The organism is uncultured Roseobacter sp. (assembly GCF_947495275.1).
Taxonomy (GTDB): domain Bacteria; phylum Pseudomonadota; class Alphaproteobacteria; order Rhodobacterales; family Rhodobacteraceae; genus Roseobacter.
The window spans coordinates 165,958-261,708 of the sequence record NZ_CANLYL010000007.1; the positions used below are offsets into that span (position 1 = coordinate 165,958).

Here is a 95,751-nt window from a genome sequence, read left to right on the forward strand (position 1 = left end):
TTGCAGCGCGTGGTGTCACAGGGGCGCGCAATTGTCCAGCAATCCGGCTTATGTGGGCTGCACCGGCCAACGGGTGGCCAGATCTTGCAGACCGGCGTGGATTAACCTCTTCAGCACGTCCAGATCCACGTCCTCCAGTTTGTTGATGTAAAGACAGGATTTGCCGATCTTGTGCTTGCCCAGATCGGCCAGAATATGCCCGAAATCGGCGTATCCGGGCATGATATAGACCGACAGTTTAACCTTGCGCGGCGCAAAGCCCGTCGCGAACCATGTGCCTGTGCGCCCGGATTTATAGGTATAGTCATAGGTGCCATAGCCCAGCATGCCTCCGCGCCAGAACTGCGGCTGCCAGCCGGTTGTCTCCTGAAACAACCTGTCCAAGTGAGCGGCTTCGCGAAACCGGCGCTCTGGGGTGACCGATTCCAGAAAGGCCGCAACCTCTGCATTTGCACTCATGGGGTCCTCCTCGCAGAAATATGATCGGTTTGTGGCGATTTGGCATTGGCGTCAGCCACCAGAACACTACCCTTGGTAGCGTCCAACACAAAAGGAAAATGATCATGTCTCATCAGATCACCCTGTCCCGTCGCGCCGCGCTGACCGGTGCGGCGGCTCTGCCTCTGGCCGCAGCAACCGCTGGCGTTGCGCGCGCCGGTGCGGAAATGAAAGGCGTCGCAATGAGCCCTTTCAACCGCGTCAAGGTCGGCAGTTTCGAGGTCACGACACTGCTTGCAGGCACCCGTGCCGTTGAGGGGCCGCATAACATTTTTGGTCTGAACGTCGATGCCGATACCTTTGCCTCGGTCTCTGCGGCGGCTAATCTGCCCACCGATATCTCGCAATTCTTCTTCACGCCCACGGTGGTCAATACCGGCTCGGAGCTGGTGCTTTTCGACACCGGGCTATCGGCGGCTGGCACCACCGCCGCACTGGAGGCCGCCGGTTACACCGCCGATCAGGTCGATGCCGTGGTGATCACCCACATGCACGGGGATCATATTGGCGGCATGACAAAAGAGGACGGGTCGGCCACCTATGGCAATGCGCGCTTTGTCACGGGCCGGGCCGAATTCGACGCCTGGGCCAAGGCGGATAACGATAATTTCAAAGCCAAAATTCAACCCTTTGCGGAGAATTTCACCTTCCTTGAGGATGGCGGCGACGTGGCCTCCGGGCTGACGGCAATGGCGGCCTTTGGTCATACGCCCGGGCATATGACCTACATGGTGGAATCAGACGGCACGCAGCTCATTCTGGGGGCGGATTTTGCCAACCACTATGTCTGGTCGCTGGCACATCCTGATTGGGAAGTGAAGTTCGACATGGACAAAGCGGCGGCGGCGGCCACGCGGCGGCGCATTCTGGATATGATGGCCGCCGACAAGACGGCCTTTGTCGGCTATCACATGCCCTGGCCCGGTGTGGGCTATGTTGAAAAGCGCGGCGATGGCTACGCTTACGTGCCGCACAGCTACCAATTGATGCTGTAACAACCCGCGGGGCGGCGGTCTGGCCTTGAGGTCAGATCAAAGCCGCCCTGCCTGCCGGAACCGTTCCCAGGCGAAACGCACATATTCGGTGCGAAACGAATGCCCTCCTTCAAAGAGGCAGAAATCCAGAATATCCTCTGCGTCGTTGCGCCGTTCTTCGCAACGCAGCGCGTCATGGGTGCTGGGGTGGGACGGACCAAAACCACCGTATTGCCCGTACATGTCCAGCGCCTCGCGAACTTCCCCCTGTTTGGTTTGCAAAATACGCCGCCCTGTCAGTGGCACCGTGCGGTCGGCATCCCCGTGGATGTGAATGACATTGGCCACCGGCCCTGCGCAGGTTTCCGGCGGCGTCAGCCAGAAGGTGCCCGAGATTGGCGCGAAGGCAGCAAAGCGGTCGCTGCGCGCGCAGGCAAGGTTCCATGTCATCATACCGCCCGCGCTGAAGCCTGTCGCCATGACGCGGGTGTCATCCACCGCGAATCGCCGGGTCGCATCCGCAAGCACCGCATCGAAATAGGCGAACTCCTCCGCCCCGTCGCTGTCCATGTGGCGCGGCGCATTCGGGATTACCCAGTCGTCGTCCTTCGATTTCACCGCGATCAGCGCAGCCCCCAGCTCCGACGCCATGCGCCGCAGCGACCCATTGCGCATCACCCCCTGGGCCGAGCCGCGATAGCCATGCGAGAAGACAATTGCAGGCACGCGCGTGGTGCCATCGTGCCCTTCGGGCATGGCAATGCGGTAGTGCCGGTCGCCCAGCACGCAGTCCGTGTCAGGCCCGCAGGCATAGGCCGGCAGGGCGGCGGCAAGGCACAGGAAAAGGGCAGTGGACAGCAGACGCATGACGTTTCCTCACAACTTTTGCCGGGACATTGGCGTGTCGCCTGCGGGCACTCAAGTCACAAGATCGTAAGGTTGGCGGCTTCAGGAAGGATCGCGCCAGCGGTTCACAATCGGATAGCGCCGGTCCAGCCAGAACGCCCCCTTGGTCAAACGCGCGCCCGGGGCGGACTGAAAGCGCTTGTACTCGGAAATGTAGATCAGATGCTCGACCTTTTTCGCCACCGCACGCTCAAAACCGGCAGCCACGCAATCCTCTATGGACCCCGCCTGATCCACGAGGATTTCCAGCATCGCATCCAGATCAGGATAATCGGGCAGGCTGTCGCTGTCTTTCTGATCTTCACGCAACTCGGCAGAGGGTGGTTTGTCGATCACCCGCGGCGTGATCACCTCGCCTGCCGGGCCCATCATCCAGTCCCGGTGATTGGTATTGCGCCAGCGGCAGGTCTCGAACACGCGCGTCTTGTAGAGATCCTTGATCGGGTTATAGCCGCCCGCCATATCGCCATAAATCGTCGCATAGCCCACGGCCACTTCGGATTTATTGCCCGTTGTCAGCAGCATCTCGCCAAACTTGTTGGACATCGCCATCAACAGCAGCCCGCGCAGGCGCGACTGGATGTTTTCCTCCGCCAGACCCGGCGCATGCCCTTCAAACAGCGGGGCCAGCGTGCCGGTGATCGCCGCGCGCCCCTCGGATATGGGCACGTAATCATATCGGCAGCCCAGCGCCTTGGCGACAGCTTCCGCGTCTTCCAGCGATGCCTTGGATGTGTATTCGGACGGCAACATCACGCAGCGCACATTCTCCGCGCCCAGCGCATCCACGGCAACGGTCGCGACAATGGCTGAATCCACACCGCCCGACAGACCCAGCAACACCTTGCCAAATCCAGTCTTGCGGCAGTAATCGCGTAAGGATTGCACCATGACGCGGTAGTCCTGCTCCCAGGCGTCGGGGTGCAGCGCCTTTTCGCCCTCCACGATACGCCAGCCCTCAGGCGTTCGCTCCAGATCCACATGGGCCACGGTCGCCTCCAGCACCGGCAATTGCACCGCCAGATGCCCGCCGGGGTTCAATCCGAAGGAGGCGCCATCAAACACCTGATCGTCCTGCCCACCGACCATATTGAGGTAAATGAGCGGCAGTTCCGTCTCGACAACGCGGGCCACCATGTGATTGAGCCGGGTCTCGAACTTGTCGCGATAATAGGGTGATCCATTGGGCACCAGCAGGAACTCCGCGCCCGTCTCGGCCAGGGTTTCGGTCACATCCTCATGCCAGGCGTCCTCGCAGATCGGGCTGCCCACACGCGAATTGCCCACCGAATAGGGCCCGCCCAAAGGCCCCGCATCAAAAATGCGCACCTCATCGAACACGGTCTCATTCGGCAGATGATGCTTGAGCACCTGACTGGCGATGCGCCCGCCCTTGAGAATCAGATAGGCGTTGTAAAGCTTCGTGCCTTCAACCCAGGGCGCGCCAATGGCCAGCGCAGGCCCGTCGGCACAATCGGCGGCCAATTGTTCGATATGGGCGGCCACATCCAGCTGGAAGGCGCGGCGCATCACCAGATCCTGCGCATTATACCCGGTGATGAACATCTCCGGCAGCGCCACGAGGTCCGCACCCGCGTCGCGGCCCGCTTCCCAGGTATGCCGCGCAAGGGCGGCATTGCCCTTCAGATCCCCAACCGTCGGGTTCAGCTGACCCAAAGTGATACGAAAACCATCCGCCATAGATACAGGCCTCTTTGCTCGATTTGTCGTGATGTAGCAGATTGCGCCCGCGTGAAAAGCCCATCGCCGCCCAATCTGCAAAAGAAGATTGCCCCCCGGACGGGCTTTGCTTAAGTTCTGGCTGGGGTCCTACGGGGGGTCGGGCTTCGCATCACGCCGTAAAAGAATTGCAAGGTTTGTTATGTTTCTTCGACGATTGATCTTCTGTCTCGCGGTTTTGCCTGCGCCTTTGATGGCGCAGGAGGGTCAGGTTCTGACCAAACAATATGATGACGGCGGGGTCTATGAAGGCACCTTCCGCGGCGGGGTTCAGCATGGGTCGGGCACCTACAAGCTGCCCAACGGCTATGAATATTCCGGCCAGTGGGTCGATGGCGAGATCAAGGGCGAAGGTGTTGCGCGTTTTCCCAACGGCTCCGTCTACGAGGGGCTCTTTGCCAAGGGCAAACCCGATGGCGTCGGCAAGATCATCTTTGCCGATGGCGGCACCTATGAGGGCGAGTGGCAGGGGGGTGCCATCATGGGCACCGGCATTGCGCTTTATGCCAATGGCGTTCGCTATGAGGGCCAGTTCCGCAATGCCAAGCACCATGGCAAAGGCACGATGCAAAGCCCGGGCGGCTATGAGTACAAGGGCGATTGGATCGACGGCGCCAAGGAAGGCTTCGGCACCATCACCTACCCTGACGGGGCCGTTTACGAAGGTGAAATCCGCGGCGGCAAACGCGCCGGTCAGGGCACCCTCACCATGCCCGACGGTCTGGTCTATGTCGGCCTCTGGCGCGACGGCCAGATTGACGGCACCGGCAAGCTGACACAGGCCAACGGTGACATCTACGAAGGCCAGCTTTCCGGAGGACGCCGCGAAGGTCAGGGCAAGGTGATCTATGCCAATGGCGATGTCTACGAAGGCTCCTTTGCCAATGACCTGCGCGATGGCCAGGGGACGTTCACGGCTCAGGACGGCTACACCTACACCGGGTCCTGGGTTGCGGGCGAGATCGAGGGCAAAGGGCGCGTGACCTATCCTGACGGGTCGGTCTACGTGGGTGATTTTTCAGGTGGGCTTGCGGATGGCACCGGTCTGATCACCTATCCTGATGGCTCCACCTATGACGGCGCGTGGAAAACCGGGGTGATCGACGGCGAAGGCAAGGCGACCTATACCAACGGTGTGGTTTACGAGGGTGGATTCAAAAATGCCCGCAACCACGGTCAGGGCACCATGACCTATGCGGATGGCTACAAATACGACGGGAATTGGGTTGACGGGCAACGTCAGGGGCTGGGCACGGCGACCTATCCTGATGGCACCATCTATTCGGGCACCTTCGAGGATGGTCAGCGGCATGGGGCCGGCAAGATCACCATGCCAAGCGGGTTTACCTATGAAGGGTCCTGGGTCGAAGGCGAGATTGAAGGCGAAGGCGTGGCCACCTATGCCAACGGCGACGTCTATGAAGGTACGTTCAAGGCTGGCAAACGACAGGGCACCGGCACCATGCGCTATGCGACCGGTGAAGAGGCCAGTGGTGATTGGGAAAACGGGGCTCTGACCGACGGCGGCTGAAAAGCACGTTCAAATTTCGACCCCGCAGCTCGGCGATATGGCCCTGTTTTGCAAACCGCTCCTGTCGGAGACGCGCCCGAAATCCGCGCCTTCATAGTGACGCCATCAGGCCGCGTTTGCCTGCGTCTTTGCCAGACAGGCTGCGTCTTCGATAATGCCGACGGCCCCCCGGAACCCCGAGCTTCAGGCCAGCGAACCGGCACCATCCATTGATTTGCAAAACAAAACCGGCTCTTTCGCGTTTTTCTTTTTCGACCAATACATCGCTGCATCAGATTGCGACAGGAGCGTCTCCCATTGCGTGCCGGGATTGGCGACCGATACCCCAACCGAGGCTTCCACAACGTGATCATGATCGGCAAAGCTGATCGGTTTCCTGCCCAGTGCGGAAAACCGGTCGGCAACGGCAATCGAACGCTCCTCCGGGTTGCGATCCAGAACCACGCACAGGAACTCGTCCCCGCCGAGCCGGGCGACGTAATCTGACGGACCTGCGGCCTCCACCAGCCGCTCCGCCGTGACCTTGAGCGCTATATCGCCGGCACTGTGCCCATGCGTGTCGTTCAACTCTTTGAATTTGTTCAAGTCTATGTAAACCGTTGCCAGTTGCCCGTTCTCCAGCATCGCCGCCACATCCCGGCGCTGCAACAGCGCTTCCAGACCGGCACGGTTGAGCAATCCGGTCAGCTGATCCGTGGTGGCAATCTGTTTTGCCCGTTCAAGCGATTTGTGCTGATTGTGAAAATACCGGGTCGCCGATCCGCAGATACCCAGCAGACCAAGGCAAAAAAGGATCAGGCTGGGCATCATCTCGCGTCTCAGCTTTGTGCCGGTATGTTCCGCCACCCAGTTCAGCGCCACCAACGGTTGACCCATGGCGTCTGCCAAAAACGGCGTATTGTTACCCGCATCACCCGTCTCGTGTTCAAAAGACAGGCTATTCACACGTGCTCGTTTGGCGAGGGTTGACAGCCAGTTCCGGTCCAGCTTGGTAATGCCGATCATCATCGGGTAGGGCGCGCGCGGGACTTCTGCAACATCATCAGGCGTGATCCAGGCCGCCGCGGCAAGATAGAACTGCTGGTCAATCTCGACGACGCCGGAGACAGATTGATAGTCTTCTGCTGCATTCATTCTCAACTGCGAAACCAGACCCCTGTAGGCAGCGGCGTCAAACATGCCATGCGCCCGCGCACCCAAGCTTTCATCATAGGCATGTCGCAACTGACCGCTCTCATCCAGAATAAAAAGCTGGTCGAACAGCGCGCTCTCGGTCGCGCCGGAGCCAATGTTTTCGTAAATCTCCGCAGCATCGTCAGCTTGCACAACCTCATAGGCAAGCGTCCAATACGCATAATCCTCGACCGACAGGACAAGCTTTTTGGTATGTTCCTCAATCGACAGGTTCAGCACATCCTGTGTCCGTTCCCGTTCGGTCTGATCAATGCGCCCGGTCATCCAGAACAGCATGCCCAGCACCGATGCCGTTGCAAATACCCCCAAAAGGCCATGCATCCAGAAGATATACCGCCACGAGATTTGTTGCATCGGCCTCTGCCCTTTGTCAAAGGACGTCACTCTAGGCCGAACCCCTTAAGACAGGGTGAATTCTGGTAAAGAGCGCAGTTTGCCGGGTGCGGATTCAGGTGCCAGCGGCCACAAGGCGTTACGCGCCATCTGGACCGGGTTGCAGAAGTAACCGATGATGATCCAGCCCCGTTTCAGCGGGGAGGTATCTCATTTAACGGAGCCCGCCATGCCCCCGGATATCATCATCCACAACGGTGTCCTGATGACCTTTGATGACGCGCGGCCATCGGCACAGGCGCTGGCAATATCGGATGGCCAGATCACCGCCCTTGGCCGGGATGCCGATGTGCTCGCCCTGGCGGGTGACGCGACGATACGTATCAACGCGCATGGCGGCACGGTGCTGCCCGGGTTCATCGACAGTCATGTGCATTTATTCGGCGGCTCGGTCGAACTGGATTGTCTTGATCTCTACGGTGTCGAAGGGCTTGACGCGATGTGCGCCGCCATCCGACCCTATGCCGATGCCAACCCGGATGACGCCCTGGTGTTCTGCGTCATGGCCGATTACGGCATTCTGGGCACCGGCAAGACCCCGACCCGTCAGGACCTCGATCAAATCCTCAGTGACCGGCCGCTGGCGATGTTCGCGCCTGACCATCACACCATCTGGGCCAATACTGCTGCGCTTGAGACCACGGGTCTTTTGCAGGGCGGCACGGTTGATGCGGGGTCTGAAATCGTGATGGGCGATGACGGACTGGCCAGTGGTGAGTTGCTGGAACCTGGGGCCTACAGCCCCATTCTGGCGCTCACCCGCCACGGCGGGCGCGAGATGCTGGGGTTGACGACGGGCAAGGACCCCGAGCCCCCCGCCACGCTGGCTCAACGCACGATGGACAAGGATGTCCTTGCAGGGGGTCTTGCCCATTGCGCGGCGCAGGGCATCACCGGGCTGCATCTGATGGACGGCAATACCTATCAGCTTGAACTGCTGTCCGAACTGGAGGTCGAAGGGCGGTTGCTGTGCCGCTGCCACGTGCCGTTCCACATGAAGGGGACCGACCCGCTTGAACGGCTCACAACCGAGGCGCCGGTGATGCGGGACCGATTTCAGGGCGACATGGTGCGGTGCAGCCATGTGAAGATGTTCATCGACGGCGTGATGGAAAGCGGCACCGCCCTGATGCTGGAACCCTATCCGGGCGGGTTGGGGGCGAATGGCAATACCGGCGATGAGGTCTTCACCCAGGATCATTTCGTGGCTTGCTGTGTGGAAGCCGACCGTCTTGGCTTCCAGATCGCCGTCCACGCTGTTGGGGATGCAGGCGTGCGGCGCACGATCGACGCTTTCGAGGCGGCACAACACCACAATGGTCGTCGCGACAGCCGCCACCGGATCGAACACATCGAGGTCATTCATCCTGATGACATTCCGCGGCTGGTGGATCTGGGGATCGTGGCCTCGTTACAGCCCGGTCACGCGCCCACCGGGCATTTCTTTCCGCCCGGCAGCGAAGATCAGTACTTGCATCCCCATCAGATCGCGGGTGCCTTTGCCTGGCAAACCATTCGCAAGGCAGGCGCCCGGGTGATATTCTCGACAGACTGGCCGGTGATCCCCGTCGATGTGATGCCCAACATCAGGGCGGCCATTGCGCCGCTCGATCTGGGCCCCGAATGGGTCGATCAGAGCCAATCGCTGGAAGAGACCCTTGCCAGCTACACGCGCGACAATGCATGGGTGGAATTCAACGAAAGGAACAAAGGTAAGCTGAAAGTGGGGATGCTGGCCGATGTGGTGGTCATGAGCCACGATCTGACCACCCTCGCCGCAGAGGAGATCACCACCGCCTGCGCCTGCGTCACCATCTGCGATGGCCAGATCACCTATCAGCGGGATCGGTGAGCAGGTTGGAAAACTGGATCGGAGCGATGCCCAAAAGCAGAATGGCCGCCGGAGAGAACAGCGGCCATCCGGTTTTGTACTTAGGTTTCCTTGTCTGACCGCGTGGCAAGCACGACATCCAGCGCGATCCTCTCCCCACCCCGAAAGACCTCCACTTCGGTTTCCGTGCCAGCACTCTCGGAGGCAACATTGCGGGTCAGGTCCCGCATATCCGCGATATCATGCGACCCGAACCGCAGGATCACGTCGCCCGCCTGCAGACCGGCCTTCTCTGCGGGGCTGCCTGCCACCACATCTTCGATCATCACACCCTGATCCGCGGTCAGACCCAGCACATGGGCCACCTCCGCGGTCACCGGCTTGATCTGCACGCCCAGCCAGCTGCGCTCGATTTCGCCATCGTCCTGAAGGTCCGCCACGATGTCCGTGACCAGATCGGACGGCACCGAGAACCCGATGCCGACGGACCCGCCGCCGGGCGAATAAATCGCCGTATTCACGCCGACAACCTCGCCCTCCATGTTAAAGAGCGGCCCGCCGGAATTGCCCCGGTTGATCGCGGCATCGGTCTGCAGGAAGTCATCGAACGGGCCGGAATTGATGTTGCGCGACTTGGCCGAAATGATGCCGGAGGTCACGGTGCCCCCCAACCCAAAGGGGCTGCCCACGGCAAGCACCTCTTCACCCACGCGCAACTCCTCTGATGAACCGAAGGCCACGGTCGGGAAATCCTGACCCTCGATGTCCAAAAGGGCGATATCGGTCAGCGGGTCCGACCCGATCACGGTGGCGTCGTGGCGCGTACCATCCGCCAGTTTGATGGTGACCGTCTCGGCCCCTTCGATGACGTGATGGTTTGTCACGATCAGCCCGTCATCGGAAATGATGAAACCCGACCCCTGGCCCTGTCGCGGTCCGGGTTCCGCCTGCGGCACCATGCCCTGGCCAAACCGCTTCATGAACTCCTCGAACCGTGGATCGTTCAGGGGCGATGACTGGCTGTTGGCGTTTTGAACCTTCGCCGTGACTTCGACGAAAACCACTGCCGGGCTTACCTCTTCGACCAGATCAATGTAGCCGTTGCCGCCGTTGGCAGCCGCCATGGCCGGGCTCATGGACAAGGTGCCCAAAACTACGGCCGCGCCGGACAGACCTGCGGACCCCATCAGGGTTCTGATTGTGCTCATCTCAAATCTCCATCTGTGTTTGTGATGGTGATCTAAGGGGTCACTCTCACCCGCCCCTGTCGCGAAGTTTAAATATTCTTGAACCTGCCCGCCCCTCCGGCATCCCTCAAAGCACCGGACCGATGGTGGCGATCACGTTGTTCCAGATACGCAGGTGACGCGGCCAGCCCAGAACCTCGCCCAACGCCACCACATCGGAGCGCGCAACATAGCTGGCCTGACGCTCCGCGATCGCGCGGGTCACGGCCTCATCCTGCAACAGGATATTATTCTCATAATTCAGATCGAAACTGCGCAGGTCCAGATTGGACGAACCGATAAGCGAAATCCGACCGTCAAGTGTCAGGGTCTTGGCATGCAACAGGCCGCCCTTGAATTCATGGATCTCGCAACCCGCTGACAGAAGCTTGCGATAGTAACTGCGGCTGACGGCGGCCACGATCCAGCTATCATTGACCTTGGGAAAGATCAACGTCACCCGCACGCCGCGATGCGCCGCAGCGCACAGCGCTTCCAGCACCGTCGCGTCAGGCACAAAATAGGGCGTCGAAAGGGTCACCTCTCGCTGCGCGCAGGCGATCAGGGTTGCAAATAACTGCGGCGTCGCCCCCCGGCGCTCGGTGGGCCCGTCCCCCATCACTTGCGCCGGGAATCCGCCCTCAACCGGTTGCGCAGTCAACGCGAAGCTCTCAAAGCCTTCCCCCGTGGCCTGCATCCAGTCGCTCAGAAACAGCAACTCGTTCTGGGTCACAACCGGCCCGGTAAACCGCAGCATGATATCGACCCAGGGCGCGTATTTCGCCTTCACCAGAAACTCCGGGTCCGCTGAATTGCGGCTGCCGCAATAGGTGATCTGGCCATCAATAACCGTAATCTTGCGGTGGTTGCGCAGATCGATGCGGCTGGTCAGCAGGGTTCGGACCGGGTTGTCGAGTGGCAGGGCCACCGCCAGTTGCACACCGGCCTCCTTCATCCGCGACCAGAGTGCGGAGCGGATCAGGGCGCGCGAGCCCAGCCCATCCGCCATCGCGCGGCAGACCACACCCCGCTCTGCCGCCCGGATCAGCGCTTCGGCCACCTGCGTGCCGGTCTTGTCACCGAGCCAGATATAGTAAAGCACGTGAACGTGTTGGCGCGCATTGTCGATATCGGCAACCAGCCGCGCATTGGTCTCCGCCGCATCCGCCATCAGCTCGGCGCGGTTGCCGCCAACGGTATGAAACCCGTTGATCGACCCCGCGTAGCGAAAGGCTGGCCGGTAAAGCGGGTCAATCAGGCGATCGGTGTCCTGCCGGTCGCCCATCAGCGCTGCCGCCTTGGTGCGAATATCGCCAAAAATCTCTTTGTGACGCTTGTTGGCGCGGTTTCCGAGGTCGGTTTCGCCAAAGAGGAAATAGATACAGCCGCCAAAATAAGGCAGGATATTCAGGATGATGAACCAGGCCAGCCGGGCGGGGGGCGACAGGTTATCACGCAGCAGGATACGCGCGGTGAAGGCAGTAACGATGACCAGGTGAACAAAGAGCAGAAAGGTCATCAGGCGGGTTCCGTCACGTCAAAGTCAATCACCACCGGCAAATGATCAGACGCGCGCGCCGCCAGTTCCGAGTGGTGAACATAGGCCGCAGTGGCATGCAGCCCCCCCGACAGCACAAACCTGTCCAGCGCCGCCGAGGGCCGTGCCGTGTGAAAACTTGGCCCCGGGGAGATCACTTTCAAAGGCGCGGGAAACCGCAGACGCGCTGCATTCCATTCATTGAAATCACCGGCCAGGATCACCGGATGGTCACGCGCCGCCACGACCTGTTGCAGCGCCTCCAGCTGTTTACGCCGCATTCCCGGTGTCAGCCCCAGATGCACGCCCACAACTTCTATCCGCGGGCTTTCAAGGCAGACGGCCACCGCACCCCGGGGTTCAACAGATGGAAGGGCGATGCGCGCGGGCGGGTGACAGTCGACATCATGGCGCACCAGAATGGCGTTGCCATGCCACCCATGGCTCAGCGGGCGCATGGAGACCTCCGTCAGACTATAGCCAAGATCGTCTTCGAGCCGCTCCAGCGGCAACACCCCACCGCGCGTCCCAACCCGGCGATCCGCCTCCTGCAAAACCACGATATCCGCGTCGATTTCCGCCAATACGTCCACAATCCGGTCCGGGTCGCGCCGCCAGTCCAGCCCAACCGCCTTGCGGATGTTGTAACTGGTCAGGCGCATGGTTCAGCCCTTGGTAATATCGTCATAATCCCCCAATCGCAGGTAGCCCAACTCCCGGTACAGCCGGATGGTGGGGCGCATGCCGAACAAGATCGACCCCACCAGAAACAACCATGTGCCCAGAGCCGTGGTCTGCGCGCTGAAAAAGAGAATGCTGCCGATGACAAACAGGGCCGCCGCCAGAAAATCGACGGCCGTATAAGCCAGTTCGCAATAGGCATAAAGCCTCTTGTGCCGGTCGGATTTCACATGGTTTTCGGGGTTGAACAATCGCATTTTGCGCCCTTTCGCGTTTTGGCTCATGCAAGCCCCGGCAAAACCGCCTTGGCCCCCGCAACAATCATTTCTACCGCGATGGCCAGCAGGATCATCCCCATCAGGCGCGTCATGATAACGCGCATGGTATCGCTGAGAACCTTGCCGAAAAAGGAGGCAAAGAAAAGCACCGCAAAGAGCATGGCCAGAATGGCACCGACAACCCCGCCCACAGCCAGAAGACCGCCCAGCCCCTTGGCGTGACCTGCGTAGATGATCAGGGTTGCGATGGTCCCCGGACCGACGATCATCGGAAAGGTGATGGGATAAAAGGCCAGCCCGGACAGGTCCTGCATGTGGTCTTTTTCCTGATCGGTGCCGTGGTGCGAGACGATGCTGCTGCCGTTCAGCATCGACCAGGCGATATGCGCCAGCACAATGCCACCCGCGATGCGGAACTGATCCACCGTGATGCCGAAAAACCCGATGATCTTTTGCCCTGCAAACAGGATGACGCCACACATGATGGCCGAGAAAAACGTGACCTTTATGGCCAGTGTGCGCTGCTCGGCGACGGTAAAACCAACGGTCAAGGCCAGAAAGATCGGCAAATTCACGAAAGGGTTCATGATCGCAAAGAAAGCGCCAAAGGCGCGGGTCAGTTCGGCAAAATCCATGCTGGGTTCTTGATCTTCGTTGTTGCCCCGATCCTAGGGCCGGATTTCCGGTTCCGATAGGGCGTAGATAATTGCAACTGCGCCCTGCCTGACCTCCCCGAACAGGCAGAGCGCGTCCTCCAGGAGGGGGCCGTATTGACCTGGAGGAAGCCAAAGAGCCAACATCGGGATGACCGCGTCAGGCACCCCGGGCATCACCAGCCTGACACGCTAGTCTGGGATCAGCTTTGCGCGAAGTTCAGGAATTCTTGAAGTTTGGGAAAACCAGGGTGGCCTCAAAGCCGGGCGTGGTATTGACCAACAGCAGCTTTGCGTCATGCAGCTCAGCAATGGCTTCAACCAGCGCCAGCCCCAACCCGTGCCCGGGGGCCGAGCGATCAGCAGCCGCCCGGGCGAAAGGCGCGCGCACGGTGTCCAGCGATTGGGGTGGAATGCCCGGACCATCATCCCTGACACGAAAGAATGCACCGGCGCTGTCTGCCCCGATGCCGATCTCGATTTGCGCCCCCGGGCCAGCGTGAACGCAGGCGTTTTGCACAAGGTTCACCGCTGCCTGCTGGATCATCGCGTGATCAGCGTTAATTGTCACCTCTCCCCCCGTGATCGTCAGCACCTGATCCTGCTCTTCCGCGGCAGGGTGCAGAAATTCGACGGCCTTTTCGGCGATCTCCTGCAAGGCCACCGGCGCAAACTGGCTGCGATCTTTCGTCGCCTGAATACGCGACAGTCGCAGCACCGTTTCAAAGATGCTGTTCAGCTTGTCGGTCTCGGCCAGCGCGTCGTCGATCCTGTCCAGCGCATCCTCGCCTTTCTCAACCGCATCCGCCGCCTGCTGCATGGCAATCTGTGCATGTGACAGCGGGGTTTTGAGATCATGCGCGATGGCCGATGCGGTCGATTTCACGCTGGCCACGAGGCGTTCCAGACGCGCCAGATTCTCATTCATGCGGCTGGCCACCCGGTCAAACTGATCCTGCCGGGCACCGACCCTCAGGCGCGCGGCCAGATCACCTCTGGAGATCCGTCGCAGAGTGGTCTCCATCTCATCGAGCCGCCGTTGCGACCGATAGGCAGCCCATAGACCCAGACCAATCGTCACCAGCGCCAAAACCCCGCCAAAAGCGCCCAGACCAAGGGTCAGCCGCGCCTTTGCCTTTTCCACCATCCCACTGTCGCGACCGACCACCAGCGTCAGCGCGTCAAGCTTGTCGACCCACAGAACATAGCGCCCCGCAATGCGGCCCCCGCTCAATACACTGACCTCGCGCGTGTCGATGCCGATAAAATCCGGCCGGACCGACAGCGGCCCCGTCAGGCTCAGGTTACGCCCGTCAAAAAGACCGTAGGCGCGGTCGGTCAACTGCCCCTGCCCGCTCAGCGCCGCAATCGCTGCCGTCAGCCCGGCACGCCCCTGTTTTTGGTAGATGCTGGTCAACAGCTCGCTTTCGATCCGCGTCAGGGTGGCGAGGTCCTCGCGCAGCGTGGTCTCCACCGACCGCACCAGCGCCCAAGAGGCCGCGCCATAGAGCACCAGAAAGACGCATGCTACGCGCAAAGCCGCCTTGAAAGGCTCGCTGCGGATCAGGCTAGCGAGGGGCACGAAGCGTGTATCCCATCCCGCGCAGGGTGTGCAGCAGCGGCACGTCAAACGGCTTGTCGACTTTTTGGCGCAGCTTGCTGATGTGGGTTTCAACGACCGTGGTGCCCGGGTCAAAATTGAAATCCCAGACCCGCTCAAGGATCAGGGTGCGGCTGATCACACGGCCCGCGTTTTCCATCAGCAGATGAAGCAGCGCGAATTCCTTGTTCAGCAACTCGATGGTCTGGCCCTGCCGATGGGCGGTGCGTTGCAACAGGTCCAGCGTCAGGTCATGCACCTCCAGCGACGTGCGCTCCGAAGCGGTCTTCGGTCTGCGCGACAGGGCGGTGATCCGCGCCAGAAGCTCGGAGAAGTGGAACGGCTTGACCATGTAGTCATCACCCCCCGCCATCAGCCCGTCGACCCGGTCATCGACATCCGACAGAGCCGTGAGGAAGATCACCGGCAGGTCACGTTTTGCCGCGCGCAGGGCTTTGACAAGCGACAGCCCGTCCATGCCCGGCATCATCCGGTCCGCGATCAGCAGATCTACCTCGTTGTAAAGACAGTGCGACAGAGCCTCGCGCCCGTCGGTGACCCAATCGACCACGAACCCCTGCTCAACAAGTCCCCGTTGAACAAACTCCGCAGACTTTACGTCATCTTCTGCCAGCAGGATTTTCATGAGACCGGAATATGACCGCATCGTCGGGGCTGCACAATATACCGGTCTGAATACTGACCCGAACACGGCCTGAATACTGGCCGGATGCGGGTGTTAACACCGGGGTCATATATCTTACCGCACGGTCTGTTAAGCGCGGCGGGCCCTGCACAATCGGTGCACAGGTTGTGCACGCCCTGTGTACGGGTGGTGCCTCCTCCTTCAGCCCGGATTTGCAGGCGTTAACTGTGATTCGCCCATCTGGTCCAAAAATTCGGGCGTGCGGCGCACTTACACCTGCGCGCCCGTGTCAAGGCGGCGCAGAAAATCCTCCGCCTCTGCAATCACCGTCTCGCGTTTCTCTGCGTCCATCCGGTCCCAGGTGCGATACATGTTGCCCATCCGCGCATTGCCCGAAAACCGGTCGCGGTGACGGTCCAGAAAGTGCCAGTACAGCAGGTTGAACGGGCAGGCCCCCTCGCCCGTTTTCTTGCTGACCGAATAGGCGCAGCCCTCGCAGTAATCCGACATCCGGTTGATGTAGGCCCCGCTCGACACATAAGGCTTCGACGCGATGATCCCGCCATCGGCAAACTGGCTCATGCCCACCGTATTGGGGGCTTCAACCCATTCAAAAGCATCCATGTAAACGGCCAGATACCATTCGTGCACCTGCCCCGGGTCGATCCCCGCCAGCAGCGCGAAATTCCCTGTGATCATAAGACGTTGGATGTGGTGGGCATAGGCCTCATCGCGGGTCTGCCCGACGGTTTTGTCTAGGCAGCGCATCTGCGTTTCAGCCCCCCAGAACAGCGCCGGCAGGTCACGTTTATGGCCCAGCGCATTGCGCGTCGGATACTCCGGGCCTTCCAGAAAATAGATGCCGCGCATGTATTCGCGCCAGCCGATGATCTGCCGGATGAACCCTTCGGCTGCGTTGATCGGCACGGCACCTTTTTCATAAGCGTTTTCAACCTTCTGGCAGACCTCCAGCGGGTCCAAAAGGCCGATGTTGATATAGGCCGAGATCACCGAATGATAGAGGAAGCGGTTGTCCGCCAGCATCGCATCCTGATAGTCGCCGAAGAGCGGCAAGGCGTTGGAAACAAAGTGATCCAGCGCCGCCAGCGCCTGCGCCCGCGTAGTGGCAAACCAGAAGGGGTGCAGCGTGCCGAAATGCGGGGCAAACCGCCTCTCCACAAGCGCCAGCACCGCCGCAACCACCGCGTCCGGCGCAAAGCGTTTCGGCCCGTCAAAAGCAACCGCATCAGGGGCGGGCTTACGGTTCTCGTGATCGAAATTCCACTTGCCACCGACGGGCGCATCACCGTCCATCAGCAGGCCCGTCTTGCGCCGCATCTCGCGGTAGAAATACTCCATCCGAAGCTGCTTGCGCCCCTTGGCCCAGGCTTCAAACTCCTGATGTGACGCGATAAATCGATCATCCGGCAGAATATGCGTCTTGATCGGGGCGTGTCTGAGGTGGGTGATCAACCGCCACTCACCGGGCTCTGTGACCAGCACCTCGGACGCGCCGGTTTCCTCGGCCCGGCGCAGCAACTCGCCCACGATGGAGCCTGCGTTATGCGTGTCATCCAACTGGCTGTACCGGACGTCCCAACCGGCTTCTCTCAGCGCGTCGGCGAACTGACGCATCGATGCCAGAACCAGCGCGATTTTCTTGGGGTGGTGGTGCACATAGGTGGTCTCATCCGCCACTTCGGCCATGACCACAATGTCGCGGGTGGGGTCAGCGTGGCGCAGGGCACTCAGGGACAGGCTCAACTGATCCCCCAGCACCAGAACCAACCGGCTCACCAGACGACCTCCTTGCCCGCCCAATCGTAAAATCCGCCCGTCTGGTCGGGTGACAGATTATCCATCACACGCAACAGGTTACGTGCGGCCTCCTGGGGCGCTACAGCGGGATGACGGCCCAGGTATTTCTCCGTGAACCGGGTGGCCACGGTGCCGGGGTGCAGGGCGACGCAGACCGCCTGTTTGTGGGTTCTGGCCAGTTCGATGGCCGTGGTATGCACGATCTGGTTCACCGCCGCCTTGGCGCTGCGGTAGCTGACCCAGCCGCCAATCCGGTTGTCACCGATAGAGCCCACGCGCGCCGACAGCACCGCGATGCAGGCCTGCCTGTCGCGCGGCAGCAAACGCGCCGCATGGCGCAGGATCAGCGCAGGCCCGACAGCATTGACAGCAAACTGATCCATCATGGCGCGGGCCGTCACACCCTTGATGGATTTCTCCGGTGCTGCACCCGCTATCTCCAGTGCGCCCGTGGCCACCAGAACCAGATCGTAGCTGCCCTGCAAGGCGCTCAGGTGCCGGTCCACAATGGCGTCATCGGTCACGTCAAATCCATCGTCCCGTCGCGACAATGTGGTCACCGTGTCACCCCGCGCCCGGCAATTGTCGGCCACCGCACTGCCAACGCCCCCCGACGCCCCTATGATCAAAACTCTTTTCATTCTCCGCGACTTAGCGGCATGGGCGGGGCCTTCAAGCCCCCGGCGCGCGGGAAGGATCGCATTTGGCGCAAAAACCACCTTCCCATTTGCTTCAGGCCGGGTATAAACAGGCGCATGGCACCGGTAAGACATATCCCCACCTGCCCGCGCACCGCTTTGCGCCCTGCCGCCGCTCTGCTGCTGCTAACCCGCCTCTGAGCGTGCCTGTCGGCGCGTCCGCTCAGAGGATCGTGCAGCGCGCCATAGGGAAAACAGCAGAAAACCGAAAGAACCAGACATGACAGATAAAGCCAAACAGGATCGCGTCCTGATATTTGACACCACGTTGCGTGACGGCGAGCAATCTCCCGGCGCGACCATGACCCACGCCGAAAAGCTCGAAATCGCCGGGCTGCTGGACGAGATGGGCGTCGACATCATCGAGGCCGGTTTCCCGATCGCCTCGGAGGGAGATTTCGCCGCCGTCAGTGAGATCGCCAAAAACGCCCGGAATTCAGTGATTTGCGGGCTGGCCCGGGCACAGTTTGGCGATATTGATCGCTGCTGGGAAGCGGTCAAACATGCGCGCCGTCCGCGTATCCACACCTTCATCGGCACCTCGCCGCTGCACCGGGCGATCCCCAATCTCGACATGGACCAGATGGCCGACCGCATCCATGACACCGTCACCCATGCGCGCAACCTCTGCGACAATGTGCAGTGGTCGCCGATGGATGCGACCCGCACCGAAGAGGATTACCTCTGCCGTGTTGTGGAAATTGCCATCAAGGCAGGGGCCACGACGATCAATATTCCCGATACCGTTGGCTATACCGCACCGCGCGAATCTGCCGAGCTGATCGCGATGCTGTTGCGGCGCGTGCCGGGTGCGGATGAGATCACCTTTGCCACCCATTGCCACAACGATCTGGGCATGGCGACGGCAAACAGCCTCGCAGCCGTTGAAGCCGGTGCGCGCCAGATTGAGTGCACAATCAATGGCTTGGGCGAACGCGCGGGTAACACCGCCCTCGAAGAGGTGGTGATGGCCCTGAAGGTCCGCAACGACATCATGCCGTTCCAGACGGGCGTGGACAGCACCAAGATCATGAATATCTCGCGCCGTGTGGCAACCGTTTCCGGCTTTCCGGTGCAGTTCAACAAGGCCATCGTGGGCAAGAACGCCTTTGCCCATGAAAGCGGCATCCATCAGGACGGTATGCTGAAAAACGCGGAAACCTTCGAGATCATGCGCCCCGAAGATGTGGGCCTGTCTGAGACCAATCTGGTGATGGGCAAGCATTCCGGCCGCGCCGCCCTGCGCTCCAAGCTTGAAGACCTGGGGTTCGAACTGGGCGACAATCAGCTCAAGGACGTCTTCGTGCGGTTCAAGGAACTGGCCGACCGCAAGAAGGAAATCTACGACGACGACCTGATCGCCCTTATGCGCACGTCTTCGGATGCTGAAAACGACCGTCTGAAACTGAAGTCGCTCAAGGTGGTGTGCGGCACGGATGGCCCGCAACAGGCCGATCTGGTGATGGAAGTGGATGGCAAAGACCACGCGACAACCCAGACAGGCGATGGGCCCGTGGATGCGTCTTTCAATGCCATCAAGGCGCTGGTGCCGCATGAGGCACGGTTGCAACTGTATCAGGTGCACGCGGTCACCGAAGGAACGGATGCTCAAGCCACCGTTTCTGTCCGCATGGAAGAGGCGGGGCGCATCGTCACCGGGCAATCGGCCAATACCGATACGGTGGTAGCCTCGGCACTGGCCTACATCCACGCGCTGAACCGCCTGTTGGTCCGTCGTGAAAAAGGCGGCAAGGACAAACCCGAAATCAGCTACAAAGACGTGAGCTAGCTGGATTTGAGCGGGTCGCGGTTTTCGCGTCCCGCTCACTTTGACAGACGTGCGCAGGCTTTTGCCTAATGAAATCCGGCAAGATTGAGATTTACCCTGAAGTGCGGGCCATGTGACCAGGGTAACGAACGTCGAGCAGCGTTGATTTCATGCAACTAAAGTGATCGACAGTCCGCTCAATCTCGCTCGACCGCAAAATTAGCACGTTTGCAACAGGATATTGGCGTCATCGTTAACGCCTCTTTCACCTTAACCCGCCTAAGCCTATAAGGGGTTAAAAGCCCGCCTCTTCGGAGTCGCGGGCCAAGGCAAATTCGAGCAAGGTAAATCGCAATGTTTGACAAAATCCGCGGGCTGTTTTCATCCGATATGGCCATCGATCTCGGAACCGCGAATACGCTGGTCTACGTAAAAGGGCGCGGCGTGATTCTGTCGGAGCCTTCGGTGGTCGCCTATCACGTGAAGGACGGCGTCAAGAAGGTGCTGGCCGTTGGTGAAGACGCCAAGCTGATGCTCGGGCGAACCCCAGGTAGCATCGAGGCGATCCGGCCCATGCGCGAAGGTGTTATCGCCGATTTCGACACCGCCGAAGAAATGATCAAGCACTTTATCCGCAAGGTCCACAAACGTTCGACCTTCTCCAAACCCAAGATCATCGTCTGTGTGCCGCATGGGGCGACGCCCGTTGAAAAGCGCGCCATCCGGCAATCGGTTCTCAGTGCTGGCGCACGGCGTGCCGGTCTGATCGCGGAACCGATTGCGGCGGCCATCGGGGCTGGCATGCCCATCACCGACCCTACTGGTAATATGGTCGTGGACATTGGCGGCGGCACCACCGAGGTCGCGGTTCTCAGCCTTGGTGATATCGTCTACGCGCGCTCCGTTCGTGTCGGTGGCGACAGGATGGATGAGGCAATCATCAGCTACCTGCGTCGACAGCAGAACCTTCTTGTTGGCGAAACCACCGCTGAGCGGGTAAAAACATCCATCGGCACGGCACGTATGCCTGATGACGGACGCGGCACTTCCATGCAAATTCGCGGTCGCGACCTTCTCAATGGCGTACCGAAAGAAATAGAAGTGACACAGGCCCAGATTGCGGAAGCGTTGGCGGAGCCTGTGCAACAGATTTGCGAGGCGGTCATGACCGCGCTGGAAACCACTCCGCCCGATCTGGCGGCCGACATTGTTGATCGCGGGGTCATGCTCACGGGCGGCGGTGCGCTGTTGGGAGATCTCGATCTTGCGTTGCGCGAACAGACCGGTTTGGCCGTTTCGATTGCCGATGAATCCCTGAACTGCGTGGCGCTGGGTACCGGCAAAGCACTGGAATACGAGAAGCAATTACGCCACGCTATCGACTATGACAGCTGAGACCTGAAGGTAATTTGCCCGAAATCTGCGGCAGGGTTTGCCCAGGCTGACGAAGGGGCAGGAGACGCCAAGAAATGGCAACGGACCGATCGAATAGCAGCGAATTTACCGGCCCGGTACGTCGGCTGCTGCTGAGCGTCCTGGTTTTGTGTCTTTTGGGCATTTTTCTGGTCTGGCGCATCGACAGCCCGCGTGTGGAGCGGTTCCGTGCGCAGGTCGCCGACCGCTTTGTCCCCAACCTTGAATGGGCCATGGCTCCGGTTACCGGTGTCGTCAACCTGCTACAGGATTTTCAAAGCTACCAGCGGCTGGCTGAGCAAAACAGCGAGCTGCGATCTGAACTGCGCCGGATGCAAGCCTGGAAAGAGGCCGCATTGCAGCTGGAGCAGGAGAACGCCCGCCTGCTGGATTTGAACAAGGTTCGGCTGGATCCCCGGTTGACGTATATTACCGGCGTTGTTCTGGCAGATAGCGGATCGCCTTTTCGTCAATCGGTGCTGCTAAACGTCGGTGCCCGCGATGGGGTCGTTGACGGGTGGGCCACGATGGATGGCATTGGGGTCGTTGGGCGCATCTCGGGAGTTGCGCAGAACACCGCGCGCGTGATTTTGCTGACCGATGCCTCCAGTCGTATTCCGGCGATCATCCAACCCTCCGGGCAGAGGGTGATCGTGTCGGGCGACAATACCTCCGCACCTCCCATCGACTTTCTCGAAGATAGTGATCTGGTACGACCGGGACACCGTGTCATCAGCTCAGGCGATGGCGGTGTTTTCCCCGCCGGGCTTCTGATCGGTCAGGTCGCCTCCGATCCGGCCGGTAAACTGCGCGTGCGGCTGGCCGCCGATTACCAACGGCTGGAGTTTCTTCGGGTGCTGCGCCACCACGGCACCGATCCGGTCACTGACACGGCCCGTATCATCGGCCCTCAATTGCCCACCCCCGCTCAGATAGCACAAGAGGAGGTCAGCCAATGAGCGAGCTTCCTCAAACCAGACTTTGGACAATGCGTCTCGGCTTCACCTTGCTGGTGTGTGTCATCCTGTTTTTCCACCTTTTGCCACTCGACACGACGCCGCGCCGGTGGGTTGGGCCGGATCTACTTTTGGCCTTCGCTTGTGCGTGGTCAATTCGGCGTCCCGAATACGTTCCAGCGATTGCCCTCGCATTGCTTTTTTTGTTGGCCGATCTCCTATTGCAACGCCCCCCCGGACTTTGGGCGCTTCTGGCACTTGTGGCATGCGAAAGGCTGAAAAACCGCGCGCGGGGACTGCGTGACACAGGGTTTGCCCGCGAATGGCTTACGGTTTGCATTGTGGTGGCAGGCGTCGCTTTGGCATATCGCGCGCTTTTGATAATCACCTTGGTGGAATTGCCTGCCTTTGGCTTGACCCTGTTCGAGACGATCATGACAATGCTCTTCTATCCGCTTGTCGTCGCGGTCACCCATGGGTTGATGCGCGTGCGCAAGGCCATGCCCGGCGACATGGATGGGTCAGGAGGCCGAATATGAAACACTCCGCCTTTCGATCAGGGGTTCTAGGATGAAAAAAACCCGCGCGGAAACAGACTTCAGCCATCGCCGCATCACGCGGCGTGCGGCCTTGCTGGGCGGCGCACAGCTGTTGTTTATTGGCGGGCTCGCGGCACGCATGCGGTTCCTGCAGGTTGATCAGGCGGATCAGTTTCGGCTTTTGGCCGAGGAAAACCGGATCAATGTTCGTCTTATCCCGCCATCGCGCGGCGAAGTTTTCGACCGCAATGGCCTCAGGCTTGCACAGAATGCGCCATCCTACCGCATCGTGATTGTGCGCGAGGATGCAGGGGATACCGATCTCGTCCTTGAAAGGCTTTCCAGGATCATTGCATTGGACGAAGAGACGTTAGAGCGTACAAGGCTGGAATTAAAAAGATCGCCCTCCTTCCTGCCCGTCACGATTGCGGAAGATGTCAGTTGGGATGACATCAGCCGTGTCTCTGTGAATGCACCGGCACTGCCTGGCGTCACGCCGGAGGTCGGGTTGAGCCGAGTTTACCCGCAAGGGTCTGATTTTGCGCATGTATTGGGTTATGTCGGCCCGGTATCAGATTATGATCTGGAAAAAATCACCGATCCCGAGCCCGTATTGCGCATCCCCCGCTTTCAGATTGGCAAGGTCGGCGTGGAAACGAAACTGGAACCGATGCTGCGCGGGAAAGCCGGCGCGAAAAGGGTCGAGGTCAATGCTGCCGGACGGGTCATGCGCGAGATTGATCGGCGCGAAGGCACCCCGGGGTCTGATCTGCAACTGACCATCGATGCGAAACTGCAGGGCTATGTTCAGGCCCGTTTGAGCGAGGAAAGCGCAAGTGCCGTTGTCATCGACTGCGACAACGGAGATCTTGTTGCCTGCGCATCAGCACCCACGTTTGATCCCAATCTCTTCGTCCGAGGTATCTCTGTCAAAGACTACAAATCCCTGACGGAAAACAAGTATCGGCCGCTCGCAAGCAAGACTGTGCAGGGTCTCTACCCTCCCGGGTCGACCTTCAAAATGATGACGGCTATGGCGGCTCTGGAAGCTGGCCTGATAGGGCCCGACGAAACAGTATACTGCCCCGGGCATCTGACGGTTTCAGGTCGCCGTTTCCACTGCTGGAAACGAGCTGGGCACGGCTGGGTCGATCTGCAAACCTCTCTCAAACGCTCTTGCGACGTCTACTATTATGATCTGGCCATCAAGATTGGGATCGAAAAAATCTCTGCCATGGCAAAGCGTTTCGGCCTCGGCATCCGGCATGACGTCCCGATGTCTGCCGTTGCACAAGGGATCGCGCCAACGATGGATTGGAAGGCAACCAATTACGGTCAAGACTGGCGCGTTGGTGACACGGTAAATGTCTCGATTGGCCAAGGATTTATGCTGGCCTCACCGATGCAGCTGGCGGTGATGAGCGCCCGTATCGCCACTGGTCGCGCGGTAGAGCCGCGCCTGATCAAGTCAATCGATGGGGTTGAAACGCCCTCTCGCGGTGGCGAAGATCTCGGTTTGAATGAAAATAATCTGCGAAAAATGCGCCGCGCCATGAACGCTGTCGTCAATGATCGTCGCGGCACTGCCTATGGCTCCCGGATCATCGAGGACACCATGCGCATGGCGGGGAAAACCGGCACCAGTCAAGTGCGCAACATCACAGCAGCCGAACGGCGTGCGGGCGTCATTCGTAATGAAGATTTGCCTTGGGAACGGCGCGATCACGCTTTGTTTGTAAGCTTCGCCCCGATTGATAAACCAAAATACGCCGCTGCTGTTGTGGTCGAGCATGGTGGTGGGGGCTCGAAAGCAGCAGCCCCCATTGCACGCGACATCATGCTGCAAGCGCTTTACGGCGCTGCCCCGCCGCTTGAGGCCTACCCCGCCAAAGATCGCGAACGCATTGATTTACAGCAGGAAAAACTCCGCGATATGCAACCTCAGGCTTCCTTCATCGGGCGGGATCAGGCATGAGCTATCTTGAATATGCGGTCAAAACAGCGCCGACCGGCTTTCGCAAGATCCTCCATCTGAACTGGCCCGTCGCCATCCTGCTCGCATCGGTCTCCGGCGCGGGTTTCTTGATGCTTTATTCCGTAGCGGGCGGGTCGTTCAGCCCCTGGGCCGAACCTCAGATGAAGCGGTTTTTGATGGGGTTCGTCCTGATGCTCGGCGTCGCCATGGTGCCGATCTGGTTTTGGCGCAGTTTGGCGGGAATTGCCTATCTGGTCACCATCGGGTTGCTCGTCGCGGTGGAGCTTTTCGGCACGGTGGGTATGGGCGCTCAGCGCTGGATTGACTTGGGGTTCATGCGCCTTCAACCCTCAGAGTTGATGAAGATCACGCTGGTGATGTTTCTGGCCGCTTATTACGATTGGTTGCCCGCCAAACGCACGTCCCACCCATTCTGGGTCATTTTGCCTGTCATCGTCATTATTATCCCGACGTTTTTGGTACTGCGTCAGCCAGATCTTGGCACATCCATTTTGCTGCTGGCCGCCGGGGGCGGTTTGATGTTTCTGGCCGGTGTTCACTGGGCATATTTTGCCGCCGTTCTGGCCAGCGCGATCGGCCTCGTCACGACCGTGTTCAAATCGCGCGGGACGTCCTGGCAACTGATCAAAGACTATCAGTTCCGCCGTATTGATACATTTCTCGATCCCAGCTCTGATCCGCTGGGTGCAGGATATCACATTACGCAATCCAAGATCGCACTGGGGTCAGGGGGGTGGACCGGGCGCGGCTTTATGCAAGGAACCCAAAGCCGCCTGAATTTCCTGCCTGAAAAACATACCGATTTCATCTTCACCACCCTGGCGGAGGAATTCGGATTTCTGGGTGGTTTTTCCTTGCTGGGCCTCTACGCGCTGATCATCGTTTTTTGCGTCTGGTCCGCCCTGATGAACAAGGATCGATTTTCATCCCTTCTCATTCTGGGCATCGCGCTCAACTTCTTTTTGTTCTTTGCCGTGAACATGTCGATGGTCATGGGGCTGGCACCGGTTGTCGGGGTACCTTTGCCTCTCGTCAGCTACGGTGGTTCGGCCATGCTCGTGTTGATGCTGGCGTTCGGACTGATGCAGAGCGCCCATGTCCATCGCCTCAGGTAGTTTTCTGGAATGACCATCAACGTATTGTTCGCCGCCCATATTGATCGTTGGGAGACTTACCGGAGCCCGTTGAAATCCGCGTTTTCGACGCTTGGCCTCAGCGTACACCTATCGCCGGAGATTGCGGCCGCAGAGGTCGATTACATCGTCTACGCGCCCAATTCTCCGCTTCAGGATTTCACCCCTTTCAAACGCGCCAAAGCCGTGCTGAATCTATGGGCCGGGGTCGAAGCTGTGGTGGACAACGAAACCCTGAACATCCCGCTCGCCCGCATGGTTGATCCCGGGATGACACAGTCGATGACGGAATGGGTTGTTGGTCATGTCATGCGATACCATCTTGGGATGGATCGCCACATCAACAATCCTGATCACACCTGGGAACCGCATACGCCGGCCTTGGCGGCGGAGCGTCGCGTTTGCATCCTGGGCCTGGGCGCGCTTGGCAGTTCAGTGGCCCAAACACTCAAAAGTCTTGATTTTGATGTGAGCGGATGGAGCCGCCGACCCAAATCAATAAGCGAATTGACCCTGTATCACGGAGCCAACGGCTTGGCAGATGCGCTTTCCAATGCCGAGATTCTGATCTTATTGATGCCCGATACGCCGGAGACAGAAAACACGCTCAACGCAAAAACCCTCGCCCAGTTGCCTGACGGGGCATTTATCATCAATCCCGGGCGGGGACCGCTGATCGACGACGCCGCTCTTCTGACAGCTTTGGACAGTGGCAAAATCGCGCATGCAACGCTCGATGTGTTTCGAACCGAGCCCTTGCCGCAAGATCACCCATTCTGGACCCATCCGCATGTCACGGTGACCCCTCATGTTGCGGCAGAAACGCGGCCAATCACGGCCTCTCAGGTCATTGCCGAAAACGTGCGGCGCGGCGAGGCAGGTGAACCCTTCATGCACCTTGTTGACCGCGCCAACGGCTACTGAGCTTACTCCGCCGCCAGGCCACGCCCTTTCAGTAAGGCTTCGACCCCCGGCAAACGCCCCCGGAACGCGGTGTAGAGTTCCGCCGCATCGCGACTGCCGCCGGTTGACAGAATATGTTCTTCGAGCGCCTGCGCCCGTTCGGGATCAAATGCGCCGCCAGCCTCCTCGAAGGCTTCAAAGGCGTCCGCATCCATCACCTCCGACCACATGTAACTGTAGTACCCGCTGGAATACCCGTCGCCCGCAAAGACATGCGCAAAATGCGGCGTTGCATGGCGCATCGTGATCGCACCAGGCATACCCAATGCGGCAAGCACTTCCGTCTGTTTCTTCATCGGATCTTTGGGAGCATCGCCATCGTGGAAGGACAGATCAACAAGCGCTGAAGCGACATATTCAACTGTTTGAAACCCCATGTCATAGGTCGCTGCTGCCAACACGCGTTCCAGCATATCTTCGGGCATAGGCGCGCCGGTTTGGGCGTGGGTTGCAAACTCTGCCAGAACGGCCGGCACATCGAGCCAATGTTCATAAAGCTGGCTTGGCAGTTCGACAAAATCCCGTGCAACGGAAGTTCCGGAAACGGTCTCGTAGGTCACGTTGGAAAGCATCTGATGCAACGCGTGACCAAATTCATGGAAAAGCGTGCGCGCATCGTCATAGGAGAGCAAAGCCGGATCACCCTTGGCGAAATTGCACACATTCAACACTACGGGCGTTTGCACTTTCGGGAATTTCGCCTGCGACCGTATGGCAGAGCACCATGCGCCAGAGCGTTTTGATCCGCGCGCAAAGTAGTCCCCGACGAACACCGCCACATGGTGCCCGTCCCGTGTGACCTCCCAGGCCCTGCAGTCAGGATGATAAAGTGCCACCTCCAGCGGCTTGAATTCCAGCCGGAAAAGCCGCGTTGCACAGGAAAAAGCCGCGTCAATCATACGGTCGAGCTGGAAGTAGGGTTTCAGGGCAGCCTCATCCAGATCATGCTCGATCACCCGGCGTTTTTCGGAATAATAGCGCCAGTCCCAGGGTGCCAATGGCCCGTTCACACCGTCTTCCTGCATCATGCGGGTCAAGATTTCGGCATCCGCCTCGGCCCGCTGTCGCGCAGGCGCCCATACCGCCATCAGCAGGTCCCGCACGGCCTCAGGGGACTTGGCCATTTCTGTTTCCAGCTTGTAGGCGGCGAAATTCTCATAGCCGAGGAGTTTTGCACGTTCCTCGCGCAAACTCAGTATCTCTGCCGCGATGTCGCGATTATCCGTATCACCGCCGTTGGCCCCGCGTGCTGTCCAGGCGGCGAAGGCCTTTTCGCGCAAATCTCTTCGCTCGGAAAACTGCAAAAACGGCACAATCAACGACCGCGACAAGGTGACAACCGGACCGCCCGCCTGCTTTTCTTCCCCGGCGGCACGGGCGGCGTCAACTACGAAATCAGGTAATCCTTTCATGTCGCTTTCTGAGAGGGGCATGAACCAATCCCGCTCATCGGCCAGCAGGTTTTGGGTAAACTTGGTGCCAAGTGTAGCCAGCCGTCCCTTGATCTGCTTCATGCGCTCTTTTTGATCTGCGGACAAAGCGGCACCGGATCGCACAAATCCGCGGTGGGTCAACAAAAGAACCCGTGATTGTTCTGGCGCCAACGCCAATGTATCGCGTTGGCTCCAGACCTCGGCGACCCGCGCGAACAAGGCCTCATTGCTCGAAATTTCCGAAAAATGAGCTGCAAGCAGGGGGGAGAACTGCCGCTGCAAATCCTCTCTTGTCGGGTTGCTATCTGCTCCGGCAACGTTGAAGAAAACCCCCAGAACCGTGTCCAGCATCTTGCCCGCTGCCTCCAGCGCCTCAATCGTATTGGCAAAAGTCGCTGGTGCGTCCGTCGTTGCTATGGCATCAATTTCAGCCGCATGTTGCGCCAACGCCCCCTCGACAGCCGGGGCGAAATCTTCGTCCGTGATCTGATCAAAAGGGGGAATCTGAAAAGGTGTCTTCCAGTCTTGTAGCAACGGATTTTTCATGGATATCTCCTTTGAGGCACAAGCTAGGCCGCACCTACTGGATGCACAACCACCCCCCTTGTTCTTTTCCAGCGTCAGCCCGTTCCTGCTTGCGCGATCCCGCAGGTCGGGCAGTCTTCCCGGCGCGCGACTGAAATGGTCCGGCTTTCACCGTAAAGCGCGTCGTATATGACCATCTGTCCGCGCAGGGCCGCACCCGCGCCAGTGATAATCTTGAGAGCTTCAGCGGCCATCATCGCCCCAATGACGCCGGGCAAGGGGCTCAGAACACCCGCCTCCGCGCAGGATGGTGCCAAATGGGGGGCCGGTGCTTGCGGGAAAATACAACGATAGCAAGGCGCGCCATTTGCCGGATCGAGCACACTGAGCTGTCCTTCCCACTGGCTGAGCGCGCCGGAGATAAGTGGGATTTTGCGCGCCACCGCGACGCTGTTGGTCAGATATCGCGTCTCAAAATTATCGGTTCCATCCAAGACAAGATCATAATCTGCAAAGAGCTCGGCCGCGATGTCTTTGGTCAAACGCCGGTGATAGGGACGTATGGTCACGTGAGGATTTTGCGCGATCATCTCTGATTGGGCGGAGAACACTTTGGGCGTCCCGATCGCCGCATCTTTGTGGATGACCTGACGTTGCAGGTTCGCGTTCTCAACCACATCGTCATCAATCACGCCAATTGTACCTACCCCGGCAGCTGCCAGATATTGCAAGGCGGGCGCGCCCAGACCCCCTGCGCCGACCACCAGAACGCGAGCCTCTTTGATCTTTTTTTGCCCCGGGCCGCCGATTTCACGCAGGACGAAATGGCGGGCGTAACGATTGAGTTCCGTATCGCTGAAAGCAGGCTTGGGGCCGTCGGTCTGGGGCGGTACCTGGGCCGCATCCGCCTTTGTGCGGAGAGCTTTTAGAACCCGCCGATAAACCAGCACTATGACTGCAAAGCCTCCAATAAGAAGCCAGGGTGCGGCGCTGCCACCTGTCGCGAGACGCAGCGCGTTACCGGTGGGTAACGTGAGTTGAATGATCAAAACTCCTACGTAAAGAACCGCGAGCATCATCAACCGTGTTGAACGGGGGGCGCCCATGAGCGCGCCGAGCCCCCAAAGCGTTGCCGCCATGATCAGGACTAACAGCATCAATCGCCTCCGGTTGAGCCAAATCCACCGACCCCGCGCGCCGTCTCGCTAAGCTGTTGAGATATTTCAAATCGACCGCGAACAACCGGAGCAACAACCAGTTGCGCAATACGCATGCCATGGGTCACAACAAATGCACCCTCACCCGCGTTCAACAGGATCACGCCAACGGGTCCACGATAATCGCTGTCAATTGTGCCCGGGCTATTGACCAACATGATGCCATGCTTCAACGCAAGCCCGGAACGAGGGCGCACCTGAACCTCATACCCCTCCGGAATTTCAATCTGGAAACCCGTAGGAACCAACGCCCGCGCACCCGGCTGTAATGTCACCGCACCATGGAGCAGATTTGCGCGTACATCTGCGCCAGCAGCTCCCGCCGTCTGATAGGTGGGTAGCGGCACCTCGCGGTCCGCCCCGTCGACCCAGGTCACTTTGATCTGAACCAAAATATCACCCTCTGCCACAGGTAAAAATCACGCCAATGCCTGTGCGATGCGTTCTGCCAACCGCCTGGCGACATCGGTCTTTGGCATGGTAGGCCAGTTCTCGACACCATTTTCATCAATCAGCATTACCGTATTTTCAGAGCCCCCCATGACCCCACTGCCGGTCGAGACATCATTGGCCACGATCCAGTCACAGCCTTTACGCTTCCACTTCGCGACGGCGTTATCAGCAACATCGTTGGTCTCTGCGGCAAATCCAATCACCAGCTTCGGGCGGTTCTCTTCAAGATGCGACACCTCTTTGAGAATGTCCGGGTTCTCTGCAAACTCAAGGCGCGGCACACCATCCTTGGATTTCTTGAGCTTTCGCTCGCTTGCACCCGCCACGCGCCAATCCGCCACCGCGGCGGCGAAAATACCAGCTTCCACAGGTAAAGCGGCGTGTACCGCCGTGAGCATTTCCTGGGCAGTCTGTACGGAAACGACTTGTGCACCTTCCGGCGGAGAGACTTCAGCCGGCCCAGTCACGAAAATCACCTCTGCGCCGAGTGCAATCAACCCACGAGCAATTGCGGTTCCCTGCGCGCCCGATGATCTGTTCGCGATATAGCGAACCGGGTCGATGGGCTCATGGGTTGGACCGGAGGTTACGAGAATGCGCTTGCCTGAAAGGGGTCCATCGGTCAGATGCGCCTCAATCGACGCGATGATTTCCATGGGCTCGGCCATCCGCCCCGGACCGAATTCACCGCAAGCCATGTCCCCCTCATTGGGTCCAACCACCTGTGCGCCATCACGCCGCAAGGTCTCTAGGTTGCGTTGCGTTGCGGCGTGCTGCCACATGCGCACATTCATCGCGGGCGCGATCATGACCGGCGTGTCGGTTGCCAGAAGCAACGTGCTTGCCAGATCGTTCGCTACGCCGCTTGTCATCTTCGCCATCAAATCCGCCGTGGCGGGCGCAACAACGATCAGATCAGCAACGCGGCTGAGTTGGATATGACCCATTTCCGCTTCGTCCGTCAGGTCAAAGAGATCACGGAAGACTTTGCGCCCTGCCAAAGCCGATACAGACAGTGGCGTGACAAACGCTTCTCCGGCGTTGGTAAGCACCGGTGTGACAACTGCCCCCCGTTCGCGCAGCCGACGGATCAGGTCGAGCGATTTGAAGGCGGCGATACCGCCACCGATGATCAATAAAATATGTTTTCCGGTCAGCATTTTGCGCCCTTGTCCGGGGTGAACTTTTCCAGACCATAAGCCGCCAACAAACCGATCACCAGCCCCAGAAGCTCAGTTGAAGGCATCACATGGATTGCCCCGATCCACCGAAGGTCCGTCCACGATCATGTCAAAAACACCATCCGGATCAGTCTCTGCCTCACCCTGCCCCAGCGAAAAAATCTCTATGTCCGGGTCAGAAAACGCCAGCAAAAAAGGCGCACCCCAATCGGTTCGGGCATGACCATTGCCCGTTATCACCACAACGGGTCCGCCCGTCTGTGATAGCGCCTTGCTAGACGCGCGCGCCAAAACAGCATCTCGCAGGCGTTGGATGGATACCATGGTTGGAAGAAACTCCTCCGGCAACGCCTCGCAATGGGCAATGCGCTGTATCTGTTCGCGTTGCATTTGCTCAACCTCAGACAAAGCCTTGTCTATTCCGAACCGGATCGCGTCTTCCGCCCCGAATGCCACGTCCAATGGCGCAGTCATCAGATTGCGCACTTCGTCACGAGGCACACCTGCCCCGTAGATTCTGGCCAGAGGTGCCGCCTCGAAAATCGGATAGTACATCGCAAAATCCGGCCAGCCCGAAGTCTCCCATGCCAGCGCGGATTTCAGGGCAGCCTCATCCTGGCGATTGTCCTCCGTGACGGCCTCAGCTTGCAAAGGTGTGAGCATCTCGAAGACCAGAGCTCTGGGCTCCAGCGCTTCGACCCAGCGGGCTTGCAGTTGGTGATGACTGGGATTGTCGTGCTGTTCGCCGATAAAAACCACATCGGCATCACGCGCAGCCTGCGGCGGCGGCGGAATAATGTCTTCTGACCAAACAGAAGATGCAGTCAAAACGACTGATCCGGCAATAATCAGAAGCGGAATAATGGACGTGTTCACATCAGGAAGTGATGCACTTCGCGCGATTGCGTTTCAAGTGATTTGCGCATTTTCCCAAAGGCTGCCGCCTCAAGCTGCCGGACGCGTTCCTTGCTGAGAGACAACTCCTGCCCCAGGCTTTCCAGCGTGCGCGGTTGATCCCGAAGCTTGCGCTCCCGCACGATGAACCGCTCCCGCTCGTTCAGATCGTTCATTGCTTTCAGCAACCAGGCGCGCAGTTGTTCGGTGTCGTGCTGGTGTTCGACGGTTTCTGCCGCCTGGACACTGTCATCTTCCAAGGCATCAATCCACTCGCGACCCTCATCTTCTGTCGATTGCGTCGCGTTCAGTGAGTAATCCGAACCGGACAAGCGCCCCTCCATCATCTCGACATCGTGCAGGGGAACACCGATCTCTGATGAAATCATCTGGCGCAGCTGATGGCGGTCCAGCGTCTCGCCCACCGCAGCACTCTCACGTTCGAGGCGGGCCTGTACGCGACGCATGTTGAAGAAGAGAGATTTCTGTGAAGACGTCGAACCGGTCCGAACCATCGACCAATTGCGCATCACGTAGTCCTGGATAGAGGCTTTGATCCACCATACGGCATAGGTAGAGAAACGAACGCCGCGGTCCGGATCGAATTTATCGGCCGCTTTCATCAGACCCAGACCTGCTTCCTGGATCAGATCGTTCATGGGCGCACCGTACCGCTTGAACTTTGAGGCCATTGAGATCGCGAGCCGCATGTAGGCCGTGATCAGTCGGTGAAGGGATTTTTCACATCGATCGTCGCGCCAGGCATAGGCCAGTCGCAACTCTGTTTCCGCGTCCAACAATTCAGCCTTCATCGCTTTCCGCGAGAGCGACATATCTCTTACTGTATCCAAAGCCATAGCGACATCTCCCAGTCAGATGAAGCACACCTTGCCGTGTACAATTGATATAGATACGCACAATGCAGACGATTGGTTCACCGCAAAGGTTTATAAAATGTTGCCAAAATTGAGCTTCGTACTAGGGGGTGCGGCCTCGGGTAAATCGGTTTGGGCCGAAAACCTTTTGTTAAGCAGTCGTTTAGCTCCCGTTTACATTGCGACATCAAGAATATTTGATGACGAAGTAAAAATGCGGGTCGAGGTGCATAAATCGCGCAGAAGTGACAATTGGCTCAATTTTGAGGCAGATTTGAATCTTTCTCCCACCTTGTCCCTATTGGAATCAGATCAAGCCGTTTTGGTGGATTGTGCAACCATGTGGTTAACCAATCAAATGATCGATGAACGCGATTTGGATGCCGCACAATCCGATCTTTTGACTGCACTCGCCGGGTCGCCTGCGCCTGTTGTTATCGTCTCAAATGAAGTTGGTCATGGGATTGTACCAGACAACACGTTGGCCCGAAAATTTCGAGAGGCGCAAGGAAGGCTCAACATCGCCCTGGCCGCTCAGGCAGACACCGCTGTCATGATCACGGCGGGATTACCGAGCGTATTGAAGGGACGTCTGCCATGACAACCTGGCATTGGGTTCGACATGGTCCGACCCATGAGAAAGCCTTTGTCGGCTGGCGTGATGTTCCAGCGGATTTGTCGGATGCCGATCAGATCGCCCGGTTACGCGCCTATCTGCCGCAGAACGCCCTGCTGATCTCCTCGGACCTGATACGTGCCGTACAGACCGCGGACGCCATTGCCGGCAGCCGTCACACGCGCCTGTCGCACGACCGCGGATTGAGGGAGATGAACTTTGGTGTCTGGGACGGAATGCACTTCAAGGACGTCGCCGAGCGGGACCCTGACCTCAGCCGCGCCTTTTGGGAAATGCCCGGTGATGTGCGACCGCCCGAAGGCGAAAGCTGGAACATGACGGCAGAGCGCGTTGCGTCAACTGTGCTGCGGCTCACGGATGCCCACACCGCACAGCATATTGTTGCCGTTGCGCATATTGGTGTCATCCTCACCCAGATCCAGCGCGCGCTGAAAATCACACCGGAAAAGGCAATTGCACAGAAGATCGATAATCTTTCCGTCACCCGTATCACGTTGACGACAGAGGGCGCGCGCGTCTTCGAGATCAATCACCTTCCGTGATCGGGCAGCGCACAGATCACAATTTGTCTAACTTGGTGCTGCACGACTAGGGTGCACCCATGACTTATGATCTGTATATCGGTGATCGTACTTTCTCGAGTTGGTCCTTGCGTGGCTGGCTGATGCTGGAGAAATTCGGCCTCTCATTTCGCTCTCACATGGTCGGGCTTTACAGCGGCACCATGACATCTGATCTGGCGAACTTGGCACCAGCGCGCCTTGTTCCCGTTCTGAAAACAGCTGACGGCCTTGTGGTGGGAGAAACCATGGCAATGGCAGAAACGCTGGCAGAGCGGCATCCTGACAAGGCGATGTGGCCAACCGACCCGACCCAACGCGCACGCGCCCGATGGCTCTGCGCGGAGATGGCGTCAGGCTTCTTTGCACTGCGGGAGGCCTGCCCTATGCAGCTGCAGCATGTGAACGAGGGTTTTGAGGCATCAGAGGCAGTTCTTGCTGATCTTGATCGTATTGAAGAGCTGTGGGCCGGAGCGCGCAGCTTGTCAGATGCGGAAGCTGGCTGGATATTCGGCGACTACTCGCTGGCTGATGTTTTTTATGCCCCTGTCGCGGCCCGGATCATCGGGTACGATCTACCCGTTTCGGATCAGGCGCGCGACTACTGCATGCAAGTCATCCGCGATCAGGTATTTCAAAGATGGCGCGCTGAGGGTCTAAAAAAGACTTACGATCCTTTCCCCTATCCCAAAACGGCACAAACGCGCGCCTGGCCAGTCTGATCCAGAACACGGGTCAGAGTTAACCTTTCATCAACCCCCGTAAAGTACCGATTAACCATATCGATCCAAAGGGGGGTATCGTGGTATCTTTGGCCCATTCGGTTGCTTTTCGGGGGGTGGAAGCCTGCCTTGTCGAAGTGCAATGTTCATTGTCTCCGGGTTTACCCGGCTTCAGTATCGTTGGCCTGCCCGACAAGGCCGTATCCGAAGCAAAAGAACGGGTACGCGCAGCGCTGGCTTGCATGGCCATCGCTTTCCCGTCCAAGAAAGTCACCATCAATCTCAGCCCCGCGGACCTGCCCAAGGAAGGCAGCCACTTTGACCTTCCCATTGCCGTCTCCCTTCTGGCCGCTCTGGAGATAATCCCAAAAGACGTCACCCAATCCGTGATCGCTCTGGGAGAGCTTTCTCTTGATGGCAAAATCGTACCTGTCACCGGCGCGCTGCCTGCCGCGATGACGGCAGCGAGCGAAGGGTTTAACTTGCTATGTCCCGAGGAATGCGGGCGCGAAGCCGCTTGGGTAAGTGATGCACGTGTTACCGCCGCCAAATCGCTGGGCGATGTCGTGCGTCATTTCACCGGCCAGGTACCGATCGCACAGGCGCGTCCCGGTGAAATTGCCCCCACGCCCCAGACCATGGATTTGTCAGAAGTTAAAGGACAGGAGCGTGCTAAAAGAGCGCTGGAGATTGCCGCGGCTGGCCGTCATCATCTGATTTTTGTGGGCACACCAGGTTCCGGAAAATCCATGCTGGCCCAACGATTGCCAGGAATATTACCGCCCATGACCGCGATGGAAGCGCTTGAGACCTCCATGATCCATTCGATCGCCGGCCTGCTGGATGAAGGCGGCATTACCCGCGACCGGCCCTTCCGTGATCCGCATCACACCTCATCCATGGCAGCGATCATCGGCGGCGGCAGGCTGGCAAAACCTGGTGAAGTTTCCCTGGCCCATAATGGCGTTCTCTTCATGGACGAATTTCCCGAATATCAGCGCAACGTTCTGGAAACCCTGCGCCAACCGCTGGAGACCGCGGAAGTCATGATCTCGCGGGCAAATGCGCATGTGAAATATCCCTGCCGCTTCATGTTGGTTGCCGCCGCAAACCCGTGCAAATGTGGATATCTCTCCGATCCAGAAAGAGCCTGTGCGCGGGTGCCGATCTGCGGAGAAGACTACCTCGGACGCATTTCAGGCCCGCTTATGGACCGCTTCGATCTGCGGATCGACGTGCCACCCGTGGCCTATACGGATCTCGATTTACCTTCGAACGGAGAAAAATCCGCGACCATCGCCGCGCGCGTAGCCGCAGCCCAGGCGGTGCAGCACAACCGCTTCGCACATCACGCAGACATGCGCACAAATGCCGATGCCGCAGGCGAGGCTCTTGAAGAAATAGCAAGGCCAGACGCCGGAGGGCGCGCGCTACTCTTGCGAGCGGCAGAGCGTTTCAAGCTTTCCGCGCGCGGCTACCACCGGGTGATGCGCGTTGCGCGCACTATTGCCGATCTGGATCAATCCGAACACGTGCGCAGCCCGCACGTCGCAGAAGCCGTCAGCTTTCGTCTTGCCAGTCCGGCAGAGGCTTAACCTCTGCGGAGCTCGATCGCCTCCCAGATTTTCGCGGCAATATTCACGCCATCAAAACGTTCCAGTTCCTGAATGCCGGTGGGCGACGTGACGTTGATTTCTGTCAGGTAGTCACCGATAACATCAATACCCACAAAAACCTGTCCCTTTTCCTTCAGCAACGGGCCAATAGCGGCACAAATCTCCAGATCGCGTTCCGTCATGCCAATTTTTTCTGGCCGACCGCCAACATGCATGTTCGAGCGGGTCTCGCCCGCTGCTGGCACCCGGTTGATTGCGCCCACCGCTTCACCGTCCACAAGAATGATGCGTTTGTCGCCTTTCGACACATCGGGAAGGAACTTCTGCACGATCAAAGGCTCGCGCGAAAAACCGGTGAAGAGCTCATGCAATGAACTCAGATTGCGATCATTCGCGTCCAGACGGAAAACCCCGGCACCGCCGTTGCCATAAAGTGGTTTGAGAATAATATCTCCGTGCTTTTCCTTGAAGGCCTTTATGGTGGAGAGATCGCGCGCAATGCTGGTGGGTGGCGTCAGATCCGGATAATCGAGGACCAGCAGCTTTTCCGGATAGTTTCTTACCCAAAACGGGTCGTTCACCACCAGCGTTCCCGGTGTCAGACGATCTAGAAGATGGGTTGAGGTGATGTAGTGCATGTCAAACGGTGGATCCTGACGCAACCAGATGACATCGAAATCCGCGAGATCGACTTCGCGGGCATGGCCCAGTTGAGCATGCTCGCCCTGGACGCGTTGCACGCGCAAATCGTGCCCGCGCGCAGTAATCCGTCCTTCCTGATAGGCCAGGTGATCCGGCGTATAGTAGAAAAGATCATGCCCCCTCGCCTGCGCTTCCTCCGCAAGGCGGAACGAGCTGTCCGCATTGATGTCTACGTTGGTGATCGGGTCCATCTGAAAGGCAATTTTCATAGCCACTCCTGCGTTGCTGCCCCTTACATGGCGCAGCATCCCCTAAGGTGCAATGCCCTCACAATCTCATGATGCATCAAATGCGTTCGGGATGATCTGAACTGACCCCACGCTGTCAACCAATGCCGCGTCAAAGCGAGCTTCGGTCAGTAGTCCTGCGGGCTGAGTACTCAGATATTGCTCTGCCGAGACCGTGATACGCTTAATTTGAGAGGCCACGATATGGGATGCCGCGGCTGCGAAACTCTTGCTTTTCTTGACCTCAATGAACACCACCACGCCGTCTTTGCGCGCAATGAGATCGATTTCGCCGCCTTCTCCCCGCCACCGCTTTTCCAGAATGGCAAATCCCCGGTGCTCATAGGCTGCTGCCGCAATCTCCTCAGCGGCACTACCTGCATGAAAAGCCATTTGACCCATTGCAACGCGCGCATTTCTTGCCGCCATGCTTCATCCTTTTGATAGCTCCAAAGCCAGTTGATAGACTTGGCGACGGGGCAATTTGTGCGCTTTAGAGACCATATCGACGGCATCCCGCATCGACATCCCTTCCAACGCGCCTTCCAGATCACCCCTTAAGTTATCTTCGCTAATGGTTTCCGAACGGTTACGGTCAATCAGGACCACAACCTCGCCCTTTGGGGCGTTACCCGCATAAGCTTCGGCTAGTTCCCGGAGTGTTCCACGCCTGATCTCTTCGAATTTCTTGGTCAGTTCACGGCACACGGCGGCGGAACGCGTAGCGCCGAGCGTAGCTTGCGCATCCTCCAGCATCGCTGCCAGCCGCTTTGGGCTCTCATAGAATACTAACGTGCCGGGAACGTCTCGCAGGGTTTCCAGCGCGCTACGACGAGCGGCTTTGGCATTTGGCAAAAAACCAGCGAAGTGAAAGGCATCTGTTGGCAAGCCAGCCAGAACAAGCGCAGTCAAAATCGCAGAGGGGCCCGGTGCACAGGTCAGCATATGCCCTGCCTGACCAACCGCCCGGCTCAATTCGAAACCCGGGTCGGCAATCAGGGGCATTCCGGCCTCCGAGGCATAGGCAACAGAACGTCCCTCTTCAATGGCTCGGATCAGGCGCTCAGTGACCCCCGCCCCACTGTGATCGTGCAACGCAACCAAGGGACGACCGGCCAGCGGCACCCCGTGAATATCCATCAATCGCCGCAAACTGCGTGTATCCTCGGCGGCCAGCACATCGGCAGAGGCCAAGACATCAAGGGCGCGCAGCGTAATGTCCCGCGCGGTACCGATAGGGACGCCAATAAAGTAGAGACCTGCGCTCAAAGCCACCTTTTGGAAATTCAAAGCTGGACCCGCCTTTCGTGACGTTTATGATTGCTCCAAATCCGCGCATCCGCGCGAACACCCTGACTGCTGGAGTACCCGCATATGTTTGCCGTTTTCCCATTCGCCCGCAAGGTCTTGCGCGCCGCCCTGTTACCCCTTGTTGCGCTGGCCGTTGCAGCGTGCGATCAGGTTCCCGGTGGCTTCGGGATCGGGCCCAGCATCAACACGGGCGAAGCTGTGCCAGTGGCTTTGCTTGTACCTAGCGGATCCGGACAGACCGGCGATGCGATTTTGGCACAAAGCCTTGAAAATGCGGCAAGACTGGCAATGCGGGATCTAAATGGCGCGACCATTGACTTGCGTGTTTATCAAACGGCGGGCGATGCCGGAACGGCCGCTGCACGCGCCGAACAGGCCATTGATGAAGGCGCAAAGATCATCCTCGGGCCGGTTTATGCTGCTTCCGCAAATGCGGTTGGCAACGCCGTATCCGGGAAAGGTGTCAGCGTTCTGTCATTTTCCAACAACGCCGCGATTGCTGGCGGGAATGTTTTCATCCTTGGCCAGACCTTTCAAAACACGGCAAATCGAATGGTGGGCCACGCACGCGCTCAGGGAAAAGAGCGGTTTGTGGTGGTTTATGGGCAGGATGATGCCGGCGCCCAGGGTCGCGACGCAATCGCCAATGCGGTCAATGCGCAAGGTGCCTCGGTTGTAGGCTCCGTTGGCTACGCGCTATCGCAGCAAGACGTGATCGCAGCCATCCCGCAAATCAAGTCTGCCGTGCAAAGCAATGCCGCAGACGCTGTTTTCATGACAACCGACACGGCGACAGCGCTTCCGCTTCTGTCACAATTGCTGCCCGAAGCCGGGGTTACAACCGCGACATCACAATTCATCGGCCTCACGCGCTGGGATATTCCACCCCAGACACTCAGCCTGCCGGGCGTGCAGGGCGGATGGTTCGCGGTCCCCGACCCTTCTGCAACCGCCAATTTCAGCGCGCAGTACCAAGGCGCCTATGGCAGCCTGCCTCACCCCATCGGGGGCCTCGCCTTTGATGGCATTGCAGCGATCGGCGCGCTGGTCAGCCAAGGGCAGTCGGATGCCCTGACTGGAGGGGCACTGACACAAGGCGCCGGGTTCCGGGGTGCCAGCGGCATTTTCCGTTTGCGTCCTGACGGCACGAACGAGCGCGGACTTGCGGTGGCTACCATTTCGGACGCTCAGGTCGTCATACTCAGCCCGGCACCGCAATCGTTTGGCGGCGCGGGTTTCTAAGGCTTCAGAAATGGCCCTTTCAGTTCAGCAGATTGATGTGCCCACGGTGGGCGATTTGATCTGTGCGTCCGAACAGATTTTTGACACGCAGGCATTCAACCGCGACCTCACGGCGGCCTTGCAGAAAGCGTCCACGCCTGCCGACATTCGTTCGCAGGCCGTGAAAATTCTGAAAGCTCAGCAAAAAAAGGGGCGTGCTGAGATCGCAGAGGCTTTTCAGAACCATCCCTTCGAAGCGCGACCGATGACGCGTGCCTATACCTATCTGACCGATTGTTTGGTGAAATCTGCGCTGCATGTGGCGCAAGAGGTGTTGCATCCGAAACCCAACCCGACGGCCAGCGAGCATCTCGCCGTGATCGCTGTGGGCGGCTATGGCCGCGGAGAGATGGCCCCATTTTCAGATGTCGATCTGTTGTTTCTGACGCCTTACAAGATCACCGCCTGGGCCGAGAGCGTGATCGAATCCATGCTCTACATCCTGTGGGACCTGAAACTCAAGGTCGGACATGCCAGCCGAACCGTTGCAGAATGCCTGCGTTTGGGAGCCGAAGATTTCACCATCCGCACGGCCATGCTGGAACACCGCTATCTGGCGGGCGATGAAGCGCTGACCCAGGATCTCGCCGACCGTCTGCGCACGGAGCTGTTTTCAGGATCCGGGCGGGAATTTGTCGAAGCGAAACTGAACGAGCGTGAAGCCCGGCACATCAAGCACGGTCAGCGCTATGTGGTTGAGCCGAATGTCAAGGAAGGCAAGGGCGGATTGCGTGACCTGCAATCGCTCTACTGGATCGCCAAGTACATTCACAGCGTCAAAGATGCTGCTGATCTGGTGGGTCTGGATGTCTTCACCGCCGATGAATACCGTGGGTTTGTCGCCGCAGAAAATTTTCTGTGGGCGGTGCGTGGACATCTTCACCTGATCAATAACCGCGCGTCGGAGCAGCTGACATTCGACATGCAGGTCATGGTGGCCGAGGCCATGGGCTATGAAGACGCGCGGGGCCGTCGCGGCGTGGAAATCTTCATGCAGCACTTCTTCCTGCATGCAACCGAGGTGGGTGATCTGACCCGCATCTTCCTGACGAAACTGGAAGCTGATCACGTCAAGGCGGAACCCATTCTGGAACGGATATTCCGGCGGCGTCCAAAGGTTCGGGATGGGTTTAAAGTCATGCGTAACCGCATTGCGCTGAAAGATGACCAATCCTTCCTTTCCGACAAACTAAATCTCCTGCGGCTCTTCGAGGAAGCGTTGCGCACGGGCATGCTGATCCACCCCGATGCGATGCGGTTGGTCAAATCCAATCTACACCTGATCGACGACGATGTCCGAGCGGCCCCCGAAGCACGGCGCATATTCTTCGATCTTCTGCTCAAACACGGCAACCCGGAACGGGCGTTGCGCCGGATGAATGAGCTGGGCGTGCTGTCTGCCTTTTTGCCGGAGTTCGAGCATATTGTCGCGATGATGCAATTCAACATGTATCACAGCTACACGGTGGATGAGCACATCATCCAGTGTATCGCGAACCTGGCCCAGATCGAACGGGGAGAGCTGGAAGAAGACCTGCCCGTTGCCTCCTCGATCCTGAAGCGCGGCGTGGATCGCAAGGTTCTCTACACCGCTCTGCTCATTCACGACATCGGAAAAGGACGCCCGGAAGATCACTCCATTCTGGGCGCGCAGATGGCACGGAAAATTGCGCCACGACTCGGGCTGTCGAAAACGGATACGGATACCGTCGAATGGCTGGTGCGCTACCATCTGCTGATGTCCGACATGGCGCAGAAACGTGATATCGCCGACCCGCGCACAGTGCGCGATTTTGCCAAGGCGGTGCAAACCGTGAAACGGCTCGATTTGCTCTGTGTGCTGACGGTCTGCGATATTCGCGGTGTGGGACCGAATACTTGGAACAACTGGAAAGCCGTCCTGATCCGCGCGTTATACCGTCAGACCCGGCGCGCGCTTGAAACCGGTCTGGAAGACCTCAACCGCGAAAACCGCGGCGCGGAGGCCAAACGCGCGCTGCGCGAGGCCCTCAGCGACTGGCCCCGCAAGGACCTGCAAAAAGAAACCTCACGACACTATGACCCGTATTGGCAGGCGCTGCACGTAACGGCGCATGTGGTCTTTGCGCAGATGCTAAGGGATGTGAAAGACGATGAAATCCTGATTGACCTGCATCCCGATGACGACCGGGATGCCACCCGTGTGTGCTTTGTGATGGCCGATCACCCGGGGATTTTTGCGCGGCTTGCCGGGGCGCTGGCGCTGGTCGGGGCGAACGTTGTGGACGCGCGCAGTTACACGACCAAGGACGGCATGGTAACCGACGCCTATTGGATACAAGACAGCGACGGCAACCCCTATGATGCCGCACGCCTGCCACGACTGCGCCAGATGATCGAAAAGACGCTTGGCGGTGAAGTTGTCGCGCGCGAAGCCTTCAAATCCCGCGACAAGATCAAGAAACGCGAACGCGCCTTCAAGGTGCCGACCCACATCACTTTCGACAATGACGGCTCCGAAATCTATACGATCATCGAAGTGGATACCCGCGACCGTCCGGGCCTGCTGTATGATCTTGCCCGCACATTGGCCGCGGCGAACGTTTATATCGCAAATGCAGTCATTGCGACCTACGGCGAACAGGTGGTCGACACCTTCTACGTGAAGGACATGTTCGGCCTCAAATACTATTCTCAGAGCAAACAGCGCACGTTGGAGAAAAAACTCCGCCAGGCCATTGACGAAGGCGTTGAAAGGGCCAGCGCGTGAAGCCCATCCGCCTGATGTCCGGCTTTTTCACCGTTGGCGGCTGGACCCTGATGAGTCGTATTCTGGGCTTTGTGCGGGACGCCATGATCCTGGCGTATCTGGGCACAGGGCCGCTGTATCAGGCCTATGTCGTGGCCTTCAGATTGCCCAACATGTTTCGCCGTTTCTTTGCCGAGGGCGCTTTCAACATGGCCTTTGTGCCGATGTTCTCCAAGCGCTTGGAAAGCGGCGACAACCCCGATGGTTTCGCCTCTGACGCTTTTGCAGGGCTGGCCAGCATCCTGATTGTATTGACGCTGATTGCCATGGCCGCCATGCCATGGCTGATCTACGCGCTGGCCTCTGGTTTTGCCGGACAGGAGCAATTTGGTCTTTCCGTCGAATTCGGGCGCGTCGCCTTTCCCTATGTTCTGTTCATCTCGCTGGCGGCTTTGCTGTCGGGCATGTTGAATGCCGCTGGCAGGTTCGCAGCGGCGGCAGCGGCACCCGTTCTGCTCAACATCCTGCTGATCTCCGCCATGGCGACTGCCGCCTATCTTGGCGGGGATATCGCGCGCGCACTTATCTGGGCCATTCCCGTTGCTGGTGTCCTGCAATTGGCGCTGCTCTGGCATGCAGCCAAACGCGCAGGGTTTTCGATCATGCCGAGGCGGCCCCGTCTGACACCGGACATGCGACGGTTGATCAAGGTCGCCATTCCGGCGGCTCTGGCAGGTGGGGTCGTACAGATCAACCTGCTGGTCGGACAACAGGTGGCCAGCTATTTCGACAAGGCCGTCGGATGGCTCTTTGCAGCGGATCGGCTTTATCAACTTCCCTTGGGCGTTGTGGGCATCGCAGTTGGCGTCGTGCTGCTGCCCGATCTTTCGCGCCGCCTTCAGGCTAAGGACGATACAGGGGCCAAACTGGCCTTGAGCCGGGCTGCCGAAATATCCCTCGCGCTGACGATCCCGGCCGCCGTGGCGCTGGTCGTGGTGCCTTTCCCGCTGGTGTCCGTATTGTTCGAACGCGGGGCCGCAACAGTTGATGACACGGCGGCCATCGCCACCGCCGTTGCCATTTACGGGCTGGGGCTTCCTGCATTCGTGTTGCAAAAGATACTGCAGCCCCTGTTTTTTGCACGCGAGGATACGCGCCGACCCTTTCACTACGCGGTTGTGTCCATGGTGGTGAACGCAGCGGTCGCCATCGGGCTTGCACCTTTCATTGGCTGGATTGCGCCTGCCATCGCAACGACCCTGGCCGCCTGGCTGATGGTTGCTCTGCTGCGCACAGGTGCCGCCGTATACGGCGATGTAGCGCGCTTCGACACGCGATTTCGCCAACGCATATGGCGTCTGGTCCTGGCTTCCGGCCTAATGGGCATTGCTCTTTGGTTCAGCAATGTTGCCTTGAGCCCGTTTCTAGGCCTGCCCTGGTGGCGGGCTCTGGCGCTGACCGCCCTCATTGCGATCGGCATGATCAGCTATTTCGGAATTGCGCATATAATCGGGGCGATCAAACTCTCCGAAATCAAGGGGGCGTTTCGGCGCTCTGCCTGATGTCTCCTAGTTGCGCCGCAAGACTGCCAGGACACGCGCAATGCCACCGGGCACCAAAACCGCTGAGGCCGCGAAACCGAATACAAAGCCGAAAAGATCGGCCAGCCATCCGTTGCCCACATCAAAAAACACACCCCAGATCAATTGCAGACCCATCAGCATCGCAATGAGGCTGAATGCGCGCAATTGCTCCTCACCGCGCGCCGCGAGGCTTTGCCACATCACAAAGGAATACCCGCCGATCAGGCCGTAGGCAGAGGGAAACCCACCGACGAGCCATTCCGGATCATTCAGTAAAAGCGCGTAGACCAAGGCACCGAAAACTCCGCTCCCGAAGAAGAGGATAAGGACCGCGATTTGCCCCATGATTTCGCCAACCAGTTTGCCCAATGCCAGCAGAAAGACAGCCGCAAACAGCGTGCCGGTAAAACTGGTGTGCACAAATGGGTAGGTGAGGAAACGTATCATGTGTTCGGGCAACCAGCGCCCATTGCTCACCATCCAGTCGAAAATATCGCCGGAAAATCCGTAGGTTTGAATGGCGGCCAGACGCCATCCCACCGCTTCGGGCCCGCCGATCAGACCTTGTGCGCCCAGACTGAATGCCGCTTCCGGCAGGGCCACGGCCAGAAAGAGGACAACAACGACAGGCGGCAGTGGATTGACCGGAGGCGCTTCTTTGTGGTCGTGCATGGGCTCATTCCTTGACGATACTCCGGCCCATGGGTAAGCCAGCGCAAATTGCATTTCCAGCCCGAATGGAGCCTGACATGACCACTTCGACTTTTACGCCACGTGTCTTTTCCGGCATTCAGCCGTCGGGCGGGCTGACACTTGGCAACTATCTGGGCGCAATCAAACGATTTGTCAAAATGCAGGATGAGGGCATGCCGACCGTCTACTGCATGGTGGATCTGCATGCTGTGACGGTCTGGCAAGACCCGACCGACCTGCTTCGGAACACGCGCGAACTGGCCGCAGGTTTCATAGCCAGCGGCATCAGCCCGGAAAAGTCGATCCTCATCAACCAGAGCCAGGTGCCCGAGCATGCGCAACTGGGATGGATATTCTCCTGCGTGGCACGCATGGGCTGGATGCAGCGGATGACCCAGTTCAAGGACAAGGCGGGCAAGAACACGCAGAATGTCTCGCTTGGTCTTTTTGGCTACCCTGCGCTGATGGCCGCGGATATTCTGATCTATCATGCCACCCATGTGCCTGTAGGCGACGATCAGAAACAGCATCTGGAGTTGACGCGCGATATCGCGGCCAAGTTCAACCACGACTACGGCGTTAACTTCTTTCCGCTGACCGAACCGGTCATTGAGGGCGCCGCGACGCGGGTAATGTCCTTGCGCGACGGATCCAAGAAGATGTCAAAATCCGACCCATCGGATGCATCTCGGATCAATATGACAGATGACGCGGACACAATTGCCAAGAAAATTCGCAAGGCAAAAACCGACCCCGATGCCTTGCCGTCTGAAGTTGACGGTCTCGCGGAACGACCTGAAGCCCGCAACCTGGTGAACATCTTCGCAGCGCTGAACGATCAGACAGTCGAGCAGGTTTTAAGCGAGGTCGGCGGCCAGCAATTCGGTACTTTCAAGCCGCTATTGGCCGAACTGGCGGTCTCAAAGCTTTCTCCTATTTCGACGGAAATGGCCCGATTGATGTCCGAGCCTGACGAGATCGATCGCATCCTGGGACGCGGGGCCGCCCAGGCGCGCGAGATCACGGTGCCAATTCTGGAAAAAACCTATGAAATCATGGGGATGGTGCGCTAGGCTTTGTGAAAAAGGTCGGACAGTATGCCAATACTGCTGCTCGCCTCGATTTCTTGTTGCCAGGTGCGCGCTTGCGCGACCGTTGCTGCGGAAAGACGCTCCTTTGCGTCCGATATCGCGATACTTCCCGCCGTGAAATATGCAATGCTGAACGAAAAACAGCCATTTGCGAAGGTCAGGTAGAGCACCGAAATGAAGTGGTTTTCTTCAGGAGCGAACAAACCGCTGAGAAAAAAGGTGATCGAGAGAACCATAAAGAAGAGGCTGATCAGACCAATTGTCCACTTTCTTGAAACGCCAAACGTCGGCCTCAAAATCTGAACAGGGTTTTCGGCATATTGCCCATAATGCCGCCAAAAACCCACTGCGGCGCCGATGATGCCGGCACCCACGATGAAGAAAAATTTTGGCCACAACACCGCCAGAGACAGCACCAAAGCCAGACAAAGTGACAAGTATCCCGTGTGAGTGGAATGCGTGACTTTTGTTACCAGATCAGCCAATCTGGGGAATTTTCCGAAGCGTGACATGGTGTTACCTCCCCGTAACAATAAAAATCATATCACGAGCAGCGAAAATTCTCTTAGATTCTTCCCGCAAAGGGCGAGTTTTCGCCGATCGTGATTTTTTAGTGACGCACAGGGGATGCGCGGTTTCGTAGCTGGCGACACGGCCCGTCGACCCCTATGTGGGGACAAATGCAGAAACTCGAGGGGATCAAAAATGGATAATGCCATACAGGCTTCGGTTGGTCACATTCATCTGAAAGTGGCCGATCTGGATCGCGCAATCCAGTTTTACCGGGATGTTTTGGGGTTTGATCTGACCCAGAGATATGGCGACGCCGCAGCGTTTCTGGGAGCTGGCGGCTATCACCATCACATCGGGCTAAACACCTGGGACAGCGCGGGCGCGACGCCTCCGCCCAAGGGTCACACCGGACTTTATCACGCGGCTTTTCTTTATCCCGATCGCAAGAGCCTCGCGAGCGTTTTAAAACGGGTCCTGGACGCCGGCCTCTCCTTGGATGGCGCTGCAGACCATGGCGTGAGTGAGGCTGTGTATCTCAAGGACCCTGACGGAAACGGTATTGAACTCTACCGCGATCGCGCTCCGAATGCCTGGCCTCGCGACAGCGATGGAGAACTTGCAATGGTAAACGAGCCATTGGATGTGGCGGCCTTGCTCAAGGAGGCCGACTAACCGCTTTGGCGCACAGGGTTGGATGCATGGACAATTCCAATCCATTGGGTCAGATTCCGATCAACTGAATACAGAGAGAAAACGATGGCGACAGGCTTTTTCTGGGATGAGAAGTGCTTTTGGCATGCCGGGGGCAACTACGCCTACACGCTCCCTCTTGGCGGCCATGTTCAGCCTTTGGCCGCGGGCGGTCTACCTGAAAACCCCGAGACAAAGAGACGTCTCAAGAACCTGATGGATGTAACGGGGCTTTCGTCCGATCTCGACATGCGCTCCGCAACCATGGCCAGCCGTGAAGATTTGTTGCGGGTGCATCCGGAAGGCTATCTGGATGAGTTCAAGCGCTTGTCTGACGCGGGAGGCGGGGAACTGGGGCGTCGCACGCCCTTTGCTGCCGGAGGATATGAAATTGCCGCTCTCTCCGCAGGGCTTGCCGTGGCTGCCGTTGATGCGGTGATGACAGGCGCGCTCGACAATGCCTATGCGCTGTCACGTCCCCCCGGCCACCATTGTCTGCCGGATTTCCCAAACGGCTTTTGTCTTCTGGCGAATATCGCCATCGCCATTGAGCACGCGCAATCAAAAGGCATGGCGCAACGTGTTGCCGTTCTGGATTGGGATGTGCATCACGGCAATGGCACAGAAGCGATCTACTATGATCGTGAAGACGTATTGACCATTTCGCTGCACCAGGAAGGAAACTATCCACTCGATACCGGTGCAATCGCCGACAAGGGGCGTGGCGCAGGCGAAGGGTTCAACATCAACCTGCCCTTGCCTGCGGGAGCTGGTCACACCGCCTATCTGCATGCGATGGACACAATCGTACTGCCCCGGATCGCTGCGTTCCAACCCGACATTATTATTGTTGCCTGCGGCTTTGACGCCAGCGCTATTGACCCCCTGGCACGGATGTTGGCCACGGCGGACACGTTTCGCCAGATGACATTGCGCATCAAGCAAATCGCGGAGGAGAATTGCGGTGGCCGTCTGGTGCTTGTTCACGAGGGCGGTTACTCTGAGGTCTATGTGCCGTTTTGCGGCCACGCGACGCTAGAGGCTCTCTCTGGCAGCGAAATCACCGCCCCTGACCCTCTCGGCCCAGCCCTCGACGTTCGACAGCCAGGTCCACGGTTTGACGCCTTTCTCAAAGGTGAAATCGACTACCTCGCTCAACAACTCTAACCGCTGGATTCCCTTAATGCCCAAACCAAACCCCGACGCCCTTGACTTCTTGTTGACCAGACGATCACGCCCGGCCAAGACATTAAAAGGCCCGGTGCCAACAGCAGACGCATTGAAACCTCTGCTGTTGGCCGCGGCGCGCACCCCTGATCATGGCAAACTGGAACCCTGGCGCTTTATCGTCGTGGAAAAACCCGCAATGGCCAGACTGGCCGGGATCGCGGAAACCCGTGGAAAAGCGCTGGGGTTGGACGCCGATCAGATCACTAAGGGCCGCACACAATTCGATCAGGGCCACCTAGCTATTGCCGTCATCGAAGTTCAGAAACCCTCCGAGAAAATTCCAGCGCTTGAGCAGACCTATTCCGCGGGTGCCGTTTGCCTGGCGCTGCTGAACGCAGCCCTTGCGTCCGGTTGGGGGGCCAATTGGCTCAGCGGCTGGCCAAGCCATGACCGCCCCTTTATGCAACAAGCGCTCGGTCTGGAACCTCATGAACGTATCGCAGGCTTCATCCATATTGGCACGGAAACAACCGCCCCACCTGAACGGCCCCGCCCGGATCTCGACAGCATCACCACCTGGATAAGCGTATGATCTTGAAAGCCTTTTTCGCTGCCTTGGGCCAATTGCCAGACCCGCGTTTCAGGCGGGTACTACTGCTTGGGGTCGCACTGACCCTTGCCTTGCTTATTGCTGTTTCCGCTGGCTTTGTCTGGCTTTTGTCGGGGCTGGTAGGTGACCAAACGACACTGCCGTTCATTGGTGACGTGCGCTGGCTCAATGACCTGGTGGGCTGGGGGTCAGCATTTGTGCTGGCAATACTCTCGGTCTTTTTGATGGTTCCGGTGGCCTCTGCGATCACCTCCATGTTCCTCGACACCGTGGCCCAGGCGGTCGAGGACGAGCATTACCCCCATCTGCCAAAAGCGAGCGCTGTCCCCATTGGCGATGCCATTCGTGATACGGTGAATTTCCTGGGGGTATTGATTGGTGCCAACCTGCTGGCCTTGATCCTGTATTTGATCTTTGCACCCGCCGCGCCGTTGATTTTCTGGGGCCTGAACGGATTTCTGCTCGGTCGTGAATACTTCATGCTTGCTGCCATGCGCCGCGTTGGTCGCACCGAAGCCAAAGCCCTGCGATCCCGTCACATGGCGACAATCTGGACTGCTGGCGTGTTGATGGCCATTCCCTTGTCAGTGCCGCTTCTGAATCTGGTGATCCCGATATTGGGTGCGGCAACCTTTACCCACCTGTTCCACTTGACTCAACTGAAGGAGCGCCGCGGTTAAACCAGTCCAGATCGCGCACGGTGATCACCTCAAAAACGATGATCGAGGCGATGATCGCCCATAGTATCAGGCTGATCGCGGTAGTGATCCATGCCTTTTTGCGCAGGTTATGAACTTCTGGCGCCCCTGCGTGGGTACCGGGCACGACCTCACCTAGATCACCCTGCGTTTGCACCCGAATGGGCAAGACAACCAGAAACGTCATTGCCCAGATGACCGCGAATAAGACAAGTGCGGATGTTATCCCCATTGGGGCATCTCCTTTTCAAAGGTCAAACCTGTTCCAATTCGACGAGGCATCCGTTGAAATCCTTGGGGTGCAGAAAGAGGACGGGCTTGCCATGCGCGCCAATCTTCGGCTCACCAGACCCCAGTACCCGCGCGCCGGTTGCCAACAAGTGATCACGGGCAGCCAGGATATCATCGACCTCGTAGCAGATATGGTGGATACCACCAGCGGGGTTCTTGTCCAGAAACCCCTGAATGGGACTTGCATCACCCAGCGGATAAAGAAGTTCGACCTTTGTGTTTGGCAGCTCAATAAATATGACCGTCACGCCGTGATCGGGCTCATCCTGCGGCGCGCCAACCTGGGCGCCAAGGGCGGACCGGTATTGTTCGGCTGCGGCGTCAAGATCAGGCACCGCAATGGCAACATGGTTCAAACGGCCGATCATGGGGCGTGCTCCAACGCTATTTTTACTGAGCGAGTTTATGCGGTGATGCCACAGCTTATGCAAGTGACGGACCGCCGCAGGCAGGCCTGCTTGGCCATTAACGCGCTGTTAGCCATATATGCGCCATGCTGAGTCGAAACCCGAGTCACCCTGGAGGCGATTATGGACAAGAACGACCCTTTTGCTGCGACAATACCCGCGCCCACGGCCACACGCCCGTTGCTTGGATTGACGGTACTTGTGATCGAAGACAGCCGTTTTGCCTGCGAAGCGATGAGGCTGTTGTGCTTGCGCAGCGGCGCGCGGATCAGACGCGCAGATTGTCTGCGATCGGCCCGTCGCCACCTGCAGGTCTACCGCCCTTCCGTTGTTATTGTCGATCTCGGTCTCCCTGACGGGAACGGCGTGGATTTGATCACCGAGTTGACCCAATCCGAACCACGCGTTGACGTGGTTTTGGGCACTTCCGGTGATACAACCGGGCAAGAGCTGGCCCTACAGGCTGGCGCTGACGGGTTTCTTGAAAAGCCGATCACATCCCTTGCAGCGTTCCAGCAGGCCGTTTTGTCCAATCTTCCAGCAGATCGCCAGCCTGTCGGGTTGCGGGAACTTTCTGACGAAGTGATACACCCTGACCGCATGGCCTTTCAGGATGACATGGCACATATCGCCGATGTTCTGGAAGACCCACCTGATGATCGTGCACTTGATTATGTGGCTCAATTCCTCGGGGGCGTTGCAAGATCCGCACAAGATCACGGATTAGAGAAGGCCGCTGCCGCCTTGGCGAAAAAGCGCGCGGCAGGTGAACCGGCCGGCTCCGAAACGGCAGCCATAGCGGGTCTCATTCAAGAGCGGCTGACACAGAAGCTAGCCATCTGACACCGGCAAAAGTGCCGGGTCACTTGCAACGCGCACCAGCTGCGTCAAGTCACCCAGGCGCTCCCGCTGCCGACCATCAGTGTCAAAGTTTGATGGGGCGAGCCAGGCTTCGAACGCGGATTTCAGGGCTGGCCATTCGGCATCAATGATCGCAAACCATGCAGTGTCGCGATTGCGGCCTTTGACAACTGTGGCTTGACGAAAAACGCCTTCAAAACTGAACCCATATCTCTGTGCGGCCCGGCGTGAACCCAGATTGAGTGCGTTGCATTTCCATTCGTAGCGCCGATACCCGTTTGCGAACGCCCACTCCATCATCAGGTACATCGCCTCTGTCGCAGCGCGTGTGCGCTGCAGCGAAGGGCTGTAATTGATGTGGCCCACCTCGATCGAGCCATTTTGCGGATCAATCCTGAGATAGCTCGCAACCCCCTCCCAGTTTCCGCTTTCCAGATTGCGAACGGCGTAAAACAGCGTCGAAGGATACCCTCCCGCTTCCCTGACCCAGCGGTGGTACAGCGCTGAGGATGAAAACGGGCCATAGGGCAGATAGTCCCATACCTGATCCTCACCCTCGTAGGCCCGGTACAGCAAGGCGGCATGTGCGTCCGCATCCAGACGCTCAAGCTCTGCGTATGAACCCTTCAGGGGAGCGCCTTCCGGGGCGGGTGGCACAGACCAATTGGGTACGGGAAAACCCAAAGCGGGTTTCATATCGTCAGAACCTTGCATGTCGAGAGGTTAGACTGCAGTTGGCACGACGCCAACCACAATTCACAGCGTCATTCCTGCGGGATCACACGCAGGCCAAGCTCCATAAGCTGATCGCTTGTTGGATCGGAGGGTGCCGCCATCATCAGGTCTTCGGCACGTTGGTTCATCGGGAAGAGAATGACTTCGCGAATATTACTCTCCTCAGCCAGCAACATCACGATCCGGTCGATCCCGGCAGCGCAGCCCCCGTGAGGAGGTGCGCCATATTGGAACGCATTGACCATACCCCCGAACCGCTTGCGAACTTCGTCTTCGCCGTAGCCTGCGATTTCGAAGGCCTTGAACATGATTTCAGGCCGGTGGTTCCGGATCGCACCCGATACAAGCTCATAACCGTTGCAGGCAAGATCGTACTGGTAGCCGAGAACATCCAGAGGGTCGCCTTCCAAGGCCGCCATGCCCCCCTGCGGCATCGAAAACGGATTGTGTTCGAAATCGACTTTTCCAGTTTCCGGGTCTTTTTCGTAGATCGGGAAGTCCACAATCCACGCAAAAGCAAAACGATTTTCATCAGTCAGACCAAGCTCTGCGCCGATGACATTGCGCGCCTTGCCAGCGATCGCCTCGAAGGTCTTTGGTTTTCCGCCCAGAAAGAATGCGGCGTCGCCTACTTCAAGGCCCAATTGTTGGCGGATCGCCTCGGTGCGCTCCGGGCCGATGTTCTTGGCCAATGGGCCTGCGGCTTCCATTCCACTACCCTGATCGCGCCAGAAAATGTAGCCCATGCCTGGCAGACCCTCTTTCTGCGCGAAGGCATTCATACGGTCACAGAATTTCCGGCTGCCCCCGGTCGGCGCCGGAATTGCACGAATTTGGGTACCTTCCTGCTCCAGAAGTTTGGCGAAGATCGCGAAGCCGGAGCCTGCAAAATGCTCCGACACGACCTGCATCTTAATCGGGTTGCGTAAGTCAGGTTTGTCAGATCCATACCAGAGTGCTGCGTCTTTATACGAAATCTGCGGCCATTTCTGATCAACCGTTTTGCCACCGCCAAACTCTTCGAATATGCCGGACAAAACAGGCTGGATGGTGTCAAAAACATCCTGCTGTTCGACGAAGCTCATTTCCAGATCAAGCTGATAGAAATCAGTGGGCGAGCGGTCCGCCCGCGGATCCTCGTCACGAAAACATGGCGCGATCTGGAAATACTTGTCGAACCCGGACACCATCAACAGTTGTTTGAATTGCTGTGGCGCTTGTGGCAGCGCGTAGAATTTCCCCGGATGCAGACGCGACGGCACAAGAAAATCGCGCGCGCCCTCTGGGCTCGAAGCTGTGATGATCGGCGTCTGATACTCTCGAAACCCGCCGTCCCACATCCGGCGGCGGATCGACGAAACAACATCTGAGCGTAGCGCCATATTGGCTTGCATTTTTTCGCGGCGAAGATCGAGATAGCGATAGCGCAGACGGGTTTCTTCGGGGTACTCCTGCTCCCCGAATACCTGCAACGGTAACTCCGCCGCTGCCCCCAGAACCTCAATGTCGCGCACAAAAACCTCAATCGCCCCTGTCGGAATCTTGGGGTTCACCAGCGAAGCATCGCGCGCTTTGACTTCGCCATCGATGCGAATGCACCATTCCGCGCGCACTTTTTCGACATCGGAAAAAACCTTGCTGTCCGGATCGCAAAGCACCTGTGTGACGCCATAGTGATCGCGCAGATCAATGAACAAGACGCCACCGTGATCTCGCACCCGATGCACCCAGCCAGACAGGCGGACATTTTCGCCCACATTTTCAGCGGTAAGGTCGGCGCAGGAGTGGCTGCGATAGGCGTGCATGGACATATCCCTTCAGGGTCAGAATTCGCGCCAGATACACCTTTTGGACACGGGGAAGTCAAGGCGTCGGCGGGCAAAATACCCAACCGTGAGGGCATGCAGATCATCAAAGCCGCCAAAACCCTTGCAAATTGAATGTCCACGCAAACGCAGTGGCACCGGATTCATCCCAAAGGCTGCCATTTTGCAGGCTCCTCTTTCGAAATGCTCGGACCGCGGAATTTCGGTTTTGTCTTGCGCCAATCCGAAATCGTTGACCTAAGGCAGGTAATCCCCGTTCTGATACCGCACCATATCGAACCGCCAGGTACCCTTAAGGTAGGCGATGGCCTGGGCTCTTTTCCGCGCAGACAGAAGATTTATGGGCGACGCGATCTTGACCAACGCCCTGACCGCAGCCCGCAGGCCGGGCGTAGAAATACCATGGCGTTGCTCAACATACATACGGGATTGCGCGATGAAATACGCCTTGAGCGCAGCACCTTGGATCGAGCTGCCGGACGATTTGCCCCCCAGATGAGAAACGGTCGCCTGATGCTCGATGCGAAGGGTCCAGCCGGCTTGCCGCATGCGGTAAACAAGGTCGTCATCCTCATGGTAGAGGAAGATGTTTTCGTCAAAGCCGCCAACCTCGTCAAAAGCTTGCTGCCGGCAAAACAATGCCGCACCGGTAAGAATGTTCACCTGCACGCTGTCTTTGTTGCCGGGTGCCGCATAGCGACGGTCTGTATATTCTGACTTTGAAATCAGAGCGGAACGCCGGTCAAGTCGCAGGGCACCACGTGCATTCAGGATAGCAGGATTGGTGGCACCCGCTTCGGGATGCATTTCCGCCGCTTCCACCAACAACCGACAGCAATTAGGCGTCAACGTAGAATCCGGGTTGCAGAAAAATATGAACTCCTTGGTGTTGCCTTCCGCACCGCGATTGCACGCTGTCCCGAAGCCGCAATTTTCATCGAGCGCAATGACCTTCGCCCCCATCGCTGCAGCAATTTCACGCGATTCATCTTGACTGTTGTTGTCGACAACCACGACCTCAATGCCCTTGGGCACTGATGCGAGAAAATCGCCTATAACTTCCGCGCTGTTGTAGGTGACGGAGACTATCCGAATGCGTTCGTGCATGAATTTCAGACCTGAAGATTCTTATTGTGCGACCTCGGTAGCCGGGTTCGCCGGATCGTGCCAGCCCTGTCCTGATATATGGAGAGGGGCAACCGAATCTCGGCCGCCCATCCCCGGAGCTTATCTGCCGTTGTGATAGCTTTCCTGAAGCTTGTAGACGGGCGTGTCGATCCCCTCCATCCGAGCTTTGAGCTGAAGCGACAGGAACTGCGAATAATGACGCGACTGATGCAGGTTGCCTCCGTGCAACCAGAGCGCTTCCTGCTGCGTGGGTTTCCAAATATTGCGCTGTTCGCCTTCCCAAGGACCGGGGTCTTTTGGTGTGTCTGAACCCAGACCCCAGACCTTCCCGACTTTGTCCGCTGTCTCCTGATCGATGAGATCGGCGATCCATCCATTCATTGAGCCGTACCCTGTCGCATAGACAATTAGGTCTGCTTCCAGTTTTGAGCCGTCTTCGAAAAGCATACCATCCTCAACCACTTCACTGACCTGTCCCGCCTTCAGCTTGATGGCACCGTCGATGACCAGTTGGCTGGCACCTACATCAATGTAATAGCCCGAACCGCGGCGCAGATATTTCATGAAGAGGCCAGACCCGTCCGCACCCCAGTCAAGCTGGAATCCCGCCTTTTCAAGACCTGCATAGAAATCGGCGTCTACCTCCTTGATTTTCTCGTAAACCGGGATCTGGAATTCGTGCAAAATCTTGTATGGCAGCGAGGCGAAGATCAGATCCGCCTTTTGCGTGGTCATGCCCGCCTCGACAGCGCGTTCGGAATACAAATCACCCAAACCGATCTCCATCAGGGGATCGGAGCGGACGATATGCGTCGAAGAGCGTTGAACCATGGTCACATCCACACCGGCCTCCCAAAGCGCGGCCGAGATATCATGTGCGGAGTTGTTGGACCCGATGACAACGGCCTTTTTGCCTTTGTAGGCATCGGGACCCGGATGTTTGGAGGAGTGATGTTGATCCCCTTTGAACTTATCCATGCCCGGGAAGTTGGGCACATTTGCCTTGCCGGACATACCCGTGGCAAAGACCAGTTGTTTGGGTTTGAGCGTGACCTTTTCGCCGTCGCGATCAACGGTGACGGTCCATTCCTTGGTGCTTTCGTCAAATTCGGCGTGTTCGACAGTTGAGCGGGTCCAGTAGTTCAGCTCCATGATCTTGGTGTACATTTCCAGCCAGTCACCGATCTTGTCTTTCGGCGCAAAAACGGGCCAGTTCGGCGGGAAGGGCAGGTAGGGCAAATGGTCGTACCAGACCGGATCATGCAGGCAGAGCGACTTGTAGCGATTGCGCCAGCTGTCCCCGGCTCTTTCGTTCTTTTCTACTATGATTGTGGGCACACCAAGTTGCCGCAGCCGCGCACCAAGCGCAATTCCGCCCTGACCACCACCGATGATCACAGTGTAGGGCTGCGTTTTATAGCCAAGCTCTTCTTGTTCTTTTGCACGCTCCTCGGCCCACGTCAGCCGGCCTTTGCCCGCCCCATGTTTGGCACCCAACGGACGCTCATAACCCAAGGGTTCTTCGTGACCCTTCAGTTCGGTCATGGTGGTGAGCAGCGTCCAGATCAATCCGCCCTGCAATCGGATCAATCCGTAGCCACGCGCAACATTTGTCTCAAAGGAAATCCAGGCCGTTGTGACGCCGCCATCTTCGGTTGCAACCTCACCCTCTGCAATGCGCCATCCTGTCGGCTTGGTCACATCCAGCTGAGATTGCAGCATATCCCTGACCTGATCCTGCCCCTCCATGGTCCGAATATTCCAGGTGAAACTCACCAGATCGCGCCAATAGCAATCTGACTGGAACATCGCGACGGCCGCCTCGATGTCCCCTGCCTCAAGCGCCGCCCCAAACGCATCCAGCACCTGCGTCACCTGTTCGTTCGTTGTCGTGTCCAGCATTTATTCCTCCTCCGCTGTGTCGCCACATCTGATTGAGAAAACCCCAGGCCTTTTTTCGACGTAAATCGCCGTGGCTTTACTGTTTGAGGAGCCCCCAATCCGCTCCACCTTAACGAGAGGTTCGGATTCCACCAAAGATTGTTTTATTGCTCAAAAACAAGATATCAGAGGGATCGTAGTCTGTGGCGCTCCAATAATCCCACCAGCATCTCCTTTGACTGCTGACGGTGAGCCCGGTGGGTTGCCCGCGCGACATCTGCATTGCCATTCCGGATGGACTGACAGACCAATCGGTGGTCTTCGTTTGACTGCACCGGCATCGGGCGCATGAAAAGCGTGATCGCGCGCGCGCGGCGCACCTGATCCTGCATCATGCCCACAATAGACGCCACACGCTGGTTTCCGCCCAATCGCACAAGCTCTGCATGAAAGCGATCATCAGCCGCCGCCCATGCTTCGCGATCCTCTGCATCGATTGCGGCGTCCATATCATCTATCGCAGCGGTCAGTTGAGCCAGGTCACCATCGTCGTAGCTGGCCTCGGCAGCGTGTTCTGCCGCAAGGCTTTCGAGTTCGGTCAATACGTCATAGATTTCGCGCATGTCATCGGGTGAGACCGGTGAAATACGCACGCCTTTGCGCTGTCTTAATTCCAGCAATCCCTGCCCTTCGAGGGTCAATACCGCCTCGCGTACCGGGGTTCGGGACATCTCCAGCCTTGCAGCCAGTTCTGATTCCAGATGGTCTGAACCAGCCGCAAGCTCACCTGAAAAGATCATCGCGCGCAGCTCATGCAAAGCCCGCTGCGCATTTGAGACCGTCTTACCAGAACGCGAGGTCACCCTTGCCTCCCCAATCAATCAGAACACTCTGCTCACAACTGTGCAGAAGGCCTGAAAGCAGGGGGTTTTGCAAGATTTTACGCAGCAATCAATGCCTGGGCCTTGGCTGTGGCGCGATCCGCCTGACCACGATCACCCAAGCCCCTGAAAGCGCGCGCGACCGCCCGCCAGTTTTGAGCCGATGTGGGTTTGATACCGGTCCGCTCATTTGCGAGCGCAAGTGCCAGGTCAAACTGTTTCGCTCGCAATGCTGCTTCAAGCAGCGTCCAGCCAATAATATCACGCTGTGCGTAGCTCCCTCCAAGCCGATGCGTCATATACCGGATCGGAAGAAGGCGTTCGACACATGCAGTGTAGTTTTCTCGTTTGAAATCCTGCATGGCCAGACAAAAAGGCAAGCCAATTTCCCGGGTCATCGCAACATTGGCGTCGGAGGCGTTCTCCAGATACCGCTCGTTGGCAGAAAGGAGCGCCTTTTGTGCCTCTTCCCGATCATCGCTGACAAAGGTGAGCATCGCATGCACATCATTGAAAGCATAAAGCGTATCTTGCGCGGCAGGCTCCCATTTGTCGGCCAGATGGCTCCACCTGTCGCCGGCATCCTGCCCGACCAGGTTCATCCGCCAAAGCAAAGCTGCCGCGTCAAGCTCTTCGTATTTGTGACCATCCTTGTTGCGGGAATCGAGATGCGTATCGAAAATCTTGTAAACGTCGTCGTATTGTTCCAAATCTAGATGGTAGAGGCCGGTGTGCCACCACAAATGGTTGGCAAAATTCGAGGTGCCCCAGGTCGCGGCATAGTCGCGCATAAACCGGATACCGCCGGCCTGCCGACCGCGCATTTCCATCACATGGCTCACGGTATGCACCGCGTAGGGGTTGTCCGGTCGAATGGAAAGCGCCTGGCGGGCCAATTCCTCAGCGCGCGCAAAATCACGGTTTTCCTCAAGCCCAAAGGAATAGAATCCAAGCACGAATTCATACCCGGGAATGCTCTCGTCCCACAGGTTGAAAACCCGCGCGACGACATCGCGCTGACCCGGAACATCGCCCAGCAGCACCATCGTGTAGTGGATCAGCTCCAAAGCCAGCAAATCCATTGGGTACCGGGTCAGGACCGCCTCCCATTTCTGCACTGCCCCGAAGAAGTCACCCTCTATCCAGGCTTTGACGGCCTCGAAATGCCCCTGCTCGCGTTCGTTCCCTTTGGAGATCAACCGCTCGGCTTCTGACAGGCTGTCGAGCATCATCTGATACACCCGAGTTTCCATCGCCTGCGTCAACCAGCCCGCTTTGAACAACCATCCCATGATGAAATCCGGATGTTCCTGCAGCACTTTGTCGATCTCTCCAATCGCATCTCCGCGAAAAGACAACGACATCAAGATGGCGCTTTCCAATCCATCTATCGCCGCGCGATCCGGATAGGAAACCGGAACGCCCCGGATATCTTTAAACGCCACAGGCGCGGCAGAACTCTTTGTTTGCATCTATGATGCTCCCCTCAAAACACAGGTGAGGGCACCCTAATTCCATATGGAAGAAAATTGCACTGCCTTCTCGCCACCTCACGCAGATTCTATTTTGCGATGTTCGATTCACCCGCGCTTTTTCGACTACTGGCCAAACCCATTGCGGGTCTGGGGCGTTTTCATATCGAGCACCCGCCCGGCCACGAGGTTGCGCAGCATTTGAGCTGTGCCGCCGCCAATCGTGAACATGCGGGCGTCTCTCACCATGCGCTCAACCGGTGAATTTCGCGAGTATCCTTTCGCCCCATGCATCTGCAACGCATCATTCGTGACTTTCACGGCCATTTCTGAGGCAAAAACTTTCGCCTGCGCCGCCAACATCGGATCAGGAAATCCCGAAGGATCGGTTTGCGCGCTCAGCGCCGCACGCCAGATCATCATGCGTGCCGCATCAATCTGGATCGACATATCCGCCAGCATCCATTGCAGTCCCTGAAACTCGGCAATTGGGCGGCCAAACTGCTGGCGTTTTTTTGCAAAATCACGGGCGGCCTCAAACGCGCCGCGGGCAATCCCCAGAGCCACGGTCGCAGCGCCAACGCGCTGCGCGTTATAGGCATTCATCAACCCCGCGAAACCGCGCTCGATACCTTCCGGCGGTGTCAGCAACCGGTCAAGCGGCAAACGCAAATCGCGCAATGCGACCACGGTTTCGGGAATACCGCGCAACCCCATTGTCGGTTCACGCGGTCCGATCTCAAGGCCATCTTCGCCCAGAAATGCGATGAAACCGCCAATACCCTTGAAGACGCCATCTTCGACAACACGCGCGAAAATCAGGTGAAATCGCGAGACACCGCCGCCTGTGATCCAGTGTTTCGTACCGTTCAGCACCCAGGAATTGCCATCACGTAGGGCTGTTGTCGCCATATCCGTCGCCGCACTTCCCGCGTCAGGTTCAGTGATGCAGATCGCTGGCTTGTCTCCGGACAAAACGTGCTGTGCCGCAATCTCGCGCTGCTTTTGCGTCCCGTACTGCATGACGGCACCAATCGCGCCCATGTTGCCTTCAACGACGATGCGACCGGATACACCACAACCTCGCGCGATCTCTTCAACGACCAGCGCGATTTCAAAACATGTCAAGCCCGGGCCGCCGAGGGTTTCCGGGACCGACATCCCCATGAAACCGGCCTGCGTCAAATTATCGACAATCTCGGTAGGGTAAGCTTCGCTCTTGTCGGTTTTGGCAGCTTGTGGGCGGACGACCGTCTCCGCGAGGTCCTGCGCGCGCGCCTGCAGTGCCAGTTGCTCGGCACTGAGCGAAAGAGACGGCGAGATATGCATCTGTCTGTCAAACATCGGTGCTTTCCCTAATGCGGTATCGACAAGATACTTCATCAGAAAATAGAATGATAACGATATTATCTTGCATTTTTCATGAGAAAAACTTGCGTTATAGCGCCGCCAAAAAAGTCCCTATCAAGGGATCGGATGCAGCACCGCCAGACAGCAGCGCGCCAACATTGCGCGCGTAGGGAGGTTTCCCGAATGGAACAGAACGCAATCCGGGCCAGACGCCGGTGCTTCCTCGACAAGACGGAACGATGGAAACACCCAATCCCTCTCTTACCATCGCCGCAATGGCATCCAGTGAATCAATCTCCATTGTTGCCTGCACATGGATGTCGCGCGCTTTGAGCTCAGCCTCGATGCCAGCGCCTGCCCAGGTTTGCCGATTGAACCAGATGAACGGATGTGTGGCCAGCAGCGTTTCCTCGTCACCCTGCACTTCTTTTGGCGCGATAACGACCATGGGCTCATGCCCGATCAGGTGCCATTCGAGCCCCGGTATGGGCTGGGGCGGCATGGTGCAGATTACGATGTCCAGGTCGCCTTGAACCAACAGATCGGCCAATGCATTTGAGCTGCCGCTGCGCACGTCAAAGGACAAATCGGGATGCAAAGTTTTCAACTCTGCCAGCGCCTTGGGAAGAAAACTGCTCAAAACTGTGGGCACCGCACCGACAGTCAGCCTGCCATGCACCAGTTGATCATGAACAACACCTTCGGAGGCATCAAATAACGCAATCACCTTACGCGCATGATCCGCAAGCGCCCGCCCCTTCGCGGTAGGCATTGGGGGTCTGACGACACGGTCAAACAGCACAACACCCAACTCATCTTCCAGGCCCTTGATTTGCAGGCTGATGGCAGAATGCGATCGCCCCACAGCATCACCGGCCGCCGCGAATGAGCCGCTGTCAACAACCGCCACGAGGCTCCGCATTTGTTGAATATTCATAAGTGCTGTTTTCTGCCCACTAGCGCGTCGAAACGCAATCCATCACCTCAAGCGACAAGATCGTCGGCAAGTGCCGGGCGACCTCTTCCCAACGATCACCTTCGTCGGCGCTCAGAAAGACAGACCCGCTATTGGTGCCAAGATAGATGCCCGCCGGATCGCGCACATCCCCTCCCATGGCTTGCCGCAACACAGTGAAAAAGCAGTTTTCCTGGGGCAGCCCCTGCCTCAGCGCCTGCCAACTCTCGCCGCCATTTCGCGACCGCCAAACCGCGGCGGACGCGTCGGGCGGGTATCGGCCAATGCTGTCGCCATTCAGCGGAAGCGTCCAGATCGTGTCTGGATCACGCGGATGTACGCGGATTGGAAAGCCAAAGGTAGAGGGCAATCCTTCGGTGATGTCTTCCCAGCTGCGTCCACCGTTGCGCGACTTCCATACACCGTGGTGGTTCTGTTGATAGAGGATGTCGTTGCCACCGGGAGCATGCACAATGTTGTGCACGCAATGTCCGGTCTCTCCGTCTTTGGGCGCGGCCGGATGCGAATGACCGGTGCAGTTTTCTTCGTTGGACAAGCGATTGCGCCGCGCCCAGGTGTTGCCACCGTCTTCGGTCTCAAAAACGCCGGCCGCCGATATACCAATCCACAGCCGATTTGAATCACTCCGGTCCGAAACGATGGTGTGCAGCACAAGGCCGGCACCTCCGGGCTCCCAGCTTTCACGCGACGGGTGATTTGTTAGGCCCTCCAATCGGGACCACGACTTGCCATGGTCATGGCTGGCCAGCAATTCGGCGGGTTTGGTTCCCGCGTATAAAACGCCATGCGCGTAGGCCAGCGACCAGATCTGGGAGAACTCATCGTCAAATTCGACCGAAGGCTTGGACCAATTGATCATTTTCGCAAAATCAGGATCCTGCTCAGCCCATGTATCCATCGACCCGGTGGTCAGCTTGGTAAGATCCCAGGTCTTTCCCAGATCCTTGGAGCACCAGACGCCGGCTCCATGCCAATCACTGCCACCACCTGCCCAGATCATCCCGGTTTCCGGGTCCCCGACAACGTGGTTGATGGGCCAGCCCTCACAACACGGACCTGTAACCGACCAATTGGACCGATCTTCATCTCCCGAAAGGAAAAATGCCCCCTTCGTTGTGCCCAACAATATCAAGATAGAGCCAGCTTCCATCGGACCACTCCCAGCTATGCCAGATGATTGTAACGCAATTATTCAATTTCAGATAGCGCTGGACCAGACACGCTAGCGCGATCCTCGAGCTTCATGACCTGTGACACCCGTCGCGCGGCCAGTCAGAACGCGAGACGGGTTCCAGCATTATTTGCTGGGCGCCCGCGCCAGAATATCCGTCAGCCTGTTGGCAGAAACATCGGCGGCGAGCCCATAGACCAATGCCACGACGCAGGCCAGATACCCGGCAGTGACTTGCTCCAGAGCCACCGCCCCGAAAATCGTGATCAGAATCCCATTTACGAGGGTACGGGCCCAGACGGTTTTTGTGATGCGTTTATTGAGTGCGGATACATCCGGAGGCATTTCGGATTTCAACGGCAGCGCGCGCATCTCCAGCTTCTGTGTCGCTCCGGCGGCATCCACTGTTGCGATTACGGTTTCCGGTTTTTCGAGCGTCAGGTAAACGCAATTACCCGCGGCAAGGTCTTTGGGTCCGGAAGCGAGGGCCCATGTCACGGTTTCAGGCAACACTTCCTGCGAAAGGCCTTCGACGCGCCACATCTGTGCTTCTCCGCCATACACCACACGCGGAGGCACAATCCGGAACCCGGTTGACGTGAGCTCACCGGCGATCTGCATGTCAGATTGAGGCAGCACAGTCGGGATCACGGCCAGATTCCCGGCGCGCCAGAACCCATAGGCACGCTCAAGGGCAACACCCGGCGCAACCGGCTCTTTATCATCGCCAAGATGTCCCAGCACAACCAATCCTCGCGCAACTTCGGTAACGTAGCGATGCAGTGATTTGGCGTGGGTTACATAGGACATAACCGGCCAATCGGCTTCCGCGCTTTGCGCTGCTTGTTTCAACGCACTGAGGCTGGCCATCATCGCGACATGCGGCATCTCGGGGGCAGCTTCAGGTGGATTGGCACTTGCCGCAGCCTCAATCGCTGATCGCGCGGCATCATCCAGCGCGATCACAAAAGGGTCCAATTCGTTTGCCAACCGGTGCCGCAACACGACCGCATATCCTGACAAGAAGTTCTTGAGTGCCACTTGCACTTCATGAAGCTTCTCAGGGTCTATGTCTGCGGTAGCCAGTTTACTCAACGCGTCTTCAACCAGATCAATTTCATCTTCGTAACGGCCCAGATCACCACTTTCTGCGCGCACAGTGGCCCAGAGCCGTATGACATCGCGGAGTTCGGAGCTATGCAGGTTCACCCAGGCTTGCGTCTCGGCAAGCGCCTTTTTGATGATTTCAGGGGTTTTGGGCAGCCCCGCACGTTCGCGAACCTGCGTGACATCCTCTTCATTGAGGAACTGGCGCAGTTCGCGCAGATGTTCGCGTGCTGGCGTGAACGCCCGGGTGATCTGAATCGGCTCAAACGGAAAACTCGGCAAGGCAAGCTGCCATGCTTCAAGTTCACCCGATGCCAATTGAACGGCTTCGCTCAAGCCCTCTTCGGCGGCTGCCAAAGTAGCGAGCGCGCTTACATGGGCATTTTTCACGCTGTCGGCTGTGGCTTCAACATCCCGCATTGCAACGCGTAACTGACCAATGGCAGTATCCACTGTCGCGATAAACTCCGCATCGCGGGCGGCGCGTTGTTTGCGCATCAGTTTGTCCAGCGCATGGCGCGCCTGAATCAATTCGCGGTCACGCTCAAGCCCGCTTTCAAAGTATGTCCGGTAAACAAATCCAATGATGATTCCAGCCACGATCAAAATGACCAGCGACCACATTGGGACGCCCAGTATGACCTTGATGGTGATCTCTCTCTCGGGCGCCGTGGCGTTGACGGTATCGATGGTAAATGTACCGCTGTAGCTTCCGTAGCCGGTTGGCAACTCGAAACTCACAGGCACAAGGTCCATTCCCCGACCCGGGCCAAGAATGCCAAGATCATCACCAGGGTTATTGGCGACGCCGAAAGTCACCGACGCTATATCCGTTTCGCCCCCTGCCCCCTTTAACCGGACCGCGCGCCGCGTTGTCGACAGATCCATCGCACCCAGGAAACCGGTTTCCCGCACCCGCAGAGGGTCCGATATCGGTTCTGAGTCGACCCAGTTAATGTTGTTATCGCTGGTTTTTGCCGGGATAATCTCCAAGATCGGCACGCGGGTTATGTTGATTACGACCTCATTTGGCGTATCCAAAATGGCCGCTTTTCGTTCTACCTGAAGCTCCAGAATTTGACAGGTCAGTTCCGTACCGGTTTCCGCGGCAGATTTACACTTTGAAGCGGTTGGTCTTGGCGGTGCAGTGCCCGGATCGGCGCAGGTACGCCCGGTCTGCGCGCTGAACACGGCATGGAGGCCAACCGAATAGGTCGCGCTGCGATAAGCGGTTCTTTCGGAGTTCAGTATGATCTTTGGCACAGCACCCGCATCGACATCCTGCAGCGAAATACACGCTTTAAAACCATCTGGCTCTGCTCGCCCGTCTGAGGCCGACTGCGCCGCGTCAAAGAGCCATATGTTACCGGCCTCGATACCCTCACCGGGAACAAATTCGAAGACAGCCGCTTCGGGTTTGCCTTCCTCATCAAACGTCATCAGGCGCTTTGCACCGCCAAGAAGCGTCAGCAATTCCCCTTTGCGTATCGCCGACTTTGGAACGGTCACAGAAAAATTGTAGATTTTGCAGGATTTGCTCGCACAGCCAGAGATGGCAGGAAGCGTTGTTCCATCGTCATTCGTTATAGTCGCTTGGGTTGCCTCCGCGGGAAAATTACCAAGACAATCGGCCTGCGCCGGTCTTGGGTCACCATCCGTCCAGATCATCACTGCGAGGTCATGCTTACCCTCTGCAAACTCCGCGGCAGCCGTACTGAGCCGCAGATTCCAGATGCCAGTGTTGTCGATTGGGGCTACGATACAGGCGCCATAAGCGTTCCGCTGGGCGGGTTTGCCATCATGTTTCACGAAAACTGTCTGCGCAAAAACCACGCTGGCACCTTCCGCCTGAAGCAACATCGGAATGTCGACCTGTCGTCTTTCTTCGGCATCCTCGGTAAGCACGATTTCGCCCGGAGACTGCCCCACGAGCGTCACCGGATCAGCGGCCAGCGCCGGGCCTGCGCTCAGCAGTAGTACGACTGACAGTAAGGCGGAAAGTCTTCGAAACCACGTCATAAGGGCAACCCGATACGGTCGCGAGGGGTCAGACGTACCGTGAGAAATACCTGCCGAGTGTCAATGCGCATCGAAACGCTCATGGCTGCGTTCAGGGCATCGGATATCCTTTTGGTGATGATCGGACCGCCTTCCTCCGACGCCTTTAGGAATTTCAACCCATCGACCAGCAACCGGAAACTGGCGGTGTAGACGGGCAATCCGCCCTCGGCGGCATTCAACAAAAGGTCTCGCACCATCTTGCGATGTTTTTTTGTGAGCTTTGGCGTGGTTGACAGCAGAATGTGCCATGCCAGCAATATTTTTGCGTCAGGCAGCCAGGGGAACCAGTTCGCCAAATTTTCCAGCCATTGATCCCACGGCCCATCCATGCCCGCCCCCCGCACGCTGGACCCCTTTGGTTGACGCTCCTCACGGATACCACCGCCCCATCTTAACTCATTGATCAACACGCAACCGCCCGCCGCGGCCGCAAAAGGGTTGGCGACTTTTTCAAACAGAAGCGACCTGGCGGAATCGAGAATTGCCCGGCTTGCTCGAACGTCCCCCTCGCGCATGAACCCCAGCAGCGACGCCGACCGGGCGTGGCGGGGCACGATACTGACACCAGACTCTTCGGGAATACTGCGGTCAAAGTTGACATCAATGCCAACCGGCTGCCCGTTCATCAAGCCAGGCCAGGGCGTCGGAACGCAAAATAGCCACTGCACCATGCCGTCATCGGCTACAACGTACATGCGATTAATGCCCTCGCGGCGCCTGATAATCCGAGGTTCCTGCCTTTGGGTGTTCATCAGCCCCCACACACGCAGTGTTTCATCGCCCCCCTCCTGCACACGCAGCTTGAGATCTTCGGGAGGGGCGACACTGTTGCCTGCTTCATCAGCCAGAGCATCCGCGTTCACAAAGACATCTGTTCTTGTTTGCGCATTTTCCGACAATCGACGCGCAAGGACACGCAGGAAATCAGACTGCGAGTTCTCACCTTCGGTTCTGAAAAAATAGCGCGCCTGCGGTTGGGGCAATGCGGGTAACGGCGGGCTGAAATTATCCTCGGCTTCGGGGGCTTCCTCGCGCTCTTTTAGCAGGTTTTCGGCCTGCTCCAGCCACCCGGATGTGTCTATTCGTTTGAGATAGGATTGCGACAGCATGCCCAGTACCGGCGATGCCAGTCGGGCAAGCTGGCCGACCTGTTCAATGCCAATCCGGTTGAGCGCCGATTCAACAGCCGGTCCAATGCCCTTGATCAGCTGAAGATCTTCATGGGATTGAACCGGGGCACGCTCCTGGGGGTTTTGCCGCGCCTGAAGTTCGCGCCTCAACCTGCGTTCTATCTGCTGCGCGATGCCCCCCGCGAAGGCCTGCCATGAAAGGGTCTCGAATGGCGAGCTTTCTGCTTCAAAAGCAATTTCCGCCTCCTCGCCCTCCTCGATAGCGATTACCTGATCCATTTCAGTACCAGACGGCATCCGCACCCGAACCTGATATCTGCCCGCCGGTAAATCGGAGACAAGGCGCGGCTGCACCTTCCCGGGCGGCCCAACCGGGATCAGTATGTCGCTGACCTCCACACCGGCGGGCAGTTTGACCTTTGACAACGGAATGATGTTCGCAATGACCTCACCGCCTTCGCTTTCGGCAGACTGGCCATCCAAATACTGAACAACGTGCATCTTCAGTGACCCGGTCATGACAGACGCAGTCTTTCAGACACATTTTGCGGCGACACGAATTTTCTTAGGGTCACAACCTTTTGCTGACCGGCCGCATTCTGGAACTTGGCGGAGAACTCGTAATCTCCCTCCGTGAGATCAATCAGCCAGACTTCGTCGTTATTAACCTCCTTGATGACCTGAGCGTTGGTCCCATCGGGTTCATAAGCCAGTTCGAGAAGGTTGTGATCCGTATCGGGCCGCCCCCCCAAATCGACCGGCACAACGGGTTCGCCTTCGGGGCGCTTGATGGTGATTGTGGCATCGGCATAACCGCCTACTTCAAAGTTGAAATTCGGGAAAGCGCGCATCACACGGCGCGTCTGTCGTTCCAGCGCCCGCCGCAACATAGACGTGCACACAACCCACTCTCCGTCCACCTTATCCCAGGCCCCGCCTTTGAAAGCCAATGGCAAGGCCTGCGCAAATGCAGAAGGTTCTCTGGGAAGGCCCATGGCCTTTTCACCGGGCTGAGCGGACAGAAAGACCGGTGCCGTTTTCTGAACAATCGGCGTGACGCCCGGGATCAGGGAATCCCCGAAACTCGCACTTTGCTCAATCAGATTCTTCGAGATCGACCGGCAGGCATCAACAAAGTAAACCTGTGATTGCGCCTTGCAGCGGCCCATCCCCAAATGAAAATCCGTGAAGTTTACCGCATTTTCAAATGGCGCAAGCGTATCTTCACCAAAGTCAGTGCTCAACAAAGTGTGCTGCATGCCTGCGGAGATTCCATGACCACAGAAGTAGAACAGTAGCAGGTTCTGTGCGTTTTCGTCGCTACGCCTGAACCAGTCTCTCGCAGCCTTCTTGATATTGCCTAATGTGGCTGACGCAATTTCGCTTTCGGGGCAGTGCTTATGGTGAAACTTCTGCGCAGCTCCCTTTTTCGACACCAGCATATGCATGCTGCGCAAAGGCATCGATTGGTCATCATGATACGTGTCCAGCAACCATTTGGCGATGTGCTCTGCGGATCTCGGGGGCGAGCTGAGTTGCACCATGCCCTCGTGATCGGCGAAGCGATGGCTGTTTCCGCCGGGAAGATGTGCGTAGTGCCCGACACCAATAACCACCGCATGCACGCCGACCGCATCGGCCGGGCGATTGTCCTTGAATATCAGGGAAGCGGGGTCAGACATTGTCGCGCTTTTCGAACTCCTCCGCATAGGCCTGCTCGATCGCGGCCACATCGCCGCTGCTGAGGCTTAGCCTCTGGCCAATTTCCACCCCATCAGGTGCCACGAGTGTGGGTTTCAATGGGTCCTTGGCGAAAGCATTTGGAGGGTAGTGCATAATCGAGCCGTAATCATAGGGTCCACGATCCACGCCGTCATAGATATGCCGGTTGAAATTGTGCAGCGCGCTGTTGTGGATGTTGTCATATTGCACCTCCACATGCTCATCCCTGTCAGAACGGCTCTGTTCGTGCCAAAGACCTAACGCATGGCCAATTTCGTGTATCGTATTTCCCAAAGTGCAACCGGGGCCGAGATTGACAAATTGCTCGCCGCCCACGCAGCCGACATTCGCAGAGCATCCCGAGCCGGGTCGAAAGGTGACGAAATCGGCCTGATCGACATAGGGCACAAATCGGATTTTCGTCTTGGTTTCCCAGTGGGCAATCGCATCGATCACCCGGTTGGCATCCGGTAAATTTTCGTCGATCTGATAGGGGACAGTACCCTCGGGCCATAGGTACCGCGACAACACGGTGAGGCCGAAACCTTCGGTTGCATTGACAAGATCGACACCGCCATCGCGCGTAACTTGCTCGCTTAGCGCCGCCATTTCGTCAGCGGTCCCCAGCACGATACAGCCTTCGAAAACGGCCAATCCGTCAACCACAGAGTATTCGATTTCACGCACAGAGAACTTGTCACTGCCATAAACGCCCCGGACATAGCCGGTCTTGACCGTATTGCTCAATAGCAATCCATCGGGGGCGGTGTCCGGATCATAATCTGACATTGGAACCCGTAATTTATTTTTTAATAATGGTTAAAGGGTACACGACAAACGAGAACATTCAAAGAATTTTTAGGTCGAGCGCAACAGTCTGCAATTCATTTTCGGGCAAAGGTTGCGAGTCTATGGTCAAGGCATCACCAGTGGTCAGAGCGTTGCGGCCTCCGCAATAAACGCGCGCGCTTAGCACCAGTCTGCGGTAGCTGGTTCGGTCATCAGGAACCTCAATCTCAAACTCAAAGGAATGCCCCGCGTCAGAAATTTGCCAATCCCCCTGACTGATCAGGGTGCTGAACTCTGTCAGCACCTGTGCCTCCGCATCCGCAAAGGACACGTCTTCTACAGCAACGACCAGCTCACCGGAAATCGTCGCACTGCCTCTTGGCAATCGAACAAATCCTTGGACGCTCAAATGACCCTCCTGTGCTTTTCGCACCTGATGTCGTTGGTGATGCACCAAGTTTATCATCCATAGCACAATTTTCCGACCTGACGTTGCAGTCACGGGAGCAGGAAAAGCCAGATTAATGTCTTCTCCATCACCAGGCAAACCGTCACAGAACTTTCGCCGGTCTGATACAAATCTGAGAACTACGCCTGTCAGACCCGCATCAAATCGCGAGGATCGGCATGCTCGAAGTTTCAGACCTGACAAAGACATTCGGCCGGAACACTGCCGTAAACTCGGTATCCCTGACGGTGGCAAAGCCTGCCATGATCGGCATCATCGGGCGCTCGGGTGCCGGAAAATCCACCCTTCTGAGAATGCTCAACCGGCTGTCAGATGCGACGTCAGGTCAAATCAGCTTTGAAGGAAAAGACATCACAACCCTGAAAGGTGCGTCGGTACGGCATTGGCAGTCACAATGCGCGATGATCTTTCAGCAATTCAATCTGGTGCCCCGGATGGATGTTGTCTCGAATGTCTTGCATGGCACATTGAACCGCCGTTCCACGCTCGCGACTTTGTTCAACATGTATCCGGCATCAGACGTTCAAAGAGCCATTGGTATTCTGGATCGCCTGGGGATCGCGCAACACAGCCCAAAACGGGCTGAAGCCTTGTCCGGGGGGCAACAACAACGCGTCGCCATCGCGCGCGCGCTGATGCAGGACCCCAGGATCATCCTTGCCGACGAGCCAATTGCCAGTCTTGACCCGATGAATGCGCAACTGGTGATGCAAAGCCTGCGGCGTATCCACGAAGAAGACGGTCGCATGATCATCGCAAACCTGCACACGCTCGATACGGCTCGGCGCTACTGTGACAGGATTCTGGGCATGCGGGACGGCAGGATCGTATTTGACGGCACACCTGCGCAACTGACGGCCGGAGTGGCGCGAGACATTTACGGCGCGGACGCGTCGTTTTCCGAAGCAGCAACATCCACCGAAATCGAAACCCTCGAAAGAGAATATGCCTGAACCGTCCGCCACCGGCGGCATTGCTATTTGTTGGAGACCACGAATGAAGAAGATTTTCACAACAGTGCTGACGATTACAGTCACCGCTTCGACCGCCATGGCAGATGGAGATGAAATATCCGAATTTCGCATCGGCATTCTTGGCGGCGAAAACGCGCAGGACCGGTTGAACAGCTACCAATGCCTGGCGGATTATACCAAGGACGCGCTGGGGGTTGAGACCAAGCTCTTTGCGCCCGCCGACTACAATGGCGTCATTCAGGGTCTGTTGGGCGGCACGCTGGACATGGCCTGGCTGGGCGCGTCATCTTATGCTGCAGTTCACATCCAAGATCCTGATGCCGTTGAACCGGTTCTGGTCAAGATCAATCTGGATGGGTCCTATGGATACCATTCGATCGGATTTGCCCGCAAGGACAGTGGTATTACCTCGCTGAGTGACCTCAAAGGCAAGACATTCGGATTTGGTGACCCAAATTCCACGTCCGGTTACCTGATCCCCTCCATCGAAATCCCGCAAAAGACGGGCGCAACCATGACGTCAGGTGATTACTTCGGCGAAGTGAAATTTACAGGCGGTCACGAACAGACCATCGTTGCGGTGAATGGCGGCGACGTGAGCGGTGGCGTCACTTGGGCGGACGGTCAGGGCGACTGGGAAGATGGCTACAACTCGGGTGCTTTGCGCAAGGCAGTGGATGCCGGGCTGATTGATATGAACGATCTTGTCGAAATCTGGCGGTCCAAGCCGATCCCGGAAGGTCCGGTTGTCCTGCGCAAGGCCTTGCCCACTGATGTAAAAGCCACAATGACTGAGCTTGTCGATGGTTTGTATGAGGCCGATGCAGATTGCGCCTACGGCGTCGCGGCGGGTGACAGCCTGGGCTTCGATCCGATTACGCACGAGGCATATGTCTCCATCGTCGAAGCGCGCAAAGCGAAATCCAACTGACATCTCTGTTTCAGAACGACCCGCAGATCCCCTCCATGCAAGAGCGGGATCTGCCTTCTTTGAAGGCCGCGCCAAATGACTGACACCCGGATCGAGATCCAAGCGAACTACCTCGCGGCGATGCGACAGAAACGCCTTTTGAGCGGCATTCTCTTGATTGTTTTCGTGTCATTGCTTCTTGCCGGTTTTCAGACCGCCAATGCGCGAAATGCAGGCGGCTTCTGGCAGGGTCTTCCCAACATCCTCGATTTTCCAGCCGACGTTGTCGGTGAAGCGTGGGATCGAAAGCACCTGCTTCCCGGTTACTTTGCAAAATACGCGCGCTCCTTGATCGAAACCGTGAATATTGCTGCTGCGGCTACATTGGTGGGTGCCCTGATGGCCCTGGGGCTGTCTTTGCTGGCCACGCGAAGGCTTGCACCGGCGGTGCGCCTGATCGGCCCGATACGGCGCCTGCTGGACATTCTCCGCGCCATTCCGGAAATCGTCGTGGCTCTGGTGCTGATTTTTCTGCTCGGCGGCGGCCCGGTACCTGCGATGATCGCCATTGCACTGCACACCATTGGCGCTTTGGGTAAACTGTTTTCGGAAGTCAACGAAAACGCCTCCCTGAAACCCGTCGAAGGGCTGGCCTCAGTGGGGGCAAACTGGATGCAGCGCATGTGTCTGGGGGTCATTCCCCAGGTGGCGCCCAACTATCTGAGTTACGCTTTGCTGCGATTCGAAATCAACATTCGCGCGTCGGCCATTCTGGGGTTTGTTGGGGCCGGCGGTATCGGCTACGACCTGCGCAACACCATGTCTTGGGGACAGGGCAAGTTCGATGAGGCTGCGGCGATCTTCCTGCTGCTGTTCGCAACGATCATTGTAGTGGATCAGATTTCGAGCGTTGTGCGCAACCACCTGGCATTTGGCAGACAGGAACGGGCCCTGACATCATGAAATCCGACATGCTTGAATATCAGGTTGCTTCCTATCTGCTGCGCAAACGCATCAAGGCGATGATGGTCCCGGCGGCGATCATCGGCTATCTGGTCTATGTCTTTTTCACCTTTGACATCGCTGGACTGAGAGAAAGGGTCAGCATCCCGAACGTGAAAGTCCTGCTCTCGGATGTTTACAGCTACAAGACACATGTCGCGCGGAACAATCGTTCGGGCGACATAGAAATCGCCATCGAAGGCGAGCGCAAGGGCCGCTATCCGGCTGGCAAAAGCCCCGAATGGGTTGTCTTGGGCGACGAGACGGTGATCGATCTGGGCAACGGACACGTTGTGGTTTTTGGACAGCAGATCACTTATGACATCCCCAATTTTGGCCGCATCGCTGCCCGGCCAGATAAAGACGGGATCAATGCCGTTTTCCCGACAGACAATCTGCCCGGCTGGATCAACGTTTCAAAAAACCGCCTTGCCATCAAAACTGATGCCGGTCGCCTGACGGTAACCCGCAACCGCGCCGAAGTGTTTCGTTACTTCGCGGGCTGGGAGTTGTTCTTTTTCACCTTGGACAGCCCCTATCATGGCATGAGCCCGAAACAACTTGTCGCGACCGGAGACTACGGCGATATCTTGCGCGCTTTCTGGGATAACAAGATGTGGCGTCACGGCGACGTGGCCTGGGCGCTATTGGAAACTGTATTGATGGCGTTTCTGGGGACCTTCGGCGCCGCCATAATCGCGCTGCCTCTGGGGTTTCTGGCGGCAAAGAACTTTACACCACTTGGTGCGCTGCGGTTCGCGGCACGACGGGTGTTCGACTTCCTACGGGGCGTCGACGGGCTGATCTGGACCATTGTTTTAAGTCGCGCATTCGGGCCCGGCCCCTTGACCGGATCGTTGGCCATCTTGCTCACCGATACCGGCACTTTCGGGAAGATATTTTCAGAAGCACTGGAAAACGTGGAGGCAAAGCAAATCGAGGGCGTAACCTCCACCGGCGCCAAGCCCTTGCAGCGGTACCGGTTTGGCGTGATCCCCCAGATCACCCCGGTTCTTCTCAGTCAGATCCTTTACTATCTGGAGAGCAATACGCGGTCAGCCACGATCATTGGAGCGATTACCGGTGGTGGCATCGGGTTATTGCTGACACAGGCCATCATCACACAAAAAGACTGGGAGGAAGTGTCCTACTACATCGTCCTGATCATCCTGATGGTCATGGCGATGGATACGTTTTCCGGCTGGCTGCGCGCCAAGCTGATAAAAGGCGATAGCGCTGACTATTGAGCCACAAAAGCCTGCCAGGATGGTGGCGACCTCTTACACATCCGAAACAGTCAAGGTCACGCGGTCTCCCGCAAACCAGGTATGCCCATACTCAACCGGTCGGCCTGAAAGATCGGCATTTATGCCAACCGTCCGAAGGATGGGCGCGCCTTCGCTGATCCGCAAATGCAAGGCTTGCGTGGCATTGGCCTGCTTGGCCGTCAGGCGTGTGGAGATGCGGATATAATCCTCAATACCGACGCGCTCCAGCGCCGCAGTCACCGATTTGGTTTCATTGAGATCTTTCAACAAGTCCGGGAATGGGGTACGGGGGAAAACACTTCTGAACAGCGCAATCGGCTGACCATCTGCGAGTGAAAGCCCTTCGTAGACGTGAACCTCATCCCCTGCAGAAAGGTTCAACGCCTCACATTCGCGCGGACCAGCAGAGCGAGATAGCAGTGTCAGCACCTCCTTTGCGGGAACCCGCCCCGCCGCCGCCAAATTTTGGTGGAACCTGACACGGCGACCGATAGGGTAATCTGTTGGTCTTTGTGCGACAAAGGCACCGGCCCCGCGGCGGGTGTGGACCAGTCCTTCGGAAACCAGTGAGCCCAGCGCATGACGTACTGTATGACGGTTCACGCCAAATCTTGCTGCGAGGTTCGCCTCGGTGGGGAGCTTTTCACCGGGTGCATAATGCCCCTGCGCAATCTCGGCCGTCAGCGTCGTTGCAATTGATTTCCAGATCGGGGTTCGAACCATCAGTGTCACTGAACTTTCATGAAGTTGGGATTGCAGAGTTCGTCGTCTTCGGATAAAAGTTGTCTAGTTGTATATATAAATAGACAAATCTGCAAGGTGTCTAGATGGTCAATTCCACGCCCCCGCATTCAGATCGCAAAGTCTGGATCAGCCTGTTGGCGAAAGCCTCATCAAGCCACCTGTCAGAGCTTTGGGCAACATATGACGAGCCCCCCGAGCACAGTGTTTTGCGGGCACCAGAAGTGGGGAGCGTCATGGTCCGTGGCCGCACAGGAGCGACCGGCGCTGCTTTCAATTTGGGCGAAATGACCGTCACGCGGTGCTCTGTGCAACTGGCTTCGGGCGAAACCGGGCATGGGTATATTCAGGGCCGTGACAAGAAGAAAGCACTTCAGGCAGCGATGATAGATGCCTTGTTGCAGACGGCCGCAGCGCCACAGGTGCAGCGGAAGATCGTCGACCCCCTGCAAGCGCGACATGAAGAAAAGCGCGCTCGCCGATCCGCAAAAGCCGCGGCGACCAAGGTAGATTTTTTCACTATGGTCCGGGGAGAAGATACATGAACGGTCTGGCATTGTCCGGCGGCTTCGTGGATGGCCCCATTCAAAGCGCGCAGGCCTTTCGCCAGATCATGACCGCGATGGCACGCCCCGGCGAAATCCTCGACGTATCAGGCGCTGCACCTCCTGCGCCACTTTCCATAGCGGCAGGAACCATTTTGCTGACGCTCTGCGACCCTGAGACACCCCTGTTCCTGGCACCCGGCTTTGACATTGATCCGGTGCGTGACTGGATCACGTTTCATACCGGTGCGCCATTTGTCAGCGCTGGTGATGCGCAATTCGCGGTTGGTGTCTGGAAAGACCTGCCGATTGCGTCCTTCCCCATCGGCACCGCGGAATATCCCGACCGCTCAACCACCTTGATCGTTGAAGTCGAAGACCTGTGCACGCAAGGCTTTGTCCTGCGTGGCCCGGGGATCAAGAATAGCCGAACGTTGTCCTTGCCGGAGACGGAGGTGTTCGCGACGAATGCTCAACTTTTTCCGCTCGGTCTTGATTTCTATTTCACGCACCGCAGCCGCCTTGCGGCCCTGCCACGCACGACAAAGGTGTCCTGATGTATGTCGCAGTCAAAGGTGGTGAACGGGCCATCGACAATGCCCATGCCTGGCTGGCCGAAGAGCGGCGCGGGGACACCGCGATTGCTGAAATATCGGTCGCACAAATCCGCGAGCAACTGACCCTCGCCGTCAATCGCGTCATGGCCGAAGGGTCCCTTTTTGATCCTGACCTTGCCGCCCTGGCAATCAAACAGGCGCGCGGCGACCTCATCGAGGCAATCTTCCTGATCCGCGCCTATCGGACAACCTTGCCGCGCTTTGGCGGGGCGGTTCCCATCGCCACCGATAACATGACCTGCGATCGCCGCGTCTCTGCAACCTTCAAGGATGCCCCCGGCGGACAGATCTTGGGGCCGACGTTCGACTACACTCATCGACTGCTCGATTTTAAACTGGCCGCCGAGGGTGAAGTGCCCGATGCCACCGAAGTCCTAACCCGGCAAGATGCGACACCCCACATCATGGATTTTCTCAACCGTGAAGACCTGGTTCAGACTGAACCCTTTGACGACACGCACCCGCCTGACCTGACGCGCGCGCCGCTGGAGCTTCCCGCCACCCGGGCGCTGCGTCTGCAATCGCTGGCCCGTGGCGACGAAGGGTTCATCCTTGGCATGGCCTATTCCACCCAGCGCGGCTATGCGCGCAATCATGCTTTTGTGGCGGAATTGCGGATCGGCATCGTCCCCGTGGAACTGGAAATCCCCGAACTTGGGTTCGCCGTTGAGATTGGCGAAATCCAAATCACCGAATGCGAAACGGTCAATCAATTCAAGGGATCAAAGACCGAACCGCCGCAGTTTACCCGCGGCTATGGGCTGGTCTTCGGAATGTCGGAGCGCAAGGCAATTTCGATGGCCCTGGTGGATCGGGCTTTGCGGTGGAAGGAACTTGGCGAAGACTTTGTCGGCGCGCCTGCGCAAGACGAGGAATTTGTGCTCTATCACGCAGACAATATTCAGGCGACCGGATTTCTGGAACATATCAAATTACCGCATTATGTGGATTTTCAGTCCGAGCTGGAATTGATCCGCAAGCTGCGCCGCGAAGCCGCCGCCGAGACACAGGAGGCTGCACAATGAGCGAGTACAACTTCGCCTATCTGGACGAGCAAACCAAACGCATGATCCGCCGTGCCATCCTCAAGGGATTGGCCACTCCGGGGTATCAGGTGCCCTTTGCCAGCCGTGAAATGCCCATGCCCTATGGATGGGGCACGGGTGGCGTTCAGGTATCCGCAGCGATACTGACGCCCGCCGATACGCTCAAAGTAATTGACCAGGGTGCGGACGACACAACAAACGCTGTTTCCATTCGACGTTTTTTCGAGAAAACCGCCGCTGTCTCCGTCACCGAAGCCACCGGTGACGCAAGTGTCATTCAGACCAGACACCGCATACCGGAAGAGCGGCTGCGGGAAGACCAGATCATCGTCTATCAGGTCCCGATCCCGGAACCTCTCAGGTTTCTGGAACCTTCCGAAGTTGAGACCCGCAAGATGCACGGGCTTGAAGAATACGGGCTGATGCATGTCAAACTCTATGAAGACATATCGCAACACGGTGCAATCGCGACAGCCTATGCCTACCCGGTCAAGGTCGAGGGGCGCTATGTCATGGACCCCTCGCCCATCCCGAAATTCGACAACCCGAAACTGGAAATGGCCGCAATTCAACTGTTTGGCGCGGGTCGCGAACAGCGTATCTACGCCATTCCTCCCTACACGAAAGTTGTCTCTCTGGACTTTGAGGATCATCCGTTTGAACCAACGAAGGCCGATCATGCCTGCGATCTCTGCGCGGCTGAAAACAGCTATCTCGACGAGTTGATCACGGATGATCAGGGGAGCCGGATGTTCATGTGTTCCGACACGGATTATTGCGCCTCCCGGCGCAGACAAGGCCATGTTGGCGTCAAAGGAACCGTGTTTGAAGGGTCCGCGACATGACACCGTTACTGAAAGTTGAAGACCTCGCGAAGTTCTACGGGAAACGCGTAGGTTGTGCAGGCGTATCCTTCGATCTCTACCCCGGTGAAGTCATGGGCATCGTAGGTGAATCCGGTTCAGGAAAATCCACCCTTCTCAACTGCCTTGCAGGGCATCTCGCCCCAGACACCGGGGCGGTTTGGTTCGACACCCGGGCAGAGGGCTTGCGTGACACAATCACGATGAACGAGCCGGAGCGCCGCATGCTGGGCCGGACGGATTGGGCCTTTGTGCACCAACATGCCCGTGACGGATTGCGAATGAATGTCAGTGCAGGCGGGAACGTCGGGGAACGATTGATGGCCGTGGGTGCCCGCCACTACGGCGACATTCGGATGGCAGCAGCAGATTGGTTGGGGCGCGTGGAAATCCACGAGGACCGCATTGACGATCGGCCCACAGCGTTTTCAGGCGGAATGCAGCAGCGGCTGCAGATTGCCCGAAATCTGGTCACCGGCCCCCGCTTGGTGTTCATGGACGAACCTACCGGTGGATTGGATGTGAGCGTGCAGGCGCGGTTGCTCGATCTCTTGCGGGGTCTGGTAAGAGAGATGAACCTCAGCGCCATCATCGTGACCCATGATCTCGCCGTCGTTCGATTGCTGGCGGATCGCCTGATGGTCATGAAGGATGGTCATGTCGTCGAAACCGGTCTGACCGATCAGGTGCTGGATGACCCGCAACACCCTTACTCCCAACTCCTCGTTTCTTCAGTATTGCAGGTGTGACCCAAATGATCTCCGTTGAAAATGTCTCGAAATCATTCACGTTGCACCATCAAGGCAGTGCGGTCATTCCGGTGATGGAGAACGCCCGACTAAAGGTCGAGCCAGGCGAATGCATCGGACTTACAGGATCATCCGGGGCAGGCAAGTCGACCCTGATGCGGATGCTTTATGGCAATTATCTTGCGGCCTCCGGAACCATTCTGATCGGGGACACGGATGTGGCTCAAGCCAATCCGCGCCAGATACTGGAACTGCGGCGCAACACCCTGGGGTACGTCAGTCAGTTTTTGCGGGTGGTTCCGCGCGTACCGACCATTGACGTCGTGGCCGAGCCGTTGCTGCGGACCGGAACGCCCCCGGAGGCTGCGCGGCATCAGGTCGAAATGCTCCTGACGAAACTGCGCATCTCACGAACGCTGTGGCATCTGAGCCCCACAACATTTTCAGGCGGCGAACAGCAGCGTATCAACATTGCCCGTGGTTTCGCCTATGCATTCCCCGCCCTGCTACTGGACGAACCCACGGCCAGCCTCGATGCCAGCAATCGCGAAACCGTATTGGAACTGATCGAAGACGCCAAAGATCGCGGGGCTGCAATCGTTGGTATTTTCCACGATGAGGCGGCTCGGGAAAGGGTTTGTGATCGCCAAATCGATGTCGCAGAATTCGCGCCGGTATCAGCATCATGACGGGCCGCTTCATTGCTGTGGTCGGTCCCTCGGGTGTTGGCAAGGACAGTTTCATGCAAGCTTTTGCAAGGGTTGAACCACGTCTCCGGCTGGCGCGGCGGGTGATCACGCGACCCGGCGATTCAGGAGGCGAAGTCTTCGATGGCGTGGTCCCGGACGAGTTTCACAGACGTCAGGCCGCCGGAGCATTCGCGCTGTCATGGCAAGCCCATGGTTTGGCTTACGGCATTCCCGTCAGCGTCGATATCGATTTGAAAAATGGCTTCGATGTTCTGGCCAACCTTTCCCGAGGCGCCTTGGTACAGGCATCGCGCCGCTTCGAGAGTTTCAGCACCCTTGCGTTGGTGGCCCGCTCGGACATTCTTGAGAAACGGCTTAAAAAGCGAGGCCGCGAAATTCCAACGGAAATTTCGCGTCGCCTGGCAAGAGCCGATAAGCCAATACCTCCCGGTATCGAAGTCACCGTTCTGGACAATTCCGGCGCCTTGGCGGAAACGGTCAGCCGCGCACGCGATCTGCTCTACGCGAGTGCCACAACCCCTCATCAGACAGGCGAAATGCAACATGACCAGTAACCAGATTTTCGCAAATGCAAGGTTGATCCTGCCCGATGACGTGATCCGCGGGTCGCTTATCGTCCGAGATGGGGCAATCGTCGATATGGATCAGGGTAGTTCAATACCAAAAGGCGCGATTGACTGTCAGGATCAATTTCTGGCACCGGGCCTTATCGAACTCCATACTGACAACCTGGAGCGTCATATGCAGCCGCGCCCAAAGGTCGATTGGCCCCATAAGGCTGCAATCGTCGCGCATGATCGCGAGCTTGCGGGCACGGGAATTACAACGGTCTTTGACGCCATCCGGGCGGGGTCGATTATCTCCGAAAACAGCAAGCGTCGGTTTGGCAAATACGCCCGCTCCATGGCAGACGAGATTCTGGAGATGCGCGACGCGGGGGTTCTGAAAATCAGTCATCATATTCATCTGAGAGCAGAAATATGTTCTGAAACGCTTGAGGAAGAGCTGAACGAATTTGGCCCCGCCGACAAGATTGGCATCGTATCTTTGATGGACCATACGCCCGGACAACGCCAATTCAGGGATTTGCAGAAATTCGAGGATTACGTCTGCGGCAAAAATGGTCTGTCACGCGATGGTTTTGGCGACTACGTAGAATTCCTTTACGGACTGCAGGAGCAGTTTGGCGCTAAACATGAAGCAGCTGCGGTCGCTGCGGCAAATCGATACGGCGCGACCCTAGCAAGCCATGACGATACAACTGCACTGCAAGTTGATCACAGCCGGGACCGGGGGGTATCGATTGCGGAATTCCCAACCACGCTCGAAGCAGCAGACGCCTGCTACGCCGCTGGCATTGCAACGATTATGGGCGCGCCAAATCTGGTGCGCGGAGGATCACATTCAGGCAATGTGGCAGCCGGGGACCTGGCTCAGCGAAATCGCCTCGACATCCTTTCCTCAGACTACGTGCCAGCCGCGTTGCTTCAGGGTGCCCTCCGCTTGGCCACAATCTGGGACGATATGCCCGCTGGCATTGCGACAGTCACACGCAACCCCGCCAAAAGCGTCGGCCTCTCTGACAGAGGATCGCTGGAAATTGGGAACCGCGCCGATTTGATACTCTTTGGCAAGATCGAAGACACACCCATATTGAGCGCCGTGTGGAGCCAAGGCAAACGGGTCGCGTAGAAACCCGACAAAGGCCGAAAGAATGGTGAAACCTAGCCCGTGCGCTCCTGGGCGGCGTCACGTTGTGCGATCCAGTCGTGGGCGGGATCGTTTTGAAAACGCCATTTTCGCAGCGGACCCGCCATCACGTTGAGATAATATAGCTCGTACCCGTAGCCCGCGGCACAGGGATGATGTCCTCTGGGCACCAGAACGACATCACCATTCCTGACCGTCATGGTTTCATCCAAATCCCCATCTTCAGTGTAGACGCGCTGAATGCCAAATCCCTTAGGCGGATTGAGGCGGTGATAGTAGGTTTCTTCCAGATAAGTCATCTGCGGGAAGTTATCTTCGTCATGGCGATGGCTTGGATAGCTGGACCAGTTTCCGCTCGGCGTGAACACTTCCGTCACCAGAAGGCTGTCCGCAACATCGCGGTCTTCCATCGCGATATTGTTGATAAATCGTGTGTTTTGATCAATGCCGCGTTGCGTCAGAGCGATCCCGTCAGGGCCCAGACGTTGCGCTTTGTGCCCGCCCAGACCCGGTGCGGAACAAACTGCCAGGGTGAGCCTGGTTGTGGCGGTGACCTGCCACTGGCTATGGCCGGGAACATAGAGGCAATGCGGCGGCGTCTTTTCGAAGACCTCCATCCGATCCCCCATTTCACCGAAATCAACATCCTCTGCTGTCAATTCTGCCTTACCCTCCACCAGAACCAATATGACCTCTCGGTCATTCGTGTGTTCTGACAGGATGTCGCCTGCCGAAAGCTGGTGAAGTGCAAAGCCGACATACCGCCAACCAGCTGCTTGCGGCGTGATATTATGGACTTGACCAGAAGCTCCAATCGGTTTTCGCAGCAGATCCGGCATATTTCTCCCCAAAATAATCTGGTCGTAACGCTCAATGTCGCGCGCTTTTGTGCGTGAATGGTGTCCGGTGAAATCCTACAGCGTGCTCAAGTCACCGATAAGCCCGTTCCCCCAAACGACCATGGTTTGGTCTATAGATGATACCTTCGCTGATTTGACAGGCATCATCTGGTATCTGACACCAACCTAGCCCTATTGGACCCCTTCAAGGTCAGCTTGAAAAACCTCCGCCCTGATCTGTGGCCAAGTTGGTGCTTGCCGGTAGAGACCCGGCTGCAAAGGCAAAGCCAGGATCGAATTGCGTTCCTTCAAAAGCACGCCATCTTCAAGAAGTTTCCCAATCGTGGCCTCCACCTGCGATGCCGAAAACCTTTGCGCCAGCTTGTCCGCAACCCGGTCCCTGGCAATGATACAGGCACTCAGGCGGACGATTTCCGTCTCCAGGACACTCAATCGCCACCGCTTCTCTTCCTTGCCTATGCGGCTGTCCACCAAGGTCATCTGAGTGGCATTATCATCGTCAATGTAGAACCGGGCATCCGAATGACACGACATCCATTTTTTTACAGCTTCTTTCGCAGGTTCGGTATACTCGGCCGCATCGTCAATATCGCCACCAAACATCTGATGATGATAGCTGAACTTGCTCAGCTCATCGCCGACGCCTGCATAAATGTACTTATATGGCTTGGCCGGAGCCAGCTGAATGCCATGATCTGAAGGGCGGGTGAAGTAAGGGCTGAACCGATCTGCACGCACCGGCCCAAAGGCAGTTGGTGGTTGCAGGTGATGCAAGTAAGGTATGAACTCGGCCATTTGCTCATAGCTTTTCGGGTCTTCGCCTGGAAAACCGAAGATAAAACCCCAATCCACAAAAATCCCAGCCTGCGCACAAAGCTTTAGTGTTTGAACGTTTTGCTGAGCGGTCACGCCCTTCTTCATCAATCGCAAAATCTGACTATCGAGAGTTTCTATACCCGGCTGAATCTTGCGAACACCCGCTTCAGCCATCGCCTTGATATGTTTCGGAAAAAGATTCGATTTCACTTCATAGTGCATCAGAAATGGGGTCGGAGCGTCCCGCAGCATCGGCAAAAGACTATCAAAATAGGCGTAGTCCAGAATATTATCCACGACGACAAAATTCGGACCATATTTTTCCGCCTGGGTCTGGAATTCCGCAAACGCGCGGTCAGGAGACTTACTTCGGTAGGCCATGGAATTTCCGTTGAGGCCGCAGAATGTGCAGTGATGTTTGGCGCCCCACCAACAGCCCCGCGACGTTTCGATTGTCGGCGCTGGTTGCAAAAGCTCATCGAGCCCAGGCGTTTTGTCAAACCGGGCATAGAATTCAGAAAAATCCGGCGTGGGAAGGTCATCGAGTGCTTGGACAAGCCCACCTTGTTGCCGCGACGAGCTGCCGTTTCTGGTGGTGATACCCGGCACCTCGGGGAGCGGTTTTTCGAGAGAGAAACGCTCGACAAATGTTGGGAATGAAACATCCCCGTCACCGTTGCAAACCGCATCTATAAAGTCGAAGCGGTCCAGCAGATGCCGACCCAGCTCGGCCTCGCAATTTGCTCCGCCAAATACAATTGTCGTATCCGGGGCCCGTTGTTTGAGCGCCTTTGCGAATGCAATAGATGCCATATTCTGTTGGAACGAAGTGGTCACGCCAACGATTTCAGGCGCGTTTTCCGCGATCTGATCTGCGCAGTTTTCAATGAACCCTCTCACCGCTTTTCTTGCGGCCAAAGCGGAGTTCGTCAAAAGCAAGGCTTCAAGTGGATCGGCGAAATCCGGCAAGACATCCGTCAGGTATTCCATGTCAAGCGATTCAGGACGCTCGAAAACCAGGGGCGAAAACACCCATTCGCCCAAAAACGCCTGATAGAACTTCTCATGCGAAAGAAAAAGATAAGCATCGATACCTATCGCTTCTGCGAAGTCGAAGGCGAAATAGTCGATCGTGCAATCGACCCCGCGTTCCTTAAGCGCCGTCCCCAAAAGGCTGGCCCCAAGGTTTGGGTACTGCAATGATGTGAATGGTAATGAGACCAGGTGGACCCTCGCCGGGTCCGACCGGTTCCGCATTCGTTCAACCTGGTCTCACGACGATCAGCCGCAACGGGGGCGGATAACCCCATCGGTTGATTGAAGGTAGGAGTTCCTAATGTTTTCAAGTGCTTCCTGAAGTGTTGCACCCGAACATTTGTCGCTGAATGCTTCCGCGAGAGCATTGATCAACTTCATTGTCTTTTCGTCTTCCTTGCCGCCTACTGTCGCGCTGATGTGCAGCTTTTTCAAAGTTTCTTTGGGTGCGCGCGTGAATTCGGAACGAAAGCTTTCATCCACCATTGCCCGTCCGATAATCAGTTGAACATCCTCGAGCGTCAGATGCTTGTCACCGTGTGTGTGCTCATTGTCGGCCATAAATTATCCCCTGGAGAAATGAAGTCTAAGTGCTCTGCCAAAACAGTTAACATTGTTAACCTCTTCATCGTCAATAGGGGTTCCACCCATAGTTCAAACCCATTACTTCCTAGTAGTTAAGGAATGTTAACGATCGGGTTTGCGAGTGAGACGGCCAAACTGCTATGATCGTGTTCGGGTTTTTTGCCGGGCAATTAAAGAGTAACGCGCTGTTTTTGACCCATACCGCTAGTGCCGACCCGGAGGGAAATCGTGTCGCAACGCCCGAAATCGTCAGGACCGCGAAAGCGCAATATGCAGATCGAGGCGCGCGAGCGGAAAATCTGCACAATTGCTTTCATCGACATCGTCCAGTCGACGGCGCTTATCGAGAACCTTGATCCGGAAGAGGCACTGGACCGGCTGGGGCCAGCGGTTGAGATGATCATGGATACCTGTGAAGAATTTGGTGCCTCCATGCGGTTTGTCGGCGATGGCGCGCTGGCTGTGTTCGGTTTCCCTGCCGCGGATGAAAACCACTGTATCCGGGCGGTCGAAGCCGGGCTGGCGGTCATCGAACGGGTGTCGGCAATGAAGTCTGATCGCGTGGACATCCGGGTAGGCATTCACAGTGGTCCTGTGCTGTTTGGCAGTTTGTCCCATACAAATTTCGATGAGCTGACGCTGACCGGTCCGGTCGTTCATTTAGCCGACAAGATACAATCTGCTGCGCGCACGAATACCGTCACCGTTTCCCGAACCGTTGTCGATACCGTAGGAGAGATGTTTCACAGCCGGCCAGCGGGAAACGCCGTTATCAGTGGCGTCGATCAACCACTACCGCTCTTTGAGATTATTGACCGCGATCAAGCGATCTCAAGATGGAAGATCCGGATTGGCCAGGGCTTGTCGCCTTTCATGGGTCGAGAGGCAGACCTGGAAAAACTGGGGCAAGCCTGGAGCGCAAGTCTGGCGGGGTCGGGATCTTCCGTTGCGGTCATTGGCGAAGCCGGGATCGGGAAATCGCGCCTTGTCCACGAATTCACGGATTCGGTAAATTTCACGACCGCCCAAGTGCTTGGTGTGAGCGCGACAGCGCTTGACAAACAAGTCGCTTACGCCCCGGTGACGCGCGCGATCAAACTCTTCCTCGGTCTTTCATCTTCGGATAATCCCGAGGAAATCAAAAAGGCGGTAAGCAGCTACCTTGATGGCGCATCAGCCCTATATCGCAGGCACTCAAACGCATTGCAGTCCATTCTCCATGCCGCAAGCGATGATCCTGCCTGGACGGCACTGGGGCCCAAAGCCCGTCAAGACGCCATCGTGGAGGCATTGGTTGCGGTCATCACCGGGATGGCAGCAAAGAAGCCGCTTGTCATCATTTTCGAGGACATGCACTGGGCTGACCAATACACGTTGTCCTTGTGCCTCGAACTGATCCGTACGGCACCGGAGTATCAGCTGATGCTGGTTCTAACCTCGCGAACGCTCGATGGCATCCCACAGGAAATGGACCAGGTCATTCAGCACCTTTTTCTTGGACCTTTGGATGACCAGTCCAGTCGCAATCTCATCAATAACCTTCTCAGCCATGACAGCGGCAAGGCTGATCTCAGCACATTCGTCGAAGAAATTTGCGGTCGTACACCGCTGTTCATCGAAGAGGTCGTTCGCAATCTCAAAGCGACGGGCATTTCGGCGGACGGATCGGCCGGGCAGAATTTCAAGGTCCCGGACACGGTCCAGCCACTCATCGCTCAACGTATTGATGAGTTGAGCCCAGCAGACCGGCAGACGCTTCAGATCGCTGCGGTTATCGGGACCGAATTTTCAGTAGACCTGCTGAAGAAACTGCTGCGCAGAGAGGGGCTGGAGGATACCAGATCGCTCTTGTCGCTCGCTCGGCTGGATCTTTTGGAGAACGTCAGCGCGCCGACAGCAAAATTCCGTCATGCGCTTATTCAGCAAGTCGCCTACTCTACCTTGCCAAAGCGGCGACTGCGCCATCTGCATGGCTTGTTCGTCGACATCATTGAGAGCATGAACCGGGTCACCAACCTTGCGACCATGACTTCGCTAGCCTTTCATTCCGAGCAATCCCAACGCTGGACCGAAGCGGCCGAAGCCTACATTGTTTGCGGGCATCTTGCGTTGGAGCGCGCAGCACTCGATGATGGGATAAAGCACTTCAAGAGATCGATTTTCTGTGCCGGTCGCCTCGACACCAATCCTCGAAAGATCGCCACGTTGAACATGCAGGCGCGCCAGGGTCTGCGGATTGCCTATCTGCCAAAGGCGGATTTTTCGCATATTCTGGAGATTACCGGGGAAGTTGAAATCCTCGCGCGCCGGATCGGCGATGACGCATCTGCCCTTGGCGCCGGTATTGACCGCGTGATCATGATGACAATCCTGTCGGATGTCGCTGCAGTCATACCCATTGGCCAGGAGAAGCTTGATGCGGCGATCAAAAGCGGTGCGCCGGGCTTCATCGCAACGGCTGCATTTGCGCTGAGTCAAGCCTATTGGTTCACGGGCGAGTTTGAAAAATCTGCGCAAATCGCTGACAAGTTTGGATACCTCTTCGTACCCGAAAATGATCGCCTGACCACCGGAACCAATGGGACAGTCTCGGTTCTGGGATCAGGCACTCATGCGAATGCTTTAAGCCTCATGGGGAAATTCGATGACGCTGCCGCGGTGTGCGACAGGATGGAAAAGCTCGTGCAGGGCACCGGGAAACCCTATGATATGGCGTATCATGCCATATCTGTCGGCATCCTCGCCTTGCAGGAAAACGACTTCGAAAAGAGTCGCGCCAGTCTGGAATTCGCCAAAGAAACCAGTGAAGTGGCCAAGATCGACGTGCTGCGGGCCTTCCTGTCAGCCCCGTTGGCCAAGGTATATGCCGGGCTGCACCAGATCGATGCTGCCAAGAAAACGCTGGCCATGGGTCAGGAGATTGCCGGCCCAATGGGGATGGCGGCCTTTGTTGCCCAGCTCCTTGCGGCCGAATTGGAAATTTCGAGTGAAATTGACCCACTGGATGAAAATCGTGAGATCAAAGATCGCTTGATCGAGATGTGCCGGAAGAATGGATATAACGGATTGATTAAACAGTATGTTAGCGAAATCTGATTGTTGGCTGCAATACTCAGACTTACCGTTTTACCTCCGCCCCTTCTTTGTATTCCGACTTAAGTGAACGACCCCCTCAACTGGGCGAAAACCATTTTAAAACAGCCTGTTAAAAACCTTCGAACGCGACCACGCAGATACGCCAGCATCCATAAACTCGATGCCAACACCTGACCTCGCCGTTTCGATGAGACTGGAGAAGCAAACTATCGCAACGTCAAGATATGGCCTTTTGACTCTCCAGCATTCATGCACTTTAGTGGGGTATCACTTCAAAAAATTCAACTAGGGAGAACTCCATGAAACGCCGCGCTCTTTGCCTTGCCGCCCTAATGTCCAGCACGCTGATGGTCCCGGTTTTTGCAGCCGATGTGCCCGAAGGAACCAAGTTGGCTCAGGACCAGACCTTTACCTACCGCGTTCTGGATGAATTCTCATCATTTGACCCACAAGTCGTCGAGGATACCTACGGATCCGAGATTGTTCGGGATCTCTTTGAGGGCCTCTACAATCAGGATGCCAACGGCAACAATGTCCCCGGCGTCGCGTTGAGCCATGAGGTCAGCGATGACAACATGACCTATACCTTCAAACTGCGCAAAGACGCCAAATGGTCGGACGGTAAACCGGTGACAGCGGGCGACTTTGTTTACGCCTGGCAGCGCGCCGTCGACCCGGAACTCGCCTCCCCTTACGCCTGGTACATGGAGCTGATGTCCATTGCCAATGGGGCCGAGATCATCGCTGGCGAAAAACCGATCACCGATCTCGGTGTATCCGCGACCGACGATCACACCCTGGTCGTCAACCTCAGCCAACCTCTGCCTTACTTTGACAAGATGGTAAGTCACGCAACAACCTTCCCCTCGCCGAAATGGGCCATTGACGCTCATGGTGCGGAATGGACACGCCCCGGCAATCTGGTGTCGAACGGCGCTTATGTGCTGACCGAACATGTCCCCAAGGAACGGTCTGTTCGGGAGATTAACACCAACTACTGGAACGCCGATGACACGGTGCTTGAAAAGGTCGTCACGCTGGTGATTGGCGACGACGCACAGGGGCTGACGCGATTTCGCGCCGGTGAAGTGGATAAGACCGACATCCCCGCAGGTCAGTATCCTGCACTGAAAGATGAGTTCCCCCAGGAAGCTTACGCACTGCCGCGACTGTGCAACTATTACTTCACGTTCAATCTGGACAGCGGGCCGGAGGCTTTTAAAGACGTCCGTGTCCGACAGGCATTGGCCTACGCAATTGACCGCAACGTGATTGTGGATCAGGTGCTGCAGGGCGGTCAGTTCCCGGCATACACCTTTACGCCCGCTGCGACGGCCAACTTTGAAGTGCCCAGTGTGGATTATGCCGGCATGACGCAGGCAGAGCGGGATGAGAAGGCCAAGGCGCTTCTGGAAGAAGCGGGCTATGGCGAAGGTGGCAAGGAATTGTCGTTCAGCTACCTCTACAACACCAATGAGGCGCACCAGCAGGTTGCCATCGTGGCAACGCAGATGTGGAAACAAAAACTGGGCATCAACGTGACACTGGAAAATCAGGAATGGAAAGTGTTCCTGGAAAACCGTGGCGCTCAGAACTTTGAGATGGCGCGCGGCGCCTGGTGTGGCGATTACAACGAAGCCTCGACGTTCCTTGATCTGCTGACCACCCCCTCCGGCTATAACGACGGCAAATTCACCAACGCCCGCCTGGATGAGTTGATGGTGGAGGCCAAATCTTCGCAGGATACCCAACCGCTTTACACCGAAGTGGAACAGATTCTTGCGGACGAAATGCCGGTCATCCCGATCTACCACTACTCGACCAACATGATGCTGAACGCTTCCATCCAGGGTTGGCCGGTCGATAACGTTGAACAGACCTGGTACTCCAAAGACCTCTTCAAGGTCGCCGCCGAGTAGTCCGCAAGTTCACACGACACTAACAACCCTTGCCTGCCTCGCGGGCAAGGGTTCCGGGGGCATCCATGCTGAACTATACGCTGCGCAGGCTTTTCACGGTCATACCAATCCTGTTGGTTCTGATCATCTTTTCCTTCTATCTGATGCGCCTGGCACCGGGGGGGCCTTTCACCTCTGAGCGCCCGCTGCCCGCAGCGGTCATGGCCAATGTGTTGGAGCGCTATGGTCTGGACGAACCCCTTCACGTTCAACTGTGGACCTACATCAAGAACATCGTCTTTCATTTCGATTTCGGGCCAAGCTTTTCACAGAAAGATCGTACTGTGAACGACGTCATCGCCCAGGGGTTTCCGGTCACCCTGACATATGGGTTCTGGTCCGCCGTGTTCGTGCTGGTCTGCGGCGTACCTCTTGGTGTGATTGCCGCGCTGCGTCACAATAGCTTCTGGGATTACACGATGACCGGGTTGGCCATCTTCAGCCAGATTTTCCCGAATTTCGTTCTTGCGCCGCTGATGGTCCTGCTTTTCACGCTTTCCTGGGGGCTACTGCCCGGCGGCGGCTGGAATGGTGGGCAATGGCAATACGTCATCATGCCCGCCGTGGCTCTGGGCACCTCATATATGGCCGGCGTTGCACGGCTGACGCGCGGGTCCATGCTGGAAGTTCTCGGCTCACCCTTCATCCGCACAGCACGTGCCAAAGGATTGCCTGAACGCACCATCATCATCCGCCACGCGCTCAAACCGGCACTACTGCCAACGCTTACCTACATGGGCCCCGTTTTCGTCTACATGATCACCGGATCGGTGTTCATTGATGTTTTCTTCTCCACCGGCGGGATCGGTCAGGACTTCATTGATGGGGCCTATAGCCGCGATTACTCGATCCTGCTGGGTCTCGCTATTCTCTACAGCGTGCTGACCTTCACCCTGACCCTTCTGCTTGATCTGCTCTACGCCTGGATCGACCCAAAGGTACGGAGCAACATGTGATGGAAGCCCGCAAACGCCTCAACTCCCGTGCCTTCGCCGATGACGCAGCGGAGGAAATGGTCACAAGCCGCTCTTTTTGGGCCGACGCCCGTCTGCGGTTTTTCCGCAACCGCATGGCGGTCTTCTCGCTCTTCATGCTGTTTTGTCTCTTCCTCTTTGCCCTCTTTGGTCATCTCCTTGCGCAGTGGAACTATGAAGAAATCGACTGGTCGGTTCTGGGCAAGGTCAAAACCGAAGGTGGTCCCTCGCTCTCAAACGGTCACTACTTCGGTGTCGATGAACTGGGTCGCGACCTCTATGCCCGCGTCGTGCAGGGCACACGCACCTCACTTCTCGTAGGTTTTGTGGCCGGGCCTGCCGCGGTTATCCTCGGCGCGATCCTGGGCGCGCTTTCAGGGTATTTTGGCGGCCGACTGGACCAGACGGTCTTGGGTTTCTACACCATCTGGATTTCCATTCCCTACATCATCTTCTTCGTTGTCTGGCAGGCCTTCTTTGGTCGGTCTCTTGGCCAGATGATCCTGGTGATCATCCTCGTGAACTGGACGGCAGGGCTGTTGATCGTCAGGGGTCAGGTGATGATGCTCAAGAACCGGGAATTTGTTGACGCCGCGCGTCTTCTGGGCATGAGCGACATGGCAATCATTTTCAAACACCTGATGCCGAATATCCTGTGGGTGATCGTGATCTATACATCGCTGGTGATCCCGGAGGTCATCATGGCCGAAAGCCTCGTGTCCTTCCTCGGCGTCGGCATTCAGGAACCCAACACATCCTGGGGCGCGCTGATCTCTGAAGGTGCCCGAACGATGACATTCGGAACCACCTGGCAGCTGATGTTCCCTGCGATGTTTTTCGTCATCGCGCAGGTATCCCTGTTCTACATCGGTGACGGCTTGCGCGACGCGCTCGACCCCAAGGAGCGCTAAGATGACACCTCATCCCAAACCTCCACTCCTGTCCGTCCGGAACCTCTCCATCCGCTTCCGGACCGGCGACGGCATGGTTCACGCGGTTAACGATGTCAGTTTCGACATCACGCGCGGTCAGAAACTGGCAGTGGTCGGCGAAAGCGGTTCGGGCAAATCCCAGATCGCTTTGTCCATCATGGGGCTTTTGGCCCGCAATGCCCAAGCCGAAGGCGAAATACTGTTTGACGGGTCCAACCTTCTGAAGCTGCCCACGTCAGAGCTGAACAATATCCGCGCCCGGGAAATCGGTATCATTTTTCAGGACCCGATGAGCTCCCTGAATCCCTACATGACCATCGAGCGCCAGCTGGGCGAAATTGTCGAGCTGCACGAGGGGGCATCCCGCAGTACCGCACGCAAGCGCGCGCTGGAGGTCATGGACGCCGTGCGCATTCCGGACGCCAGGAACCGGCTGAAGTCTTACGCGCATGAGTTTTCGGGGGGCATGCGGCAACGGGTGGTGATCGCCATGGCGCTGATGTGCCAGCCAAAGCTGATCCTTGCCGATGAGCCGACAACAGCACTTGATGTGACGGTTCAGGCGCAGATCATGCAGTTGCTGGACGATATTCAAAGGGATCTGGGCACCTCTATCGTTCTGATCACCCATGACCTCGGTCTTGTCGCGGGTTTTTGCGAGGACACGCTTGTGCTTTATGGCGGGCGGATCATGGAGCAGGCTCCCACGCTCGAGATTTTCGAAAAGCCGGGGCACCCCTATACCCGCGGGTTGCTGCGCGCCGTTCCCAACATCGGAGACCCGGCTGCCAAACTGCTTGCAATCCCCGGCAGCCCCCCCAACCAGCGCCGGGCGATTGCGTCCTGCCCATTTCATCCGCGCTGCGTTGATGCGGTAACCGATTGCGCTGAAAAGCTGCCCCAACTTGATGGCGGCAACTCCAAACGCGCTTGCCTGCGACCGGTGGAGGAACTGACATGAATCCGTCGATCCTCTCCGTCAAGGACGTGCATGTTGAGTTTCGGGTCAATCAGACAAAGGCCTGGCCGTGGTCTGCGCCGGGTATCGTGCGCGCGGTAAATGGCGTCAGTTTCGATCTGCAACCCGGCAAAACGCTCGGCATTGTCGGCGAAAGCGGTTGCGGCAAATCCACCCTCATCCGCGCCATCGCCGGCCTTGCGCCGATGACTGGCGGGACTGTTCACCTGGATGGTCAACCAATTGATTATGGCAGCAAATCCAGGCTGCAAGATTTGCGCCGCCAGTTGCAGATGATCTTTCAGGACCCTATTGCATCGCTGAACCCGCGCATGACGATCCGCGAAATTGTTGCTGAACCGCTGATCTACTTCCGCCCTGATCTGTCCTCGATCGACCGCACCAACGCCGCTCGTGACATGCTGGACCGCGTCGGGATTGCCGACCATCAATTCAACCGCTTCCCGCATGAGTTTTCGGGCGGACAATGTCAGCGCATTGGCATCGCCCGCGCACTTGTCGCCAAGCCCCGTGTTCTGCTCTGTGATGAACCTGTGTCGGCACTTGACGTGTCTATCCAGGCGCAAGTGATCAATCTGCTCAAAGACCTTCAATCCGAGCTCTCGCTGTCGCTCATCTTCGTCGCCCACGATCTCGGCGTGGTCCGTCATATTTCGGATGATATCCTGGTGATGTATCTGGGGGGGATGATGGAAACCGCACCAGCGGGCCGGTTGATCGAAGCACCTCATCACCCCTACAGTCAGGCGTTGCTTTCCGCTGTGCCGGTCCCGGACCCCCGGGCAAAATCCACCCCGCAGGTGCTGGAAGGTGATTTACCCAGCCCCCTCGAACAACAGCAGGGGTGCCTCTTTCAATCCCGGTGCCCCAAGCGCTTCGATGCCTGCAAAACAACACGTCCGTCCCTTGAAGCAACGCCAGATGGGAAATCGGCCTGTTTGCTCGCAGGGAGTTGACGGGCATTTGCGTAGCAATTTGCAGCGCGGTCAGGATGACCCCTGAGGGAGCAGGCCGTTTTGCCGAACTCTTTTTGCAAAACAAATCGGCGCGAAGACAGCGGCAAGCAGGTATCTTGAACCTGCTCAGGCTTTGACCATGCGCGCTGAGCGTTATGAGCCACGCGAGATTTTCTCCCACACCTCTTCGATGACATGTCGGGCAAGCATGACGTCTTCGCGTATCGTATCGAACTGGCCCACCTGAAATCGGATGATCTTTCGACCACTGAACGCGCCTTGCGTGAGATAAATCCGGCCATCTTCATTGAGCGCATCGACCAGGCGTTGTTGATCATCGTCACTTCCCGGACATCGAAACGAAAACAGGCTCAGGATCGGCTCTGTCACGATCTCGAAACCGGGAAGCTCGCGCAGGGCATTGCAGAGCTCACGGCTCCATTGAATATGGTTGCGAATGCGACTGCGCAGACCCTCAAGCCCATAGGACCGGATCAGGAACCAGATTTTGAGCGCTCGGAAGCGCCGTCCCAGCGGTATTGTCCACTCAGAGTAATTCGTGACCTTGGCCCCGGTCGTCTTCAGATACTCAGGTTCAATCTTGAGCGTGTTGAGTTGGGGATTAGGGTCTTTGAGAAACTGAACCGAACAATCGAACTGGGCACCCAACCATTTGTGCGGGTTGAAGACGATGCTGTCAAAACCATCAACATCTGCCCAAAAATCTTGCCGTATTTCGGGGCATATCATTGCCGCACCGGCCCAGGCAGCATCCAGATGTGTGTAAAGGTCTTCCTCTTTGGCGACGGCCAGAATGGCCCCCAGCACATCGCTGGCGCCGACACCCGTGCCACCGGTAATCGCGATGATGCCCGCAGGTATGTGTCCTGCCGCCCGGTCCACAGCAATTGCCTCTTTCAAAGCCGCTGTATCCATTGCATGGCGCGCGCCACGCGTGCCGATCTTCACAAGGTTTGCCTGACCGATACCAGCCACCCAACATGCACGGTCAATGGAAGAATGAACCTGATCTGAACAATATATCCGAAGCTGGCCGGTACCAGAAAGCCCATCTCGATTGCCACAATACCCGGTGGCCCGTTCACGCATGGTCAGAACCGCCGATAATGTCGCCGAGGACGCGCTGTCCTGAATAACCCCGGTAAATCCTTCGGGAAGCCCCAGTGCCTGGCCCAACCAATCGACCATGACGGTCTCGACCTCGGTCGCCGCAGGCGAGGTTTGCCAGAGCATGCATTGCGCCGCGATTGTCGTGACAAGCATCTCTGCAAGCATGGACGGAGGCGCCGCATTGGCTGGAAAATATGCGAAAAAGCGCGGATGCTGCCAATGTGTCATGCCCGGCATCACGATGTCTTCAAAATCAGCCAGGATGGTGTCCATGGCCTCTGCATCTTCGGGAGGTGTTTTGGGCAATTGTGCCGCGATCTCGCCGGGGGAAGTCTGCGCACGGACCGGCCGATCCCGCAGGGTTTTGTGATAGTCAGCACTCCAATCGGAAATGCGGCTGCCCCATTGAGCGAATTCATCCCAGTTCAATAACTATCTCCTTGTCGATCTATTCTGAGCCATCGCGTTCCGCTCTTTTGCTGCCACTCGAAGCATGGTCTTAGCCAATGCTTCGAGTGGCAATGCCTGTTTTTCACAGCTTCCGCCAAAGAGAGCGTTTCCGGGATGTCCGGTTGTCATCCCCCGTGCATTGTAGACCGAGAGTATTGCAGTAGAAGTTTTTTGAGGCGGTGAGGTTGGTGACGTTCAGGCACAG

General features: G+C 57.5%; 86 protein-coding genes. 41 read left to right on the forward strand and 45 right to left on the reverse strand.

What is annotated here, in order from left to right:
- Positions 1-48 precede the first annotated feature (48 nt).
- On the reverse strand, positions 49-459 hold the full coding sequence (locus tag Q0802_RS14490) for a DUF1801 domain-containing protein (RefSeq protein WP_298919490.1): 411 nt from the start codon (positions 457-459) through the stop codon (positions 49-51).
- A gap of 104 nt (positions 460-563) precedes the next feature.
- Between Q0802_RS14490 and Q0802_RS14495 the strand changes: the two genes are divergently transcribed.
- A complete protein-coding gene (locus Q0802_RS14495; protein WP_298919492.1) occupies positions 564-1,493 on the forward strand; it encodes an MBL fold metallo-hydrolase in 930 nt (309 codons plus the stop codon).
- Between the two features lie 36 nt (positions 1,494-1,529).
- Here Q0802_RS14495 and Q0802_RS14500 read toward each other — a convergent pair whose 3' ends face one another.
- A complete protein-coding gene (locus tag Q0802_RS14500) occupies positions 1,530-2,339 on the reverse strand; it encodes a prolyl oligopeptidase family serine peptidase (RefSeq protein ID WP_298919494.1) in 810 nt (269 codons plus the stop codon).
- A gap of 81 nt (positions 2,340-2,420) precedes the next feature.
- Positions 2,421-4,079, reverse strand: coding sequence for an NAD+ synthase (locus Q0802_RS14505; RefSeq protein ID WP_298919497.1), 1,659 nt, complete (start codon positions 4,077-4,079; stop codon positions 2,421-2,423).
- Between the two features lie 181 nt (positions 4,080-4,260).
- On the opposite strand from Q0802_RS14505, the gene Q0802_RS14510 reads away from it, so the two are divergent.
- Positions 4,261-5,649 carry a 2-isopropylmalate synthase gene (locus Q0802_RS14510; RefSeq protein ID WP_298919499.1) on the forward strand — a complete coding sequence of 463 codons (1,389 nt, stop codon included), beginning with the start codon at positions 4,261-4,263 and terminating at the stop codon, positions 5,647-5,649.
- A gap of 183 nt (positions 5,650-5,832) precedes the next feature.
- Here the strand turns inward: Q0802_RS14510 and Q0802_RS14515 are convergent, their stop codons facing one another.
- Positions 5,833-7,197 (reverse strand): diguanylate cyclase, encoded by a 1,365-nt coding sequence (locus Q0802_RS14515; protein WP_298919501.1) that lies wholly within the window; start codon positions 7,195-7,197, stop codon positions 5,833-5,835.
- 208 nt (positions 7,198-7,405) lie between these two features.
- Here Q0802_RS14515 and Q0802_RS14520 point away from each other — a divergent pair, with 208 nt between their 5' ends.
- Complete coding sequence (locus tag Q0802_RS14520; RefSeq protein ID WP_298919503.1) at positions 7,406-9,088, forward strand: amidohydrolase; 1,683 nt, start codon at positions 7,406-7,408, stop codon at positions 9,086-9,088.
- Between the two features lie 80 nt (positions 9,089-9,168).
- Here Q0802_RS14520 and Q0802_RS14525 read toward each other — a convergent pair whose 3' ends face one another.
- The 9 genes from Q0802_RS14525 to Q0802_RS14565 all read right to left on the reverse strand — a co-directional run bounded on the left by Q0802_RS14525 (position 9,169) and on the right by Q0802_RS14565 (position 18,147).
- Complete coding sequence (locus Q0802_RS14525; protein ID WP_298919652.1) at positions 9,169-10,254, reverse strand: trypsin-like peptidase domain-containing protein; 1,086 nt, start codon at positions 10,252-10,254, stop codon at positions 9,169-9,171.
- A gap of 127 nt (positions 10,255-10,381) precedes the next feature.
- Entirely contained in the window at positions 10,382-11,812 is a 1,431-nt protein-coding gene (gene cls, locus Q0802_RS14530; protein ID WP_298919505.1) for a cardiolipin synthase, read from the reverse strand.
- Positions 11,812-12,492 carry an endonuclease/exonuclease/phosphatase family protein gene (locus tag Q0802_RS14535; RefSeq protein ID WP_298919507.1) on the reverse strand — a complete coding sequence of 227 codons (681 nt, stop codon included), beginning with the start codon at positions 12,490-12,492 and terminating at the stop codon, positions 11,812-11,814. The genes cls and Q0802_RS14535 overlap by 1 nt, the downstream gene beginning before the upstream one ends.
- Before the next feature lie 3 nt (positions 12,493-12,495).
- Positions 12,496-12,795, reverse strand: a complete 300-nt coding sequence (locus Q0802_RS14540; RefSeq protein WP_366523329.1) for a YrhK family protein — start codon at positions 12,793-12,795, stop codon at positions 12,496-12,498.
- Positions 12,792-13,424, reverse strand: a complete 633-nt coding sequence (locus tag Q0802_RS14545) for a MarC family protein (protein WP_298919509.1) — start codon at positions 13,422-13,424, stop codon at positions 12,792-12,794. Before Q0802_RS14545 ends, Q0802_RS14540 begins: the two co-directional genes overlap by 4 nt.
- Positions 13,425-13,662: 238 nt before the next feature.
- The gene (locus Q0802_RS14550; RefSeq protein ID WP_298919511.1) at positions 13,663-15,024 is read right to left on the reverse strand and encodes a HAMP domain-containing sensor histidine kinase; all 1,362 of its coding nucleotides are present in this window, start codon (positions 15,022-15,024) and stop codon (positions 13,663-13,665) included.
- Positions 15,011-15,688, reverse strand: a complete 678-nt coding sequence (locus Q0802_RS14555; protein WP_298919657.1) for a response regulator transcription factor — start codon at positions 15,686-15,688, stop codon at positions 15,011-15,013. The genes Q0802_RS14550 and Q0802_RS14555 overlap by 14 nt, the downstream gene beginning before the upstream one ends.
- A 270-nt stretch (positions 15,689-15,958) precedes the next feature.
- A complete protein-coding gene (locus tag Q0802_RS14560; protein ID WP_298919513.1) occupies positions 15,959-17,485 on the reverse strand; it encodes a cryptochrome/photolyase family protein in 1,527 nt (508 codons plus the stop codon).
- Positions 17,482-18,147 (reverse strand): SDR family NAD(P)-dependent oxidoreductase, encoded by a 666-nt coding sequence (locus tag Q0802_RS14565; RefSeq protein ID WP_298919514.1) that lies wholly within the window; start codon positions 18,145-18,147, stop codon positions 17,482-17,484. Before Q0802_RS14565 ends, Q0802_RS14560 begins: the two co-directional genes overlap by 4 nt.
- A gap of 277 nt (positions 18,148-18,424) precedes the next feature.
- Here Q0802_RS14565 and Q0802_RS14570 point away from each other — a divergent pair, with 277 nt between their 5' ends.
- The 7 genes from Q0802_RS14570 (at position 18,425) to Q0802_RS14600 (ending at position 26,933) form a co-directional block, all read left to right on the forward strand.
- Positions 18,425-19,993, forward strand: coding sequence for a 2-isopropylmalate synthase (locus Q0802_RS14570; protein WP_298919516.1), 1,569 nt, complete (start codon positions 18,425-18,427; stop codon positions 19,991-19,993).
- A gap of 327 nt (positions 19,994-20,320) precedes the next feature.
- Positions 20,321-21,367: a rod shape-determining protein gene (locus Q0802_RS14575; protein WP_298919659.1), complete on the forward strand. Its 1,047-nt coding sequence runs from the start codon at positions 20,321-20,323 to the stop codon at positions 21,365-21,367.
- 74 nt (positions 21,368-21,441) lie between these two features.
- Entirely contained in the window at positions 21,442-22,344 is a 903-nt protein-coding gene (mreC, locus tag Q0802_RS14580) for a rod shape-determining protein MreC (RefSeq protein ID WP_298919518.1), read from the forward strand.
- On the forward strand, positions 22,341-22,880 hold the full coding sequence (locus Q0802_RS14585; protein WP_298919520.1) for a rod shape-determining protein MreD: 540 nt from the start codon (positions 22,341-22,343) through the stop codon (positions 22,878-22,880). The genes mreC and Q0802_RS14585 overlap by 4 nt, the downstream gene beginning before the upstream one ends.
- Positions 22,881-22,911: 31 nt before the next feature.
- The gene (gene mrdA / locus Q0802_RS14590; protein WP_298919522.1) at positions 22,912-24,855 is read left to right on the forward strand and encodes a penicillin-binding protein 2; all 1,944 of its coding nucleotides are present in this window, start codon (positions 22,912-22,914) and stop codon (positions 24,853-24,855) included.
- Positions 24,852-25,991: a rod shape-determining protein RodA gene (rodA, locus tag Q0802_RS14595; protein WP_298919524.1), complete on the forward strand. Its 1,140-nt coding sequence runs from the start codon at positions 24,852-24,854 to the stop codon at positions 25,989-25,991. Before mrdA ends, rodA begins: the two co-directional genes overlap by 4 nt.
- 9 nt (positions 25,992-26,000) lie before the next feature.
- A complete protein-coding gene (locus tag Q0802_RS14600) occupies positions 26,001-26,933 on the forward strand; it encodes a glyoxylate/hydroxypyruvate reductase A (RefSeq protein ID WP_298919526.1) in 933 nt (310 codons plus the stop codon).
- A gap of 2 nt (positions 26,934-26,935) precedes the next feature.
- On the opposite strand, the gene Q0802_RS14605 is transcribed toward Q0802_RS14600, so the two are convergent.
- From Q0802_RS14605 to Q0802_RS14630, 6 genes are all read right to left on the reverse strand, one after another.
- The gene (locus Q0802_RS14605; RefSeq protein ID WP_298919528.1) at positions 26,936-28,951 is read right to left on the reverse strand and encodes a M3 family metallopeptidase; all 2,016 of its coding nucleotides are present in this window, start codon (positions 28,949-28,951) and stop codon (positions 26,936-26,938) included.
- A gap of 74 nt (positions 28,952-29,025) precedes the next feature.
- Positions 29,026-30,087 carry a HesA/MoeB/ThiF family protein gene (locus Q0802_RS14610; RefSeq protein WP_298919530.1) on the reverse strand — a complete coding sequence of 354 codons (1,062 nt, stop codon included), beginning with the start codon at positions 30,085-30,087 and terminating at the stop codon, positions 29,026-29,028.
- Entirely contained in the window at positions 30,087-30,539 is a 453-nt protein-coding gene (gene dut / locus Q0802_RS14615) for a dUTP diphosphatase (RefSeq protein WP_298919531.1), read from the reverse strand. The genes Q0802_RS14610 and dut overlap by 1 nt, the downstream gene beginning before the upstream one ends.
- Positions 30,540-30,566: 27 nt before the next feature.
- Positions 30,567-31,760, reverse strand: coding sequence for a bifunctional phosphopantothenoylcysteine decarboxylase/phosphopantothenate--cysteine ligase CoaBC (gene coaBC, locus Q0802_RS14620; RefSeq protein WP_298919532.1), 1,194 nt, complete (start codon positions 31,758-31,760; stop codon positions 30,567-30,569).
- 72 nt (positions 31,761-31,832) lie between these two features.
- Complete coding sequence (locus tag Q0802_RS14625; protein ID WP_298919534.1) at positions 31,833-32,609, reverse strand: ChaN family lipoprotein; 777 nt, start codon at positions 32,607-32,609, stop codon at positions 31,833-31,835.
- Between the two features lie 44 nt (positions 32,610-32,653).
- Complete coding sequence (locus tag Q0802_RS14630) at positions 32,654-33,532, reverse strand: RNA polymerase factor sigma-32 (RefSeq protein ID WP_298919536.1); 879 nt, start codon at positions 33,530-33,532, stop codon at positions 32,654-32,656.
- Between the two features lie 19 nt (positions 33,533-33,551).
- Between Q0802_RS14630 and cobU the strand changes: the two genes are divergently transcribed.
- The 4 genes from cobU (at position 33,552) to Q0802_RS14650 (ending at position 37,064) form a co-directional block, all read left to right on the forward strand.
- Positions 33,552-34,151, forward strand: a complete 600-nt coding sequence (cobU, locus tag Q0802_RS14635; protein ID WP_366523330.1) for a bifunctional adenosylcobinamide kinase/adenosylcobinamide-phosphate guanylyltransferase — start codon at positions 33,552-33,554, stop codon at positions 34,149-34,151.
- Positions 34,148-34,729, forward strand: coding sequence for a histidine phosphatase family protein (locus Q0802_RS14640; protein WP_298919538.1), 582 nt, complete (start codon positions 34,148-34,150; stop codon positions 34,727-34,729). Before cobU ends, Q0802_RS14640 begins: the two co-directional genes overlap by 4 nt.
- Positions 34,730-34,788: 59 nt before the next feature.
- On the forward strand, positions 34,789-35,469 hold the full coding sequence (locus Q0802_RS14645; RefSeq protein ID WP_298919540.1) for a glutathione S-transferase: 681 nt from the start codon (positions 34,789-34,791) through the stop codon (positions 35,467-35,469).
- Positions 35,470-35,549: 80 nt separating this feature from the next.
- Positions 35,550-37,064, forward strand: coding sequence for a YifB family Mg chelatase-like AAA ATPase (locus Q0802_RS14650; RefSeq protein WP_298919542.1), 1,515 nt, complete (start codon positions 35,550-35,552; stop codon positions 37,062-37,064).
- Here the strand turns inward: Q0802_RS14650 and gshB are convergent.
- The 3 genes from gshB to rsmI all read right to left on the reverse strand — a co-directional run bounded on the left by gshB (position 37,061) and on the right by rsmI (position 39,304).
- Entirely contained in the window at positions 37,061-37,996 is a 936-nt protein-coding gene (gene gshB / locus Q0802_RS14655) for a glutathione synthase (protein WP_298919543.1), read from the reverse strand. The genes Q0802_RS14650 and gshB overlap by 4 nt on opposite strands.
- Before the next feature lie 66 nt (positions 37,997-38,062).
- On the reverse strand, positions 38,063-38,443 hold the full coding sequence (locus tag Q0802_RS14660) for a YraN family protein (protein ID WP_298919545.1): 381 nt from the start codon (positions 38,441-38,443) through the stop codon (positions 38,063-38,065).
- A 3-nt stretch (positions 38,444-38,446) separates the two neighbouring features.
- Positions 38,447-39,304: a 16S rRNA (cytidine(1402)-2'-O)-methyltransferase gene (gene rsmI / locus Q0802_RS14665; RefSeq protein ID WP_298919546.1), complete on the reverse strand. Its 858-nt coding sequence runs from the start codon at positions 39,302-39,304 to the stop codon at positions 38,447-38,449.
- An 84-nt stretch (positions 39,305-39,388) separates the two neighbouring features.
- On the opposite strand from rsmI, the gene Q0802_RS14670 reads away from it, so the two are divergent.
- From Q0802_RS14670 to murJ, 3 genes are read left to right on the forward strand one after another with little or no spacing between them, the layout of a single operon-like run.
- Entirely contained in the window at positions 39,389-40,567 is a 1,179-nt protein-coding gene (locus tag Q0802_RS14670; RefSeq protein ID WP_298919548.1) for a penicillin-binding protein activator, read from the forward strand.
- Between the two features lie 10 nt (positions 40,568-40,577).
- Positions 40,578-43,355 carry a [protein-PII] uridylyltransferase gene (locus Q0802_RS14675; RefSeq protein ID WP_298919549.1) on the forward strand — a complete coding sequence of 926 codons (2,778 nt, stop codon included), beginning with the start codon at positions 40,578-40,580 and terminating at the stop codon, positions 43,353-43,355.
- The gene (gene murJ, locus Q0802_RS14680; RefSeq protein ID WP_298919550.1) at positions 43,352-44,896 is read left to right on the forward strand and encodes a murein biosynthesis integral membrane protein MurJ; all 1,545 of its coding nucleotides are present in this window, start codon (positions 43,352-43,354) and stop codon (positions 44,894-44,896) included. Before Q0802_RS14675 ends, murJ begins: the two co-directional genes overlap by 4 nt.
- A gap of 6 nt (positions 44,897-44,902) precedes the next feature.
- Here the strand turns inward: murJ and Q0802_RS14685 are convergent, their stop codons facing one another.
- Positions 44,903-45,589, reverse strand: a complete 687-nt coding sequence (locus Q0802_RS14685) for a rhomboid family intramembrane serine protease (protein ID WP_298919551.1) — start codon at positions 45,587-45,589, stop codon at positions 44,903-44,905.
- Positions 45,590-45,666: 77 nt separating this feature from the next.
- Here Q0802_RS14685 and trpS point away from each other — a divergent pair, with 77 nt between their 5' ends.
- Positions 45,667-46,683: a tryptophan--tRNA ligase gene (trpS, locus tag Q0802_RS14690; RefSeq protein WP_298919552.1), complete on the forward strand. Its 1,017-nt coding sequence runs from the start codon at positions 45,667-45,669 to the stop codon at positions 46,681-46,683.
- Here the strand turns inward: trpS and Q0802_RS14695 are convergent.
- Positions 46,680-47,186, reverse strand: coding sequence for a hypothetical protein (locus Q0802_RS14695; RefSeq protein WP_298919553.1), 507 nt, complete (start codon positions 47,184-47,186; stop codon positions 46,680-46,682). The two genes, trpS and Q0802_RS14695, sit on opposite strands and share 4 nt — an antisense overlap.
- A gap of 220 nt (positions 47,187-47,406) precedes the next feature.
- Between Q0802_RS14695 and Q0802_RS14700 the strand changes: the two genes are divergently transcribed.
- The 4 genes from Q0802_RS14700 (at position 47,407) to Q0802_RS14715 (ending at position 50,364) form a co-directional block, all read left to right on the forward strand.
- Entirely contained in the window at positions 47,407-47,886 is a 480-nt protein-coding gene (locus tag Q0802_RS14700) for a VOC family protein (protein ID WP_298919555.1), read from the forward strand.
- Positions 47,887-47,970: 84 nt separating this feature from the next.
- The gene (locus tag Q0802_RS14705; protein ID WP_298919557.1) at positions 47,971-49,071 is read left to right on the forward strand and encodes a class II histone deacetylase; all 1,101 of its coding nucleotides are present in this window, start codon (positions 47,971-47,973) and stop codon (positions 49,069-49,071) included.
- Positions 49,072-49,087: 16 nt separating this feature from the next.
- A complete protein-coding gene (locus Q0802_RS14710) occupies positions 49,088-49,666 on the forward strand; it encodes a nitroreductase family protein (protein ID WP_298919560.1) in 579 nt (192 codons plus the stop codon).
- Positions 49,663-50,364 carry an EI24 domain-containing protein gene (locus tag Q0802_RS14715; RefSeq protein WP_298919562.1) on the forward strand — a complete coding sequence of 234 codons (702 nt, stop codon included), beginning with the start codon at positions 49,663-49,665 and terminating at the stop codon, positions 50,362-50,364. The genes Q0802_RS14710 and Q0802_RS14715 overlap by 4 nt, the downstream gene beginning before the upstream one ends.
- Here Q0802_RS14715 and Q0802_RS14720 read toward each other — a convergent pair.
- A complete protein-coding gene (locus Q0802_RS14720; RefSeq protein WP_298919564.1) occupies positions 50,318-50,614 on the reverse strand; it encodes a DUF1467 family protein in 297 nt (98 codons plus the stop codon). The two genes, Q0802_RS14715 and Q0802_RS14720, sit on opposite strands and share 47 nt — an antisense overlap.
- Positions 50,615-50,636: 22 nt before the next feature.
- The gene (gene mce, locus Q0802_RS14725; protein ID WP_298919566.1) at positions 50,637-51,041 is read right to left on the reverse strand and encodes a methylmalonyl-CoA epimerase; all 405 of its coding nucleotides are present in this window, start codon (positions 51,039-51,041) and stop codon (positions 50,637-50,639) included.
- 162 nt (positions 51,042-51,203) lie between these two features.
- Here mce and Q0802_RS14730 point away from each other — a divergent pair, with 162 nt between their 5' ends.
- Positions 51,204-51,923, forward strand: a complete 720-nt coding sequence (locus Q0802_RS14730; protein ID WP_298919568.1) for a response regulator — start codon at positions 51,204-51,206, stop codon at positions 51,921-51,923.
- Here the strand turns inward: Q0802_RS14730 and Q0802_RS14735 are convergent.
- The 14 genes from Q0802_RS14735 to Q0802_RS14800 form a co-directional block, all read right to left on the reverse strand.
- Complete coding sequence (locus Q0802_RS14735; RefSeq protein WP_298919570.1) at positions 51,912-52,637, reverse strand: GNAT family protein; 726 nt, start codon at positions 52,635-52,637, stop codon at positions 51,912-51,914. The genes Q0802_RS14730 and Q0802_RS14735 overlap by 12 nt on opposite strands.
- A 68-nt stretch (positions 52,638-52,705) precedes the next feature.
- Positions 52,706-54,481, reverse strand: a complete 1,776-nt coding sequence (gene aspS / locus Q0802_RS14740; RefSeq protein ID WP_298919572.1) for an aspartate--tRNA ligase — start codon at positions 54,479-54,481, stop codon at positions 52,706-52,708.
- A gap of 258 nt (positions 54,482-54,739) precedes the next feature.
- Positions 54,740-55,609, reverse strand: a complete 870-nt coding sequence (locus tag Q0802_RS14745) for a glycosyltransferase family 2 protein (protein WP_298919574.1) — start codon at positions 55,607-55,609, stop codon at positions 54,740-54,742.
- Between the two features lie 120 nt (positions 55,610-55,729).
- Positions 55,730-57,532: an NAD(P)/FAD-dependent oxidoreductase gene (locus Q0802_RS14750; protein WP_298919576.1), complete on the reverse strand. Its 1,803-nt coding sequence runs from the start codon at positions 57,530-57,532 to the stop codon at positions 55,730-55,732.
- A gap of 164 nt (positions 57,533-57,696) precedes the next feature.
- Complete coding sequence (locus Q0802_RS14755) at positions 57,697-58,374, reverse strand: GntR family transcriptional regulator (protein WP_298919578.1); 678 nt, start codon at positions 58,372-58,374, stop codon at positions 57,697-57,699.
- 77 nt (positions 58,375-58,451) lie between these two features.
- Positions 58,452-59,864 carry a tetratricopeptide repeat protein gene (locus Q0802_RS14760; protein WP_298919580.1) on the reverse strand — a complete coding sequence of 471 codons (1,413 nt, stop codon included), beginning with the start codon at positions 59,862-59,864 and terminating at the stop codon, positions 58,452-58,454.
- Positions 59,865-59,990: 126 nt separating this feature from the next.
- Positions 59,991-61,208 (reverse strand): 3-sulfinopropanoyl-CoA desulfinase, encoded by a 1,218-nt coding sequence (acdA, locus tag Q0802_RS14765; RefSeq protein WP_298919582.1) that lies wholly within the window; start codon positions 61,206-61,208, stop codon positions 59,991-59,993.
- Between the two features lie 94 nt (positions 61,209-61,302).
- Positions 61,303-62,151 carry a LysR family transcriptional regulator gene (locus Q0802_RS14770; RefSeq protein ID WP_298919584.1) on the reverse strand — a complete coding sequence of 283 codons (849 nt, stop codon included), beginning with the start codon at positions 62,149-62,151 and terminating at the stop codon, positions 61,303-61,305.
- Between the two features lie 19 nt (positions 62,152-62,170).
- On the reverse strand, positions 62,171-63,340 hold the full coding sequence (locus tag Q0802_RS14775) for a sialidase family protein (protein ID WP_298919586.1): 1,170 nt from the start codon (positions 63,338-63,340) through the stop codon (positions 62,171-62,173).
- A 147-nt stretch (positions 63,341-63,487) separates the two neighbouring features.
- Positions 63,488-66,487 carry a hypothetical protein gene (locus Q0802_RS14780; RefSeq protein ID WP_298919588.1) on the reverse strand — a complete coding sequence of 1,000 codons (3,000 nt, stop codon included), beginning with the start codon at positions 66,485-66,487 and terminating at the stop codon, positions 63,488-63,490.
- Complete coding sequence (locus tag Q0802_RS14785) at positions 66,484-68,178, reverse strand: hypothetical protein (RefSeq protein ID WP_298919590.1); 1,695 nt, start codon at positions 68,176-68,178, stop codon at positions 66,484-66,486. The genes Q0802_RS14780 and Q0802_RS14785 overlap by 4 nt, the downstream gene beginning before the upstream one ends.
- Complete coding sequence (locus Q0802_RS14790; RefSeq protein ID WP_298919591.1) at positions 68,175-69,341, reverse strand: caspase family protein; 1,167 nt, start codon at positions 69,339-69,341, stop codon at positions 68,175-68,177. The genes Q0802_RS14785 and Q0802_RS14790 overlap by 4 nt, the downstream gene beginning before the upstream one ends.
- A complete protein-coding gene (locus Q0802_RS14795) occupies positions 69,334-70,170 on the reverse strand; it encodes a M12 family metallopeptidase (RefSeq protein ID WP_298919592.1) in 837 nt (278 codons plus the stop codon). The genes Q0802_RS14790 and Q0802_RS14795 overlap by 8 nt, the downstream gene beginning before the upstream one ends.
- 58 nt (positions 70,171-70,228) lie before the next feature.
- Positions 70,229-70,579 carry a YbaY family lipoprotein gene (locus Q0802_RS14800; RefSeq protein WP_298919593.1) on the reverse strand — a complete coding sequence of 117 codons (351 nt, stop codon included), beginning with the start codon at positions 70,577-70,579 and terminating at the stop codon, positions 70,229-70,231.
- A gap of 218 nt (positions 70,580-70,797) precedes the next feature.
- Between Q0802_RS14800 and phnC the strand changes: the two genes are divergently transcribed.
- The 4 genes from phnC to phnE (Q0802_RS14820) all read left to right on the forward strand — a co-directional run bounded on the left by phnC (position 70,798) and on the right by phnE (Q0802_RS14820) (position 74,772).
- Positions 70,798-71,592 carry a phosphonate ABC transporter ATP-binding protein gene (gene phnC, locus Q0802_RS14805; protein WP_298919595.1) on the forward strand — a complete coding sequence of 265 codons (795 nt, stop codon included), beginning with the start codon at positions 70,798-70,800 and terminating at the stop codon, positions 71,590-71,592.
- 43 nt (positions 71,593-71,635) lie between these two features.
- Positions 71,636-72,544 (forward strand): phosphonate ABC transporter substrate-binding protein, encoded by a 909-nt coding sequence (phnD, locus tag Q0802_RS14810; RefSeq protein WP_298919597.1) that lies wholly within the window; start codon positions 71,636-71,638, stop codon positions 72,542-72,544.
- A gap of 75 nt (positions 72,545-72,619) precedes the next feature.
- Positions 72,620-73,486, forward strand: a complete 867-nt coding sequence (phnE, locus tag Q0802_RS14815; protein ID WP_298919599.1) for a phosphonate ABC transporter, permease protein PhnE — start codon at positions 72,620-72,622, stop codon at positions 73,484-73,486.
- Positions 73,483-74,772 carry a phosphonate ABC transporter, permease protein PhnE gene (gene phnE / locus Q0802_RS14820; protein WP_298919601.1) on the forward strand — a complete coding sequence of 430 codons (1,290 nt, stop codon included), beginning with the start codon at positions 73,483-73,485 and terminating at the stop codon, positions 74,770-74,772. Before phnE (Q0802_RS14815) ends, phnE (Q0802_RS14820) begins: the two co-directional genes overlap by 4 nt.
- Before the next feature lie 33 nt (positions 74,773-74,805).
- Here phnE (Q0802_RS14820) and phnF read toward each other — a convergent pair whose 3' ends face one another.
- Positions 74,806-75,516 carry a phosphonate metabolism transcriptional regulator PhnF gene (gene phnF / locus Q0802_RS14825; RefSeq protein WP_298919663.1) on the reverse strand — a complete coding sequence of 237 codons (711 nt, stop codon included), beginning with the start codon at positions 75,514-75,516 and terminating at the stop codon, positions 74,806-74,808.
- A gap of 104 nt (positions 75,517-75,620) precedes the next feature.
- On the opposite strand from phnF, the gene phnG reads away from it, so the two are divergent.
- Genes phnG through Q0802_RS14865 form a run of 8 tightly spaced genes read left to right on the forward strand, consistent with a single transcriptional unit; the run spans position 75,621 to position 81,756 of the window.
- Positions 75,621-76,079, forward strand: a complete 459-nt coding sequence (phnG, locus tag Q0802_RS14830) for a phosphonate C-P lyase system protein PhnG (RefSeq protein WP_298919603.1) — start codon at positions 75,621-75,623, stop codon at positions 76,077-76,079.
- Entirely contained in the window at positions 76,076-76,636 is a 561-nt protein-coding gene (phnH, locus tag Q0802_RS14835; protein WP_298919605.1) for a phosphonate C-P lyase system protein PhnH, read from the forward strand. Before phnG ends, phnH begins: the two co-directional genes overlap by 4 nt.
- Positions 76,636-77,721: a carbon-phosphorus lyase complex subunit PhnI gene (locus tag Q0802_RS14840; protein WP_298919607.1), complete on the forward strand. Its 1,086-nt coding sequence runs from the start codon at positions 76,636-76,638 to the stop codon at positions 77,719-77,721. The genes phnH and Q0802_RS14840 overlap by 1 nt, the downstream gene beginning before the upstream one ends.
- Entirely contained in the window at positions 77,718-78,587 is an 870-nt protein-coding gene (locus Q0802_RS14845) for an alpha-D-ribose 1-methylphosphonate 5-phosphate C-P-lyase PhnJ (protein WP_298919609.1), read from the forward strand. The genes Q0802_RS14840 and Q0802_RS14845 overlap by 4 nt, the downstream gene beginning before the upstream one ends.
- Entirely contained in the window at positions 78,584-79,354 is a 771-nt protein-coding gene (gene phnK / locus Q0802_RS14850) for a phosphonate C-P lyase system protein PhnK (protein WP_298919611.1), read from the forward strand. The genes Q0802_RS14845 and phnK overlap by 4 nt, the downstream gene beginning before the upstream one ends.
- A gap of 5 nt (positions 79,355-79,359) precedes the next feature.
- Positions 79,360-80,043, forward strand: coding sequence for a phosphonate C-P lyase system protein PhnL (phnL, locus tag Q0802_RS14855; RefSeq protein ID WP_298919613.1), 684 nt, complete (start codon positions 79,360-79,362; stop codon positions 80,041-80,043).
- Entirely contained in the window at positions 80,040-80,618 is a 579-nt protein-coding gene (phnN, locus tag Q0802_RS14860) for a phosphonate metabolism protein/1,5-bisphosphokinase (PRPP-forming) PhnN (protein WP_298919615.1), read from the forward strand. Before phnL ends, phnN begins: the two co-directional genes overlap by 4 nt.
- A complete protein-coding gene (locus Q0802_RS14865; protein WP_298919617.1) occupies positions 80,608-81,756 on the forward strand; it encodes an alpha-D-ribose 1-methylphosphonate 5-triphosphate diphosphatase in 1,149 nt (382 codons plus the stop codon). The genes phnN and Q0802_RS14865 overlap by 11 nt, the downstream gene beginning before the upstream one ends.
- Before the next feature lie 32 nt (positions 81,757-81,788).
- On the opposite strand, the gene iolB is transcribed toward Q0802_RS14865, so the two are convergent.
- The 3 genes from iolB to Q0802_RS14880 all read right to left on the reverse strand — a co-directional run bounded on the left by iolB (position 81,789) and on the right by Q0802_RS14880 (position 85,046).
- Entirely contained in the window at positions 81,789-82,613 is an 825-nt protein-coding gene (iolB, locus tag Q0802_RS14870) for a 5-deoxy-glucuronate isomerase (RefSeq protein ID WP_298919619.1), read from the reverse strand.
- A gap of 192 nt (positions 82,614-82,805) precedes the next feature.
- Complete coding sequence (locus tag Q0802_RS14875) at positions 82,806-84,707, reverse strand: RiPP maturation radical SAM C-methyltransferase (RefSeq protein ID WP_298919620.1); 1,902 nt, start codon at positions 84,705-84,707, stop codon at positions 82,806-82,808.
- 24 nt (positions 84,708-84,731) lie between these two features.
- On the reverse strand, positions 84,732-85,046 hold the full coding sequence (locus Q0802_RS14880; protein ID WP_298919622.1) for a hypothetical protein: 315 nt from the start codon (positions 85,044-85,046) through the stop codon (positions 84,732-84,734).
- Between the two features lie 252 nt (positions 85,047-85,298).
- On the opposite strand from Q0802_RS14880, the gene Q0802_RS14885 reads away from it, so the two are divergent.
- The 6 genes from Q0802_RS14885 to Q0802_RS14910 all read left to right on the forward strand — a co-directional run bounded on the left by Q0802_RS14885 (position 85,299) and on the right by Q0802_RS14910 (position 93,965).
- The gene (locus Q0802_RS14885) at positions 85,299-88,166 is read left to right on the forward strand and encodes an adenylate/guanylate cyclase domain-containing protein (protein ID WP_298919624.1); all 2,868 of its coding nucleotides are present in this window, start codon (positions 85,299-85,301) and stop codon (positions 88,164-88,166) included.
- A gap of 299 nt (positions 88,167-88,465) precedes the next feature.
- Positions 88,466-90,085: a peptide ABC transporter substrate-binding protein gene (locus tag Q0802_RS14890; RefSeq protein WP_298919626.1), complete on the forward strand. Its 1,620-nt coding sequence runs from the start codon at positions 88,466-88,468 to the stop codon at positions 90,083-90,085.
- A gap of 65 nt (positions 90,086-90,150) precedes the next feature.
- A complete protein-coding gene (locus tag Q0802_RS14895; protein ID WP_298919628.1) occupies positions 90,151-91,080 on the forward strand; it encodes an ABC transporter permease subunit in 930 nt (309 codons plus the stop codon).
- Positions 91,080-92,009 carry an ABC transporter permease gene (locus Q0802_RS14900; protein WP_298919630.1) on the forward strand — a complete coding sequence of 310 codons (930 nt, stop codon included), beginning with the start codon at positions 91,080-91,082 and terminating at the stop codon, positions 92,007-92,009. Before Q0802_RS14895 ends, Q0802_RS14900 begins: the two co-directional genes overlap by 1 nt.
- 1 nt (position 92,010) lies before the next feature.
- Complete coding sequence (locus Q0802_RS14905; protein ID WP_298919633.1) at positions 92,011-92,991, forward strand: ABC transporter ATP-binding protein; 981 nt, start codon at positions 92,011-92,013, stop codon at positions 92,989-92,991.
- Entirely contained in the window at positions 92,988-93,965 is a 978-nt protein-coding gene (locus Q0802_RS14910; protein WP_298919635.1) for an oligopeptide/dipeptide ABC transporter ATP-binding protein, read from the forward strand. The genes Q0802_RS14905 and Q0802_RS14910 overlap by 4 nt, the downstream gene beginning before the upstream one ends.
- 153 nt (positions 93,966-94,118) lie before the next feature.
- On the opposite strand, the gene Q0802_RS14915 is transcribed toward Q0802_RS14910, so the two are convergent.
- Entirely contained in the window at positions 94,119-95,525 is a 1,407-nt protein-coding gene (locus Q0802_RS14915; protein ID WP_298919637.1) for a pyridoxal-dependent decarboxylase, read from the reverse strand.
- Positions 95,526-95,751 lie beyond the last annotated feature (226 nt).

Excerpts from the sequence above, each read along its gene's own strand:
- Q0802_RS14490 (WP_298919490.1), bottom strand. The coding sequence starts at position 459 with ATGAGTGCAAATGCAGAGGTTGCGGCCTTTCTGGAATCGGTCACCCCA.
- Q0802_RS14495 (WP_298919492.1), top strand. The coding sequence starts at position 564 with ATGTCTCATCAGATCACCCTGTCCCGTCGCGCCGCGCTGACCGGTGCG.
- Q0802_RS14500 (WP_298919494.1), bottom strand. The coding sequence starts at position 2,339 with ATGCGTCTGCTGTCCACTGCCCTTTTCCTGTGCCTTGCCGCCGCCCTG.
- Q0802_RS14505 (WP_298919497.1), bottom strand. The coding sequence starts at position 4,079 with ATGGCGGATGGTTTTCGTATCACTTTGGGTCAGCTGAACCCGACGGTT.
- Q0802_RS14510 (WP_298919499.1), top strand. The coding sequence starts at position 4,261 with ATGTTTCTTCGACGATTGATCTTCTGTCTCGCGGTTTTGCCTGCGCCT.
- Q0802_RS14515 (WP_298919501.1), bottom strand. The coding sequence starts at position 7,197 with ATGCAACAAATCTCGTGGCGGTATATCTTCTGGATGCATGGCCTTTTG.
- Q0802_RS14520 (WP_298919503.1), top strand. The coding sequence starts at position 7,406 with ATGCCCCCGGATATCATCATCCACAACGGTGTCCTGATGACCTTTGAT.
- Q0802_RS14525 (WP_298919652.1), bottom strand. The coding sequence starts at position 10,254 with ATGGGGTCCGCAGGTCTGTCCGGCGCGGCCGTAGTTTTGGGCACCTTG.
- cls (WP_298919505.1), bottom strand. The coding sequence starts at position 11,812 with ATGACCTTTCTGCTCTTTGTTCACCTGGTCATCGTTACTGCCTTCACC.
- Q0802_RS14535 (WP_298919507.1), bottom strand. The coding sequence starts at position 12,492 with ATGCGCCTGACCAGTTACAACATCCGCAAGGCGGTTGGGCTGGACTGG.
- Q0802_RS14540 (WP_366523329.1), bottom strand. The coding sequence starts at position 12,795 with ATGAGCCAAAACGCGAAAGGGCGCAAAATGCGATTGTTCAACCCCGAA.
- Q0802_RS14545 (WP_298919509.1), bottom strand. The coding sequence starts at position 13,424 with ATGGATTTTGCCGAACTGACCCGCGCCTTTGGCGCTTTCTTTGCGATC.
- Q0802_RS14555 (WP_298919657.1), bottom strand. The coding sequence starts at position 15,688 with ATGAAAATCCTGCTGGCAGAAGATGACGTAAAGTCTGCGGAGTTTGTT.
- Q0802_RS14565 (WP_298919514.1), bottom strand. The coding sequence starts at position 18,147 with ATGAAAAGAGTTTTGATCATAGGGGCGTCGGGGGGCGTTGGCAGTGCG.
- Q0802_RS14570 (WP_298919516.1), top strand. The coding sequence starts at position 18,425 with ATGACAGATAAAGCCAAACAGGATCGCGTCCTGATATTTGACACCACG.
- mreC (WP_298919518.1), top strand. The coding sequence starts at position 21,442 with ATGGCAACGGACCGATCGAATAGCAGCGAATTTACCGGCCCGGTACGT.
- Q0802_RS14585 (WP_298919520.1), top strand. The coding sequence starts at position 22,341 with ATGAGCGAGCTTCCTCAAACCAGACTTTGGACAATGCGTCTCGGCTTC.
- mrdA (WP_298919522.1), top strand. The coding sequence starts at position 22,912 with ATGAAAAAAACCCGCGCGGAAACAGACTTCAGCCATCGCCGCATCACG.
- rodA (WP_298919524.1), top strand. The coding sequence starts at position 24,852 with ATGAGCTATCTTGAATATGCGGTCAAAACAGCGCCGACCGGCTTTCGC.
- Q0802_RS14600 (WP_298919526.1), top strand. The coding sequence starts at position 26,001 with ATGACCATCAACGTATTGTTCGCCGCCCATATTGATCGTTGGGAGACT.
- Q0802_RS14605 (WP_298919528.1), bottom strand. The coding sequence starts at position 28,951 with ATGAAAAATCCGTTGCTACAAGACTGGAAGACACCTTTTCAGATTCCC.
- Q0802_RS14610 (WP_298919530.1), bottom strand. The coding sequence starts at position 30,087 with ATGCTGTTAGTCCTGATCATGGCGGCAACGCTTTGGGGGCTCGGCGCG.
- coaBC (WP_298919532.1), bottom strand. The coding sequence starts at position 31,760 with ATGCTGACCGGAAAACATATTTTATTGATCATCGGTGGCGGTATCGCC.
- Q0802_RS14630 (WP_298919536.1), bottom strand. The coding sequence starts at position 33,532 with ATGGCTTTGGATACAGTAAGAGATATGTCGCTCTCGCGGAAAGCGATG.
- cobU (WP_366523330.1), top strand. The coding sequence starts at position 33,552 with ATGAAGCACACCTTGCCGTGTACAATTGATATAGATACGCACAATGCA.
- Q0802_RS14640 (WP_298919538.1), top strand. The coding sequence starts at position 34,148 with ATGACAACCTGGCATTGGGTTCGACATGGTCCGACCCATGAGAAAGCC.
- Q0802_RS14645 (WP_298919540.1), top strand. The coding sequence starts at position 34,789 with ATGACTTATGATCTGTATATCGGTGATCGTACTTTCTCGAGTTGGTCC.
- gshB (WP_298919543.1), bottom strand. The coding sequence starts at position 37,996 with ATGAAAATTGCCTTTCAGATGGACCCGATCACCAACGTAGACATCAAT.
- Q0802_RS14660 (WP_298919545.1), bottom strand. The coding sequence starts at position 38,443 with ATGGCGGCAAGAAATGCGCGCGTTGCAATGGGTCAAATGGCTTTTCAT.
- Q0802_RS14670 (WP_298919548.1), top strand. The coding sequence starts at position 39,389 with ATGTTTGCCGTTTTCCCATTCGCCCGCAAGGTCTTGCGCGCCGCCCTG.
- Q0802_RS14675 (WP_298919549.1), top strand. The coding sequence starts at position 40,578 with ATGGCCCTTTCAGTTCAGCAGATTGATGTGCCCACGGTGGGCGATTTG.
- Q0802_RS14685 (WP_298919551.1), bottom strand. The coding sequence starts at position 45,589 with ATGCACGACCACAAAGAAGCGCCTCCGGTCAATCCACTGCCGCCTGTC.
- trpS (WP_298919552.1), top strand. The coding sequence starts at position 45,667 with ATGACCACTTCGACTTTTACGCCACGTGTCTTTTCCGGCATTCAGCCG.
- Q0802_RS14700 (WP_298919555.1), top strand. The coding sequence starts at position 47,407 with ATGGATAATGCCATACAGGCTTCGGTTGGTCACATTCATCTGAAAGTG.
- Q0802_RS14705 (WP_298919557.1), top strand. The coding sequence starts at position 47,971 with ATGGCGACAGGCTTTTTCTGGGATGAGAAGTGCTTTTGGCATGCCGGG.
- Q0802_RS14710 (WP_298919560.1), top strand. The coding sequence starts at position 49,088 with ATGCCCAAACCAAACCCCGACGCCCTTGACTTCTTGTTGACCAGACGA.
- Q0802_RS14715 (WP_298919562.1), top strand. The coding sequence starts at position 49,663 with ATGATCTTGAAAGCCTTTTTCGCTGCCTTGGGCCAATTGCCAGACCCG.
- Q0802_RS14720 (WP_298919564.1), bottom strand. The coding sequence starts at position 50,614 with ATGGGGATAACATCCGCACTTGTCTTATTCGCGGTCATCTGGGCAATG.
- mce (WP_298919566.1), bottom strand. The coding sequence starts at position 51,041 with ATGATCGGCCGTTTGAACCATGTTGCCATTGCGGTGCCTGATCTTGAC.
- Q0802_RS14730 (WP_298919568.1), top strand. The coding sequence starts at position 51,204 with ATGGACAAGAACGACCCTTTTGCTGCGACAATACCCGCGCCCACGGCC.
- Q0802_RS14735 (WP_298919570.1), bottom strand. The coding sequence starts at position 52,637 with ATGAAACCCGCTTTGGGTTTTCCCGTACCCAATTGGTCTGTGCCACCC.
- aspS (WP_298919572.1), bottom strand. The coding sequence starts at position 54,481 with ATGCACGCCTATCGCAGCCACTCCTGCGCCGACCTTACCGCTGAAAAT.
- Q0802_RS14745 (WP_298919574.1), bottom strand. The coding sequence starts at position 55,609 with ATGCACGAACGCATTCGGATAGTCTCCGTCACCTACAACAGCGCGGAA.
- Q0802_RS14750 (WP_298919576.1), bottom strand. The coding sequence starts at position 57,532 with ATGCTGGACACGACAACGAACGAACAGGTGACGCAGGTGCTGGATGCG.
- Q0802_RS14760 (WP_298919580.1), bottom strand. The coding sequence starts at position 59,864 with ATGCAAACAAAGAGTTCTGCCGCGCCTGTGGCGTTTAAAGATATCCGG.
- acdA (WP_298919582.1), bottom strand. The coding sequence starts at position 61,208 with ATGTTTGACAGACAGATGCATATCTCGCCGTCTCTTTCGCTCAGTGCC.
- Q0802_RS14770 (WP_298919584.1), bottom strand. The coding sequence starts at position 62,151 with ATGAATATTCAACAAATGCGGAGCCTCGTGGCGGTTGTTGACAGCGGC.
- Q0802_RS14775 (WP_298919586.1), bottom strand. The coding sequence starts at position 63,340 with ATGGAAGCTGGCTCTATCTTGATATTGTTGGGCACAACGAAGGGGGCA.
- Q0802_RS14780 (WP_298919588.1), bottom strand. The coding sequence starts at position 66,487 with ATGACGTGGTTTCGAAGACTTTCCGCCTTACTGTCAGTCGTACTACTG.
- Q0802_RS14785 (WP_298919590.1), bottom strand. The coding sequence starts at position 68,178 with ATGACCGGGTCACTGAAGATGCACGTTGTTCAGTATTTGGATGGCCAG.
- Q0802_RS14790 (WP_298919591.1), bottom strand. The coding sequence starts at position 69,341 with ATGTCTGACCCCGCTTCCCTGATATTCAAGGACAATCGCCCGGCCGAT.
- Q0802_RS14795 (WP_298919592.1), bottom strand. The coding sequence starts at position 70,170 with ATGTCAGATTATGATCCGGACACCGCCCCCGATGGATTGCTATTGAGC.
- phnC (WP_298919595.1), top strand. The coding sequence starts at position 70,798 with ATGCTCGAAGTTTCAGACCTGACAAAGACATTCGGCCGGAACACTGCC.
- phnD (WP_298919597.1), top strand. The coding sequence starts at position 71,636 with ATGAAGAAGATTTTCACAACAGTGCTGACGATTACAGTCACCGCTTCG.
- phnE (WP_298919599.1), top strand. The coding sequence starts at position 72,620 with ATGACTGACACCCGGATCGAGATCCAAGCGAACTACCTCGCGGCGATG.
- phnE (WP_298919601.1), top strand. The coding sequence starts at position 73,483 with ATGAAATCCGACATGCTTGAATATCAGGTTGCTTCCTATCTGCTGCGC.
- phnF (WP_298919663.1), bottom strand. The coding sequence starts at position 75,516 with ATGGTTCGAACCCCGATCTGGAAATCAATTGCAACGACGCTGACGGCC.
- phnG (WP_298919603.1), top strand. The coding sequence starts at position 75,621 with ATGGTCAATTCCACGCCCCCGCATTCAGATCGCAAAGTCTGGATCAGC.
- phnH (WP_298919605.1), top strand. The coding sequence starts at position 76,076 with ATGAACGGTCTGGCATTGTCCGGCGGCTTCGTGGATGGCCCCATTCAA.
- Q0802_RS14840 (WP_298919607.1), top strand. The coding sequence starts at position 76,636 with ATGTATGTCGCAGTCAAAGGTGGTGAACGGGCCATCGACAATGCCCAT.
- Q0802_RS14845 (WP_298919609.1), top strand. The coding sequence starts at position 77,718 with ATGAGCGAGTACAACTTCGCCTATCTGGACGAGCAAACCAAACGCATG.
- phnK (WP_298919611.1), top strand. The coding sequence starts at position 78,584 with ATGACACCGTTACTGAAAGTTGAAGACCTCGCGAAGTTCTACGGGAAA.
- phnL (WP_298919613.1), top strand. The coding sequence starts at position 79,360 with ATGATCTCCGTTGAAAATGTCTCGAAATCATTCACGTTGCACCATCAA.
- phnN (WP_298919615.1), top strand. The coding sequence starts at position 80,040 with ATGACGGGCCGCTTCATTGCTGTGGTCGGTCCCTCGGGTGTTGGCAAG.
- Q0802_RS14865 (WP_298919617.1), top strand. The coding sequence starts at position 80,608 with ATGACCAGTAACCAGATTTTCGCAAATGCAAGGTTGATCCTGCCCGAT.
- iolB (WP_298919619.1), bottom strand. The coding sequence starts at position 82,613 with ATGCCGGATCTGCTGCGAAAACCGATTGGAGCTTCTGGTCAAGTCCAT.
- Q0802_RS14875 (WP_298919620.1), bottom strand. The coding sequence starts at position 84,707 with ATGCGGAACCGGTCGGACCCGGCGAGGGTCCACCTGGTCTCATTACCA.
- Q0802_RS14880 (WP_298919622.1), bottom strand. The coding sequence starts at position 85,046 with ATGGCCGACAATGAGCACACACACGGTGACAAGCATCTGACGCTCGAG.
- Q0802_RS14890 (WP_298919626.1), top strand. The coding sequence starts at position 88,466 with ATGAAACGCCGCGCTCTTTGCCTTGCCGCCCTAATGTCCAGCACGCTG.
- Q0802_RS14895 (WP_298919628.1), top strand. The coding sequence starts at position 90,151 with ATGCTGAACTATACGCTGCGCAGGCTTTTCACGGTCATACCAATCCTG.
- Q0802_RS14900 (WP_298919630.1), top strand. The coding sequence starts at position 91,080 with ATGGAAGCCCGCAAACGCCTCAACTCCCGTGCCTTCGCCGATGACGCA.
- Q0802_RS14905 (WP_298919633.1), top strand. The coding sequence starts at position 92,011 with ATGACACCTCATCCCAAACCTCCACTCCTGTCCGTCCGGAACCTCTCC.
- Q0802_RS14910 (WP_298919635.1), top strand. The coding sequence starts at position 92,988 with ATGAATCCGTCGATCCTCTCCGTCAAGGACGTGCATGTTGAGTTTCGG.